Origin of the sequence: Kitasatospora sp. NPDC097643 (genome assembly GCF_040302625.1) — a bacterium.
GTDB lineage: Bacteria > Actinomycetota > Actinomycetes > Streptomycetales > Streptomycetaceae > Kitasatospora.
In genome coordinates this window covers 1-112,627 of sequence record NZ_JBEOSA010000020.1, presented here as the reverse complement: position 1 = coordinate 112,627, position 112,627 = coordinate 1, and the positions used below count along the sequence as shown (strand labels likewise).

The window sequence follows — 112,627 nt, the reverse complement described above, 5'->3', positions numbered from 1 at the left end:
GGCCGACCCGTACCCGCTGTACGCGCTGGCGCACGGGCTGGGCCCGGCGGTGCCGGCCGGACCGGACACCGTCCTGGCGGTCGGCCACGCGGCCGTCAACAAGGTCCTCCGGACCCCCGCCTTCGGCGTCCCCGACCCCGAGCTGATCGCCGCGCTGCCCTCGGGCCCCGCCGAGCACTCCTCGCTGGACCTGCTCCGCCACTCGATCCTGGAACGCAACGCCCCCGACCACCCCCGGGTCCGCTCGCTGATCGCCTCGGTCTTCACCGCCCGCCGGGTCGCCGCGCTGCGCCCGGCCGTGACGGCGGCGGTCGCCCGGCTGCTCGACGAGCTGGCCGAGCGGGGCGCCGACGGCTCGCCGGTCGACTTCATGGACGCCTTCGCCTTCCGCCTGCCGGTGGGCGTGATCTGCGAACTGCTCGGCGTCCCCGAGCGCGACCGCTACCGCTTCCGCGCGCTCGCCGCCGACCTCACCGTCGCGCTGGAGATGATCCAGGACCCCGACGAGCTGGACGCCGCCGACACCGCCGCCGACGAGCTCTCCGCCTACTTCACCGACCTCGCCGCCGACCGCCTCGCCCGCCCGCAGGACGACCTGGTCACCGACCTGGCCCGGATCGCCGCCGACGACCCCGGGCGGCTCTCCGCCAAGGAGCTGCTGGCCAACCTGGTGCTGCTGCTGGTCGCCGGCTTCGAGACCACCACCAACCTGCTCGGCAACGGCCTGACCCTGCTCTTCGGCCACCCGGAGGCGGCGGCCGGGCTGCGCAGCGGCGGCGTCACCCCGGCCGGCTTCACCGACGAGGTGCTGCGCTTCGACTCCCCGGTCCAGCTCACCTCACGGATCGCGCTCACCGATGGCCTGACCGTCGAGGACCTGCCGGTGCCGGCCGGCGCCATGGTGGTCCTGCTGCTGGGCGCGGCCAACCACGACCCGGCCCGGTACGACCGCCCCGGGGTGTTCGACCCGACCCGCACCGACAGCCAGCCGCTCAGCTTCGGTGGCGGCCCGCACTACTGCCTGGGCTCCCAGCTGGCCCGGATGGAGGCCGAGGTCGCGATGCCCGCCCTGCTCGACCGCTTCCCCCGGCTCGCCCCCGGCGGCGTCGCCACCCGGCGCAACCGGCTGGTGCTGCGGGGCTACGACACCCTGCCGGTGACCGTGCGGTAGCAGCCTGCTCCGGGGTGCTCCGGGACGGCCCGGGATGCTCCGGGACGTCGTGGAACGGCGTGGGACGTTCGGCCGTTCGTGGTCGGGCGGTCGTTGGGGGAGCATGGAGGGACGAGAACCGGTCATTCCGGACCGGCCCGCCAGGAGGTTCCCGCCGTGCCCGCAGCACCCCGCCCGCCGTACCCGGCGGCCGTGGAACCCCCGGTGCCGCGTTGGGTGCCCTGGCTGCCGGTTCTGCTGCTGGTGCTCGACCTGGCGGCCGAGGCCCTCGTACCGGAGGCGGTGGCGGCCGGCTTCCTGCTGACCGCGCTGCCCGTGGTGGCGGCCTTCAGCTACGGACCGGTGCTCACCGCCGCCACCACCGCCGGCACCGTGGCGCTCCAGCTCGTCCTGGGCCTGCGGGCGGGCCACCTCAGCGAGCAGCACCACGTCTGGGTCTACATCGCCACCCTGCTCTCCGGGGTGATGGGCACCGCCCTGTCCTGGCAGCGGACCCGGCAGAACCGCACCCTGCTGCACGCCCGCACCGTCGCCGAGACGCTCCAGCGGACCGTGCTGCGGCCGGTCCCCGACCGGGCCGGCGGCCTGCGGGTCGCCGGCCTCTACCGCCCGGCCCAGGCCGAGGTGCTGGTCGGCGGCGACCTGTACGAGGTGTGCGACACCCGCTACGGCGTCCGGGTGCTGCTCGGTGACGTCCGGGGGAAGGGCCTCGGCGCGGTCCGTACCGTCGCGGACGTGCTCGGCGCGTTCCGGGCGACCGCCCACGAGACCCCCGCCCTGGTCGAACTCGCCGACCAGCTGGACCGCGCGGTGCTGCGCGACGCCGCGGACCGGGGCGACGACGAGCTGTTCGTCACCGCCGTCCTGCTCCAGTACCGGCCGGGCACCGACCAGGTGGAGATCGTCAACCGCGGCCACACCACCCCGCTGCTGCTCACCGACCACAGCATCAGCCCGCTGCGCTGCACGGACGGGCTGCCGCTCGGGCTCGGCCACCTCGGGGGCGGTGCGACCGGCGGCGACCCGACGGCGGTCGCCCTGCCGCCGGGCCACACCGTCCTGCTCTACACCGACGGCGTCAGCGAGGCCCGCGACGCCACCGGGGCGTTCTACCCGCTGGCGCACCGGCTCGCCGCCCTCGGGACCAGCTCGCCCGACCGGCTGGTCTCCTTCCTGGCCCAGGACGTCCACGAGTACGCCGGGCTGCTCGCCGACGACCTCGCCGTCCTCGCGCTCACTCCGGAACGGCCGTGACCCCGGCCCACTCCCAGATGTTGGCGAACAGCACCGCCTGCTCGCGGGCGTCGTCCAGGGCGTGGTGCGTGTGCGGCAGGTCGGGCAGCAGCTCCGGCGGCATCGACCGCTTGCCGATGCCCGCCAGGGGCAGGCCCGTCCGGGCCGCGTAGAGCGTCTTCACGTCCAGGCAGCCGGAGTGGCCGAACGGGCTGGAGCCGGCGTAGCGGATCAGGTACCAGTACAGGAACTGCCAGTCGTACGCCGCCGGGTACCCGACCATCACCGGGCGGTAGCGGCCGCCGTCCGGTCCGGTCCGCACCTGCTCCACCCACGCCGCGAACGCCCGCATCGCGGCACCCGGTTCCGTCCCGCCGGCCACCAGCGCGGCCCGGTCCAGGCCGGAGACGGCGAGCGCCTCCGGGTCGTACTCGGCACTGATCGGACGCAACTCCCGGTAGAACCCGGCCGACCACGCACCCGCCCGCCGGAACCCCGCCGCGTCGTGCCAGCCGGCGACCACCGCCCCGAAACTGAGCATCGAGTACGGCCCGGGAATCGGTCCGTCCGCCTCGACGTCCACCGACACGTACACCGTCGGACTCACCTTGCCCCTGTTCCCCATGCCCCCGATCCAACAGCCCGGGGCCCCCGCACTGGCAAGCGGTTTATCCGGCCGGCCGGGTGGCGGCGGCTGCGGGCCGGGGGCTGGTCAGCCCCGGCGGTAGTAGTCGAGGGAGACCTTGACCGGCCCGTCGCCGGGGCTCACCGAGAGCACCCGGACGACGGCCAGGTCGCGGCTGTCCTGGCCGCGGACGCAGAAGGAGCGGCCGTTCAGGGCGGCGAAGTCGAGGCTGGTGGCGGGGCGGTTGGCGAGGCCGGTGAGGCAATCGGCGATGCCCGGGCGGCCGTTGTCGGCGATGTGGGCGGTGTTGTTCTCGGCGAGGAGGAAGCCGGTCGCGGTGCGGGCGACGAACCAGGTGGCCGTCTCCTCGGCCACGACCTTGCCGGTCTTGAGGTCGAACTCGTACCCGTGGTCGGGGGACACGGCTTCGACGCCCGCGTACACGGTGGTGTAGCCGGGGGCGGCGGCCGGAGCGGTCGCCGTGGGCGGGGCGGGCGTGGGCAGGACGGGCGTGGCGGTGGGCGTGGGTGTCCTGGTCGGGGACGCGGGGGCCGTCGCGGTGGCGATCGGCGCGCTGTCGGCGGCGTACTCCAGGTCCGGGTCGTCGAGGAGGACGGCGGCCGAGCCGACCGCACCGAGGAGGAGGGCGGTGACCGCGATGGCGGCCGTTCTGCGCCGCGACCCACGGCCGCCGTCCCGCGCCGAGCGGCTCGGCGCGGCCGTGGCCGGTACCGGAGCGGGGGTCGTGACCGGGGCCGGGGGCGCGGCCGGAGCCGGCGCCGGCGTGGTCGGGACCGGGGCCGGCGCGGTCGGGGCCGCCGGCCCGACCGGGGTGAGCGCGGTCAGGGCCTCGTGCGGCGAGGGGACGCTGTCCTGGACGGTGTACCCCTGGGCGGGGGTGCCGGGCAGCTCGCCGTGCCGGACGATCGCGGTGTTGACGTGCAGGGGCAGCCAGTCGTCGGTGAAGCGCAGCTGTCCGCCGAGGGCGGGGTGCCGGTGGACGGCGTCGATCAGCTGCGCGGTGTTCGGCCGGTCCTCGGGCTGCTTGGCGAGGCAGTGGTGGACCAGTTCGGCGACGCCCGCCGGGACCCGGCTGAGGTCCGGTTCGGCGTGCACGACGCGGTACAGCGCGGCGGCCTCCGGCCCCTGGCCGAACGGCGGGACGCCGCCGGCGACGTAGACGGCCAGGGCGCCGAGGGCGAAGAGGTCGGTGGCGGGCGTGGCGGGCAGGCCGAGGGCCTGTTCCGGGGCCATGAAGCCGGGGGAGCCGATGCGCAGCCCGGCGCCGGTGAGCGAGACGGCGTCGGCGGCGCGGGCGATGCCGAAGTCGATCACCCGCGGTCCGTCGGCGGCGAGCAGGACGTTGGCGGGCTTGAGGTCGCGGTGGACGACGCCGACGGCGTGGATCGCCTGGAGCGCTTCGGCGATGCCCGCGACGAGCAGGAGCACGGTCCGTTCGGGGAGCGGCCCGTACTGCTGGACCACCTGCTGGAGGGAGGGCCCGGCGACGTAGGCGGTGGCGAGCCAGGGGACGGCGGCGTCCACGCCCGCGTCGACGACCTGGGCGGTGTAGAGGCCGTGGATCAGCTGGGCGCTGGCGACCTCCTGGGCGAACCGGCGCCGGAACTCCGGGTCCTCGGCGAGTTCGGGGCGCACCACCTTGAGGGCGACCGGGCGGCCGCCCCGGGTGTACGAGAGGTAGACCCGCCCCATGCCGCCCGCTCCCAGTCGGGCGTACAGGCGGTAGCCGCCGACCTCGGACGGGTCGTCGGCGGTGAGCGGCTGGAGGCCCTGCGGGAGCGCGGTACGGGGTCGGTCTGCGGACATGGCGGGTAGTTTATAGAGAGCGTCAGTCCTGGCTCCCGCGGCCCGACCCGATGCCAGGGCCTCCCCGGCGAATGCCGGGTGGTCCTGGTACGGACAACAGAGGGGGCCCGTCGCGGCTGACTGATAAGCCTGTCAGGGTGGGCGGCTGATCTTGGCGGCCGCGCCGAGTATGGTGGTGCACTATGGCCAGTCGTAAGACGTCAATCCTGGAAGCGTCCGCGCGGGTGATCGCCCGGCGCGGAGTCCGCGGGCTGCGGGTGGAGGAACTCGCCGCGGAGGCGGGGGTGTCCACCGCGCTGATCTACTACCACTTCAAGGACCGCACCGGGATCCTGCGGCAGACGCTGGAGTTCATCAACGACCGGGCCGAGCGGTACACGACCGAGCGGGAGCCGGGCGCGGAGCCGCTGGGTCCGCGCGAGGAACTGGAGCAGACGCTGCTGCTGGAGCTCCAGGACACCGTCGAGGTGCGGGAGAACAGCACGGCCTGGGGCGAACTGCGGGCGAGCGCGGTCTTCGACGAGACCCTGCGCGAGGACCTGGCCCGGGCCACCCTGGTGTGGGTGCAGGAGGTCGCCGATCTGCTGGGGCAGGTCCAGCCGATGTCCTCGGCGGTGGCGCTGGCCGGCGCGGCCGAGCGGCTGACCGCGCTGCTGGAGGGGCTGAGCACCCGCTGGCTCAGTGGCTGCCTTCCGCTCGCGCACGCCCGCGCCCTGATGTCCGAGGCCGTCGCGGCCGAGGTCGCGCACCTGGCGCGCTGATCGCCTGACTGCCTGATCGCCTGATCCACCTCCTCGCCTGCGGCCCCCCGGGGCCGCGGGCGTTACTCGTTCCCGTCCTCGGCTTCGGCTCGTCGGCGTCGGATCCTCGGCTCTGCCCGTCCGCGAATTTTAACTGAATTTTCAGTTTGTGTGCCTGTCCCGGTGGGCGAGCCTGGCCCCGATTCGCCCGGACGGCGGGGGTGTGCCGCAGCGGTTCCTGACCGTTTCCTCACTATCGTGCGGATTCGCGCTCACCCCGCACCGACCGGAACGAGGCTCCATGGTCCACCCCGCCCCGCCGTCCCGCCGCTCCGTCCTGCGCTCCGGAGCCGCGCTCGCCGCGCTCGCCCTCCTCGACGGCTGCTCCTCCTCGTCCGACTCCGGCGAGGAACCCGGTTCGACGGCCGCCGGCTCGGCGACCGCGACCGGGGCGGCGCCCGCCGTCCGGGCCATGCCGGCCGAATCCGGCCCGCACACCAGGACGTTCATGGCCTGGCCCGCCCTGGAGGAGGTGTGGGGCGACCAACTCCCCGGCGTCCGCCAGGACATCGCGGGCCTCGCCCAGGCCGTCGCCGGGTTCGAGCCGGTGGTGCTGATGGCCCGCCCCGACCAGGCCGACCAGGCCCGGCAGGCGTGCGGCTCCTCGGTCGAGGTGCTGGACCTCATGGTGGACGACCTCTGGGCCCGCGACACCGGCCCCACGTTCGTCACCGGCCCCCAGGGCCTCACCGGGATCGACCTCAACTTCAACGGCTGGGGCAACAAGCAGACCCACACCAATGACAGCCAGGTCGCCCGCACCCTCCTCGACCACTACGGCATCCCGCGCGTCCAGGCGCCGATCACCGGTGAGGGCGGCGGCATCGAGGTGGACGGCGACGGCACCCTGATGGCCACCGAGAGCTCCTGGGTGAACGACAACCGCAACCCCGGCAAGACCCGCGAGCAGATCGAGGCCGCGTTCAAGGAGCTGTTCGGCGTCGAGAAGGTGCTCTGGTTCAAGGGCGTGGCCGGGCAGGACATCACCGACTGCCACATCGACGCCCTCGCCCGCTTCGCCGACCCGGGCACCGTCGTCCTGCACCGGCCCGCCGCCGACACCCCGCCGGACATCTGGACCACCGCCTCCGACCAGGCCCTCCAGGTCCTCAGGACGGCCACCGACGCCAAGGGTCGGAGCCTGAGGATCGTCGAACTCCACGAACCCGACGCCACCCTGATCGAGGGTCACGGCAAGGACTTCCTCGCCACCTACCTCAACTACTACGTGGTGAACGGGGGAGTCATCGTCCCCCGCTTCGGCGACCAGGTGGCCGACGACCGTGCCGCCGCCGTCCTCGCCGACCTCCACCCCGGCCGGAAGGTCACCCAGGTGAGCATCAACCACATCGCGGCCGGCGGCGGCGGTATCCACTGCGCCACCCAGCAGCAGCCGGCCATCCGGTCCTGAGCCGCTACCTGCGGTGCTCCCGGCCCGCACCCGGCGCGAGTCCGGGGCCCGAGAGTCCGGGCCCCGCGAGTCCGAGGCCCGCGAGGGCGGCCGCGCCGGTCGCCGTGTGCTCCCCGCCGGCCAACAGCCGGGTCCGCGCCGCCTGGTAGCGGCAGCCGGCCGCCTCGAACGCCCCCGTCACCGCGTCCAGCCGCCGCGCCGGACCGCCGTCCAGCAGCGCCTCCGCCCGGTCCACCTGGGCGGTGGCGACCGGGTTGCCCGCGACCACGTCCCGGGCGGCGGCGACCCGCTCGCGGGCGTCCGGGTGCCCGGCGAGCACCGACGCCTCGGCCCGGACCGCCACGTACCAGTGCAGCCAGATCCAGGAGACCCACTTCCACACCTGCTCCGGGTCCGGCGCGACCCGCTCCAGCGCGGCCGCCGCATCCCCGTGGTGCAGCAGCACCGTGGCGTCGAAGACCGCGCCGTAGCCGTGCCGGTGCTCCTCCTCGGTGCCCGCCCGGTCGACGATCGCGAGCCAGGCCGCCCGGGCGTCCCGGTCGCCGCGCAGGCCGTGGACCATCGCCACCGCCGCGGCCGCCGGACCGAGCGAGAACGACCGCTGACGCCCGCCCTGCTCCCACGCGTCGCGGAACCGTACGCCGCCGGCGAGCACGTCCTCGGCCTCGCCCGCGAACGCGTCCGCGACCAGCAGCCAGGAGGTGGCGTGGTCGCCCACCTCCGCGAGCAGTGGGTGCTCGGCGAGCTGCCTGCCCCACCGGCGGGCCTGCGGCAGCCCGCCCACGCCGAGGGCGGTCCCGGCGGCCATCGCGAGGGCGTCCACCCGCTCGTGCGCGCCGGCGGGGGTGGGCGCCACCGCGGCCAGCAGGTCGATCCGGCGCCGGGCCGCGTCCGCGGCCGCGAAGGGGTCGCCGGCCCAGCTCCGGGCGCCGGAGAGCGCGTCGAGGGCGGCGGACTCGGCCACCGGGTCGCCCGCGTGCCGGGCGAGTTCGACGGCCCGTTCGGCGTACCCGACGGCCTCCTCCACCGTGTTGTCCGCCGCGCCCTGGACGGCCCCGAAGGCGTCCGCGACCACCGCGGCCTCGGCCAGCGCGACGGCCGCCGCGCCCGCCGGACCACCCGCGTCGCACAGCTCCCGCGCCCCCGCGAGCAGCGCGGTCACCTCCGCCGCCGGGGGAACCCGGGTGAACGCGCTGGAGAACCGGTACGCGACGGTCGCGGCGGCCGCCAGGTCGCGGCCGGCACCGGCGGTGTCCCCGGCCGCACGGGCGGCCTCCCCGGCGGCGCGGTACAGGCGGTACATGTCGTCGCCGAGCCGACGGCACCCCGCGACCCGGGCGGCCTCCCGCAGCGCCGCGGCCCGATCGCCGACGGCTGCCGTACCGCTGCCACCGCCACCGCCCGCGAGCGTCGCCGCCTCCGCGAGCTCCGCCGCCTGCTCGAACCGCTGCTGGGCCTCGCCGAGCAGGTTCCGGGTGAAGGCCAGCCCGGCCAGCGCGACCGCCAGCCGGTGGGCGTCCGCACGCAGCTCCGGCTGCTCGGCAGCCCAGCCGAGCGCGGCCCGCAGGTCCTCGGCCACCGCGTCGAACCGGGCGCGCCAGTCCGCGACGCCGTCCGCCCGGAGCAGGGCGTCGGCCCCGTCCAGGCACCAACGCAGGTGCCGGGCCCGGACTTCGGCGACCTCACCCGCTGCGGCGAGCCGCTCACTCCCGTACTGACGAATGGTCTCCAGCGCCTGGTACCGGGTGCCGGTCGCGGACGGCGTCGCGGTGAGCAGGCTCTGCTCCGCCAGCCGACCGAGCCCGTCGGCGACGGCGGCCGGATCCAGCGTGCCGTACCCGGCCACCGCGATCGCGGCCGCCGGGGTGAACGGCAGGACGAACGCCGACACCCGGCGCAGCAGCGCCCGGTCGGCCGGTTCCAGCAGCTCGTGGCTCCAGTCCAGCGCCGCCCGCACCGAGCGGTGCCGGTCCCCGGCGCGTGGGCCGCCGGCCAGGATCCGCAACTGGTCGGAGAGCCCGGCCGTGAGGCCGTCCAGCCCGAGCGTGGGCCACCGGGCCGCCGCCAGTTCGATCGCGAGCGCCATGCCGTCGAGCCGTTCGCAGAAAGCCGCGATCTGCTCGCGCAGCGCCGGATCCGGGGGCGGGCCGGCCGCCGCCGCCCGTTCCAGGAACAGCGTGACGGCCTCCGAGGCGCCGCCACCGGCCCGGGACAGCGGCGGGACGGGGTGGACCCGCTCGAACGGCACCATCATCCGGGCCCGGCTGGTCGCGAGCACCCGCAGCCGGGGGCAGGCCCCCAACAGCCGTTCCAGGAACGGCGCCACGCCGTCGCGGATCTGCTCGCAGTTGTCCAGCACCAGCAGGGTCTCACGGTCCGTCAGCGCGCCCGTCAGCACCTCGTCCGTCCCCCGCCCGGGCTGTTCGCCCACCCCCAGGGCGGCCGCGACGGCCGCCGCCACCCGCCCCGGGTTGGTGACCGGCGCCAGGTCGACGAACCAGACCCCGTCGGCGAACTCGCCGACCGCCTCGGCCGCGACCACCAGCGCCAGCCGGGTCTTGCCCACCCCGCCCGGCCCGACCGCCGTCACCAGCCGGTGTGCCCGCACCGCCGCGGTCAACTCCGCACGCTCGCGCACCCGTCCGACGAACGTGGTGAGCGGAGCCGGCAGGGCCGGCGCCGACCTCGACCGCCCGGCCCGGGCGAGTTCAGCGGCGTGCGACCGGAGTGCCCGCCGGTCCGGCAGCCCCAACTTCCGCAGCAGCGAGGAGGTGTGCGACTCGACGGTGCGGACGGACAGGAACAGCCGGGCGGCGATCTCCGCGTTGCTGAGGTGCTCCCCGAGCAGCGCGAGGACTTCGGCTTCCCGAGCCGAGATCACGAGAGTGGACACCGGCCCATTATCCGTAGGGCGTTCCGTAGCCCGTTCCGTAGTCGGCACGGAGGCGGCCGGCCCCCGTTCGGGAGAGGCTGTGACCACAGCGAAAGGCTCCTGACCCACCATCACCAGAGCGAGCGGACCATGACCAGCACCGAACCGCGCCCCCGCGCCCGGCGCCGCCACGACACCGAACACCGCCTCAGCCGCGACGTCGACCTCTGGGTCGCCACCGCCTCGCCGGACGGTCTGCCCCACCTCGTCCCGCTCTCCTTCGACTGGGACGGCGAGGCCCTGCTGCTGGCCACCCCGGCCGACAGCCCGACCGGCCGCAACCTGGCCGCCGCCCGCACCGCCCGCCTCGGTCTGGGCCCCACCCGCGACGTGGTCATGATCGACGGCGCCGTCGAGGTCCTCCCGATCGACGCCCTCCCCGCGCACCGGGGCGACCGCTTCGCCGCCCGCACCGGCTTCGACCCGCGCACCTCGGCCACGCCGTACCACTGGTTCCGGATCACGCCCCGCCGCATCCTGGCCTGGCGCGAGGCCGACGAACTCGCCGGCCGCACCCTGATGCGCGACGGCCGCTGGCTCGACTGACAACAAGAACTCGACCGACAACAACTCGACCGACAACAAGAAGATCAGAACGTCCCGATCAACCCTTTCCCGAGAGGATCCCCCGATGCCGAGCACCGAGAAGTTCGACGGCTTCACCCAGGAAGAGCGCGACGCCATGAAGGAGCACGCCAAGGAGCTGAAGGCGGCCGCCCGCCGCAGCCCGCGCTCCGCCAAGGCCGACGGTGAGGCCGACGTCCGCGCCAAGATCGCCGAGATGCCGGACGAGGACCGCGTTCTCGCCGAGCGCCTGCACGAGCTGGTCAAGGCTGTCGCGCCGTCCCTCACCCCGAAGCTCTGGTACGGCATGCCCGCCTACGCCAAGGACGGCAAGGTCCTCTGCTTCTTCCAGAGCGCCCAGAAGTTCAAGTCCCGCTACGCCACCCTCGGCTTCAACGACGTGGCCACCCTCGACGACGGCGTCATGTGGCCGACCGCCTTCGCCCTCGTCGCCCTCACCCCCGAGGTCGAGGCCACCATCACCGCCCTTCTCACCCGCGCCACCGCCTGACCCCCACGAACGGGCCCCCACCGTCCCACCGGAGGGGGCCCGCCCGAACCCCGGCCGTCGACCTGGCCGAGCTGCCCCGGCCAAGGGCGGCTCGATCGCCGTAGACTGCCGCGAACGGGTGACGATCGGCTGGTCGTCACAGGGGGAGGGGGCCCGGCCGGTGGAACTGCGGGACATCGAGATATTCCTGGCCGTGGCGGAGGAGCAGCATTTCGGCCGGGCCGCCCAGCGGCTGTTCGTCTCCCCGGCCCGGGTCAGCCAGGCCATCAAGGCGCAGGAACGGGCCATCGGCGGCAAGCTGTTCGAACGGACGAGCCGCACGGTCCAGCTGACGGAGCTCGGTCGGCAGCTGCGGGACGACGTCGCTCCCGCCTACCGGGACCTGAACGCGTCGATCACCCGCGCCCGGATGGCCGCCCGCGGGGTCACCGGCCGGCTTCGGGTGCTCATGATGCCGCTGAACGTCGTGGATCTGCACGTCTACTGGCGGGAGTTCCGACGGCGTAACCCCCAGTGCGAGCTACAGGTGCGCACGTCCACGATGGAGGACCCGTTCGCCGGTCTCCGCAACGGCGAGTGCGACGTCTTCGTCGCCTGGCTGCCGGTGGAGGAGGAGGACCTGACGGTCGGTCCGACGCTGTTCACCGATCCACGGATACTCGCCGTCGCCGAGGACCATGTCCTGGCCGGGCGTTCGTCCGTCAGCCTTGAGACCCTGGCCGACTTCCCGCGCGTCTCGGCTCCGCTGAAGCTGGACTACTGGGAGGACGCCTACTTCCCGTTCAACACCCCGCGCGGGCGGAAGCTGGAACGCGTCCATCCGGTGCGGGGTTGGGAGGACGTGGTCAATCTGGTGAGCATGGGCGAGACCGCCCAGGTCTACCCGACGCACGTCACCAAGTACTGGGCCCTGCCGAACATCCGCTGGCTGGAACTGCCCGACTTCTCGGCGCTGTCCTTCGCGCTGATCTGGCAGACCAAGGCGGAGAACGACCTCATCCGCTCCCTCGCCGCCACCGTCCGCGATCTCGGCACGCTCGCGTTCTAACGCGCCGACGTCGCAGCCCCGACGTTCCAGCCCCGGCGACGCGCTGAGCAGGAACGTCAACACCGGTGTTAACGAGCGTTGAGGGACTGCCCGTTGTTCCGTCCGCGGGCCTCGCCCAGGCTGGACGCCATGACCACGACGTCCACCACAGCGAACCCCGCACGGATCTTCGCAACGCCCGGCCCGATCCGTGCCGTCGTCACCATCCCGGCCGGCAGCCTCGAGTTCACGGCATCCGACCGGACCGACACCACGGTCGAGATCCTCCCCGCGGACCCTGCCGGCAGCCGCGACCTGAAGGCAGCGGAGCGGGTCACCGTCGAGTACGGCGACGGTGTCCTGCGGATCCAGGGCCCGGCGCGGAACCGGATCCTCGGGTCCTCGGGGGCGGTCCGGATCGTGGTCCACCTGCCCGCCGGCTCGCAGGTCGAGGCCGAGGCCGCCGCCGCCGAGGTCCGCAGCACGGGCCGCCTCGGCAACGTCGCCTTCGCGGGCGCCGCGAGCTGGATCAAGCTCGACGAGGTCGCGAGCGCCCGCCTCACGACCGAGGCCGGCGACGTCAGCATCGGCCGCCTGGACGGCGCCGCCGAGATCCGCACCGGCAAGGGCGACATCCGGATCGACCGGGCCCGCCGCGGCACCGTCGTGCTGCACGCGGCGTACGGCGCGATCTCGATCGGCGCGGCCCCCGGAGTCCCGGCCTCGCTGGACGCCGACACCTCGTACGGCCGGGTCCACTGTTCCCTGGCGAACGCCGACGGCCACGCCGTCGACCTGGACATCCACGCCAGCACCGGCTACGGCGACATCACCGCCCGCAGCCTCTGACCGCAATCCCCGATCTGACCGGCGTCCCCGAGGAAGGCACGACCATGACCAGCAAGCAGTCCCCCTGGACCGGCATGGTGTCGTTCGAAGACACCGCCCTGGCCACCACCGACACCGGCGGCACCGGCCGACCCGTCGTCTACCTCAACGGCTCTTTCGCCGTGCAGCAGAACTGGCGGCCCGTCATCGACGAACTCGGCCCCGGCTACCGGCACATCACGTTCGACGAGCGGGCCCGCGGCAGGTCCCGGCGTTCGAAGGACTACTCCTTCGACTCCGCGGTGCGCGACATCGGCGCCGTGGTCAGCGCACGCGGCGTGGAGCACCCGATCCTGGTCGGCTGGTCCTTCGGCGCCGCGATCGCGGTGCACTGGGCCGACCGCAACCCCGGCCTGGTCGGCGGTGTCGTCTCGGTGGACGGCGCGGTCCCCTTCGGTCTGACCGGCGAGGAGGGCGAGGAGAAGATCCGGCGGCTGTTCCGGAGGATGGCCTGGATGCTGCCGCTCGTGCGTCCGCTCGGGATGGCCGCGCGGATGAGCGCCGCCGAGCACGCCGAGCAGAACATCGAGCTCAACCGCATGTGCGCCGAGATGGCGCCGCTGCTGGAGCGACTGACCTGCCCGGTGAACTACGTCCTGGCCACCGGCGGCAGCCTCGGCGGCAGCCACGAGCTGATGGAGGAGATGCGGGCCTCCCTGAACACCGTGCTCGCCAGGAACCCGAACCTCACGGTCAGCGCCAAGGTGGCGAGCAACCACCAGAAGATCCTGAAGCAGGACTTCCGGGCCGTCGCCCAAGCCGTCCGCGCCCTCACCGAAACCCACACCCCCGGCACGGCCCCGTCGCACCCCTAGCCACGTCGCGCCGTCCGCCCCCCAACAGCCGTTTGCGCAGGCCAGACAAACGCTGACCTGCGCAAACGACAAGAGCCCGACCTGCGTCTCCGCAGGTCAGAGGGGGTCCTACAGGTCGTAGTAGAGCTCGAACTCGTGCGGGTGGGGGCGGAGGGCGATCGGGGCGATCTCGTTGGTGCGCTTGAAGTCGATCCAGGTCTCGATCAGGTCCGGGGTGAAGACGTTGCCGGCGAGCAGGTACTCGTGGTCGGCTTCCAGGGCGTCGAGGACGGCCGGGAGGGAGGACGGGACCTGCGGGACGTTGGCGTGCTCCTCGGGGGCCAGCTCGTAGAGGTCCTTGTCGACCGGCTCCAGCGGCTCGATCTTGTTGCGGATGCCGTCGAGGCCGGCCATCAGCATGGCCGAGAAGGCCAGGTAGGGGTTGGAGGACGGGTCCGGTGCGCGGAACTCGATGCGCTTGGCCTTGGCGTTGGAGCCGGTGATCGGGATGCGGATCGCGGCCGAGCGGTTGCGCTGCGAGTAGACCAGGTTGACCGGCGCCTCGAAGCCGGGCACCAGGCGGTGGTAGGAGTTCACCGACGGGTTGGTGAAGGCCAGCAGCGAGGGGGCGTGCCGGAGCAGGCCGCCGATGTAGTAGCGGGCGGTGTCGGAGAGGCCGGCGTAGCCCTGCTCGTCGTAGAAGAGCGGCGAGCCCTCGGCCCACAGCGACTGGTGGACGTGCATGCCCGAGCCGTTGTCGCCGAAGATCGGCTTCGGCATGAAGGTGGCCGTCTTGCCGTTCCGCCAGGCGACGTTCTTGATGATGTACTTGAACAGCATCAGGTCGTCGGCGGCGTGCAGCAGGGTGTTGAACTTGTAGTTGATCTCCGCCTGGCCGGCCGTGCCGACCTCGTGGTGCTGGCGCTCGACCTCCAGGCCGGCGGCCGCCAGCTCCAGGGACATCTCGGCGCGCAGGTCGGCGAAGTGGTCGACCGGCGGGATGGGGAAGTAGCCGCCCTTGTACTTGACCTTGTAGCCGCGCACGTCGCCCTCGGCGGCGCCGGTGTTCCAGGCGCCGGCCTCCGAGTCGATGTGGTAGAAGGACGCGTTGGCGCTGGTCTCGAAGCGGACCGAGTCGAAGACGTAGAACTCGGCCTCGGGCCCGAAGAACGCGGTGTCGGCGATGCCGGAGGAGGCGAGGTAAGCCTCCGCCTTCTTGGCGACGTTGCGCGGGTCGCGGCTGTACGCCTCGCCGGTGACCGGGTCCTGGATGAAGAAGTTGATGTTGAGGTGCTTCTCGGCCCGGAACGGGTCGAGCCGGGCGGTGGCGAGGTCCGCGACGAGTGCCATGTCGGACTCGTGGATGGCCTGGAAGCCGCGGATCGACGAGCCGTCGAACATCAGGGTCTCGGACGGGTCGAAGGTCGCCGCAGGTACGGAGAAGTGCTGCATGACGCCCGGCAGATCGCAGAAGCGGACGTCGACGAACTTCACGTCGTTGTCCTGGATGAACTGCTTCACTTCGGCGGCGTTGTTGAACATCCGTCCTCCTCGGCGTGCGTATGGGGCGGGCTCACCCTAGGAATGGCCCGTTTCCGACCGGTGACCCGGCCGTTTCGTAAATGTTAACCACGCCCGCCGAACGGGCGGCAAAGATGTACGGGACGGGGCAAAACACCCCACTCGCTGGGCCGGTATCGCAGAAGTGGTCTGGACCAATTGGAAAGCCCGGGAAACGCGATTCACCCGCTCGTGGCGTTCGGGGGAGCCGGTGGCGGCGCTGCGGGGTCGCCCGGTTAGTGTGGATTCGTGGACACCAGAGAAGCGTTGGGATCGTGGATCGACGGCCCGAAGGCGGCCGCCGAGAAGATGGGCGCCGACTTCGGCTACCGCGGTGAGCGCCTCGGACTGCCCAAGGAGGGCCCCGGCTCGATCGCCGGCCCGGGCCGCCGGATCGGCGCCCTGTTCGTCGACGGCTGGCTGGTCGCCCTGATCTCCTACGGGCTGGTCGCCAAGGGCGACCCGGCCGAGGCCAACCTGTGGACCACGGCGCTCTACTTCCTGGTGGCCACGGTGCTGCTCGCCACCACCGGGACGACCGTCGGCAAGCGGCTGTTCGGCCTCCGGGTGATCCGCCTGGACGGCAACCGCGCGAGCATCCCGCAGGTCCTGCTGCGCACCCTGCTGCTCTGCCTGGTGGTGCCGCCGCTGGTCTGGGACCGCGACACCCGGGGTCTGCACGACAAGGCCGTCGGCACCGTCGAGGTCCGGATCTAGGGCCGGTCCAGGGCCGGTCCGGCGACGGGCCCCGGGCGACCGGCCCCAGCGGGCCGCCGGCGACGACGAACGGCGACGAACGAACGAACGGCCCTGCCGCGGAGCTTCCGCGGCAGGGCCGTTCTGGTGTCGTCAGGGGAGGGTCAGCGGGCCTGGCCGCCCTTGGGCATCCGGGCGCCCTTGGGCATCGGGCCCTTGGGGATCGGCGCCTTGGAGAGCAGGTCGCCCAGCGCGCGCAGGCGGTCGTTGGTCTCGGTGACCTGGGCGGGGGTGATGGCGCGGGGCAGGCGCATGAGGTGGATCTGCAGCTTCTTCAGCGGCACCTCGCCCTCGCCGGTGCCCACCACGATGTCGTGCACCGGCACGTCGCCGACCACACGGGCCATCTTCTTCTTCTCGGACGCCAGCAGCTGCCGCACCCGGTTCGGGTTGCCCTCGCCGATCAGCGCGATGCCGGCCCGGCCCACGGCGCGGTAGACCGCGTCCTGGTTACGGGTGACCGCGACCGGGGTGGAGCTGGACGTCCAGCCGCGCCGGATGTTGTTCAGCACCGCCGCGACGGCGCCCGGCTGCCCCTCCATCTGCCCGAACGCGGCGCGCTCGGCCCGGCGCCCGAAGACGATCGCCATGGCCAGGAAGGCCACGATGAAGCCCAGGATGCCCAGGTAGACGGGGTGGTCGATTGCGAAGCCGATGGCGAGGAACACGCCGAAGGTCAGCAGGCCGACGCCGGCGATGATCAGGCCGATCTTGGTGTCGACCTTCTTGGTCATGGTGTACGCCAGGCGGATCTGCTTCAGTCGCCCGGGGTTCTCGGATGTTTCCCTCGCCATAACGCTCATGGTACGTGGCACGGGTACGGGATATCCAAGCCCGGGTACCCGTTCGCCCGAACCGTGACCCGGGTGCCCACGGGCGGTCGCGTACAGCGACGAGCGGAGCTGCCTACAGCCCCCCGCGGGCCGTCACCCCCGCAGGGACTCCACCGCGGCCCCGGCGGCCCTGGCGTCGTGCCGGCGGTCCGCCGCGTACTGCCGGTTCTCGCAGACCGCCGCCCAGGCGTTGCGCCGGGCCTGCTGCTGGCCGCCCGCCAGCAGGACGCTCTCGGCGAGCCGCAGCGCGGCCCCCACCGACCGGATGCGCATCCGCATGCCGAACAGCTCCCCTCGTGGCTGAGAAGATTGAGAAGATTCGTGGCTGAGAAGAATCGAACGATCGCGACGGGTACATCGTCGCCATCCCGTGTTACCAGTCCGTGACCGGCCAGTCAAAGCACGGTGAAACCGAAAGGGCGGAGCCGTGGCTCCGCCCTTCGAATGGCCCAACGATGGCGCAAAAGCGCCGGACCGAGCGTCGGCTCGAAGGCGTCGGCTCGGACCCGGAGGCGCCGGCTCAGACCGCCGCCTGCTCCCGCCGCTCCAGCGCCTGCCGGTACAGCCGGCCGGCCCGGTACGAGGAACGCACCAGCGGGCCCGACATGACCCCGGCGAAGCCCAGCTCCTCGGCCTCCTGCTGGAGCTCGACGAACTCGTGCGGCTTCACCCAGCGCTCCACCGGGTGGTGGCGCAGCGAGGGCCGCAGGTACTGGGTGATGGTGATCAGCTCGCAGCCGGCCCCGACCAGGTCGGCCAGCGCCTGGCTGACCTCCTCGCGGGTCTCGCCCATGCCCAGGATCAGGTTGGACTTGGTCACCAGCCCGGCCGTGCGGGCCTGGGTGATGACGTCCAGCGAGCGCTCGTAGCGGAAGGCCGGGCGGATCCGCTTGAAGATCCGCGGCACGGTCTCGACGTTGTGCGCGAGCACCTCGGGGCGCGAGGAGAAGACCTCGGCCAGCTGCTCGGGCACCGCGTTGAAGTCGGGGATCAGCAGCTCGACGCCGGTGCGGCCGCCCGCACGCTCGGCGGTCATCGCGTGCACCTGGCGCACGGTCTCGGCGTAGAGCCAGGCGCCGCCGTCCTCCAGGTCGTCGCGGGCGACGCCGGTGATGGTGGCGTAGTTGAGGTCCATGGTGACGATGGACTCGGCGACCCGGCGCGGCTCGTCCCGGTCGAACTCGGCGGGCTTGCCGGTGTCGATCTGGCAGAAGTCGCAGCGGCGGGTGCACTGGTCACCGCCGATGAGGAAGGTCGCCTCGCGGTCCTCCCAGCACTCGAAGATGTTGGGGCAGCCGGCCTCCTGGCAGACCGTGTGCAGCCCCTCCTTCTTCACCAGCGACTGGAGGGCGTTGTACTCCGGGCCCATCTTCGCGCGGGTCTTGATCCACTCGGGCTTCCGCTCGATGGGGGTCTCGCTGTTGCGGACCTCCAGGCGCAGCAGCTTCCTGCCGTCGGGTGCGACAGCGGACACGTGCGACTCCTAAAGCTAGACGGGGTACCCCCAGGGTACGCCTGTGGTTGTGCGGCCTTCGCCGGGCCTGCCGCCCTGCATTCGCAGGGCAACAGAGCTACTGGCCGGTAGATTCCCAGTAGTTGCGGGCGGGTCCCGGCCTCAGCGGCTGAGGACCGCCGGCTCGGGCAGTTCGGCGAACACGTCCGCCAGGTGCCGCTCCACCACCGGCAGCGCCTCGCCGACGCTGAACTCGCGGCGCAGCTCGCCGGAGAGCGAGGCGACGCCCGCGTCCCGGATGCCGCACGGCACGATCTTGTCGAACCAGGTCATGTCCGGGTCGCAGTTGAGCGCGAACCCGTGCATGGTGACCCCGCGGGCGACCCGCACGCCGATCGCGGCGAGTTTACGGTCGTCGCCGCGCTGCCCGGCGTTGGAGGGGGCGTACTCGGGTCCGGCCAGCCGCGGGTCGATGCCCAGCGGCAGGCCCATCCGCAGGGTCAGCTTGCCGATGTCCACCACCTGGGCCGGGTCCACCACGGCGTCCGGGATGGACGCGCCCAGCACCCAGACCCCGCTGCGGCCCTCGACCCGGGTGGTCTCCACGCCGAACTCGCCGCAGGCGCGGATCAGCGCCTCCTCCAGCCGGCGGACGTACGCGACCACGTCGATCGGGTCGGGCAGCTTGACGATCGGGTAGCCGACCAGCTGGCCGGGGCCGTGCCAGGTGATCTCCCCGCCGCGGTTGACCTCGACCACCGGGGTGCCGTCCAGCGGCAGGTCGGCGGGGTTGGTGCGCTTGCCCATCGTGTAGACCGGCTGGTGCTCCAGCAGCAGCACGGTGTCGGGGATCTCGTCCGCGACCCGCAGTGCGTGCAGCCGCTGCTGCTCCTCCCAGGCCTCCTGGTAGGCGATGGCGCCGTCGCCCACGCCCATTCGCACGAACCGTACGTTCTCGCTCACCGTTGCCGCTCCTTGCCAGGCGTTCGAGACCAACCTCGCCACTGTACGCCCACGCCCGTACCGGCCCTCAGCCACCCGTTCGGCCGCCCCCGGCCACCCGTCCGGCGGCCCGTCCGGCCCCCCAGCCAGCCGTTCTCGGCCGTGCGTTCAGCCGTCCGCGAGCAGTTGCAGCCGCAGCGCCAGTTGCAGTTCGAGCGAGCGCTCCGGCTGGTTCCAGTCCCGGCCGAGCAGCGCCTCGACCCGGTCCAGCCGCTGCACCACGGTGTTCACGTGGACGTGCAGCTCGTCCTTGGCCCGGGTGAGGCTGCCGCCGCAGTCGAAGTACGCGCGCAGGGTGCGGACCAGCTCGGTGCCGCGCCGGGCGTCGTAGGCCAGCAGCGGGCCGAGCGTCGCGCCGACGAAGCCGTCCACGTCGTGCCCGTCGCCGAGCAGCACCCCGAGGAAGCCCAGGGTGCGGGCCGAGGCGCCCTCGCCGGCCCGGCCGAGCACCCGCAGCGCCCGGACGCAGCGCAGGCCCTCGGCGTACGAGGCGGCGAGCGCCGGCGGCCCGGCGGCGGGGCCGCCGGCGCCCACGGTGACCGGGAACCCGGCCAGCCGGGCGAGCCGTTCGGCGGCCCGCCGGGCGACGTCCTCCGGGTCCCCGGCGTCCGGTACCAGCAGCACCACGGCCTCGCCGTGCTCGGCGCTGACGCCCCGGGAGCCGAACAGGTACCGCCCGGCGGCACCCGCCAGCCGTCCCCGGTCCGCCCCGGCCGGCCGTCCCCGGTCCGGGCCGGTCGGATCGGCTGAGGGGGCGGGAGCGGCCGGAGCGGCCGGATCGGCGGGAGCGGCGGGTTCGGCGACCAGCACCAGGTGCGGGCGGGCGAGGTCGACGCCGAGCCGGCGGCCGCGCGCGGTGAGTCCGGCGGGGTCGCGGTCGGGGGCGGTGAGCAGGTCGGTGAGCAGTTCGCCGCGGACCCGGTTCTCGGTCTCGGCCACCGAGCGGCGCAGCAGCAGGAGCAGCGCCGTCACCACGGTGGCCCGCTCGAACAGCCGCCGGTCCGCGTCGTCGAGGTCGGGTCGTCCGCGCAGCACCAGCGCGCCGAGCGCGTCCTGCCCGGCCAGCACGGCGCAGACCCACAGCTCGCCGTGCCGGACGGACCGCCCCTCGGCCCGGGACGCGGCGACCGCCCCGGCCAGCTCGGCGGCGGGTGCGGACCGGCCGGCCAGCGGTTCGCCCTCGGCGTCCAGGACGGCTATCTCGCCGCCCAGCAGGGCCGCCACGGCGGCGGCCACGTCCGGCACCTCGGCGCCGCGCAGCACCAGGTCGGTGAGCCGGTCGTGGGCCTGCTCGGCGCGCTGGACGGCGGCGGAGTGCGCCCGGACCAGCTCGTTGGCGGTGTTCAGCTCGGCGAGCGCGGCCCGGGTGTCGGCCAGCGACTTGGCGGTGTCCAGGGCGATCGCGGCGTGCGCGGCCAGCGTGCAGAGCAGCGCGACCTCGTCGGGGGAGAAGGCACGCGGCGAGCGGTCGGCGGCGAACAGCACGCCGATCACCCGGCCGCCGAGCAGCAGCGGGACGCCGATGATCGCGACCAGGCCCTCGTCGAGCACGCCCGCGTCGATCGTGCCGGTGTGGTGGAAGCGGTCGTCGGTGCGGTAGTCGGGGGTCGCGTACGGGCGGGCGGTCTGTGCGACCAGGCCGCCGAGGCCGTCGCCGAGGCTGAGCCGCAGGGTCTGGAACAGGACGGAGACCGAGCCGTCGGTGACCCGCATGTAGGTGTCGCCCGCCTCCTCGTCCGGCAGGGTCAGGTACGCGGTGTCGGTGCCGAGCAGCATCCGGGCCCGGCGGACGATGGCCTGTAGCACGGTGTCCAGGTCGCGGGACGCGGCGAGGTCCCCGGCGGTGTCGAACAGGGCGGTCAACTCGGCTTCGCGCCGCCGGTGTTGACGCAGGGTGCGGTGCACCCGCAGGGCCTGCCAGGTGGCGTCGTCGATCTCGGCGAGCACGGCGGCCGGGGCTCCCTGGCGGCGGGCGTCGGCCAGCACGTCGGCGAAGTCCTCGGTGGCCGCGCCGGAGGCGAGCAGGTCGAGCAGTCGGCGCAGCGCGGGCGCGGCGCTGGTGGGGGAGTCGTCCACGGTGCGTGCCGCCAATCGGCAGTGAGCAGTGAGCAGTGAGCAGAGAGCAGAGAGCAGAGGAGGAGAAGAGCGGAGGAGCGGAGGAGCAGTGAGCCGGAAGCGCGATGGTACGTCAGCGGCCCCCGGCCGTCGGCCCGCTCGCGGGGGAGCGGTGCCGACGCCCGGGGGCCGGGCTCAGACGGTGGCGGGCCTGCCCACGGAGCCGTCGGCGGGCACCTCGGCCGACGCCTCGACCTCCGTCAGGTCCCGCCCGCTGGTCTCCCGCGCGCACAGCACCGCGACCAGCGTCACCACCGCCGCGATGGCGACGTACACCGAGATCGGTGTGGCGCTGCCGTAGTCCTTGAGCAGTGCGGTCGCGATCAGCGGGGCGGGCGCACCGGCCGCCACCGAGGCGAACTGGGCCCCGATCGAGGCGCCGGAGTAGCGCATCCGGGTCGCGAACATCTCCGAGAAGAAGGCCGCCTGCGGTGCGTACATCGCGCTGTGGAACACCAGCCCCACCGTCACCGCGAGCGTCAACTGCCCGAACGAGTGGGTGTCCACCAGCCCGAAGAACACGAACGCCCAGATCCCGACGCCCGCCGCGCCCACCAGGTACACCGGCTTGCGCCCGACCCGGTCCGAGAGCGCCCCGAACACCGGGATCAGCGCGAACTGCACCGCCGAGGCGACCAGCACCGCGTTCAGGGCGCTCTGCTTGCCGAAGTGCGCGTGGCTGACGGCGTAGGCGAGGACGAACGTGGTCATCACGTAGTACGAGATGTTCTCCGCCATCCGGGCGCCCATCGCCACCAGCACCTCCCGCCAGTGGTGCCGCAACACCGCCACCAGTGGCGGCTGTTCGACCGTCTTCCGGGCCTCCCGTGCCTGTCGCGCCTGCTGGGCCGCCAGCGCCGCCTTGAACAACGGCGACTCGTCCACCGCCAGCCGGATCCAGAGCCCGACCCCCACCAGCACCGCCGACAGCAGGAACGGCACCCGCCACCCCCACGCCAGGAAGGTGTCGTCCGACTGCACCGTCGTCAGCAGCGACAGCACACCGGCCGCCAGCAGGTTCCCGGCCGGCGCCCCGCCCTGCGGCCAGGACGCCCAGAACCCCCGCCGCCGCTGGTCCCCGTGCTCCGACACCAGCAGCACCGCCCCGCCCCACTCCCCGCCGAGCGCGAAGCCCTGCACCAGCCGCAGCACGGTCAGCAGCACCGGCGCCGCCACCCCGACCGACCCGTACGTCGGCAGGCACCCGATCAGCGTGGTCGAGCCGCCCATCAGCAGCAGGCTCACCACCAGCAGCCGCTTGCGCCCCACCCGGTCCCCGAAGTGCCCGAACACCAGGGCCCCGAGCGGCCGCGCCGCGAATCCGATCGCGTACGTCAGGAACGACAGCAGTGTTCCCGTCAACGGATCGCTGTTCGGGAAGAACAGCTTGCCGAACACGAGCGCGGCAGCCGTTCCGTACAAGAAGTAGTCGTACCACTCAATCGTGGTGCCGATCAGACTGGCGGCCACCACTCTCGGGAGTGAGCGGCTCACCGCCGGACCGGGCGCAGGGGCGTTCATGGTCACCGACTTCCAGGTCAGGGGGAGGGACGTCGCCACAAGGTAGGAAGCCCCGGCCTCCGGGACTATGTGGGTGACCCACACACTCCAGGGGGTTGTTGTGGCCACCGACCCCAGGAGCGGTTCCGTGGATTCAGTGCGCCGTCCAGCCGCCGTCGACGGGGAGGCTGGCGCCGGTGATGTAGGAGGCGTGGGGGGTGCAGAGCCAGAGGGCGAGGTGGGCGATCTCCTCGGGCTCGATGAGGCGTTTGACGGCGGTGCGGTCGAGCATGACCTGCTCCACGACCTCGTCCTCGCGGATGCCGTGGGCGAGTGCCTGGCCGGCGATCTGCTTCTCCACCAGGGGGGTCCGGACGTAGCCGGGGTTGATGCAGTTGCTGGTGACGCCGTACGGCGCGCCCTCCAGGGCCACGGTCTTGCTCAGGCCCTCCAGGGCGTGCTTGGCGGTGACGTAGGCGGACTTGAAGGCGCTGGCCCGCAGGCCGTGGACGGAGGAGACGTTGACCACCCGCCCCCACTCCTGCGCGTACATGTGCGGCAGGGTGCGGCGCAGGATGCGGAACGGGGCCTCGACCATGACCCGTTGGATGAGCGTGAAGCGGTCGAGCGGGAACTCGTGCACGGGCGCGACGTGTTGGAGGCCGGCGTTGTTGACCACGATGTCGGCGTCGTCCGGCAGGGCCTCGACGGCCTCCGGGTCGGCGAGGTCGGCGACGATCGCGCGGCCGCCGATCCGCTCGGCGAGCTCCCGGGCCGGGCCGGCCGCGAGGTCGACGACGTAGACCCGGGCGCCGGCCCCGGCGAAGGCCTCGGCGCAGGCCCGGCCGATGCCCGAGGCGGCTCCGGTGACCAGGGCCGTCCGGCCGTCGAGCGGGCGGGCTGAAGTGGTGTCCATGGCCGAGAACGGTAGGAATCCGGCGGCCCGGCTCCCATGTGACGGACCCCTACAGCATGCGGGTGGACTGTAGCGGTCACCACTATGACGGTCGATCGACGGTTCGACTCCGCAAAGCCAAACCCATCCTGTCCCGGCTTCCCCACAATGGGCGCGCCTGCTTCACCCGTTCGGAGGATTGCTCGGTCAGATCCGCCCATAGCGCCCGAATGCTCGCTACATTCACGCCGATTCCCGACAGGGGGCGCCGCCCCAGGCCGCCGAAGTGCTGGTAGGGCCCGGTGCGACGTCCGAGAGGTGTTGACTGACATGCCCCAAACGCCTGCAACCGACAGCCCGGCGTACGGACCGCTCGACCCGCTCGGCCACCACCGAGGTCCGGTCGGCCGGGCCCTTCCGGACGCCCCCGACACCCTGACCGCCGACGTCCCGTCCGCCGACGGCCTGCGGCTGCCCGTGCAGGCCACCTCCGACCGGCACGATCCGGCCGTCGCACCCGCCCCGGCGTCCGCCCCCGGCCACACCGGCCCCGCCCCGCAGAACGGCCAGCTGGCCGCGCTGATCGAGGAGGCCGGCTTCTCGCACGCGGGACTGGCCCGCCGGGTCGACCAGCTCGGCCTGGAGCACGGCCTCGACCTGCGGTACGACAAGACCTCGGTCACCCGCTGGCTGCGTGGCCAGCAGCCCCGCGGCGCCACCCCGGCGCTGATCGCCGAGGTCTTCACCCGCCGCCTCGGCCGCCGCCTCACCGCCCAGGACCTCGGCCTGGACGCCTGCGCCCCGGTCTACGCGGGCCTGGAGTTCGCCGAGACCCCGCAGGAGGCGGTGGACATCGTGGCGAGCATGTGGCGCAAGGACAACGGCCCGCAGTCCGAGCTGCGCCGGATCGCCTTCACCCCGGCCGGCCTGGTCGTCCCCAGCCGGGACTGGCTGATCGGCCGCACCGACGAGCGGGTCGCCCGGGACGGCTCCACCCTGCCCCGCCCGGACGCCGCCACCGGTCCGCCGGCCGGCACCCCGCAGAACCCCGCCACCGCCCCCGGCGTACCCGCCGCGGGCCCCGCGCGCGGCCCGGCCCCCGGCGCGCCCGGGGGCCCCGGCGCGGCCGGCCCGCGCACCGCCCCCGCCGCCGCGGCCGCCGCGGCCGCCCTCGGCCGGGTGCCGGTCCAGAGCCGCCGCCCGCCGGTCGCCGTCGAGCCGCCGTACAGCGACCCGACCCGCGAGGCCCGCCCCGCCCTGCGGGTCGGCCGGGGCGACATCGCCGCCATCCGCGCGGTCGGCGACCTCTTCCGCGCGCTCGACCACGCGTACGGCGGCGGCCACGCCCGCCAGGCCCTGGTCCGCTACCTGGAGAGCGAGGCCGAGCCGATGTTGCGCGGCCGCTACGGTGAGCAGATCGGCCGGGCGCTGTTCGGCGCGGTGGCCGACCTCACCAGGCTGGCCGGCTGGACGTCCTTCGACATCGCCGCCCACGGCCTCGCCCAGCGCTACTTCGTCCAGGCACTGCGGCTGTCCCAGGCCGCCGGGGACCGCGCGCTCGGCGGGTACGTGCTGGTGACGATGAGCCAGCAGGCCGTCCACCTGGGCCACGGCCGGGAGGCCGTGCAGCTCGCCCGGGTCGCCCAGCAGGGCGTGGGCACCGCGGTGCCGCCGGTGGTCCAGTCGCTGCTGCACGCCGCCGAGGCGCGCGGCCACGGCCTGCTGGGCGACGTCCGGGCCTGCACCACCGCCCTGGTGCGCTCCGAGCGGGCCCTGGCCGCCGCCCGCTCGGGCGACGAACTGCCCTCCTGGGCCCGGTACTTCGACGAGGCCCAGCTCTCCGACGAGTTCGCCCACTGCTACCGCGACCTCCAGCAGTGGCGCACCTCGGCCCAGCACGCCGAGAAGTCGCTGCGGCTGCGCTCGCCCGCCTACGCCCGCAGTCGGATCTTCTGCCGCCTGGTGCTGGCCACCGCCCGGCTCGGCATGGGGGACCTCGACGAGGCCTGCACGATGGCCACCGACGCACTGCGGGCGGCGGGGGAGATGCGCTCGGCCCGCTCGCTGGAGTACGTCCGGGACTTCCACCGCCGACTGACCCCCTACCGGGGCAGCCCGGTCGCCCGCGCCTTCGAGGAGACGGCCCGCCAGGCGGGGGTGATCTGAACAGGGGGCACCTGGGCGCAGTACCAGGGAGTCAAGGGGCCCCGGCCTCACCGCCAAGGTGATCTCGTGGTGGACCTTGGGTGAGGCCGGGCGCCTGTCGAAGGTCCAAGCGCACCGCCAAGAACCCGCCGCCGCGGGCCTGATCACGGTCGCGACCGGCCTCACTCACCGTCCTCCGCCCCGGCCCGGGCGCTCATCTCGGCGTTCCTGCGCTCCCGGCCGCGGCGGACGGCACCCACGACGACCTTGACGGCCAGACCGAAGACGACCAGGTCGGCGAGCATCTGCACGGTGACCATCAGCTGCGCCGTGTCGGTCTTGGCCGTGATGTCGCCGAACCCGACGGTGGAGAACACGGTGACGGTGAAGTACAGCCCCTGGGTGTGGGAGAGCGGAGCGCCGAAGCTGCCGGGGGACTGCGCGGCCAGCGAGACGTAGGTGCCCGCGAACAGCAGCAGGAAGTACGGGACGCTGGTGGCCAGTGCCTCGACGGCGCGCAGCCCCGGATGCGCGGCGCGCAGGATCGAGCGGACCTGGACGGCGACCAGGGCGATGAATCCCGCCAGGCCGATGACGAGCATGGTGGTGGTGGCCGTCGTGGAGCTGTGGTCCAGCGGCAGCAGGTAGTACACGGTCACCAGGACGGCGACCGCGCCGACCACACGCAGCACGGTCCAGACGATCCGCCGGTACGTGGGGCGAGCCTCGGCCTGGCCGCGGGGTGCCGCCCAGGACCCGGCGTACTTCGCCCTGCCCCACTCGGCCGCCCGCCGGGCCCGGCGGATGCTCGCCCGCTCGGCGGCCCTCCCGCCCGCCCGCCGGCTGCCCGCCGTGGTTCCCGCCCGTGCCGCGCGCCCGTCGCGTGACCTGTTCGGGCCGTTGTCCGTCGTCGGCATGGTGCATCCTCCCGGCGGTGATCACCTGGGTCGGCGATCAGCTGGAGCCCCTCGCTCTCGGCAACGCACGCGCTCGGGGTCGCGGTCCTGTCTCCACCGTCGCACCGCCACGGTGACTCGGCCAGGAAAGGACCCCCAGGGCCGGGGCCGGGCCTCACCAGCTCTCGGCCCGGACCCGCGGCTGCCCCGCCGCCGCGGCCGGCGGCCGGACGTCGCCGCGCACCCGCTGCGCGAGCAGCGGGAAGGCCAGCACCGAGAGCATCCCGGCGCCGACCAGCGCGGCCGCCGTCGAGGACGGCAGGTGGCCCTCGTCCACCTCGATGGTGGTGATCACCACGACCAGCGGCAGCGCCGTCGAACCGTACAGCCCGAGCGCGGCGCGGTCCCGGCGGCCGAGCCCCGCCGGGGCCAGCAGCCCGGACGGCAGGCCGCGGACCGCGAGGAACAGCAGCAGGAACACCGGGACGAGCAGCAGTGTGCCGGGGTCGTCCAGCAGCGCGTCGAGGTCGAACTTCATCCCGCTGACCACGAAGAACACCGGCACCAGGAAGCCGAAGCCGATGCTCTCCAGCTTGGCCTCGATCACCTCCTCCTCGGCCCGGCGGATGTCGGAGAGCAGCAGGCGGGAGACGATCCCGGCGGTGAAGGCGCCGAGCAGCATGTCGAGGTCGAGCCAGATCGCGGCGGCGACCATCACGGCCAGCACCAGGATCACCGCGCGGATCGCGAACTGCCCGGAGGTGCGCAGGGTGCGTTCGATGAGCCGGGTGGCCCAGGCGGGCCGGGGCCGCCGGGCGCCGAGCACCGCCAGGGCGGTGAGCACGGCGAAGGCGCCGAGGATCACCGCCGTCCGGGCCGGGGAGTTGCCGCTGAGCAGGACGGCGATCGCGATGATCGGCCCGAACTCGCCGACCGCGCCGGTGGCCATCACCAACGAGCCGAAGGGGGTGGGCAGTTCACCGGAGTCGCGGAGGATCGGCAGGATGGTGCCGAGCGCGGTGGTGGTGAGCGCGAGCCCGGCGAAGGCGCCGCCCAGCGGGTCCCGGTGGACGATCGCGCCGATACCGAGGGCCGCCGCGACGGACACCAGCCACGCGGCGCCCGCCCGTTTCAGCGGGCCGCCGCGCAGCTTGGCGAAGTCGATCTCGTACCCGGCCAGGAACATCAGCATGGCCAGGCCGAACTGGGAGAGCGCGTCGATCAGGTCGCCGACCTGCGCCCAGCCCAGGACGTCCGGGCCGATCAGGACGCCGAGCAGGATCTCGAACACCACGGTCGGGACGGCGATCCAGCGCAGCAGCCGGTCGGCGATCAGCGGCGCGGCGACGGCCGCGGCGGGGACCAGGATCAGCGCCTCCGGCTGGACGGTGACGCTCACCGCGCAACCGGCCGAACGGCGGAAATCATCCGATGAGCGGTCATATCGGAATCCTGGCATGCTGTCGGTTGGTCACCCCGACAGGCCGCCGCCCGCGTGTTCCTCGCCGAGGACGGCCCTACGCCGCCGCCTCCGCCTCCCGGGCCCCGGCCGGCACCCCGAGGTCGCGCAGCACCGCGTACGCGGCCCGCCGCCCGGAGACCAGCGCACCCTGCACGGTGCTGCTGTCCCGGTGGTCCCCGGCCACGTACAGCCCGGCCAGCACCCGCACCGGCCGCCGCAGGTTGTGCGGCGGCGGCATCGCGGGCAGCGCGTCCGGGACGTGCCGCACGCTGAGGAACTGCCAGCCCGCGGCCGAGACCCCGTACAGCTCGGCGAGCCTGGCCCGGACGGCCGGTTCCAGCCCGGCCGGGCCGCCCGCGTCGAAGGCGCGCCGCCCGAGCACGGTGGTGGCGATCAGCGCCTGTCCGGGCGGGGCGTAGGAGGCGTGCAGCTCGCTGAGCACCAGCGAGTGCGAGACCAGCGGCGGGTGCCCGCCCGGCCGGTCGCCGTCGAGCAGCAGGACGGCCTCGCCGATCGGGGCGCGGTCGGCCGCGTGGTAGAAGGTCGTGACGGGGTGGAACTCCGGCAGCCGCAGCCCGGGCAGCAGCTCGGCGGCGGAGCGGGCGTCGGTGGCGATCACGACGGCCTGGGCGCCGATCCGCCCGTGGGCGAGGGTCTCCACGCCGTCGGCGGTGATCGAGGTGACCTGCACCCCGGTCCGCACGGTGCCGGCGGGCAGCGCGGCGGCCAGCTGGGCGGGCACGGCCGCGATCCCGCCGGCGGGCAGACAGAGCCGCCCGCGCGCGTAGGAGCGCAGCACCAGATCGGCGATCCGGCTGCTGGTGCCGAGGGCCGGGTCGCTGAGCAGGGCGCTGAGCAGCGGCCGCAGGAAGCCGTCGACGGTGCGCGGGGCGAGCCCGTGACCGGCCAGCGCGCGGGCGGTGGTGGTCTCCGGGCGGGCCTGGAGCCGGCCGGCCGGGGTGCCGGCGAGTCGGCCGAGCCAGCTGCCGAGCCGGGCCTTGTCGAGCGGGCTGCCGAGCGGGGCGCGGGTGGCGGCCTGCCGGGCGGTGGTGAGCTGCGGGTCCCCGGCGCGGTAGCGGCGGCCCGCGCTGTGCACGAGGACGCCGGGCGCGAGCGGGCGCAGGTCGAGCCGGTCGAGGTCGAGCGCGCGGCGCAGCTCGGGGAAGGCGGTGTTGAGCAGGTGGCCGCCGTCGTCGAGGCGGAATCCGTCCAGCTCGCGGGTGGCCATCCGGCCGCCGATCCGACCGGTGCTCTCCAGGACCTGAACGGCGAGGCCGTGGCCGGTGAGCGCGCGGGCGGTGGCGAGCCCCGCGAGGCCGGCCCCGACCACGACGACGTCCGGGTCGGACGGTCGGCGGGCGCGGCGGGTGAAGTCGTACGTGGGCACTGGCGTGCTCCCTCCCTGGGTTCCCGGGGCTCCGGCCTACGCGGGCAGCGGGGTGCCGGGCACGGTCCGACGATGTGATGCCCAGTCAGTGTGAGCATCAGACAAGCGCATCGGGCCGGATCCGGGGGTCGGGGAGGGGCGTGCGGCGCCGGGCGGGGGCGCGGTCACGGACAGTGCGCTGTGACCGCCGGGTTTCGGGCCGGGCGGGCGCGTACGGTCACCGGGGGCGTGCGACGCGCCCGGTGTGTGCTCCCGTGCGCCCCCTCCCGGAGCCCCGTCCCACCCCCGCCCGGCATATGCCCCTGGCCAGGGTGAATGCCGTACCCGCGGTACGTCGGCGGAGCCCCGGCGTCGGGCTGCTCACCGGGCCGCGCGTACCGCCGCGTCCACGTCCGGGTGCGCGAAGCGGAACCCGGCGTCCAGCAACCGCCGGGGCACCACCCGGTGGCTGCCGACCACCTCGATCGCCAGCTCGCCGAGCACCGCCTTCAGCACCGGCTCCGGCACCGGGAACGGGGTCGGCCGCCCGAGCACCCGCCCGAGCGCCGCGGTCAGCTCGGCGTTGGTCACCGGCTCCGGCGCGGTGAGGTTGACCGGGCCGACGAGGTCGTCCCGGTCGATCAGGAACCGCATCGCGGCCACCTCGTCGGCCAGCGAGATGAAGCTCCAGTACTGCCGCCCGCTGCCGAGCCGCCCGCCCAGACCCAGCTTGAACAGCGGGAACAGTCGCCGGCCGGCCCCGCCGGCCGCGGACAGCACCAGCCCGGTGCGCGGGTGGACCACCCGGATCCCGGCCCGCTCGGCGGGCCGTGCGGCGGCCTCCCACTCCACGCAGACCTCGGCCAGGAAGTCCTCGCCGGCGGGGGAGTCCTCGTCGATCACCCGGTCGCCGGTCTGCCCGTAGTAGCCGACCGCGGAGGCGCTGACCAGTACCCGGGGCGGCTCCTTGAGCTCGGCCAGCGCGACGGCCAGCGTCTCGGTGCCGAGCACCCGGCTCTCCCGGATCTCCCGCTTGTAGGAGTCCGTCCAGCGGCGGTCGCCGACCCCGGCGCCGGCCAGGTGCACGACCGCCTCGACCCCGGCCAGCCCGTCCCGCTCCACCTGGCCCAGCAGCGGGTTCCAGCCGATCGCGGTGGTGCCGTCGGGCTGCGGGCCCGTCCTGGAGCGGCGCCGGACCAGCCGGACCACCTCGTGGCCGTCCGTCAGCAGCGAGCGGACGAGCGCCGAACCGATCAATCCCGTGGAACCCGTGACAGCGATGCGCATGCGCTCATCCTCGCAGCCCTTAAACCCGTGGGCGGTTTGCATGCGCCTCATTAGCATGTCGCGCATGCAAAACGACGATCTGATCATCCGCTCGGCTCGGCCCGAGGACGAGCGGGAGTTCGCCGCCCTGGAGCGCGCCACCTGGACCCCGCTGGCCGACGTCTCCCCGCAGCCGACCGAGGACAAGGCGGTGTTCGACGAGCGGCACACCCCGGAGCAGTACCTGCTCGCCGTCCTGGACGGCCGGATCGTCGGCTACGTCCGTCAGGTCCCGGCCACCCCGCTGGCCAGCAACCGGCACGTCCGCCAGATCCAGGGCCTGGCCGTCGACGGCACGGTCCGCGGCCGGGGCATCGGCCGGCGTCTGGTCGAGGCCGCCTGCGACGCGGCCCGGGCCGAGGGCGCGCGCAAGATCAGCCTGCGGGTGCTCGGCTGGAATGCCCCCGCCCGCCGCCTCTACGAGGCCTGCGGCTTCGTGGTCGAGGGCTCGCTCGCCGAGGAGTTCCTGATCGACGGCTCGTACGTGGACGACGTCTGGATGGCCCGCACCCTCCACGGCTGACGGCCACGGCCGGCGGCCACGACCGACCGCCCGACCGGCCCGCCACCCACCGCGATCTGACGCTGCATCAGTCCCGGTGGGTGGTGCAGAGTCGTGACACACCCGCCCTGTCTGGACCGGCGCCCCGCCGGGTACGGTACGGCCGTGAGCAACTCGACGCCTCCCGGGTGGTACCCGGTCCCCGGTGCGGACGGCACCCCCGGTCACGAGCGCTGGTGGGACGGCAACGCCTGGACCAGCGAGGTGCGACCGCTCCAGGGCGGCGCCGCCCAGCTCTCCGAGGCGCCCACCCAGGGCTGGCAGCCCGGCCCCCAGAAGCCCGGCTACGGCTACCCGGGCGGCACGCCGAACACCCCCGGCTACGGCTACCCCGGCGGCGTCCAGGCCCCCGGCTACGGCTACCCGGGCCAGGAGGCCTACCCCACCCAGGAGGCCTACCCCGCCCAGGACGGCTACCCGGGCCAGGCCGCCGGCTACGGCTACGCCGCGACGGCCTACCTCCCGCAGCAAACGCAGCCGAGCGGCTCGAAGACCGGCGCGATCATCGGCATCACGGTCGGCGTGCTGGCCGTGGGCGGCATCATCGCCGGGATCATGTTCAGCGGCGGCGGCGACGACACGAAGGCCGACCCGACCCCCAACCCGACGGTCACCATCACCCAGAGCGTCAACCCCGCGCCCAGCCCGACCGGCCGCACCGCCACCCCGACGCCCACGCCCACCCCGACCGCGCCCAAGCCGGTCCCGTCCGTCAAGTCCACCGTCCCGGACCCGGCGCACGCGATCACCGTCCCGGTCTTCGAGGGCTGGGACGCGCAGACCAACGGCACCCGCTCGTCGGTCTTCCTCGGCGCCGGCCGCTACACCTGCCCGGACGGCAACGCCTGCATCCGCGGCCAGTTCTCGATCGAGAAGGAGGCCGCCCAGGGCGCCAACGCCAGGGCCGCCGCCGAGGCCACGATGCCCGGCTACGCCGGGAAGGTCTTCACCGGCATCACCGAGCACACCGACGCCGGCTCCGGCTACACCACCATCGCCGGCGTCTCCGCCTACGCGGTGCGCTGGCACATCCGCACCTCGGACGGCTCCCAGGGTTACGTCCTGCTGGCCACCGCGCCGGCCAAGGAGGGCGGCTACGTGGTCTTCGAGGGCGGCGTGGACGACGACCCGAACGCACCGGACTTCTCGGTGGTGGACCAGATCCTCAGCGGCATCAAGCTGGACACCACGGCGGGCACCGGCAGCAGCACCTGAGGCACCTGCTGCCGCCGCACCGGACCCCAGGACGCGCCGTAGCCCCGCTCAGTCCCCGTAGCGCTCCCAGAGCTTGGGGAAGCGTTTCGCCATGACGTCCGGGTCGTCGAAGTCCAGCGAGCCCCCGGCCGGCCGCCCGGACTGCCGGCCGCCCACCTCGGGCAGCGGCAGGCCGGTCAGCTGCTCGTACGCCTCGTCGGCTGCGTAGCCGAGGTCCTCGGCCTCGCCGTCCTCCTCCTCGTCGAACTCGGGGAGCAGGTCCGCGAGGTCGTCCGGCTCGGCCAGCCCGCCCTCGAACACCTCCCGGCCCTGGCCGATCAGCCAGCACCGGAAGTAGTCGAAGGTGTCGTCGGAGGCGCCGTCCAGCAGCAGGTAGGCCGCGCCCCACAGGTCGTACCGGTAGGCGCGCTGGAAGCGGGCCTCGAAGAGCCGGGCGAAGTCGATGACGTCGTCCGGGGTGAGCTGCACCAGCCGTTCCACCAGCCGGTCGGCCTGCTCGTCCGGGTCGCCCTCGGCGGCCTCCCTGGTCTCGTCGATCATCTGCCAGAAGTCGGTCTCGTCCATCACCGCTCCAGCATCCCCGTTCCCCCGCCTCCGCGCATGCCACGACCCGGCGAAACGCTGGTGACCACGAAGCGAAGGTCCGCCCCGCGCGGGAACGGCGGAGCCCCGCGGCGTCCGGGGACGACGCGGGGCTCAGGTGCTGCCGGGGGCTGGACGCCTTACAGGCCGAGCTCGACCTCGAACTCGCCGGCCTCCAGGATCTCCTTGACCGCGACCAGGTAGCGGGCGGCGTCGGCGCCGTCCACCAGGCGGTGGTCGTAGGAGAGCGACAGGTAGGTCATGTCACGGATGCCGATGGCGGTGCCGCCGTCGGCCTCGATGACCACCGGGCGCTTGACGGTGGCGCCGATGCCCAGGATGGCGGCCTGGTTCGGCGGCACGATCACGGTGTCGAACAGCGCACCGCGCGAGCCGGTGTTGCTGATGGTGAAGGTGGCACCGGACAGCTCGTCCGGGGTGATCTTGCTGTCGCGGACCTTGCTGGCCAGCTCGGCGGTCTTCTTCGAGATGCCGGCGATGTTGAGGTCGCCCGCACCCTTGATGACCGGGGTCATCAGACCCTTCTCCGAGTCCACCGCGATACCGATGTTCTCGGTGTCGAAGTAGGTGATGGTGCCCTCGGCCTCGTTGATCCGGGCGTTGACGACCGCGTGGGCCTTCAGCGCCTGGGCGGCGGCCTTGACGAAGAACGGCATCGGGGACAGCTTCACGCCCTCGCGGGCGAGGAAGGAGTCCTTGGCCTTGCCGCGCAGCGACATGATCTTGGTGACGTCCACCTCGACCACGCTGGTCAGCTGGGCCTGCTCGTGCAGGGCCTTCATCATGTTGTCGCCGATGACCTTGCGCATGCGGGTCATCTTGACGGTCTGACCGCGCAGGGCGGACGGCGCGGCGGCGGCCTTCGGCGCGGCGGCCGGGGCGGCGGCGGCAACCGGGGCCGGAGCGGCCTTGGCGGCCTCCGCGGCGGCGATGACGTCCTGCTTACGGATGCGGCCGCCGACACCGGTGCCGGTGACGGAGGACAGCGCGATGCCGTGCTCGGCGGCGAGCTTGCGCACCAGCGGGGTGACGTAGGCGTCACCGGCGTCGGCAACCGGAGCGGCCGGGGCAACCGGGGCGGCCGGAGCCGGAGCGGCAACCGGGGCCGGGGCCGGGGCGGCCGGAGCCACCGGAGCCGGGGCAGCGGCGACCGGAGCCGGAGCAGCCGGAGCGGCGGGGGCCACCGGCGCGGCCGGGGCGGCGGGGGCCGGAGCCGGAGCAGCCGGGGCCGGGGCGGCGACCGGAGCCGGGGCGGCAGCCGGGGCCGGAGCGGCCGCGGCCGCACCCGGGGCGCCGATCAGCGCGAGCTGGGCGCCGACCTCGGCGGTCTCGTCCTCGCCGACCAGGATCTTCACCACGACACCGGCGACCGGCGACGGGATCTCGGTGTCGACCTTGTCGGTGGAGACCTCGAGCAGCGGCTCGTCGACCTCGACCGTCTCACCCTCGGCCTTCAGCCAGCGGGTGACGGTGCCCTCGGTGACCGACTCGCCCAGCGCGGGCAGCAGCACCGGGGTGGCGTCGCCGGCCGGGGCGGCCGGGGCAGCCGGGGCAGCCGGAGCGGCCGGAGCCTCGGCGACCGGGGCCGGAGCGGCAACCGGGGCCGGGGCGGCGGCGGGCGCGGCCTCGGCGACCGGGGCGGCCGCGGCGGCCGGCGCACCGGAGCCGTCGTCGATGATCGCGAGCTCGGCGCCGACCTCGACGGTCTCGTCCTCGCCGACCTTGATCGAGGACAGGATGCCCGAGGCCGGAGCCGGGATCTCGGTGTCGACCTTGTCGGTCGAGACCTCGAGCAGCGGCTCGTCGACCTCGACACGCTCACCCTCGGCCTTCAGCCAACGGGTGACGGTGCCCTCGGAAACGCTCTCGCCCAGCGCGGGCAGTGTTACTGAGACCGCCATGGTTTCAGCGACTCCTATCAAGTCTTGCGTACGGGAAGTACTGGAGAAGTACTGGAAAAGGGGGTGGGGCGCGATCAGTCGTGCGCGTGCAGCGGCTTGCCGGCCAGCGCCAGGTGCGCCTCGCCCAGGGCCTCGGACTGGGTCGGGTGCGCGTGGATGAGCTGCGCGACCTCGGCCGGCAGGGCCTCCCAGTTGTAGATCAGCTGGGCCTCGCCGACCTGCTCGCCCATCCGGGCGCCGACCATGTGGACGCCGACCACGGCGCCGTCCTTGACCTGGACGAGCTTGATCTCGCCGGCGGTCTTCAGGATCTTGCTCTTGCCGTTGCCGGCCAGGTTGTACTTCAGGGTGACGACCTTCTCCTTGCCGTACAGCTCGACGGCCTTGGCCTCGGAGATGCCGACGGAGGCCACCTCGGGGTTGGAGTAGGTCACGCGCGGGACGCCGTCGTAGTCGATCGGCACCGGCTTGAGGCCGGCCAGGCGCTCGGCGACCAGGATGCCCTCGGCGAAGCCGACGTGGGCCAGCTGCAGGGTCGGGGCGAGGTCGCCGACGGCGGAGATGGTGGGCACGTTGGTGCGCATGTACTCGTCGACCAGGACGTAGCCGCGGTCCATCGCGACGCCGTTCTCCTCGTAGCCGAGGCCGGCCGAGACCGGGCCGCGGCCGATGGCGACGAGCAGCAGGTCGGCGTCGATCTGCTTGCCGTTCTCGGTGGAGACGCGGACACCGGTCTCGGTGTACTCGACGCCCGAGAAGCGGGCCTTCAGCTCGAACTTGATGCCGCGCTTGCGGAACGCGCGCTCCAGCAGCTTGGAGGAGTTCTCGTCCTCCAGCGGGACGAGGTGCGGCAGCGCCTCGACGATGGTGACCTCGACGCCGAAGGACTTCCAGACCGAGGCGAACTCGACGCCGATCACGCCGCCGCCGAGGATGACGGCCGACTTCGGGATGCGGTCGAGCTTGAGGGCGTGGTCGGAGGAGATCACGCGGTTGCCGTCGATCTCCAGGCCCGGAATCGAACGCGGCACGGAACCGGTGGCCAGGATGATGTGGCGGCCTTCGATGCGCTGGCCGTTGACATCGATGGAGGTCTGCGAGGAGAGCTTGCCCTCGCCCTGGATGAAGGTGACCTTGCGGGACGCGACCAGGCCCTGGAGGCCCTTGTACAGGCCGGCGATGACGTCGTCCTTGTACTTGTGGACGCCGTTGATGTCGATGCCCTGGAAGGTGGCCAGCACGCCGAACTCGGCGGCCTCCTTCGTCTCGTCGGCGATCTCGGCCGCGTGCAGCAGCGCCTTGGTCGGGATGCAGCCGCGGTGCAGGCAGGTGCCGCCCAGCTCACCCTTCTCGACCAGGGCAACGCTCAGACCCAGCTGAGCGGCGCGGAGCGCCGCGGCGTAACCGCCGCTTCCGCCTCCGAGAATGACTACGTCGAAAACGGTGCTGGCGTCGTTCGCCACGTCACGTCCTCCATGCAATGGGGTGTGGATCGCCGGGCCGGTCGCGGTCCGGTGGGTCGGAAGCCTTTGTGGGGCGCCCAGTCGTGCCGGAAATACATCTTCGCACTTGTTCGCGGCGGCTGATGTCCGGGTCCACTCCAGGGGTGTCCCACAGGGTGGTCACCGGGGCGGGTAGACCTCCGACGGAAGGGCATCATCGCAGCTCAAAGCGGTGTTGACAGCCGCCGGGCGGGCGGCGCGGGAGGCTCCGGCAGCGGCCTCTTCCGCAGTGTGGAACAAAGTTTCGCCCGCAGCGAACAGGGGTGCGAGCTGGAACTTCGCCCTACTCGCAGGTAACCGCGGTCGGAATGCCGACGGGGGCCCGGCGCACGCGCGCCGGGCCCCCGTACGGGAGGTGGATCAGGCCTTGCCGTTCTCCGCCGTCTTCTCCGCGTAGCGGATCAGGGTGCGCACCGAGGTCGCGGTGCCGCCCTTCGGGGTGTAGCCGTACGGCGCGCCCTCGTGGAAGGCCGGGCCGGCGATGTCGATGTGGGCCCAGTCGGTGCCCTCGGTCACGAACTCCTTCAGGAACAGACCGGCCACCAGGCCGCCGCCCATCCGCTCGCCCATGTTGGACAGGTCGGCGATGGTCGACTCGGTCATGCCCTTGCGCAGGTCGGCCGGCAGCGGCATCGGCCAGGACTGCTCGCCGGCCTCGCCCGCGATGGTGTGCAGGCTGTCGCGCAGCTCGTCGTTGTTGGACATCACACCGAAGGTGCGGTTGCCCAGGGCCAGCACCATGGCGCCGGTCAGGGTGGCGACGTCGACGATGACGTCCGGGTTCTCCTCGCCGGCCCGCACGATCGCGTCGGCCAGCACCAGACGGCCCTCGGCGTCGGTGTTCAGCACCTCGACGGTCTTGCCGCCGTACATGCGCAGCACGTCGCCCGGGCGGGTGGCCGAGCCGGACGGCATGTTCTCGGCCAGGGCCAGCCAGGCGGTCACGTTGACGGCCAGGCCCAGGCGCTTGGCGGCCACCACGGCGGCGAACACGGCGGCGGCGCCGGCCATGTCGCACTTCATGGTCTCGTTGTGGCCGGCCGGCTTCAGCGAGATGCCGCCCGAGTCGTAGGTGATGCCCTTGCCGACGAACGCCAGCGAGACCTTCGCCTTGGGGTGGGTGTAGGCCAGCTTCACCAGCCGCGGCGGGTTCGCCGAGCCGCCGCCGACGCCCAGCAGGCCGCCGTAGCCGCCCTTGGTCAGCGCCTTCTCGTCCAGCACCTCGACCTTGAGGCCGTGCTCCTTGCCGGCCGCCTGGGCGATCGCGGCGAAGCTCTTCGGGTTCAGGTCGTTCGGGGCGGTGTTGACCAGGTCGCGGGCCCGGTTCATCTCCTCGCCGATCACCACGGCGCGCTCCACGGCGGCCTTGGCGTCCTTGCTGCCCTTGCGGGCGGTCAGCACGAGCAGCTCGCCGACCGGCTCCTTGCCGTTGCCGTTGCCCTTGTACGTACCGAAGGCGTACGAGCCGAGCAGGCCGCCCAGCGCGACCGCCTCGACCTCCTCCGCGGACTCGGCCGGCAGGGCCAGCGCGGCCTTCTTGGTGCCGGCCAGCACGCGGGCGGCGACACCGGCGGCGCGGCGCAGCGCCTCCAGCCCGTAGCCGGCGTCGGCGGTCTCGCCGAGGCCGACCGCCAGCACGAACGCGGCCTTCAGGCCGGCGGGGGAGGGCACCTTGACGGTCTCGCCCTCGGCGCCGGTCGCGCCCAGGGTGCCGAGGACCTCGGCCAGCTTGCCGTCGAACGCCTCGTTCACGGCCTCGGCGCCGGGGGCCAGCACGATGCCCTTGGGGCCCTTCGCGACACCGATCACCAGGGCGTCCGCGCGCAGCGAGGCGGCGGAGGAGGTGCTCACAGACAATGCAGTCACGTAATGCGTCCTGTTCTTTCGCGGTCCACGGCCGGTCGCGGCGAGCTGCCGCACCGGCGCAGCCCGCCGTGGCAGGCCGGTCCGCCGGCGTCTCCGGGTCCGGGCCCCCTGGCACACGCGCCCGCGGTCGCGGCGCGCACACCAGAGGCCCCGGCTCCGCGGTGGGCGCCGGGCGGGCAGGACCTGCCACGGTGCAGGGCTGCGGTGCTCCCCGCATGGTAGTCCGCATGCTGGGATCACGCGCCGCCGGTGTCAGGACAGCAATGCCAGGGCGAACAGCGCGCCGGTCGCGGCGGTCTCGGCCATCGCGCCGAGCACGTCCCCGGTGATCCCGTCGAACCGCCGGACGCAGCGTCCGAGCAGCAGCCGGGCGCAGCCGAGGCCCAGCACAACGGACGCCGGGAGGCGGAGTGCTGACCATCCGTCGAGCAGTCCGAGCGCGGCCAGGCCGAGTGCCGCGGCCGCCGTCCCGACGATCGCCCCGAGCGGCGTCACGGTGCCCGCGACCATCGCCCCGAGCCCGCCCGGCCGGGCGGCCGGCACCGAGCGCAGGCAGCCCCAGGCGAGCGCGCACCGCGCGGCCGTCGCCGAGGCGAGCACCGCGAGCGCGCCGCGCAGGGTGGAATGTCCGAACTGCCCGGCCACCGCGGCGACCTGGGCCAGCAGGACGAGGACGAGGGTCAGCACCCCGAACGGGCCGATGTCGGACTGCTTCATGATGCGCAGCGCGTCCTCGGCCGGCTTCCCGCTGCCCAGGCCGTCGGCGACGTCCGCCAGGCCGTCCAGGTGCAACCCCCGGGTGAGTGCGGCCAGGACCGCCACCGCCGTCACCGCCCCGAGCGGCCCGCCCGCCCGCCAGGCCACCAGCGCGCCCGCACCGGCGGCCGCACTCCCCAGCGCCAGCCCCACGACCGGGGCCGCCGTCATCGCCCGCGCCGCCGCCGCCCGGTCCCAGCGCTCCACCCGGACCCGCACCACCGACAGCGTCCCGAACCCGAAGCGCAGCCCCTCACCCCACGAGGCCCGCTCAAGCCCCTCCGGCATGCGTTCCGCTCCTTGACCGTACGAAAATCCCCGCGCCCGGGAACGGGCGCGGGGAAGCGAAGCGAGCCTTCTACAGCCGCCGCAGCAGATCCGCCGCCGAGGGCAGCTTCGGCTGCTCCTTCGGCTCCTTCGGCGCCGGCGGCACGTACGGCTTCGGCGCCTCGTCCGCGAGCGCGTCCCCCGCGGCCTGGAGCAGCGGCAGGGCCAGCACCGCGCCGACGCCCTCGCCCATGGTGATCCCCTGGTCCTGCAACGGCGTCAGGGTGAGCCGGTCGTACGCCTTCGCCTGGGCGGGCTCGCCGCTGGACTGCCCGGCCCGCCACCACTCCGGCGCCCGGAACGCGATCCGCTGCGCGACCAGGGCGCAGGCCGCCGAGACCACGCCGTCCAGCACCACCGGCAGCCGGCGGGCGGCGGCCTGGAGCAGGAAGCCGGTGATCGCCGCGAAGTCCGCGCCGCCGGTGGCGCCGAGCAGCGCGAGCTGGTCGCCGAGCACCGGCCGGGCCCGCCGCAGCGCGTCCCGGATGGTCGCGCACTTGACCATCCACACCCGGTCGTCGATGCCCGAGCCGCGCCCGGTCACCGCGGCCGCGTCCGTCCCGCACAGCGCGCCGACCAGCACCGCGGCCACCGTGGTCGAGCCGACCCCGAGGTCGCCGAGCAGCACCACGTCCGTGCCGGCGTCGGCCTCCTCGTCGGCGATGGCCATGCCGGCCCGGAAGGCCCGCGCGGTCTCCTCCGCCGTCAGGGCGTCCTCGACGTCGATGCGGCCGGAGCCGCGCCGGATCCGGTGGGCGACGACCTCGTCCGGGAAGTCGGCCGGGTCGGTGTCGACCGCGACGTCGACGACCCGCACCTCGGCGCCGTAGCGCGCGGCCAGCCGGGCGACCGGAGCGCTGCCGTCCAGGACGGCGCGGACCCGGGCCGCGGTGCCGCCCTCGGCCGGCTGCCGGGACACCCCGAGCGCCGCGACACCGTGGTCGGCGGCGAACAGCAGCACCTTGGGGGCCGTCACCGGCCGCACCGGGGAGCGCCCCTGCACCGACGACAGCCAGCTGCCCAGCTCCTCCAGCCGGCCGAGCCCGCCGCGCGGCCGGTCGGCCGCCTGCCAGCGTTCCTCGGCGGCCCGCCGGGCGCTGTCGTCGGGGCGCTCGACGAGCGAGGAGAACGTATCGAGATCCACGGTCGTGTCCATCGCTCGGAAGGCTACACGCCAAGGGTGTTCAGCCCGCAGCTGCCTTGACCGTCAGCACTTGACCGTCAGCACCTGACCCGCCACCACCAGCAGCACGCGCTCCGAGGCGTCCGCCACGGCCATGTTCAGCCGCCCGAGGGTGTCCCGGAAGCGGCGCCCGGCGGCGGTGGCCGGGACGACCCCCATGCCGACCTCGTTGCTCACCGCGACGACGGTCCGTCCGGTGGCGGCCCAGGCCCGGGCGAGCGCCGCGCAGCGCCGCTGGACGGCGGCCTCCCCGCCGTCGGCCCAGACCGCGTCGTCCCAGGCGCCGCACTCGTCCATCACGGCGGTCAGCCACAGCGCCAGACAGTCGATCAGCACCGGCGCCGGGTCGGCCGGGTCGGCGAGCACGGCCTCCAGGTCGCAGGTCTCGGCGGTGCGCCAGCTCGCGGGCCGCCGCTCGCGGTGCAGCTCGACCCGCTGGGCCCACTCGGCGTCGCCGTCCCGGGTGCCGCCGGTGGCCACGTACAGCACGTCGTCGTACCGGGCGAGCAACTGCTCGGCCCGGGTGGACTTGCCGGAGCGCGCGCCGCCGAGCAGCAGCGTGCGGGGGAGTTCGTGGTGGGTCGCCATGCCGCCCATCCTGCCGGACCAGGCATACGGAAGATCGGGCCGGGCAGGCTAAGGTGCGGCGCAGCACACCGGCAGCGTCGTCAGTGGGAGGAGCCGGGCATGGTCTGGACGTGGCGGTACGAGAAGGCGGACGGCACCGTGGTGGCGCCGGACGGCGGCCAGGAGGAGTTTCCCGGTCAGGGCGACGCCGAGACGTGGATCGGCGAGACCTGGAAGCAGCTGGCCGAGGACGGCATCGACACCGCGGTCCTGCTGGAGGACGACCGGGTCGTCTACTCGATGAGCCTGCACGAGGGCTGACCGGGCCGCTCTCGGCCGCTACTTGGCGCCGATCACGTGCAGCAGCGCGGCGACCTGCCGGTACGGGTCGGTCCGGCCGGCCCGGTCCTCCGCCTCCAGCAGCTGGGCCAGCTGCCGCCCGTCCACCGGCGGGGCCGCGTCGTCCGGCGCGTTGTCGGTGAAGACCCGCACGCCGTACCAGTGCTTCAGCGGTACGGACACCTCGGAGAGGGTGACGGAGAGGTCGGCGAGCCGGTCGGCGCGGGCGGCCAGCCCGAGCCGGTTGTAGTACCGGTCGCTCTCGAAAGCGTGCAGGGCGGCCCGCCAGTCCCCGGCGGCGGCGGGCCGCAGGGCGAGCGCGTCGCGGTTGCGGACGAGCAGCGAGAGCAGTCCGCCGGAGGCGAGCAGCCGGGCCAGCGAGGCGATCATCGGGTCCGGGTCGGGCAGGTACATCAGGACGCCGTGGCAGAGCAGCACGTCGAAGCTGCGCGGGCCGAACCAGCGCCCGCACTGGTGGGCGTCGCCGCTGAGCAGCTGCACCCGGCCGCGGACCTCGGGCGGTTCCTCGGCGAGCGCCCCCTGGGCGACGCTGAGTGCGACCGGGTCGGAGTCGATGCCGGTGACGTAGTGGCCGGCCCGGGCCAGGCGCAGCGCCTGGGTGCCCTGGCCGCAGCCGACGTCGAGGACGCGCTGGGCGGTGCGGCCGGTCAGCTGTTCGGCGAGCTGCTTGGCGACCAGCTCCTGGCGGACGAAGTTGCGCAGTCCGCCGAGCCGTTCCAGCCAGGCGCCGGTGCCGCCGGCGAAGGAGCCGCTGCGCGAGGGCAGCCGACGCTCCTGGCCGGTGCGCTCCTGGGCGGCGCGGTCGTGACCGATGCGGTCGTGGCCGCCGTCGCCCTGGCCGGGGAGCGCGTACAGGCCGGGCCCCTCCCAGGACGGCGGGGCCCAGCCGGAGTCGACCGGTTCGGCGGTCAGGGCTTCTCCCCGCGCCCCACCTGCGGCTTGGGCAGTCGCAGCCGGCGCATCTGCAGGATGCGCATCAGGCCGTAGGCGACCGCGCCGCGGGTGTTCTGGCCGGCGAAGCGCTCGGCGAGCGACTTGCGCAGGCCGAAGCCGAGGCGGACGAAGTCGAGGATGACCAGCACGAAGAACAGCAGGAACAGCACGGTGGACAGCAGCTGGAGGGTCGGCACCTTGACGATGCTGAGCACCAGGATGACCACGGCGGCCGGGAGGAAGAACTCGGCGAGCGACCAGCGGGCGTCCACGTAGTCACGGGTGAACTTGCGCACCGGGCCCTTGTCACGGGCCGGCAGGTGGCGCTCGTCGCCCTCCAGCAGCGCGGTGCGCTGCTTCTCGCGCTCGGCCCGCATGCGGTCGCGCGCCTGTCGGGAGGCCTCCTTGCGGTCCTTGGGCACCGTCACCCGGGTACGCCGGTTGGCCTCGGCCTCACTGCGCTTGGGGGTGGGGCGGCCCTTCTTGGCCTGCGGGTGGCGGGCCTGGGTCGTCTCGTCCTGCTCCAGCACGGCGGCGGAGGCAGCGGCATCATCTGAACGGCGTCGGAACACACCACCAGCGTACGGGGTGCGGCGGTGCTTCTCGGGGCCCCCTCGGACCCAAACGCATATCGATCCGCGAGGTCGAGGCCGGGCCGGGGTTTCCCGGGGCCTTCCCGTAGGGGATCAGTCGGATGGAGGATGGGGGGGATGAGAAGCGGATCCACCCCGGGGATGAGGAACCGCCACTGGACGCTGTAGCAGTCTTGTTGCAGGCAGGTGCACTGCGGCGACGGGCTCGCTGCACATACACTCGTCGTGTCTGGTAACGAGATAGAGACCGCAGGCCGGAGAAGGGGGCACCCGAGGCCCATGAGCGACGGAATCATGAAGCGTATGGGGCTGATCTTCCGCTCCAAGGCGAACAAGGCCTTGGACCGGGCGGAGGATCCGCGTGAGACGCTTGACTACTCCTACCAGAAGCAGCTCGAACTGCTGCAGAAGGTACGGCGTGGTGTCGCGGACGTCGCGACCTCGCGCAAGCGCCTGGAACTCCAGCTGACCCAGCTCCAGCAGCAGTCCGCGAAGTACGAGGACCAGGGCCGCAAGGCGCTGTCCCTGGGCCGTGAGGACCTCGCCCGCGAGGCCCTGACCCGCAAGGCCAACATGCAGTCGCAGATCACCGACCTGGAGACGCAGTACCAGCAGCTCCAGGCCGAGGAGGAGAAGCTCACGCTCGCCTCCCAGCGGCTCCAGGCCAAGGTGGACGCCTTCCGCACGAAGAAGGAGACCATCAAGGCGACGTACACCGCCGCCCAGGCGCAGACCCGCATCGCCGAGTCCTTCTCCGGCATCTCGGAGGAGATGGGCGACGTCGGCCTGGCCATCCAGCGTGCCGAGGACAAGACCGCCCAGATGCAGGCCCGGGCCGGTGCGATCGACGAGCTGCTGGCCTCCGGTGCGCTCGACGACGCCAGCGGTCTCGGCCGCAAGGACGACATCGAGGCGGAGCTGGAGCGGGTCGCCGGCGGGTCCGACGTCGAGCTGGAGCTGGCCCGGATGAAGGCCGAGCTGTCCGGTGGTCCGTCGGCCGGTCCGGCCGCGATCGAGCAGGGCAAGCCGCAGGACGCCCAGCCGCAGCAGGACACCCCGCGCATCAACTACAACAAGTGATCTGAGCTCGACCCCACGAACCAGGGAGACGCACGGCATGATCATGAGGGTCATGGGTGAGGGGCAGTTCGAGGTCGGGGACGACCACGTGAACCTGCTCAACGAGCTCGACGCCGAGCTCGTCACCGCAGTGGACTCGGGGGACGAGGAGCTCTTCCGCCTGGCCTACGGCAAGCTGCTGGACGCGGTGAAGCAGTACGGCACCCCGGTGCCGCTGGATTCGCTGGAGCCGTCCGATCTGATCCTGCCGAGCGCGGAGGCGACGATCGACGAGGTCCGCGAGCTGCTGATGGCCGACGGCGAGGGCGTGATCCCGGGCTACCCCGAGTAGGAGCAGCCGTTCCGGCCGGTGCCAGACGAAAGGGCGGGCCCCCTCCCACCAGGAGGGGGCCCGCCCTTCGTCGTGCGCTGCGCGCGGCCGGCGTTACGGCAGGGCGAGCATCCGGTCGAGCGCGGCCTTGGCGTACTTCTCGGTCTCCGGGTCGACGGTGATCACGTTCGGCACCCGGCCCTCGACCAGCGACTCCAGCGCCCAGACCAGGTGCGGCAGGTCGATCCGGTTCATGGTCGAGCAGAAGCAGACCGTCCGGTCCAGGAAGACGATCTCCTTGTCCGGGTGGGCCTTGGCCAGGCGGCGGACCAGGTTCAGCTCGGTGCCGATGGCCCACTTGGAGCCGGGCTCGGCGGCGTCCAGCGCCTTGATGATGTACTCGGTCGAGCCGACCAGGTCGGCGGCCGCGACGACCTCGTGCCTGCACTCGGGGTGCACCAGGACGGTGACGCCGGGGATCCGCTCGCGGACGTCGTTCACCGAGTCCAGGCTGAACCGGCCGTGCACCGAGCAGTGGCCGCGCCAGAGGATCATCTTGGCGTTGCGCAGCTCCTCGGCGGTCAGCCCGCCGTTCGGCTTGTGCGGGTTGTACAGGACGCAGTCGTCCAGCGAGAAGCCCATCTCGCGCACCGCGGTGTTGCGGCCGAGGTGCTGGTCGGGCAGGAACAGCACCTTCTGGCCCTGCTCGAAGGCCCACTCCAGGGCGCGCTTGGCGTTGGAGGAGGTGCAGATGGTGCCGCCGTGCTTGCCGGTGAAGGCCTTGATGTCGGCGGAGGAGTTCATGTACGAGACCGGGACGGTCACATCGGCTATGCCGGCGTCGGTCAGCACGTCCCAGCACTCGGCGACCTGTTCGGCGGTGGCCATGTCGGCCATCGAGCAGCCGGCCGCGAGGTCCGGCAGGACGACCTGCTGGGCGTCGGTGGTGAGGATGTCCGCGGACTCGGCCATGAAGTGCACGCCGCAGAAGACGATGTACTCGGCCTCCGGACGGGCGGCGGCGTCCCGGGCGAGCTTGAAGGAGTCGCCGGTGACGTCGGCGAACTCGATCACCTCGTCGCGCTGGTAGTGGTGGCCGAGGATGAAGACGCGGTCGCCGAGCGCGGCCTTGGCCGCGCGGGCGCGCTCGACGAGGTTCGGGTCCGAGGCCGGGGGGAGGTCGCCGGGGCACTCGACTCCGCGCTCGCTGTTCGGGTCGGCCTCACGGCCGAGCAGCAGCAGAGCGAGCGGCGTCGGAGTGGGGTCGACGCCGTGGGTCTCGGTGATGGTGGTGGTCACGGGCGGGTGCCCTTCTGTGCGGCCGATCAAGCGGTGAAGCCTTTTCGTCTATCTGACACTATCTATGATAACCGGTTAGCGTCAGAGTGACGATGGCCATCCTGTCGATGTGACGAGAACCGCTCGCCGAATCGGATCCCTCGGCGGAGCCGAATGCCCGATTTGGCCCAGTCGGGGGTGTCCGAATCGATATCCGGCCCGTCCGGGGTATGGCTCGGGGTCATGAAGGCAATCGTGATCAACCGCTACGGCGGCCCCGAGGTGGTCGAGTACACCGACCTGCCGGACCCGAAGGTCGGGCCGGACTCGGTCCTGGTGCAGGTTCGGGCGGCCGGGGTGAACCCGGTGGACTGGAGGGTCCGCGAGGGCGCCCTGGACGGCCTCCTGGACGCGCACTTCCCGCTGGTCATGGGCTGGGACGCGGCCGGGGTGGTCCGCGCGGTCGGCGGCGGCGTCACCGAGTTCGCGCCGGGCGACGAGGTGTACGGCTACGTCCGCAAGGACGCCGTCGAGCACGGCACCTACGCCGAGCTGGTGGCCGCCCCGGTGCGCACCCTCGCCCGCAAGCCGGCCGCGCTGGACTGGGCGCAGGCCGGCGGCCTGCCACTGGCCGGGCTCACCGCTCTCCAGAGCCTGAAGGCGCTGCGGCTGGCGGCGGGGGAGACCCTGCTGGTGCACGCGGCCGCCGGCGGGGTCGGCCACCTGGCCGTCCAGCTGGCCCGGGCCGTCGGTGCCCGGGTGATCGGCACCGCGGGCGATCGCAACCACGACTACCTGCGCGGCCTCGGCGCGGAGCCGGTCCGGTACGGCGAGGGCCTGGCCGACCGGGTCCGCGCGCTCGCCCCGGACGGCGTGGACGCGGCCCTCGACCTGGTCGGCGGGGGCGCCGTCCAGGTCTCGGCGGGCCTGGTGGCCGACCCGGGCCGGATCGCCTCGACCGCCGACTTCGGGGTGAAGGCCCTCGGCGGCCACTACGTCTGGGTCCGCCCGGACGCGGCCGGCCTGGCCGAGCTGGCCGCGCTCGCCGACGACGGCCGGCTGACCGTCACCGTCGCCTCCACCTTCCCGCTGGCCCAGGCCGCCTCCGCCCAGGCGCTCAGCGCCGAGGGCCGCACCCGGGGCAAGATCGTCCTCCTGGTCGACTGATGTCCGGTGGACCGATATCCGACCGCTGGGCGTCATCTGCCAGCGGTGGACTGGCACCTGTCATCCGCCAGAATGGTGGCGAACCGTTTCTGCGGCGGCCGACCAGCCGACCAGCCGCCCGCCGATCCCGTACGACCCGTGGAGCCCCGCACCGATGAGCAGCAGCCGAGCGCACGAGGTGGTCGGGGCCGACCTGGACGAGACCGACCGGCTCCTCCTCGCCCGGCTCGGCAGTGACGGCCGCGCCTCGTACGCCGAGATCGGCCTCCAGGTGAACCTCTCCGCCACCGCCGTCCGCCGCCGGATCGACCGGCTGCGGGCGCGCGGCGTGGTGCGCGGCTTCACCGTGGTGCTCGACCCGGCGGTGCTCGGCTGGCAGACCGAGGCCTTCGTCGAGGTCTACTGCCGCGAGCGGACCGCCCCCGAGGAGATCCTCGCCAGCCTGCGCCAGTTCCCCGAGGTGGTGGCCGCCTGGACGGTCACCGGCGACCCGGACGCCCTGGTCCACCTGCGGGCCGCCGACATGCGCCACCTGGAGGCCGTCATCGAGCGGATCCGCCGCGAGCCCGGCGTCCAGCGCAGCCGCTCCTCCGTCGTGCTCTCCCAGCTGATCGGCTGAGAGCCTCGGCACCGACCCGAACGGCCCACGCAGGAATCCTGCGCGCACCCGCCCGAAGACGCTCGAATCCTGCCTGACCAGCCGCGTTCCGACGCGCGGCGGAGCCCTCCCGCTGCCTACGCTGATCACGTCCGGCCAACGCGGTGAACCGCCCCGCCGACCGGACATCCCCCGACACCCCACAGCCGAGAGGGACAGCCGTGTCCGCAGCCCCCGACCGCATGCACCGGCCCGACAGCGAACTGGTCGACCTGGTTTTCGACTACATGCGCGAGCGGCTGCAGTACGACCCCGTCCCGCTCGACCACCCCGGTGACGGCGAGCACCTGCGCGCCCAGCTGGCCGGCCTGCTGAACCCGGACGGCAACGACCCCGCCGACGTGCTCAAGCTCTACGACCACGAGCTCTCCCGCGCGGTGATCTCCGCCGACAGCCCGCGCTACCTGTCGTTCATCCCCTGCGCCCCCACCAAGGCCGCGCTGCTGTTCGACATGGTGGTCTCCTGCGCGTCCCTCCAGGGCATCTCCTGGCTGGAGGCGGCCGGCGCGATCGCCGCCGAGAACCAGGTGCTGCGCCTGATCGCCGACCGGGCCGGCCTGCCCGAGACGGCCGGCGGCTGCTTCGTCTCCGGCGGCTCGGCCGGCAACCTCTCCGCCCTGGTGGTGGCCCGTGACACCGCCCGCCGCAAGCTCGGCGTCGGCCCGGAGGCGCGCCTGCGGATAGCCGTCGCCGACCAGGTGCACTCCTCGGTCAAGAACACCTTCAACATCATCGGCGTCGAGGCCTTCAAGGTCCCGACCGTCAACCGGCGGTTCACCGGCGAGGCGCTGCGCGCCGCGCTGGCCGCCGACCCGAACCCCGAGACGGTCATCGCCGTGGTCGGCACCGCCGGCACCACCAACGAGGGCATCGTCGACGACCTCCAGGGCCTGTCCGAGGTCGCCCGCGAGCGCGACCTGTGGTTCCACGTGGACGGCGCCTACGGCGGTGCGGGCCTGTTCGCCCCCTCGGTGCGCGCCCGCTACAACGGCATCGAGCACGCCGACTCCTTCGTCGTCGACCCGCACAAGTGGCTGTTCGCCCCGTTCGACTGCGCCGCGCTGATCTACCGCAACCCGCAGCTCGCCCGCGCCGTGCACACCCAGGACGCCTCTTACCTCGACGTCCTGCACACCGAGGGCGACGAGTGGAACCCCACTGACTACGCCTACCACCTGACCCGCCGGGCCCGCGGCCTGCCGCTCTGGTTCTCGCTGGCCGTCCACGGCACCCAGGCCTACACCGACGCCATCGAGACCGGCCTCAAGCTCGCCCAGGACACCGCCCAGCTGATCCGCGAGACCGGGCACCTGGAGCTGCTGTTCGACCCGCAGCTCTCGGCGGTCTGCTTCAAGCGCACCGGCTGGACCAACGACGACTACTACCGCTGGTCGCAGCAGCTGCTCGCGGACCAGATCGGCTTCGTCACCCCGACCGGCTGGGACGGCGAGACGGTCGCCCGCTTCGCCTTCCTCCACCCCGGCACCACCATGGAGATGGTTAAGGAAATCCTCGACACCATGGCGTGATCGACGCCCGAGGCGCTGAGACGGCCCCACCAGCCCGCCCGGTGGGGCCGTCGTGCGTCATGGGAAACGTCACAGGGCGTGCGTCACAGGAACGCCCCGCTCGGCAGGTACGGCGTCGGCGGCCGCATCCCGTGCAGGCCGACGAAGCCGTGGACCTGCGGGGTCAGCCCCACCTCCAGGCCGACGTCCAGCGCCCACTCCTGCTCGGCGGTCAGGAACTCCACCCGCGCCGGCTCCCCGTCCGGCACCCGGGCCAGCGCCTCCCGCAGCAGCCGGGCCGCGATCCGCTTGCTGGTGGCCGCCAGCAGCTTCACCCCGCCGCCGTCCCGGTAGCAGTAGCCGCTGCCCGCCAGGGCGTCGGCGATCAGCAGCTCCTCGAAGTGGCCGAGCATCAGCTCGTGGTCCGGGCCGTGCGCCGAGCCGCGCAGCCGCCGGTCCACCGAGTCCAGCAGGTGCCGGTGGGTGGCGTTGCCCCGGTGCACCGGGATGTCCCCGGGGTCGAGCAGCCCGGCCCGGTCCACCCGGCCGGTCAGCCGCATCGCCGGGTGCAGGGTGAACCCGGCCAGCCGGTAGCGACGGGCCGCCGCCGGGGAGGCCGAGGCGCAGACCATCCCGCGCAGGCAGCCCCGCCCGTACGCGGCCGCCCGCTCCAGCAGCAGCCGCCCGACGCCCTTGCCCTGCGCCTGCGGGCGGACCACGAACAGCGAGGCCGCCCACAGGCCCTCCCGGCGCATCGACAGCACCGCGCCGACCGGCTCGCCGTCGCGCTCCGCCAGCCAGCAGCCCTGCGGGTCGGTGCGCGCCAGGTGCCTGGTCCGGGCCAGCTGGAGCGGCGTCGGTACGGCGGCCCGGGCGGGCGCGGCCGGGTCGGCGAACGAGGCGAGCGAGATCTCCTGGACGGCCTCCGCGTCGGCGACCGTGTCCCTGACCTGGCGCAGGATCATGGCCACCATCCTGGCGTCCGGCGGGTCGCCGCGGGGCCGCTTCGCGCGGATCCGCAGCTCGGACGGTGACCTCTCGTCCCGGGTTGTGCGAGCATGGAAGCGTAGGGGACGCGGGTACACACCCGGCCCACGGAATATCCGCCGCCGAGAGGCCACGGAAAACCATCGCCGTTCGGGAATCGAAACCGGGCGGCCGTTGGTTGGCACTGGCGGCAGACCGTCGTCAAGACCGGGAGAAAGCAGATGACCGTCCAGGACGAGACCACTGTCGAGAGTGGCATCATCCTCACCGATGCCGCCGCGGCCAAGGTCAAGGCCCTGTTGGAGCAGGAGGGCCGCGAGGACCTCGCGCTGCGCGTTCAGGTCCAGCCCGGTGGCTGCTCCGGCCTGCGTTACCAGCTCTTCTTCGACGAGCGCTTCATCGACGGCGACGTGACCAAGGACTTCGGCGGGGTGAAGGTCGTCACCGACCGCATGAGCGCCCCGTACCTGGGCGGCGCCACCGTCGACTTCGTCGACACCATCGAGAAGCAGGGCTTCACGATCGACAACCCGAACGCCACCGGCTCCTGCGCCTGCGGCGACTCGTTCAGCTAAGTCCGACGCCGGACACACGTGAAGGCGGCCCCGGGAGCTTCCCGGGGCCGCCTTCACGTTTCTGCGAGCGCTCGCCCACGCCGGCTACCGGCCGGCGACGTCCGGGGTGACCGGGTCCGGGCCCATGTGCGGGTCGCCCTCCAGCGGCACCTCCTGGCCGTTGGACTGGTCGGTCACCGTCCGCCCGGCCAGCGGCTGGCGCAGGTCGGCGGTCACCGTCTGCCGCTTGGCCAGCGCGGTGCAGACCTGCCCGGGCTGGACCGGCTCCGCGACCACGATCCGGACGTCCACCCGGCCGGCGTGCGACTCGTCCGCCTTCAGGGCGTACTTCTGGCAGACCCCGCCGTAGAAGTACACGGTCAGCTTGTTGCTGCCGTCCACCCGGTAGGTGACGGCCGGGCGCGCCCCGACCCCGTTCGGGTCGGGCTCGCCGACCGCGATCCCGTTGCCCGGGGGAGTGGCCGGCGGCGAGGCCGGGGGCTGCCTCGGGGCCGGTGGCACCGTCGCGGGGGAGGAGAGGGTCGGCTTCGGCGCCGTGCCCGGCTGGTCCGGCGCGGTGGACGCGCCCGCCGTCGGGTCGGCCGTCGGGCTCGCGGACGAGCTACCGGTCGGCGTACCGGACGCCGTCGGGGCCTCCGGGGAGGGCGTCGCGGACGCGGTCGCCGTGGCCGTCGCACCGGCCTTCGCCGAGTCCGAGGCCGCCTTGCCGTCCCCGTCGCACCCGGCCACCGTGACCACCGCCGCCAGCACCAGGCCCGCCAGGGCCACCGCGCGCCGACCACGCCGGGGCATCGTCTCCAGATCCATCTGCACATCCTCCCGAGGGCTCAACGGCGCCGCCTCCTCGGCCGCTCCGCGCGGATGTGACGTGGCCCGGACGGATCCGGTTCCGCCCGACCCGGCGCGACCGGGCCGGGCGTCCGCATCGTCGGCTTCCGGAGTCCGGTCAACGAGTCCGGTCGACCGGCTCAGAGGCCGTACTCGGCCATCCCGGCGACCACCCGCTGCGCACCGGACGGCACCCGGAAGCCCGCGTGCGCCGGGGCGCTCGGCTCCGGCCCGGCCGCCAGCAGCGGCCAGAACCGGCGCAGCCGCCGGGAGGAGCTGACCAGTGCGTCGAGCGTCTCGCCGTCCGCGTCGGCCCGGAGGGCGGGCAGCGGGGAGTACTTGGGCATCATCGGGCATCGCTCCGATCCAGGGGCCGCGGCGGCACTGCCACGGCCGTCGACGAGGGGCCCGCCGGGCTACGGGCGGCGCCCCTGCGGCCGACCCTAGGGTCAGGTCCGCCGGCCCACCAGTGCTACCCGGAGGTAGTACACGTTCGACGGTCAGGGGTGCCACATCGGCCCCGGGCCCGCGCCCGATTGCGGCACTCTTGCTGCCGGACGCCCCGGGCCCGGTACCGTGAATGGGTTCATCCGTGCTTGCCCCGTGGCCCTGCCGCCATCCTGAGGAGACCTCCCGTGCGTATCGCCGTCGCCGGCTCGATCGCCACCGACCACCTGATGACGTTCCCCGGTCGGTTCGCCGACCAGCTCGTCGCCGAGCAGCTGCACACCGTGTCGCTGTCCTTCCTGGTCGACACCCTGGACATCCGCCGCGGCGGCGTCGCGCCGAACATCGCGTTCGGCATGGGTGTGCTCGGGCTCCGCCCGATCCTGGTCGGCGCGGCCGGTGCGGACTTCGCCGAGTACCGCAGCTGGCTGGAGCGCAACAACGTGGACTGCAACTCCGTCCACATCTCCGAGACCCGGCACACCGCCCGCTTCATGTGCACCACGGACGAGGACCACAACCAGATCGCCTCGTTCTACACCGGGGCCATGGCCGAGGCCCGCAACATCGAGCTGAAGCCGATCGCCGACCGCGTCGGCGGCCTGGACCTCGTCCTGATCGGCGCCGACGACCCGCAGGGCATGGTCCGCCACACCCAGGAGTGCCGCACCCGCGGCTACGCCTTCGCCGCCGACCCCTCCCAGCAGCTGGCCCGCCTGGAGGGCGAGGACATCCGCGAGATCGTCGACGGCGCCGCGTACCTGTTCACCAACGAGTACGAGGCCGCGCTGATCGAGACCAAGACCGGCTGGGACGCCGACGAGCTGCTCGCCCGGGTCGGCACCCGGATCACCACCCTCGGCAGCAAGGGCGTCCGGATCGACCGCAAGGGCGAGGCGCCGATCGTGGTCGGCTGCGCCCCCGAGGAGGCGAAGGTCGACCCGACCGGTGTCGGCGACGCCTTCCGGGCCGGCTTCCTGGCCGGTCTGTCCTGGGACCTCGAACTGGAGCGGGCCGCCCAGCTCGGCTGCATGCTCGCCACCCTGGTGATCGAGACCGTCGGCACCCAGGAGTACGAGCTGCGCCCGTCCGCCTTCCTGAAGCGCTTCGAGGGTGCCTACGGCGCCGAGGCCGCCGCCGAGATCCGCGCGCACCTGGTCAAGTAGTCCGCCGCACCAGGTAGGCCGAGCCCCGGTCGCCGCCGAAGTCGGCGGCCGGGGCCTCGCCCAGGTACTCCTGGTCGCGCATCCCGCACCAGGCCGGGATGTCCAGCCGGGCCGCCTCGTCGTCCGAGAGCACGGCGACCGTCCCGCCCGGCGCCACCTCGCCGATCCGCTTCGCCAGCTCGATCACCGGCAGCGGACACCGCTTGCCCAGCGCGTCGATGACTGTGACTCGCCCGCTCGCCTCCGGGCGCTCCAACCCGGCGCCGACGCTCTTCGCTCCGGCACTCCCTCCTTCGTCGGTCGCTTGTCGCTCATCGCTTTCGGCACCGGCGCGCCCTTCGGCTCGGGGCGGGGTCTCCGTCCTCACCCCCGGCGCCGGCAGGTCCAGCCCGAGCGGCGCCCGGACGCCCGCGACCAGCTCCGGCAGCACGGTCAGGAAGCGCTCCACGTCCGCCGGATCCGTCCCGTACGGGAGGGAGACCCGGACGTTGCCCTCGGTGAGCACCCCCATCGCGGCCAGCACATGGCTCGGCGTCAGCGTGGAGGACGTGCAGGAGGAGCCGGAGGAGACCGCGAAGCCGGCCCGGTCCAGCTCGGTCAGCAGCACCTCGCCGTCCACGTACAGGCAGGAGAAGGTGACGATGTGCGGCAGCCGCCGCACCGGGTCGCCGACCACCTCGACCTCGGGCACCAGCTGCGGCACCCGGGTCCGGATCCGCTCCACCAGGGCGTGCAGCCGGGCGTTCTCCTGTTCGGCCTCGGCCCGGACCGCCCGCAGCGAGGCGGCCGCGGCCACGATCGCCGGCACGTTGACGTAGCCGGGCACCCGCCCGCCCTCGCGTTCGTCGGCCGGCAGCGGCGAGGCGTACCGGACGCCCTTGCGTACGGCCAGCACCCCGACCCCGGGCGGGCCGCCCCACTTGTGCGCGCTGGCGGTCAGCAGCGACCAGCCCGCCGGGACGTCCACCCGGCCGACGCTCTGCGCGGCGTCGACCAGCAGCGGGACGTCCGCCTCGCGGCAGAGCGCGGCGACCTCGCCGACCGGCTGGACGGTCCCCACCTCGTGGTTGGCGCTCTGCAGCACGGCCAGCGCGGTGTCCGCCCGGAGCAGCCCGGCGAACCCGGCCGGTTCGACCCGCCCGGCCCGGTCCACCGGCACCACCGAGACCGTCCCCCCGCCGGCCTCGTGCTTCTCGGCGACGTGCAGCACGCTGGAGTGCTCCACCGCGGAGTGCACCAGGTGGGCGCCCCGGCGCCGGTGGCCGGCCAGCGCGCCCAGCACGCCGAGCTGGACGGCCTGCGTCCCGCTGGCGGTGAAGGCGATCTCGTCGGGCCGGGCGCCGAGCACCCCGGCCACCGTCTCGCGGGCGGCGTCCAGCAGCATCCGGGCCTGTCGCCCGGAGCGGTACAGCCGGGCCGGGTCGGCCCACCCCTCGTCCAGGGCGGCGGTCAGCGCCTGCCGGGCGACGGGGTGCAGGGGGGCCGTCGAAGCCACGTCGAAGTACACGGTCACATTTAACGACACCCTCGCGTGCCTTCCGGTGCCGTGACATCGCTTACCGACCGTCAGTCGATCACCCCGAATGTCCGCTTCGTCCGCATCCGACGGACCGTCACCCGGGTTGTTCGAGGTCATCCCCCGATCGGGCGTACGGACCTCGAATGCCTACGATGACCTGCGGCGCAGCCCTTGCCGGGCCTGATCGGGCGACCGGGCGGCGCGTTACCGGGGGCTGCCCGTCAGGAGCGCATAAGGCTGGAGTAGGGTTTGGCCCGCATAAGCATTCAAACCGTGCCCGTGGACGGGTCGCCGGGGAGGCTCACTGACCTCCACGGGGCGACGCGAAGGCGGGCGAGACTTCGGGAAGGCGCTACGTGAGTCCCAACGGCTCCGACCGCTCGCCGCGGCGCACGATGCGGCGGAAGCTGCCTCAGGCGCTGGCACTGGGCCTCGTCATCGCGACCGCCACCGGCTGCTCGGCCAACGACCTCCCCAGGCTTGGCCTCCCGAGCCCCGTCACCAAGGAAGGGCCGCTGGTCCTCCACATGTGGCAGGGGTCCTGGATCGCGGCGCTGGTGGTCGGCGTACTGATGTGGGGTCTGATCATCTGGAGCGTGATCTTCCACCGGCGCAGCCGCACCGGCGTGGAGATCCCCCCGCAGACCCGGTACAACGTGCCCATCGAGGCGCTCTACACCGCGGTCCCCATCATCATCGTGTCGGTGCTCTTCTACTTCGTCGCCCGCGACGAGTCGACGCTGACCTCCACCTCCGAGAAGCCGCAGCACTACGTCAACGTGGTCGGTTTCCAGTGGAGCTGGGCGTTCAACTACGAGAACACCGAGACCCCCGACCCGGCCAACAAGGACGCCGCGTACGAAGTCGGTACGCCCGCGAGCGCGCCGACGCTCTGGCTGCCGGTCAACGAGAGTGTGCAGTTCCGTCTCACCTCGCGTGACGTCATCCACGACTTCTGGCCCGTCAACTTCATGATGAAGATGGACGTCGTGCCGGGTGTGACGAACAAGTTCGAGGTCACTCCGACCGTCAAGGGCGAGTACATGGGCAAGTGTGCGGAGCTCTGCGGCACCGACCACTCGCGCATGCTGTTCAACGTCAAGGTCGTCGACCGCGTCGACTACGACAAGCACCTGGCTGACCTTCGCGCCAAGGGGCAGAACGGCGCGGTGCCCTCCGGCGTCATCTCCATGGGAAGTGAAGAGAAGTGACCATCCTCAACGAGCCCGCCGCGGCCGGCGGGGGCGCCGGGGCCGTCACGGTCGGGGCGCAGCGGACCCGGAAGCCGGGTTCGACCATCATCAAGTGGCTGACCACCACTGACCACAAGACGATCGGCACCCTGTACCTGGGCACGTCGTTCGCCTTCTTCCTGATCGGTGGCATCCTCGCCCTGGTCATGCGCGCCGAGCTGGCTCGTCCCGGGACCCAGATCCTGTCGAACGAGCAGTTCAACCAGGCGTTCACGATGCACGGCACGATCATGCTGCTGATGTTCGCGACGCCGCTGTTCGCCGGTTTCGCGAACTGGATCATGCCGCTCCAGATCGGTGCCCCGGACGTCGCCTTCCCGCGTCTGAACATGTTCGCCTACTGGCTGTACCTGTTCGGCTCGATCATCGCGGTGGCCGGCTTCGTCACGCCGAACGGTGCCGCCAGCTTCGGCTGGTTCGCCTACTCCCCGCTGTCGGACGCGGTGCACTCGCCGGGTGTCGGCGGTGACATGTGGATCATGGGTCTGGCCTTCTCCGGCTTCGGCACGATCCTCGGTGCGGTCAACTTCATCACCACGATCATCTGCATGCGCGCGCCCGGCATGACGATGTTCCGGATGTCGATCTTCGTCTGGAACGTCCTGCTGACCGCCGTGCTGGTCCTGCTGGCCTTCCCGGTCCTGGCCGCCGCGCTGTTCGCCCTGGAGGCGGACCGCAAGTTCGGGGCGCACGTCTTCGACCCGACCAACGGCGGGGCGCTGCTCTGGCAGCACCTGTTCTGGTTCTTCGGTCACCCCGAGGTGTACATCATCGCGCTGCCGTTCTTCGGCATCGTGTCGGAGATCATCCCGGTCTTCAGCCGCAAGCCGATGTTCGGCTACTCCGGTCTGATCGCGGCCACCATCGCGATCGCCGGTCTGTCCGTGACGGTGTGGGCGCACCACATGTACGTCACCGGACAGGTGCTGCTGCCGTTCTTCTCCTTCATGACCTTCCTGATCGCGGTCCCGACCGGTGTGAAGTTCTTCAACTGGGTCGGCACCATGTGGAAGGGCTCGCTGAGCTTCGAGACCCCGATGCTCTGGACGGTCGGCTTCCTGGTCACCTTCCTCTTCGGTGGTCTGACGGGTGTCCTGCTGGCCTCCCCGCCGATCGACTTCCACGTCTCGGACTCGTACTTCGTCGTCGCCCACTTCCACTACGTGGTCTTCGGCACCGTCGTCTTCGCGATGTTCGCCGGCTTCCACTTCTGGTGGCCGAAGATGACCGGCAAGATGCTGGACGAGCGCCTCGGCAAGATCACCTTCTGGACGCTGTTCATCGGCTTCCACACCACCTTCCTGGTGCAGCACTGGCTCGGCGCGGAGGGCATGCCCCGCCGCTACGCCGACTACCTGGCCTCGGACGGCTTCACCACGCTGAACACCGTCTCGACCATCGGCTCCTTCGTGCTCGGTCTGTCGATCCTGCCGTTCCTCTACAACGTCTGGAAGACCGCCAAGTACGGCGAGAAGATCGAGGTCGACGACCCGTGGGGCTACGGCCGCTCGCTGGAGTGGGCGACCTCCTGCCCGCCGCCGCGGCACAACTTCCTCACCCTGCCGCGGATCCGCTCCGAATCCCCGGCCTTCGACCTCCACCACCCGGAGATCGCCGCGCTGGACTACCTGGAGAACCACGGTGAGCCGGCCAAGCACCTCGCCGGTGTGACCCCGGCGAAGTACGACGCCCCGAAGCTGGACAAGGGCAAGAAGGAGGGCGACGCCTGATGAAGGAACAGGGAAAGATCTTCCTCGGCCTCTCGGTCTTCGTCCTCGCGATGGCGATCACCTACGGCCTGTGGACCAACCAGTCGGACGTCGGCATCGAGGCGGCCGGTACCACCGCGCTGTTCCTGGCCTTCGCACTCTGCGCCTTCATCGGGTACTACCTCGCCTTCACCGCCCGCCGGGTGGACAGCGGCGCGGGTGACAACCCCGAGGCGGAGGTCGCGGACGACTCCGGCGAGCTGGGCTTCTTCGCCCCGCACAGCTGGCAGCCGCTCTCGCTGGCCCTCGGTGGCGCGCTCGCCTTCATGGGCGTGATCTTCGGCTGGTGGCTGATGTTCTGGGCCGCCCCGATCATCCTGATCGGCATCTTCGGCTGGGTCTTCGAGTTCTACCGGGGCGAGAACCAGAACCAGTAGGTTCCGCTCCTGACACAGGGCCGGGCCTCCCGCACGGGAGGCCCGGCCCTGTTGCGTCCGCGGGGTGACGGCCTCACTCACCCGGGTGAACGAGGGGTCGCTCGAATGTCGCTTCCTCGTACGCCGTTCCTACGATCTGATCAATCGTGCGAACCCTCGGAGGCGGCCATGGCCGACAGGCGCGGAACCGCAGGTATAGGCAGCATCTCGCTGACCCTCGCAGTACTGGCCGGACTGGCCGCCTGCTCGTCCGACGGGGAGGAGACCACCGGGCCCCATCGGATCGACGCGGCCCGGCTCGTCCACCTCTCGGCCGAGGGCAAGGTCGACCCCTCCCAGGCGGTCACCGTCACCGCCGTCGAGGGCAGCCGGCTCACCGACGTCACCGTGGTCGGCCCGGACGGCCGGGTGGTGGCCGGGAAGCTCGCCGAGGACCAGCGCAGCTGGCAGACCACCGGCCGGCTGAAGGCCGCCACCGACTACGTCGTCCGGATCGCCGCCGACGACGGCAAGGGCGGCCGCGGCGACACCACCGCGGGCTTCAGCACCCTCGCCGCCCAGCGCCTGCTGACCGCCAAGCTGGGCCCGGACTCCTCCGGCACCGGCGTCTACGGGGTGGGCCAGCCGCTCACCGTGCAGCTCTCCGAGGCGGTGAAGGACCCGCAGGGCCGCCAGGAGGTCGAACGCGCCCTCACCGTCACCTCGCAGCCCGCCGTCACCGGCGCCTGGTACTGGGTCGACGACAAGAACCTGCACTTCCGCCCGGAGCAGTACTGGCCGGCCGGCACCACCGTCTCGCTCGCCTTCGACGGGACCGGCAGCCGGATCGCCGACGGCCTCTACGGCGGCGACCGCAGCGCGCTGAACCTGCGGATCGGCGAGCGGGTCGAGTCGGTGGTCGACGCGGCCGCCCACGAGCTCACCCTCAAGCGGAACGGTGAGGTGGTCCGGACCATCCCGGTGACCACCGGCAAGCCCGGCTTCGACACCCGCAACGGCGTCAAGGTGGTGCTGGGCCAGGAGCGCTCGGTCCGGATGAACGGCGAGACCATCGGCATAGCCGCCGGCAGCCAGGAGTCGTACGACCTCAACGTGGAGTGGGCCACCAGGGTCACCTGGAGCGGCGAGTACGTGCACGCGGCGCCCTGGTCGGTCGGCTCGCAGGGGGTGGAGAACGTCAGCCACGGCTGTACCGGCATGAGCACCGAGAACGCCAAGTGGTTCTACGAGAACACCCGGGTGGGGGACCTGGTGACGGTGGTGAACAGCCGGGGCGCCACCATGGAGCCCTTCGGCAACGGCTTCGGGGACTGGAACCTGACCTGGACGGACTGGGTCAAGCACAGCGCCCTCGGCGGGCCCGTCAGCACCACCGCACCGGTCGCCCAGGCCCACGCCGCCGGAATGGCCCGGCCGGAGGTCTGAGCCGCCTCCCGGAGCCGGCGTCAGCCCTCCGGGTAGGCCAGCCGCAGCGCGGCCACCGCCGCCGCCAGGGCGTCCTCCCGGGCGAGCCCGAGCCGCTTCGCCCGTTCGGCGTACTCGGTGGCGGCCGCGGCGGCCAGCCGGTGCGCGGTGTCGCCGGTGGCGGCGATCAGCGTGCCGCCCCGGCCGTGGGTCTCCACCACGCCGTCCGCCTCCAGCTCCCGGTACGCCCGGGCCACCGTCCCGGCCGCCAGCCCCAGTTCCTCGGCCAGGGCCCGGACGGTGGGCAGCCGGAGCCCGGTCGGCAGCTCGCCGGAGCGGGCCCGCTCGGCGATCTGGGCCCGGATCTGCTCGTACGGGGGAGTGGCGGCCGCGGGGTCGACGGACAGCTGCACGGGGGGCTCCTGGAGGTGCGGACGGAACGGGAAAGCCCGAGGGCCGCTGACCAGATGAACTCTGGTCAGCGGCCCTCGGGGGTGACGCGGGGGTGCGTACGGGATCAGTGGTGGCCGTGGCCGCTGGTGATCTCGTGGTGCTCCTCGGCGGTCGGCTTGGGGATCTGGGCCCCCTCGCCGTAGAAGCCGCGGGAGAGCTTGGCCCGGGTGCGGGTGAGGACGCCGGCCTTGCGGGCCACGCCGTTCTCGTCCGTCTGGGCCGGCAGCTCGACCGGCTGGACCTGCTCGTGGGCGGTGAGCTTGAACAGGTCCTTCTGCGGCAGCTGGGCGTGCACCTCGACGAACTCGCCGTGCGGCAGGCGCTTGATGACGCCCGTCTCGCGGCCGTGCAGCACCTTCTCCTTGTCCCGGCGCTGGAGGCCGAGGCACCAGCGCTTGGTGACGATGAAGGTGATGACCGGCACGACGAAGAAGCCGACGCGGACGAAGTAGGTGATCGAGTTGATCGACAGGTGCAGGTGGGTGGCGAACAGGTCGTTGCCACCACCGATCAGCAGGACCAGGTAGAGGCTGATCCAGGCGGCACCCAGGGCGGTGCGGACCGGGGCGTTGCGCGGGCGGTCCAGGATGTGGTGCTCGCGCTTGTCGCCGGTGATCCAGCCCTCGATGAACGGGTAGACCGCGATCGCGACCAGGACCAGCGGGAAGATCATCAGCGGGACGAACACACCCAGGTTCAGGGTGTGGCCCCACAGGCTGATCTCCCAGCCCGGCATGACACGGATCAGGCCCTCGGAGAAGCCCATGTACCAGTCCGGCTGGGCGTCGGTGGACACCTGGTCGGGGCGGTACGGGCCGTAGGCCCAGATCGGGTTGATCGAGGCGATCGCCGAGATGGCGGCGATCAGACCGAACACCAGGAAGAAGAAGCCACCGGCCTTGGCCATGTAGACCGGCATCAGCGGCATGCCGACGACGTTCTTCTCGGTCTTGCCCGGGCCCGCCCACTGGGTGTGCTTGTGGTAGAAGACCAGGATCAGGTGCGCGACCAGCAGGCCGAGCATGATGCCGGGGACCAGCAGCACGTGGATGGTGAAGAACCGCGGAATGATGTCGTGGCCGGGGAACTCGCCCCCGTACAGGAACATCTGCATGTAGGTGCCGACCAGCGGGACGGCGAGGATCGCGCCTTCCATGAAGCGGATACCGGTGCCCGACAGCAGGTCGTCCGGCAGCGAGTAGCCGAAGAAGCCGTCGAACATGCCCAGGACCAGCAGCAGGAAGCCGAAGACCCAGTTGACCTCACGCGGCTTGCGGAACGCGCCGGTGAAGAACACGCGCATCATGTGCACGAGCATCGCGGCCACGAAGACCAGGGCGGCCCAGTGGTGGATCTGACGGATCAGCAGACCGCCGCGGACCTCGAAGCTGATGTCCAGCGTCGACGCGTACGCCTCGGACATCGAGATGCCCTTGAGCGGCACGTACGAGCCGTTGTAGATGACCTCGCCCATGCTGGGCTTGAAGAACAGCGTCAGGTAGACGCCGGTCAGGATGATGATGATGAAGCTGTAGAGGCAGATCTCGCCCAGCATGAAGGACCAGTGGTCCGGGAAGATCTTGCGCAGGTTGGCCTTGGCGAGGGAGTAGATCCCCAGCCGGCCGTCCGTCCAGTCGGCAGCGGCCTCCCACTTGTTGGCGGGCTTGGCGCGCGTGCTGGCCGGCTTGGCGGCACCGGAGGTGGTGCTGCTCGCGCTACTCATCGAGCACGCTCCCAGAAGCTCGGGCCGACGGGCTCGTCGAAGTCGCCCTTGGCGACCAGGAAGCCCTTCTCGTCAGTGGTGATCTTCAGCTGCGGCAGCGGGTGACCGGCCGGGCCGAAGATGACGCGCGCACCGTCCGCCAGGTCGAACGTCGACTGGTGGCAGGGGCAGAGCGCGTGGTGGGTCTGCTGCTCGTAGAGGCTGATCGGGCAGCCGACGTGGGTGCAGATCTTGGAGTAGGCGAGGATGCCCTCGAAACCCTTCTCCTTGGACTCCTCGTCCTTGATGTCCTCCGGCGCGATGCGCACCAGCATCAGGGCGTCCTTGGCGATCCGCTGCTGGAAGTCCTCGTCGTGGGTGCTCAGGTCCTCCGGCATGGCGAAGGTCAGCGAGCCGATGACGACGTCCTCGGCCTTCATCGGCTGGCCGGTGTTCATGTTGAGGAGCTGGAGCGGCTTGACCGGGGTCGCCGCCTTCCAGCCGGTCTCCTGGAGCTTCTTCTCGGGCAGCGGGCCCAGGTCGCGGAGCAGGACCACGCCGGAGAGCGGGACCAGCGCCATCGAACCGATCAGGGTGTTGCGGATCATCTTGCGACGACCGAAGCCGGACTCGGCGGCACCCGTCTTGAACTGGTTGATGACGTCCGCGCGGACCTCGTCGTCGGCCTCGATCGGGTGACGCTCGGCCGGCAGCTCGACGTCCGACATCAGGGTGCGGGCCCAGTGGACCGCGCCCGCGCCGATCATGAACAGCGCGACGCCCAGGGTCAGACCGAGGGCGAAGTTCAGCGCGCTGACGTGACCGAGCGGGAAGATGTAGACGATCTTGTCCGGGTCGATGCCCACGTACGAGGCGATGAAGCCGATGGTGGCGATCATCGAGATCACGAACATCAGCGAGACCTGGCGCTCCGCACGCTTGGCGGCCCGCTCGTCGATGTCGGTGCGACGGGGTTCGTGGGCCGGCAGGCCCGGGTCGGCGAACGGGTTGCCGTGGTCGGCCACCTCGCCGTGGGAGCCGTGGGGCTCCGGAAGCTTCTCTTCTGACATGTCGTGGCTCATGACTTCTTGGCCTTGGTGGTGTGGGCGGCGACCCAGATCGCGACCGCGATGAGCGTGCCGAGACCGAAGATCCAGCCGAACAGACCCTCGGTCACCGGACCGAGGCTGCCGAGCGTGAGACCACCGGGGTTGGGCTCATCGGAGGTGGTGTGGCGGACGAAGGCCACGATCTGCTTCTTCTGCTCCTCGGGCATGGTGGTGTCCGGGAACGACGGCATGTTCTGCGGGCCGGTCTGCATGGCCTCGTAGATGTGCTTGGCGTCCACGCCCTCCAGCGACGGGGCGTACTTGCCCTTGGTCAGGGCACCGCCCTGGCCGGCGAAGTTGTGGCACTGGGCGCAGTTGGTGCGGAACAGCTCGCCACCCTTGGAGATGTCCTCGGGGTTGGTCGAGGTGTACTGCTCCTTGGTCGGCGTCACCGGGCCGGGGCCGAGCGAGGCCACGAAGGCGGCGAGCTGGTCGATCTCCGCCTGCGAGTAGATGTTCTTCTTGCGCGGGACCTGGGCGCCCGGCTGCTGCGCGGGCATGCGGCCGGTGCCGACCTGGAAGTCGACGGAGGCGGAGCCCACGCCGACCAGGCTCGGACCGTCGCTGCTGCCCTGGCCGTTCAGGCCGTGGCAGGAGGAGCAGCCCACGGCGAAGAGCTTCTTGCCCTCATCGATCGCGAGCGACTGCGCGGCGACGTCGGCCTGCGCCTTGTCGGCGGGCGCGAACGCGGCGTACAGCCCCCCGGTTGCCGCCAGGGCGAGAAGTAGGACGACCAGCGCCGCCAATGGGTGGCGCCGTCGTGCGGAGAGCTTTTTCACGGAATAACCCCGGTGTCAGGATCTGGTCGACTGGTGGGTGCACCCGGCGGCCGGTCTGGCCGGCACGAGGCTGCCTGTCTAGGGCTGCGCGCGCGGTCGGTCGGTGGGAGCGTCGGCACCGGCAGAAGCGGCCCGTCGCCGGTGAGGGCGGGGGCCGCAGCCGGTGGCCAGCGACCTGATCAGCTGGTTACTTGATCAGGTAGATGGTCGCGAACAGGCCGATCCACACGACGTCGACGAAGTGCCAGTAGTACGACACCACGATGGCGGCGGTGGCCTGCTCGTGCGTGAAGCGCTTGGCTGCGTACGTCCGTCCCAGGACCAGCAGGAAGGCGATCAGACCACCCGTCACGTGCAGACCGTGGAAGCCGGTGGTCAGGTAGAACACCGTGCCGTACGGGTCGGAGGACAGCGAGAGGCCGTCCTTCTTGACCAGCTCGGTGTACTCGAAGATCTGGCCGCCGATGAAGATCGCGCCCATGATGAAGGTCACGACGAACCACGAGCGGAGCTTCTTCACGTCCCCGCGCTCGGCGGCGAACACACCGAGCTGGCAGGTGAGGGAGGAGAGCACCAGGATCGTGGTGTTGACCGAGGAGAAGGGCACGTTGAGGGCGTGCGCCTTCTCGGTCCAGAACTCCGGCCCCTTGACGGAGCGGAGCGTGAAGTACATCGCGAAGAGGGCCGCGAAGAACATCAACTCGGAACTGAGCCAGACGATGGTTCCGACGCTGACCATGTTCGGCCGGTTGACCGATCCGTGCGCGTGCCCGGTTTCTACTGCTGTTGCTGTCGCCACGACGGACATTATGTCGGTCCCTTATTCCGTCTTCACGCCGGGGGGTGTCCCTCGGAGTGTCCGGTGCGTGCGGTATGCCCGCTTGGGGGTCGACGGGGTGTCCGGACGGGGTCTGAGCAGCGGCGTGTCCCTTTTCTGACGGTTCCTCGGAGGGGCCTGCGACCCCGTTGCCCAGCGTGTCGTTGCACGGTCGGCGCAGCCCCCGGAGGTAGGGGGACGAGCGCCCTGTCGGCCGTACGGGTGGACCGCGCGGGTCCGGGTGACGGGCCGTCCTCCGGGCGGGTGAGCCGTGGGCGCGGCGGCTTGAGGAGGAACGTGTCCGAGGGGGACTCGACGGGGGGTGATCGGGAGTAGCATCCGGATCAGGCGAACGTGGTCCGGATCACACTTGAGGGAGCAGGGTCCATGGCGTACACGACCGACGAGACGCTCACCGTCCTCGTCTACAGCGATGACCGCAACACCCGCGAGCAGGTGCTGACGGCGCTCGGCCGGCGGCCCGCTGAGGATCTTCCGGAACTGTCCTACCTGGAGTGCGCGACCACCCCGGCGGTGCTGAAGGCGCTGGAGAAGGGCGGGGTCGACCTCTGTGTCCTGGACGGCGAGGCGGTTCCGGCCGGTGGGCTCGGGCTCGGGCGCCAGCTCAAGGACGAGATCTACGGCTGCCCGCCGGTGCTGGTGCTGATCGGCCGGCCGCAGGACTCCTGGCTGGCCGCCTGGAGCCGGGCCGACGCGGCGATCTCCCACCCCGTGGACCCGGTGGCGCTGGCCGAGGCGGTGGCCACCCTGCTGCGGGCGCGGCTGGCGAAGCGGGCTCCGGCCAGCCGCTGAGCAGGGCCGTCTCAGTACTAGAGAAGACAGCGCCGGAGGGACCCCACCGCTCGATAGGCTGACTCCATCCGTACGGACGTCCCCCGGAGTGGGGAACCGACAACAGCTGGAGTCAGCCATGGTGAACGTGAACCCTGCGAACGGTGGTACCGACCCCGCGCAGGTGGTCCGCACCTGGCCGGACATCCTGGCGGCACTGTTGAAGGGGGAGGACCTCGACCGCTCGGCCACCGCGTGGGCGATGGACCGGATCATGAGCGGCGAGGCCTCCCCGGTCCAGGTGGCCGGGTTCATGGTGGCGCTGCGGGCCAAGGGCGAGACGGTCGACGAGATCAGCGGTCTGGTGGACGCGATGTACGCGCACGCCGAGCCGCTGGACATCCCCGGCCCGGCGGTGGACATCGTCGGGACCGGTGGCGACCGGGCCAAGACCGTCAACATCTCCACCATGTCGGCGATCGTCGCGGCGGCGGCCGGCGCCAAGGTGGTCAAGCACGGCAACCGGGCGGCCTCCTCGGCGAGCGGCTCCTCGGACGTGCTGGAGAAGCTCGGCGTCGCGCTGGACCTCTCCGCCCGGCGGGTCGCCGAGGTGGCCGAGGAGGTCGGCCTCACCTTCTGCTTCGCGGCGAAGTTCCACCCCTCGATGCGGCACGCCGCCACCGCCCGGCGCGACCTCGGGGTGCCGACCGCGTTCAACATCCTCGGCCCGCTGACCAACCCGGCGAGGGTCACCTCGCACGCGATCGGCTGCTTCGACACCCGGCTGGCCGGGCTGATCGCCGGGGTGCTCGCCCGGCGCGGCGCGACCGCACTGGTGTTCCGGGGGGACGACGGCCTCGACGAGCTGACCATCACCACCACCTCGCGGGTGTGGATCGTGCGGGACGGCATCGTCACCGAGACCTCCTTCGACCCGCGGGACGTCGGCGTCGAGCTGGTCGGCATCGAGACGCTGCGCGGGGCGGACGCCTCGTACAACGCCGAGGTCGCGCGCCGGATGCTGGCCGGGGAGCGCGGGCCGGTGCGGGACGCCGTCCTGCTGAACACGGCGGCGGCGCTGGTCGCCCTCGACCTGACCGACGCGCCGCTCGCCGAGCAGCTCGCGGCGGGCATGGCCCGGGCGGCGGAGGCCATCGACTCCGGCGAGGCGCAGGACGTGCTGCGCCGCTGGTCGGAGGCCACCAGCCGGGCGTGAAGCGGGAGTTGGGGGCCTGTCGGGATCCTCCCGGCAGGCCCCCTTCGGCTGTCCGGATGGTGGAACCGTGTTTGACCACCCGGCGGACGCGACCTAGAGTCCTGTCCAGGTCATGAGTGACAGCGTCAAGCCCCAGCTTGCTGTCCGGCAACCCTCCGTCCGTGGCGGGGTGCCCTGGGTGAGGACCGGGTCACGCGGCAATCCGTCCGCGCGGCAAGCGCGGACGCCCGAGATCCAGCACTCCCGGGGTCCCTCGACCTCCGAAGGAGTGCATCCTCATGTCTTCTCTTGCCACCGAAATCTGCGCCCCGCTGGCTGTGCTCGGCCGGGACGTCCAGGTGCCGCTCGTCAACGGCGAGAAGGTCGGCTACGCGGCGCTCGACTACGCGGCCAGCTCCCCGGCGCTCCAGCGGGTCTGGGACGACGTCGCCGCCTACGCCCCGTACTACGGCAGCGTGCACCGCGGCGCCGGGTACCTCTCGCAGCTCTCCACCGACCTGTTCGAGCAGAGCCGCCGCACCGTCGCCGAGTTCCTCGACCTGCGCGAGGGCGACCAGGTGGTCTTCACCCGGGCCACCACCGACTCGCTCAACCTGCTGGCGGGCGCCGTGCCGGCCGGCACCCGGGTGTTCGCCTTCGAGACCGAGCACCACGCCTCGCTGCTGCCCTGGGCGCACGCCGGGCTGGACGTCCACTACCTGCGGGCGCCGCGCTCGCGGGCCGAGGCCGTCGCCGCGCTGGACGCCGCGCTGGCCGGGGCGCCCGAGGGCCCCAAGCTGCTCTGCGTCACCGGCGCCTCCAACGTCACCGGTGAGCTGTGGCCGGTCGCCGAGCTGACCGAGACGGCGCACCGGCACGGCGCCCGGGTGGTGCTGGACGCCGCCCAGCTCGCTCCGCACCACCGGGTCTCGGTGCGCGCGCTGGACGTCGACTGGATCGCCTTCTCCGGCCACAAGCTGTACGCGCCGTTCGGCGCCGGGGTGCTGGCCGGCCGGGCGGACTGGCTGGACGCGGCCGAGCCGTACCTGGCCGGCGGCGGGGCGACCCGGACGGTCGCCCGGGAGACCGACGGCTCGGTGGCCGTCCAGTGGCACACCGGCCCGGCCCGGCACGAGGCCGGTTCGCCGAACGTCATCGGCGCGTACGCGATCGCCTCGGCCTGCCGGGCGCTGACCGAGGCGGGCTTCGACGCGCTGGAGGCGCGGGAGCGGCAGCTGGTGGACCGGCTGACGGCGGGGCTGGCGGAGATCCCGGAGGTCCGGGTGCTGAACCTGTTCGGCGCCACTGGTGACATTCACAGCGTGGCCCGGGTGGGCGTGCTGTCCTTCGTCGTCCGGGGCTGGAACAGCTCGCACTTCTCGGCCGCGCTGTCCGCCGAGTACGGCATCGGCGTGCGGGACGGGCTGTTCTGCGCGCACCCGCTGGTGCGGACCCTGCTGGGGGACGAGGACGCGGCGCCTTCCGAGTGCGGGGCGCCGGAGCCGTCGCTGCCGGGGGAGCGCAGCCTCAACGCCATCCGGGTGAGCTTCGGCGCGGGCACGCCGGACGAGCACGTCGACCGCTTCCTGACCGCCGTCCGCGAGCTGGTCACGGACGGCGCGGCGTGGAACTACCGCAACGAGGGCGGCCGTTGCGTCGCGACTGTGCAGATCGACAGGGGGCGCCGGGAGGGCTGACCCCTACTCGTCCAGGCCGAGGGCGAACGCGGCCTCCAGGTCGTGCTGGGAGTAGGTGCGGAAGGCGATCTGGGTCTCGGTGTGGGCCACGCCCGGGACCTTGTTCAGCCAGCCCGGGATGACCTCGGCCAGGTCGTCGTGGCGGCGCACCCGGACCATCGCCACCAGGTCGTAGCCGCCGGTCACCGAGTACACCTCGCTGACGCCCTCGATGGCCGCGATGGCCTCGGCGATCTCCGGAATGCGGTCGACACTGGTCTTGATCAGGACGATGGCGGTGATCACTGTTCGGGCTCCTTTGTGGGGTGGCGCCAGGGTATCGGTCGTCAGCCGGGTCGTCTCGGGGGGCGGCTGACCGCCGTGCAGGCGTAGAGGAAGCCCGCCACGAAGCCGATCACGTGCACCAGGTACGCCACCCCCGGGCCCGCCGAGTGGACCGACCACCACTGGAGGGCGAACCAGAGGCCGAGCACCAGCCAGGCCGGGAAGCGCAGCGGCAGGAAGAGCAGCAGCGGGACGAGCGTGGTCACCCGGGAGCGTGGGTGGAAGCGCAGGTAGGCGCCGAGGACGGCGGAGATCGCGCCGGAGGCGCCGATCAGCACCCGGGTGGAGTCCGGGGTGTGCGCCTCGGCGAGGGCGAAGCCGTACGAGGCCAGGCTGCCGGCGGCCAGGTAGAAGAGGACGAACCGGGCTCGGCCCAGCCGCTGTTCGACCGTGGGGCCGAAGACGTGCAGGAACAGCAGGTTGCCCAGCAGGTGCAGCCAGCCGGCGTGCAGGAAGAGCCCGCTGAGGACGGACAGCGCCGGGTGCTTGCCGGGGGTCGGGGCGGCCGGGCAGCCGGGGACGGGGTCGGGGGCCTCGGCGAGCTGTTCGGCGGTGAGCGGGTGGCCGGCCAGGAGTTCGGCGGGGACGGCGCCCCAGCGCTGCTCGTACCGCTGTTCCGCGCAGACCCGGGACCGGCCGCTGCCGTACAGCGGGTTGAGCCCGGCGGCCGGGCCGAGCAGGAAGACCAGGGTGTTGACCGCGATCAGGGTGTAGGTGACCGCCGGGGCGGTCGCGGCCGGGCGACCGTCCCGCTCGTCGGTGTGGCCGGGGGCCGCGAGTGCCATGGGCCCAAGCATCCCTCCGGCCCGGGCGTGTGACACCGCGCTGTACGGCAGGTGGCCCAACCGTCACGTTCCGAACAACCGGTGGTCCTGATGGTTGCCCCAGGCAATAGGCTTGGGGCGGGCATTCCCGCCTCCCGCCGCCGACGCCGGGGCTCCGGGGGGAGCGCCTAGCCCACGCAGGGACCACCCGAGAGGACCCCCGATGACCGTCCCCGCCCTGACCGCCGAGACGCGCTGGCGCTGCACGCTGTGCGGCAACCTCACCCGGTTCGACGTGACCCGCTCCGCGCGGGTGACCGAGTTCCTGCACTTCGACCTGGCCGGCGACTCCAAGGTCGAGGAGACCGAGGTGCTCAGCGAGACGATCGAGTCGGTGCGCTGCCGCTGGTGCAACGCGGTGGACCAGGTCGAGCTGGTGGCCCGTCCGGGCGCCGAGGGCGTGGAGGCCCCCGCCGAGCAGGGTTGATGTTCCGCCGGTGCGGTGGACGGTGCGCGGCGTGGCCGTCCACCGCACGGGACAATACAGACAAGACGCACGGAGCGTGACGACAGGGACGGCGGCCGCGGGCCGCGCCCCGATGGACCAGGATCGGAGCCGAGGACGTGGTGGACGCAGCGAAGGAGCCCGCCGACCCGCAGGGGCGGCAGTCCGCTGCGGATGCGCCGGCGTCGGCTGTCGAGCCGGTGGAGACCGCCGCCGAGGGCGTGCCGTCCGAGCCCGGTGTCGAGCACGTGGTCGAGCGGCTGGACCGGCCGCTGCCTGAGGGAGTGCGCCGACGGGTCGTCGGTCTGGCGGCGGACGCGCTCGGCGGGCTGCCGCCGGGCGAGCTGCCGCAGAGCCTGCGTCAGTACGCCAAGTTCACCCCGGCCCGGCGGGCCAAGTACGCGGCGACCGCGCTGGCCGCGGCGCTGGAGTCCGAGCCGGCCTTCCGGGTGCGGATAGCGGAGCGGCTGCGGCTGGGTCAGCCGGACCTGGTGAAGGCGCTGGAGTCGGGCAGTGTTCCCGGCGCCGCCGATCCGATGGACGTCGCGGCCGCCGCCTACCTGGTGCGGTCGGCGGGTTGGAGCCGGCTGGTCGCGGAGGCCGGGGAGGAGGCCGAGCGGGCCGGTGCCGAGGGCGCCGCCGCGGAGGCCGCCCGGCTGGTGGAGAAGCTCCAGGCCGAACTGGCCGAGGTCCGGGCCACGGCGCGGGCCGACCTGGACCGGCAGCGGACCGAGTCCGAGGACGTCCGCCGGGAGGCCGAATCGCTGCGGAAGAAGGTGCGCTCGCTGGAGAGCGACACCCGCCGGGCGCAGGCCGAGACCCGTCGGCTGACCGGGGAGCTGGAGGCCGCGAAGGCGCAGGCGGCCGCCGAACGCAGCGCGGCCGAGGGCGAGGCGCGGCGGCTGCGGCACCGCGTCTCCGAGCTGGAGAACGCCGCCGAGCAGGGCCGGCGGTCGGCCCGCGAGGGGCGCAGCGTCGAGGACATGCGGTTGCGGCTGCTGCTGGACACGGTGTTGCAGTCGGCGCAGGGCCTGCAACGGGAGCTGGCGCTGCCGGTGTCGCAGATCCGCCCGGCGGACCTGGTGGAGGCGGTGGTGCCGGGGGCGGCCTCGCCGAACGACGTGGCCCGGCGCGGGCTGGCCGAGGACGATCCGGCGCTGCTGGACCAGCTGCTGGCGATCCCGCAGGTGCACCTGGTGGTGGACGGCTACAACGTGACCAAGACCGGCTATCCGACGCTGCCGCTGGAGCAGCAGCGGATCCGGCTGCTGGGCGGGCTGGCGATGCTGGCCCAGCGCACGCAGGCGGAGGTCACCTGTGTGTTCGACGGCCAGGACCTGGACGTACCGGTGATCATGGCGCCGCCGCGCGGGGTCCGGGTACGGTTCAGCCGGACCGGCGAGACCGCGGACGAGCTGATCCGGCGTCTGGTCCGGGCCGAGCCGCAGGGCCGTCCGGTGGTGGTGGTGTCCGCCGACCGGGAGGTCGCGGAGGGCGTGCGGAAGGCGGGTGCGCGCCCCGTCGCCTCGGTGCTGCTGCTGAACCGGCTGGCACGGCCCTGACCGGTGCCCCGACGGAATGACGCCTGGTCAGCGCCTGGTTTGCGGGCGTGTGGGGATCCGGTGAAGTCATTGGCGGAAGTGGCGTTCACGCCTTCGGGGGAGTGGCGGAATGCTTGGATCTTCACTAGGGTCTGGCGTCAAACCTATTTTCCGGATTCTCACTCGTAAGGGTGAGGCCGATGGAAGAAGGAGCCGGTCCCTTGGCCTCCCACCGCCGTCCCAAGCAGCCGAGTCGCGCGCGGGTCTCCGTGCTCACCGCTGCTGCTGCGACCGCGGTCGCCCTCTCCGCCCAGGTCGCCGCCCACGCCGCGCCGTCGCCGTCCCCCAAGAAGGAGGACGTGAAGGCGCAGATCGACCAGCTCCAGGAGCAGCAGGAGCAGGCGGCGGAGAAGTACAACGGCGCCAAGGAGCGGGCCGACCAGCTCCGCAAGCAGGCCGACCAGCTCCAGGACCAGGTGGCCCGCAGCCAGGAGCAGATGACCCAGCTGCAGACCGGCCTGGCCGCGGTGGCGGGCGAGCAGTACCGCACCGGCGGCATCGACCCGTCCGTCCAGCTGATGCTCTCCTCCGACCCGTCCGGCTACCTGGACAAGGCGTCCAGCGTGCAGCAGGCCAGCGCCAGCCAGGCCGAGGCGCTCAAGGGCCTGCTGGACCAGCAGCGCCGGCTGGACCAGGAGAAGGCCGAGGCCGCGGCCGTCCTCGCCTCGCTCGACTCCACCACCAAGGACCTGAACCAGGCCAAGGCGGACGTCAACCAGAAGCTGAAGGCCGCGCAGGACCTGATGAACTCGCTCAGCGCCTCCGAGCGGGCCGCGCTGCGCGCCCAGCAGGCGCAGGACGACCGTGCCTCGCGCGGCACGGACCGCCCGGACCTCGGCCCGCTGCCGCAGGCCAGCGGCTACGCGGGCGTCGCCGTCGCCAAGGCGATGAGCAAGCAGGGCTCGCCGTACGTGTGGGGTGCCACCGGCTCGTCCACCTTCGACTGCTCGGGCCTGATGGTCTGGGCGTACGGCCAGGCCGGCGTCTCCCTCCCGCGCACCTCGCAGGAGCAGGGCAACGTCGGCACCCGGGTGCCCTCGCTGGACCAGGCCCAGCCGGGCGACCTCGTCATCTACGGCAGCGACCGGCACCACGTCGGGATGTACATCGGCAACGGCATGGTGGTGCACGCGCCGCACACCGGTGACGTGGTGAAGGTCATGAAGGCCGACGCGATGCCGATCAACACCATCCGCCGGGTCTGACGGACCGGCAGATTCCGGGGCTTCCCGGCCGGCCCGGTGATTCGATCAGCTCCGTGTAGGGCGACGATCACCAGCGGTCATCTTCACAAAAGAACTTGGGTATTCTTACGTCATTTTTCTGACAAGGATTTGAACGGATCACGGTTCAGTTACTAGGGTCGTGCTTCGAACCACCGCACTGTCGATCACCCAGCCCGGGTGGCGGCGGTGGTACCGCCGAGTTCGTGAAGCAGCGGGGCAGGCCCAGTGCCTGGCCGACAGGGGAGCCCAGCAGTCGGGGGCGCTGTGGAGCGGAGCCGGGGAACCACGTTCCTCCGGGGTGAATCGGCGCCAGGTCGGCCGCTGGAACGGCCGTGAGGCGTCGTAGGGCATGCTTCCGGCCCGAACCCGTCAGCTCACCCGGTAGGCGGACGCAGGAAGAAGGAGTCCGCCTTCGTGGCGTCCCATCGTCGTCCCAAGCCCGCCGGCCGTGCCCGCGTCTCCATCCTGACCGGTGTGGCGGCCGCCGCCGTCGCCCTCTCCGCGCAGTCCGGCGCCCACGCCGACCCGACGCCGACCAAGGATCAGGTCAAGGAGCAGGTCGACCAGCTCAACGAGCAGGCCGAGCAGGCGACCGAGAAGTACAACGCCGCGCAGGAGAAGCAGCAGCAGCTGCAGAAGCAGGTCAGCGGCCTCCAGGACCAGCTGGCCCGGCAGCAGGAGCAGGTGACCGACCTCCAGGGCGGCCTCGCCGAGATCGCCGGCGAGCAGTACCGCAGCGGTGGGATATCCCAGACCGTTCAGCTGATGCTCTCCGCCAGCCCGGACAACTTCCTCAACCAGGCCGGGACGCTGAACCAGGCCGGCAGCACCCAGAAGGGCCAGCTCAAGCAGCTCCAGGACGAGCAGCGCAAGCTCGACCAGGTCCGCGACGAGACCCAGGGCAAGCTCTCCGAGATGGAGAGCACCACCCAGCAGCTGAAGACCTCCAAGGAGGAGGTCCAGGCCAAGCTGAAGGCGGCGCAGGACCTGCTCAACACGCTGACCGAGCAGGAGCGCCAGGCGATCCGCGCGGCCGAGGAGAAGGCCGCCGCCGACGCCAAGGCCAAGGCGGACGCCGCCGCCAAGGCCGAGGCCGCGAAGGCCGCCGCCGACCGCGCCTCCCGCGACAGCAACCGCACCGACCTGAGCGCCCCGTCCACCCCGGCCCCGGCCGCCACCAGCAAGCCCGCCCCGGCCCCGGCGCCCGGCAGCTCGCGCGGTGCCGCCGCGCTGTCCTACGCCGCCTCCAAGCTCGACAGCCCGTACGTCTACGGCGCCACCGGCCCGAACTCCTTCGACTGCTCCGGCCTCACCAGCTGGGCCTTCGCCCAGGCCGGCGTGTCGCTGCCGCGCACCTCGCAGGAGCAGGCCGGCGCCGGCACCCGGATCGGTACGGACCTCTCCCAGGCCCAGCCCGGCGACCTGCTGATCTTCTACAGCGACGCCCACCACGTGGGGATCTACGCGGGCAACGGCCAGGTGCTGCACGCGCCCAAGCCCGGTGCCGTGGTCCGCTACGAGGCGGTCTCCAACATGCCGCTGTCCTCCATCGTGCGGGTCTGATTCCCGCTCAGGCCCTCGCAGGCCCGGACCTTCCCCGTGAAGGCCCGGGCCTGCGGCTTTTCCCGGCGGCCCGGGCAGATGTCCGATTGCGGATCAAATATTCGGTCCTGGAGGGGTTTGGACTCACTTGCCCGGACTCGCTAACGTCTGCCACCGGACTCCCGCTCGAGGGCCGCCCGCTCCGGTGCGGCCGCGGGGCCGCACCGCAGGATTGGAGCCGCTGCCGCCATGCCCGTGCACCGCCGTTCCCAACTGCTCGCCCGTGCGCTGGTGCTGACCGCGGCCGCGACCACCGCCCTGGGCGTCACCACGGCCGGCACCGCCCAGGCCGCCCCCGGCGCGCCGGACGGGCCGAGCCGCAAGGACGTCAAGGCGCAGGTGGAACAGCTCTACGACGAGGCCGAGCAGGCGTCCGAGCGGTACAACGCCGCGCAGGACGCCCAGCAGCGGCTCCAGGTTGAGACCACCGTCCTCCAGGGCGAGATCGCCGTCGCCCAGGACCAGCTCAACCAGCTGCGCGGTGACCTCGCCACGGTGGCCGGCGCCGAGTACCGCGCCGGCGGCATGGCGCAGACCGTCCAGCTGATGCTCGCCAGCGACCCGGAGGGCTACCTGACCCGGGCCCGCACCCTGGACCAGGCCGCCGAGCGCCAGCAGGAGACCCTGCACGAGCTGGTCACCCGGCAGCGCCGGCTCGACCAGCGCCGCACCGAGACCTCCGCCAAGCTCGCCGAGCTGGAGCAGGCCCGCCGCTCGCTCGCCGACAGCAAGCAGCAGATCCAGCAGCGGCTGACCAAGGCGCAGAAGCTGCTCAACAGCCTGGACGTCGCCGAGCGCACCCGGCTGGCGGCCCAGGACGCCCGGGAGGCCGAGCAGCGCGCCACCCGGGGCACCGACCGGCTGGACCTCGGCACCGCCCCGCCCGCCTCCGAGCGCGGTGCGGCCGCGCTGGCCGCCGCCGTGCAGATGATCGGCTCGCCGTACGTCTACGGCTCCACCGGGCCCCGCGCGTTCGACTGCTCCGGTCTGATGTACTACAGCTGGCGGCAGGCCGGAGTGACCCTGCCGCGCACCTCGCAGGCCCAGGCGTCCGCCGGCCAGCGGGTCAGCCTCTCCGAAGCACGGCCGGGAGACCTGGTGATCTTCTACCGGGACATGCACCACGTCGGTATGTACGCCGGCGGCGGGGTGATCGTGCACGCCCCGTACCCGGGCGCCAAGGTCCGCTACGAGAGCGTCACCGCGATGCCGGTCGCGGGGGTGGTCCGGCTCTGAGCCCGACCGGCCCGATCCCGTCCGACCCCGCCGGCCCGCCCCGCCGTGCGCCGGCCCGCCGTGGCCTGTCCCGGCGCGGTGCGCTGCTGCTCGCGGTCGGCGGGCTGGCCCAGCTGTCGCTGCCGCCGGCCGTCCCGACCGCGACCGCCGTGCGGCCGGGGGCGGACCGGCGGGCCGAGGTGGCGGCGCTGCTGGACGCCCGGGCGCGGGCGCTGGCGGCCACCACCGGGCTGCCGCCGGCCGAGGCCGGGTACCGCAACCTGGTGCTCGCCGGGGCCGACACGCCGGAGCGGCTGACCGTCGCCGCCGATCTGGCGGTCCGGATCGCCGGGTACGACGGGGACCCGGTGGTGTACCCGCGCCGGATCACGCTGGCCCGGGCGGACGGCGGCTGGCGGGTCGAGCGGGAGGAGAGCGCCGGCGGGCCCCCGGCACTCTGGGACCTCGGCCCCGTCCGGTCCGCGCCCGGCGCGCACTGCCTGGTGCTCGGCCTCGCGGACGGCCCCGACCCGGCCGGCCTGGTCCCGGTGGCGGACCGCGCCACCGCGGCGGTGAGCGAGGTCTGGGGCAGCGCCTGGCCGGGCCGGCTGCTGCTCGAACTGCCCGCCACCGAAGCCCAGTTCGCCCGGCTGCTGGAGGCCGACCCGGCCGGCTGGACGGGCATGGCGGCGGTCACCGTGGCCGCCCCCGGCGCCCCCTGGCACACCCCGGCGGACCGGGTGCTGGTCAACCCCGAGGCGTACGGGCGGCTCAGCGACTTCGGCCGCCAGGTGGTCGTCACCCACGAGGCCACCCACGTCGCGACCAGGGCCGACACCCGGGCCTGGACGCCGCTCTGGCTCTCCGAGGGCGTCGCCGACTGGACCGCCTACCGGGGGTCCGGCCGCCGCCCGGAGCAGATCGCCCCCGAGCTGGCCCGGGACGTCGCGGCCGGCCGGCTGCCGACCGCGCTGCCCGCCGACCGGGACTTCGCCGCGGGCGCTGAGGGCATCGCCCAGGCCTACGAACAGGCCTGGCTCGCCTGCGAGCTGATCGCCCGCCGCTACGGCCCCGACCGGCTGGTCGCCCTCTACCGGGCGGTCGGTGCGGCCGACGGCGGGGGCGAGGACCGGGAACAGCGGCTGGACCGGCTGCTGCGGGCCGAACTGGGCCCGGGAACGGCCGAGTTCACCCGGCTCTGGCGGGGCGAGGTCAAGGCACTGGGGAGTTAACGCCGCTGCTCGGCAGGGGCGCCGGGCCGGTCGATGCCGTCCAGCAGGTCCTGCTCGTACGCGATGCCCGGACGCACCGGGTAGGCGCCCGCCGGCACCGGCTCCGGCGTGGCCAGCACCACCGTCGGCGGCAGCTGCGCCGGGCCCCGGGTGGAGCGCCAGAGCCGGACGCAGGAGACCACGGTGGCGGTCAGCAGCAGCAGGTTGCGCAGGCTCAGCACGGTGACGCCCCAGGGCTCGCTGGCGAGGATCCGGCTGAACATCAGCGGGAACTCGGTCAGCGTCAGCGGACACGCCAACAGGATCAGCACCGCCACCGGCCGCTGGCTGCTGCCGCGCACGGTCAGGCAGACCGCCGCGACGCCGATCAGCCAGACCAGGTACTGCGGGCTGATCACCCGGCTCGTGACGGTGAAGATGAGCAGCGTCGTCAGCGCCGCGTCGTACATGGTGGCCGCGTTGCGCCGCTTGGCGGTGAAGCGCCACAGCAGCAGCCAGGCGAAGCCGACCAGGGTGCCGACCATCATCACCTTGCTGATCACCGTGACCCACGGCCCGAGCATCTCGGGGGAACCGTAGTTCATGGTGACCCTGCCGTCCCAGGCCTCCGCGAGCCGGGCGAAGTGCAGCGGCAGCGCGCCCAGCGACTCCACCTCGATGCCGCGGTCCTTCTGGAAGGCCAGGAAGCCGAAGGCACCGTTCATCCCGGCCGCGAGCAGGAAGCCCACCGAGACGGCGGTGGCCGCCGCGAGCGTCCAGGAACGGCGGGTGCGGCGGCCGGAGGGGGTGCCGATCAGGCCGAGCAGCGGCCAGACCTTGATGATCCCGCCCAGGCCCAGCAGCATCCCGCCGACGGCCGGGCGGCGGATCAGCGCCAGCAGGCCGGCCAGCGCGACCGCGGTGACGATGATGTCCAGCCGGTTGTAGACCATCGGGCCCAGCAGCGGCACCGCGACCACCCACATCCAGGCGCCGGTCAGCGCCCGGCCCCGGCGCAGGCCGGTGCGGACCAGCAAGGCGGTGGCGGCGACGTCGGCGACGCCGCAGATCACCCAGAAGGAGACCAGGTACGACCAGGGCAGCAGGCCCGGCAGCAGGATCACCAGGGCGGCGCCCGGCGGGTACTGCCAGGTCACGTCGTCGAACGGGAAGGTGCCGGTCTGGAGCACGCCGTACCAGGCGTGGTAGATCATCCAGACGTCGGCGGTGATGTCCCCGCCGGGCCCCTTCACCACGCCGGTCATCAGCAGCACCAGCACCGCCCGGGTGGCCAGCCAGGTGGTGCCGAGCGCGGCGAGCGCCCCGAACGGGCGGCCGGGGGCACGGCCCGGCTCCGGCCGGGCGGCCGGCGCCTGGCCGGAGCCGGCGGCGCCGCTGGGTGAACCGGACTCGGTGGCCGGGGCCAACTCCACTGCGCTCCCTCGTTCGTCTCGGACGTCCCACCGGAGGCGCCGCGCGACGGACGCCCGGGCCGTCGACGGCGGGCGCGGCACTGCGGGCCGGGCCGCCGTCGGCCGCCTAGGTTCTAGGACTGACCCGGGGGTGGAACGGTTGCCGTGCGCGGATCCGTTCCCGGCGGGTCATGGTGTTGACCTATCGTACGGATCACCCAGCGGTACACCGCGCACCCCCCGACCGAGCGAGCCGTGGCCTGATGCACAGAACCTTGATCGTCACCAATGACTTCCCGCCGCGCCCCGGCGGCATCCAGGCCTTCGTGCACAACATGGCTGTGCGTCAGCCCGCCGGGAGCATCGTGGTGTACGCCTCGACCTGGCGGGACGGCAGCGAGGTGGCCCGGTTCGACGCCGAGCAGCCGTTCCCGGTCATCCGCGACCGGACGAAGGTGATGGTTCCCACACCCCGGGTCACCCGGCGGGCCGCCGAGATCCTGCGCGCGGAGAAGTGCGACTCGGTCTGGTTCGGCGCCGCCGCGCCGCTCGGGCTGATGGCACCCACGCTGCGCCGGGCCGGGGCGAGCCGCCTGCTGGGCATGACGCACGGGCACGAGGCCGCCTGGGCCCAGCTGCCGGCCGCCCGGCAGCTGCTGCGCCGGATCGGCGCGGGCACCGACGTGCTGACCTACCTGGGCGAGTACACCCGCTCCCGGATCGCGGACGCGGTCGGGCCGCAGGCGGCGGCCCGGATGGTGCAGCTGCCGCCGGGCGTGGACGAGACGACCTTCAACCCCGACTCCGGGGGCGCCGAGGTGCGCCGGCGGCTCGGACTGGCGGACCGGCCGGTGGTGGTGTGCGTCTCCCGGCTGGTGCCGCGCAAGGGCCAGGACACCCTGATCGAGGCGATGCCGCGGATCCTCGCCGACGTGCCGGACGCGGTGCTGCTGATCGTCGGCGGCGGCCCGTACCGGGCGGACCTGGAGAAGCTCGCCGACGCCCGGGGCGTCCGGGCCTCGGTGCGCTTCACCGGCTCGGTGCCGTGGGAGGAGCTGCCCGCCCACTACGGCGCCGGGGACGTGTTCGCGATGCCCTGCCGGACCAGGCGCGGGGGACTGGACGTCGAGGGCCTGGGGATCGTCTACCTGGAGGCCTCGGCGACCGGGCTGCCGGTGGTCGCGGGCGACTCCGGCGGGGCGCCGGACGCGGTGCTGGAGGGCGAGACCGGGTACGTGGTGCCGGGCGGCTCGGCGGAGGCCGCGGCCGAGCGGATCGTCCGGCTGCTGCACGACGAGGAGCTGCGGCGGCGGATGGGCGAGGCCGGGCGGCGCTGGGTGGAGCGCTCCTGGCGCTGGGACCTGCTGGCCGGGCGGCTGACCTCGCTGCTGGCTGCGTAGTCGCCCGCTCGCCTCCGGGCGCTCCTGACCCGGTGCGGGTGAGGGCACGCCGAGGGGCCGCCCGCCGGGTTCGGCGGGCGGCCCCTCGGCCGTGCTGCGGCTACTTCTGGTAGATCGCCTCGATGTCGGCGGCGAAGTCCTTCAGGACGACGTTGCGCTTGAGCTTGAGCGAGGGCGTCAGGTGGCCGCTCTCCTCGGTGAACTCGGCGTCCAGCAGCCGGAACTTCTTGACCGCCTCGGCGTGCGAGACGGCCGCGTTGCCGTCGTCCACCGCCGCCTGGAGGGCGGCCAGCAGCTCCGGGTCCTGGCTCAGCTCGGCCACCGTGGCGGTGGCGGGCTTGCCGTGGAGCTCCTTCCACTTGGGGAAGAAGTCCGGGTCGACGGTGATCAGGCAGGCCACGAAGGGCTTGCGGTCGCCGACCACCATGACCTCGCCGACCAGGGCGTGGGCGCGGATCCGGTCCTCGATCACGGCCGGGGCGACGTTCTTGCCGCCGGCGGTGACGATGATCTCCTTCTTGCGGCCGGTGATGGTCAGGTAGCCCTCGGAGTCCAGCGAGCCGAGGTCGCCGGTGGCGAACCAGCCGTCCTTGAGGGCGTCCGTGGTGGCCTGCGGGTTGTTCCAGTAGCCGGTGAAGACCTGCGGGCCCTTGAGCAGGACCTCGCCGTCCTCGGCGATCCGGGCGGCGGAGCCCGGCAGCGGCTGGCCGACCGTACCGATCTTCGGCTTGTCCCACGGGTTGAAGGCGGTGGCGGCGCAGGTCTCCGTCAGGCCGTAGCCCTCCAGGACGGTGAAGCCGATGCCCCGGTAGAAGTGGCCCAGCCGCTCGCCGAGCGGGGCGCCGCCGGAGATGGCGTGGGTGGCCCGGCCGCCGAGGGCGGCGCGCAGCTTGCTGTAGACCAGCTTGTCGAAGACCGCGTGCTTGATCCGCAGGCCCAGGCCGACCCGGCCGCTGTCCAGCGCCCGGCTGTAGGCGATCGCGGTGTCGGCGGCCCGGTCGAAGATCTTGCCCTTGCCGTCGGCCTGGGCCTTGGCGCGGGCGGTGTTGTAGACCTTCTCGAAGACTCTCGGCACGCCCAGGATCAGCGTCGGCCGGAAGGCGGCCAGCTCGGCGGTGACGTCCTTGAGGTCGGAGACGTGGCCCAGCTTGATCGGGGCCATCGCCGGGGCGATCTCGGCGATCCGGCCGAGCACGTGGGCCAGCGGCAGGAAGAGCAGGACGGAGCTCTCGCCGGTGCGGAACAGCGGTTCCAGCCGCTCCACCACGTTGCCGCACTCGGCCAGGAAGTTTCCGTGCGTCAGCTGACAGCCCTTCGGGCGGCCGGTGGTGCCCGAGGTGTAGACGATGGTCGCGATCGAGTCGGCGGTGGCGGTCGAACGGGCCTCGGTGACGGTGGCGTCGGTGACCTCACTGCCGGCCTCGGCGAGCGCGGCGAGGGCGCCGCCCTCGATCTGCCAGGTCTGCTTCAGCTCCGGCAGCCGGTCGCGGACCTCCGCGACCACCTTGGCGTGCTGGTCGGTCTCGGTGAGCACGGCGACCGCGCCGGAGTCACCGAGGATCCACTCGACCTGCTCGGCGGAGGAGCTCTCGTACACCGGCACGGTGATCGCGCCGGCCGACCAGATGGCGAAGTCCAGCAGCGTCCACTCGTACCGGGTCCGGGACATGATGCCGACCCGGTCGCCGGGCCGGACGCCGGACGCGATCAGGCCCTTGGCGGCGGCGTACACCTCGACCAGGAACTGGGCGGCGGTCAACTCCTGCCACTGGCCGTCCACCTTGCGGCTGAGAACGGCGACGTCCGGGTGCCGCTCGGCGTTCTGCTGCACGAGGTCGGAGAGGTTACCGCCGCTCGGTACCTGGTAGAGGGCCGGAAGGCTGAAGTCGAGCAAGACTGCTCCTCGTTCGCGACGCTGCGGGACGGCAGGACGTTACTGCCCGGTAGGCGGCTTCGACCAGGGGGGCCGGCCCCGGTGTTCGAAGTGTCACACCCGGCCGGGTTCGACCAGGTGGTGACCGGGTCGTTCGACTGGCACCCTACGGCAGGCCGGTGGTGACCGGCCGGTAGCATGCCCTGCCCACGGCGACCGCCGCGTGGAGTGCCCGGCCCGTGCGGCCGTGCCGATCGCCGGTCGCGATAGCCTGCTCCGGGCGCACCCGGCCGAGCAGGCTCGACCGGACCAGCAGGCAGCCGGACGAGTCGGAGGGCCATTCTCATGGCGGAGCACACCAGGTCGAGCATCACCATCGACGCGACCCCGGCCACGGTCATGGCCGTGATCGCCGACTTCGCCGCCTACCCGGCCTGGACCGGCGAGGTCAAGGAGATCGAGGTCCTGGAGACCGGCGAGAACGGCCGCGCCGCGCAGGTCCGGCTGGTCCTCGACGCCGGCGCGATCCGCGACGAGCACGTCCTCGCCTACACCTGGGACGGCGACCGCGAGGTCGGCTGGACGCTGGTGCGCAGTCAGATGCTCCGCGCGCTGGACGGCTCCTACACCCTGGCCCCGCTCTCCGGCGGCCGCACCGAGGTCACCTACCAGCTCGCCGTGGACGTCAAGATCCCGATGCTCGGCATGATCAAGCGCAAGGCCGAGAAGGTCATCATCGACCGCGCCCTGGCCGGGCTGAAGAAGCGCGTCGAGGAGACCGGCGGCAAGTAGTCCGCCGGAGGAACAGGGGGCCGGACGGCATGACGGCGACACGCACCATCCTGGTCAGCGGTGACACGGGCGCGCCCTTGGTCGCCGCCGCGACCGCGCTGCACGCCGCCCGGCGCGGCCGGCGCACCTGGCTGCTCGCCGCCGACGACCCCCACCGCGCCCTGGACGCCGTCCTCGGCACCCGGCTGGAACCCGAACCGGCCCACTACGAGCCGGGCCTGACCGTCTCCCGGATCGACGAGCAGGCGGCCTTCCGGCACGCCCTCGGCGAGGTCGCCGGCCGGCTCAAGCCCGCCCTCGACCTGCTCGGCGCCGAACAGCTCGACCCCGAGGAGCTGACCGCCCTCCCCGGCATCGCCCGGCTCGCCCTGCTGCGCGCGCTGCCCGCCGCCGACCAGGACGTCCTGGTCGTGCTCGCCCCGCCGCCCGCCGAGCTGATCGCCACCCTCGCCCTGCCCGAGCAGCTGGCGCGCTACCTGGACCGGCTGCTGCCCGAGCAGCGGCAGGCCGCCCGGGCGCTGCGCCCGCTGCTGGCCGGGCTGGCCGGCGTCCCGATGCCCGCCGACTGGCTGTACGAGGGGCGGGCCAAGGCCGTCGGGGTGCTCGCCGAGTCCCGGGCCGCGATCACCGACCCCGGCACCAGCGTGCGCCTGGTCGCCGCCGTCGACGGCCACCCGTTCCAGGAGCTGTGCCGGATCCGGGCCGGGCTCGCCCTGCACGGGCACCGGCCGGACGCCGTGGTGCTGCACGGCGCGCTGCCCGCGGGCGCGGCCGACTCGCCCGACCCCTGGCTGGCCGCACTGGCCCGCCGCCGTGGGGAGGAGCTGGTCGCGCTGACCGCGGTGACCGACGCCCCGGTCCTGGTCACCGGGCTCGCCGAGGCCACTCTGGAGGCCGTCGCCGAACGCCTGTACGGGGACGGGCCCGGTCCGGAACGGCTCGACCCCGCGCCCTGGCCGGTGGAGGACCGGCTCGCCGAGGACGGCCTGCTGGTCTGGCACCTCGCCCTGCCCGGCGCCGACCGGGCCGACCTGGACCTGGTGCGGCGCGGCGACGACCTGGTGGTCGGCCTCGGCGCCCACCGCCGGGTGCTCACCCTGCCGTCCGCGCTGCGCCGCTGCACGGTGGCCGGCGCGGGCCTGCACGACGGGGTGCTCGCGGTGCGGTTCGCCCCCGATCCGGCGCTCTGGCCCCGGGGCTGACCGGGCCGGCCGGCGCCCGCGACGCCTCCCCGGCGCATCCTGTGCCTTTCGACGCAGCCCGGCGCTCACCGGCCGTCGGGTAGCGTCGGGACGGAGGGCCGCGGGGTGCGGCCACTGCTGAGGAGGCGCCCGCGATGACCAGCACCGACCGGACCGAGCCCACCGCCGAGGCGGGCGGCCCGCAGGCCCACCCGTTCGGGCCGGAGCTGGGCCCGCTGGTGGACGAGGTGCGCCGGTTCGCCACCGTCGTCGGCCAGAAGGCGCAGGAGGCGAGCGCCGACACCCTGATCACCCTCGCCGGCCTGGCCGACCGCGTGCGCACCCAGCAGCCGGACGTCTACACCCACCTCGCCGCCGCCGGCTCCGGGCTGGCCGCCGTGGGCTCCGAACTGCTCGCCGCCTACCGCGCCGCCGTGGCCGGGCACGAGAGCCGCTGGACCGCCGGCGAGAGCGCCCCCGCCGAGCGGATCGACCTCGACACGCCTGACGACCCTTCCGCCAAGCAGTGAATCCGTAACCTTCGAACGGTGATCGCGTTGCTCTCGTACGTGACGAAGCGGGGGGTTCGATACGACTTTTGAAGCGAGGCGGCGTGGTTTGTCCAGGATTGTCTTCGGATAATGTATGCGAGGCCTGTACGGGGGGAGGGTTGGGCGGTACCGTTCCGTCCAGCGGGAACGAGTGAATAGCTGAGGGACACATGGCTCTGACCATTGGCGTCGATGTCGGCGGGACCAAGATCGCGGCAGGCGTCGTCGACGAGACGGGCGCGATCCTGGCCCGGACCAGGGTGCCCACCCCGGCCGATCCGCAGTGGGCGGTCGACGCCATCGCGCAGGCCGTGCGCGAGCTCAAGGAGTCGCACCCCGGCGTCACCGCGGTCGGCGTCGGCGCTCCCGGCTTCGTCGACAGCAACCGCTCCACGGTGATCTTCGCGCCCAACATCGACTGGGAGAACGAGCCGCTGCGCGGCCGGATCGAGGAGCTCACCGGCCTCGACACCGTGGTCGAGAACGACGCCAACTGCGCGGCCTGGGCCGAGTTCCGCTTCGGCGCGGCGGCCGACCACCAGGACATGGTGCTGATCACCGTCGGCACCGGCATCGGCGGCGGCATCGTCCTGGACGGGCGGCTGCACCGCGGCCGGTTCGGCGTGGCCGGCGAGATCGGCCACCTCAACATGGTCCCCGACGGCCTGCCCTGCGGCTGCGGCGGCAAGGGCTGCTGGGAGCAGTACGGCTCCGGCCGGGCGCTGCGCCGCTACGGCCGGGAGAAGTCCGCCGCCGACCCGTCGCGCGGCCGCAAGATGCTGGAGCTCAACGACGGCGTCGCCGAGACCATCCGTGGCATCCACATCACCGAGGCGGCCGAGGCGGGCGACCCGCTCGCGCTGGAGTGCTACGCCGAGCTGGCCGAGTGGCTGGGCCGCGGCATGGCCGACCTCGCCGCGCTGTTCGACCCGGGCGTCTTCGTGCTCGGCGGCGGCGTCTCCGACTCCGGCCGGCTGCTGCTCGACCCGGTCGCCAAGGCCTTCGAGCACTACCTGACCGGCGGGGTGCACCGCCCGCGCGCCGAGGTCGTCCTGGCCTCCATGGGCTCCGCCGCCGGCATCGTCGGCGCGGCCGACCTGGCCCGGACGGTCTGAGCACCGACCGCGGAACCCGCAGTACCCGCAGTACCCGCAACACCCGCTGAGCCCGCCGGCGGCGGTGCGACCGGACCCCGACCAGACCCGGACGCGCCGCCGCCGACGCATGTCCGCCCGCGGGCCCGCCGGGCCTGCCGTACGGTCGTGATCACGAACGGCACGGACCCGTACGGGGAGGACCATGACCACCGCACCCGCCGAACCGCCGCCGCCCGGCCCGCGCCGGCTGCGCGTGCTCGGCTACAACATCCGCTCGCTGCGCGACGACCGGCGGGCGCTGGTCCGGGTGATCCGGGCCTGCGCGCCCGACCTGGTCTGCGTCCAGGAGTCGCCGCGCTACTGGCGGCCGCAGGGGCAGGCGGCCTGGCTGGCCCGGAGCACCGGGACGGTCGTCCTGGCCGGCGGCGGCCGCGCCGCGGCCGGGCCGCTGCTGCTCGGGCGGCCCGGTGCGGTCGAGCTGCTGGGCGTGCACGACCGGCTGCTGCCCAAGACCCGCGGCCTGCACGCCCGCGGCTTCGCCACCGCCCTGCTGCGGGTGCCCGGCTCGGCGCCGTTCACCGTCACCAGCTGCCACCTCAGCCTGGACGCCGACGAGCGCTACGGCCAGTTCGAGCTGCTGCTCGACCAGCTCGCGATCGCCCGGCACGGCATCGTGGCCGGCGACTTCAACGAGCACCCGGACGGCCCGGGCTGGCGGCTGCTGGCCTCGCGCCTCCAGGACGGCCACCCGACCGCGCCCTGGGGCGGCGAGTTCACGTCCGTACCGGAGCGCCCCTACCAGCGGATCGACGCCGTCTTCGCCACGCCCGGGATCACCGTCCTCGGCTGCGGGGTGCCGCACGGGCTGCCCGGCGTCACCGAGGCCGACCTGCGGGCCGCCACCGACCACCTGCCGGTGCTCGCGGTGCTGGAGCTGCCTGCGGCGCGTGAGGGTTAGACCACCGCGCCGTGGTCCGGGTCCTCGGGTTCGTCCTCGTCGCGGTCCTTCATCCGGGCCACCAGGGTGACGAAGCCGCCGAGGAAGGCGGTGATCCCGACCCAGGCCGGCCAGCCGGCGATCTCCCGCCAGACCACCGCGTCGAACAGCAGCAGCGCCGGGCCGCCGAGCACGGCCAGCCAGGCGAACTTGGTGGTGACGTCGGCGGCCGGCAGCGGCGGGGGCTCCGGCGGGACGAAGTGGCCCTCGTCGGTCGCCTCGGCCAGCTCGAAGTCGCGCGGGCCCGCGCCGCCGGCGGGCAGCACCGGCCGGCCCGAGCGGGGGCGGGGCTGGGGGGCCAGGTCGGCGAGGTCGTCCGGGTCGGTGCGGCCGGTGCCGTCCTTGAAACCGCCCTTCAGCTCGCCCTGGGCCCGGAGGTTCTCGATCTCGGGCCAGTTCGGGTTGTTGAGGTCGACCGGGTCGTCGAACTGGGCCACCAGCGCGGCGAAGATCTCGTCCTGTTCGGCCTGGCTGCGCTCGGGGGCGCGCCGGGTCCGGGGCTCGGCCGGTTCGGCGGGAGTGCCGGGCTTGGCGGGAGTGCCGGGCGCGCCGGGCTTGGCGGCGTCGGCCGGTTCGGCGGCCTTCGCGGGCGGGGCCGTACCGGCGTCCGCCGCCGCGCCGTTCTCGGCCGGTGCGGGCTCCGCCGCCGTGCCGTCCCGCGCGGTGCCGTCCGTCCTCGCGCCGTCCTCGCGGGGTGCCTCGTCCCCGCCGCCCGCCGTGCTGCTCTCGTGCACTTCCGGCCCTTCAGCCATGGTGATCGTCGGATTCGACCCCGGTGACGCCCGCCGCCTGCGCGCGGGCCAGCCGTCGGATGAAGTCCTGGCTGGCCGCGAATATTTCCGCCGCGTCGTGGTCCAGCGTCGCGACGTGGAAGCTGCGCTGGCACAGCCGCTCCGTCACGTCGGTCGAGGATATCCGGGCCAGCACCAGCTCCGAGTTGGCCGGCGAGACCACGTGGTCCTGCGGACTGTGGAAGAGCAGCACCGGCTGGGTGACGTCCGGCAGCCGCCGCTGGACGTCCTGCCAGAGCCGGCCCAGCGACCAGGCGGCGTTGAGTGGCGTCCGGTCGTACCCGAGCTCGGTGGAGCCGGGCTTGGCGATGTCGTTGGCGACCCCGGCCAGGCTCGGAACGAGGTGACGCAGCACCGGAAGCAGCACACTCGCGGGGTTGTCCGAGCGCACCGACGGGTTGACCAGCACCAGCCCGGACACCACCGGACCGTGCAGCGCGGCCAGCCGCAGCGCCAGCGCGCCGCCCATCGACAGCGCGCAGACGAAGACCTGCTCGCACTCCTCGGCCAGCGTCAACAGTTCGCGCTCGACCTCCGCGTACCAGTCCTCCCAGCGGGTGACCTGCATGTCCTGCCAGCGGGTGCCGTGGCCGGGCAGCAGCGGCAGCGAGACGGTGAACCCGGCCGCGGCCAGCTCCTCCGCCCACGGGCGCAGCGACTGCGGCGACCCGGTGAAACCGTGGCAGAGCAGCACCCCCACCGGTCCGCCGCGGTGGCGGTACGGTTCGGCACCGGGCAGCAGCGACATGACGGACTCCTTCGCGGGCGGATGGCGCTGGGGAAGAGGAGGCTGGAACGGGAGGCTGCGGGGATTCGCATCGTCCCACGGCCCGCGCCGGGCCGTACACCCCTCACGGCGGCCGCTCCCGGAGCTCCGGCGACGCTCCCGACCGGGCCCGCCGGGGCGGGGCGGGGCGCGGGCGGTGCCCGCGGGGCATTAGGATCGACCGGTCCGCGATACGGGAGGCCCGGCTTGTTCTACCGACTGATGAAGATGATCGTCGCGCCACTGCTTCGGATCTTCTTCCGGCCGTGGATCGAGGGTGAGGAGAACATCCCCACCGAGGGCGCCGCGATCATGGCGAGCAACCACCTGTCCTTCTCGGACTCCTTCTTCTTCCCCGCGCTGATCAAGCGCCGGGTCACCTTCATCGCGAAGGCCGAGTACTTCAACACCCCGGGCCTCAAGGGCCGGCTGACCGCCGCGTTCTTCAAGGGCGTCGGCCAGCTGCCGGTGGACCGCTCGGGCGTGCGCGGGGCCGGCGAGGCCGCGATCCGCAGCGCCATCGCGGTGCTGGACCGCGGCGAACTGTTCGGTGTCTACCCGGAGGGCACCCGCTCGCCCGACGGCAAGCTGTACCGCGGCAAGGTCGGCGGCCTGGCCCGCGTCGCGCTGGCCACCGGCGCGCCGGTCATCCCGGTCGCCATGATCGACACCGAGAAGGTCCAGCCGCCCGGCCAGGTGATCCCCAACTTCGGGGTCCGCCCCGGCATCCGGATCGGCCGCCCGCTGGACTTCTCCCGCTACCACGGCATGGAGAACGACCGCTTCATCCTCCGTTCGGTGACGGACGAGGTGATGTACGAGATCATGCGGCTCTCCGGCCAGGAGTACGTCGACATCTACGCGACCGCCGCCAAGCGACAGATGACCGAGGACAAGAAGCGGGCCGACGCCGAGCGCAAGGCCGCCGCCAAGGCCGAGAAGGCCGAGGAGAAGGCGGAGGCCGAGCGGGCCGCCGAGGCGGAGAAGGCCGCGAAGGCCGAGCAGGAGCAGAAGGAGACCGGGTCGGCCTGACGACCACCCGGGCGGTCCAGGGGAGGGGCGGACGGATGACCGACGGCGACAGGACCGGAGCGGTCGGCGGCGCGGTCGCGGCCGGGGGCATGTCGGTCGAGCTCCCGCTGTGGAAGGCCATCTCCTACTTCCGGGTGATGGCCCTCTGCTACGCGCTGCTCCGCTACTTCAACTCCTACCTGCACTTCGTGCACCCCGTCGCCGGCTGGATCTACCTGGGCGCGCTCACCCTCTGGACGCTCGCCACCACCCGGGCCTTCGCCGGCCCGCAGCGCTGCACCTGGTACGTCCTCGGCACCGACCTCACCCTCGTCGTCACCGGCATCGTGATGAGCGGCCTGACCGACGACCCGGGCCGGATCAGCCGGGGCGCACCGACCCTGCCGACCATCTGGGCCGCGGGCACCGTGCTCGGCTTCGCCGGCAAGGGCGGCTGGCGCTGGGCGGCCGCCTCCGGATCGGTGATCGGCGTCGCCAACATCCTCGCCCACGGCGGCCCCACCGGCGACAACATCCACAACATCGTGCTGTTGCTGCTGGCCGGCTGCGCCATCGGGTACGTCATCGAGCTGGCCCGCGCCAGCGAGGCCACCCTCACCCGGGCCCTCCAGGTCGAGGCCGCCACCCGCGAGCGCGAACGGCTCTCCCGGGACATCCACGACGGCGTCCTCCAGGTGCTCGCCCTGGTCCAGCGGCGCGGGGCCGAACTCGGCGGTCGGCGCGGGGCCGACCCGGGCGGGCGGCCCGCCGGGGACGGCGGCGCCGACTTCGCCGAACTCGGCCGCCTCGCCGGCGAACAGGAGCGCGCGCTCCGGGCGTTGATGACCGGCGGCCCGATCCCGGCGCAGCGCGCCCCGCAGGCTGTCGAGCAGTCGCAGGACCTCGCCGCGCTGCTGCGCCGGTACGCCGACGACCGGATCACGCTGTCCGCCCCCGGCACCCCGGTGCTGCTGCCCGCCCCGGCCGCCGGCGAACTGGCCGCCGCGGTGGGCGCCGCCGTGGACAACGTCCGCCGGCACGCCGGGGAGCACGCCCGGGCCTGGATCCTGCTGGAGGACGAGCCGGAGGCCGTCACCGTCAGCATCCGGGACGACGGGCCCGGCTTCGCCCCCGGGCGGCTCGGCGAGGCCGAGCGGGCCGGGCGGCTGGGTGTCTCCCAGTCCATCCGTGGCCGGCTGCTGGACCTCGGCGGCACGGCCGAGCTGTACTCGGCGCCCGGGGAGGGCGTCGAGGTCGAACTCCGCGTCCCGAGGGAAGGGCACTCATGACCGACCAGCCGACCACTGACCGGCCGGCCAGCGACCAGGCGGCCGAGCGGCCGGTGCGGGTGATGGTCGTGGACGACCACCCGATGTGGCGCGACGCCGTCTCGCGGGACCTCGCCGAGGCCGGGCTGGACGTGGTGGCCACCGCCGGGGACGGCGAGGAGGCCGTCCGCCGGGCCCGCGCCTGCACGCCGCAGGTGATCGTGCTCGACCTCAACCTGCCCAGCCTGTCCGGTGCGGAGGTGTGCCGTCAGGTGGTCGCGCACGACCCGGCGGTGCGGGTGCTGGTGCTGTCGGCCAGCGGCGAGCACCAGGACGTGCTGGAGGCAGTGAAGTCCGGCGCGACCGGATACCTGGTCAAGTCGGCGGGCCGGGAGGAACTGCTGGAGGCGGTGCGGCGGACGGCCGTCGGCGACGCGGTGTTCACCCCGGGGCTGGCGGGCCTGGTGCTGGGCGAGTTCCGCCGGCTGGCCGCCGAACCGGCCCCGGCCTCGGCCTCGGCCCCGGCCGTCCCGCAGCTGACCGCCCGGGAGACCGAGGTGCTGCGGCTGGTGGCCAAGGGCCTGTCGTACCGTCAGATCGCCGACCGGCTGGTGCTGTCGCACCGGACGGTGCAGAACCACGTGCAGAACACGCTCGGCAAGCTCCAGCTGCACAACCGGGTAGAGCTGGTGCGGTACGCGATCGAGCAGGGGCTGGACGACGAGGGGTGAGGGCCGCCCCGGGCGTTCGACTCCCGGGGCGGCGTGACTCCTCAGCCCCGCAGGACGGCGGTGGCCTCCCGCAGCAGGCCCGCGACGATGTCCACGCCGTCGCGGGTCAGCACCGACTCGGGGTGGAACTGGAGGCCGACGAAGCCCGGCCCGCGCAGGGCGTGGACGTCCCCGGTGGCGGCGTCCCGGGCGACCTCGATGCCCTGGGCGGCGAGCCGGGCCAGGTCGGCGTCCGTGGCGCGCGCGGTGAAGGCGTTGTAGAAGCCGACCGTGCGCTTCACGCCGAACAGGTCGATGCTCTCCTGCGCGCCCTGGTAGGGGACGGCCTTGCGGCCGAGCTCCAGCCCGAGTTCGGCGGAGAGCAGCTGGTGGCTGAGGCAGACCGCGAGCAGCGGCGCGGTGCGGGCGCCGGAGCGGACGCCGTTCAGCGCGTCCACGACGACCGGCCGCAGCACCGACATCTTGGGGTCGTCCGCGAGGGCCGGGTCGCCCGGACCGGGGCCGAGCACCAGCGGGCCGCGGTGGGCGGCGACCAGTTCGCGCAGCCCGGGCTCGTCGAAGCGGACGACGGTGACCTGGTGGCCGATCGAGGTGAGCACGTGGGCGAGCATCGAGGTGAAGGTGTCCTCGCCGTCCACGACCAGGGTCGGGGTGGGCTCGGTGACCGTGGCCGGGGCCTGCATCCGCAGCCAGAACGGGGCGAGGTTGGCCCGCCGGGCGTCGAGCGCGGCCTGGACCCGGTGGTCGTCGGCGAGCCGGGGGCTGGCGGGGCGGGACAGCCGGGCGGGCGCCGGGCGGGCGCCGATCGCGGTGAGCACCCCGGCGGCCTTGGCGTGGGTCTCGGCGACCTCGGACTCCGGCACGGAGTGGCGGACCAGCGTGGCGCCGACCCGGACGACCAGCCGGCCGGTGGCCGGGTCGATGTCGGCGGTGCGGATGCAGATCGGCGAGTCCAGCAGCTGCCCGCCGCTGGCCGAGCGGCCGATCAGGGCCAGCGCGCCCGAGTAGTAGCCGCGCCCGCCGGTCTCGTACCGCTTGATGACCCGGGTGGCGTTCTGCACCGGGCTGCCGGTGACGGTGGCGGCGAACATCGTCTCGCGGAGCACCTCGCGGACGTCCAGCGAGGTGCGCCCGCGCAGCTCGTACTCGGTGTGCGCGAGGTGGGCCATCTCCTTGAGCCGGGGGCCGAGCACCTGGCCGCCGAGGTCGCCGACCGTGCACATCATCTTGAGCTCCTCGTCGACGACCATCGTGAGCTCCTCCAACTCCTTCGGGTCGTGCAGGAACTGGAGCAGCGAGTCGATGTCGGCGCCGCCGGCCGGGTAGCGGTAGGTGCCGGAGATCGGGTTCATCACGACGGTGCCGCCGCTCTGCCGCACGTGCACCTCGGGGGAGGCGCCGACCAGGACGCGCTCGCCGGTGTGCACCAGGTAGGTCCAGTACGCGCCGCGCTCCTGCTCCAGCAGCCGCCGGAACAGCGAGAGGGCGAGCGCGGGCGAGAAGTCGTCGAAGGTGGCGGTGAAGTCCCGCCGGATCACGAAGTTGGCGCCCTCGCCGTTGCCGATCTCGTCCTCGATCACCCGGCGCACGATCGCCGCGTACTGCTCGTCGTCGATGTCGAACGAACCGCCGGACAGCGAGACCGGCAACTGCGGCAGCGCGGCGGTGAATTCGGCCAGCGGGAAGGCGAACTGCTCGGTCGTGGCGAGGGCTTGGAGCGGGGTCTCGTCGTCGTGCGCCACGAAACCGCGCTCGCGGATCTGCCGGTACGGGACGAGCGCGAGCAGGTCGTGCACCGGGCCGTCGGCCGGGACGCCGGTGCGGACCGGGAGGTCGGCGAGGCGCTCGTAGCTGTCGACGGTGCCCAGCAGCACCTCGACGGTGTCCGGGGCGAGCCGGGGCGCGCGGCGGTGCAGGAGGGCGAACGCCGGGGCGCCGGGGGCGGTGAGGCGGGCGAGCAGGTCGGCAGTGGTGGTCACGGTGCGGCTTTCCTTCCGGGAAGGGCTGGGGTGAGGTGCGGGGGTGGGTTCCGCTCCCGGAGGGCCGGCTGCTCAGACGCCGACGGCCGCCCCGAGGGGCGGCCGTCGTGTTCGTCTAGGAACGCGCGATCGGTGGGCCACCCGAGGGGGAGGCCCACCACCAGGAGTGGGTGTGGGGCGCGTGCATGGCTCCACCGTAGCGGATGGCGCCGACCGGGTGAGCGGACTCACGTGATTGTCCGAGATGTGTCTCACCCCTCGGGCAATGGTCACGAATCGGTGGTGCCACCCCGTAGCCTTGCCGTGTGACCGTGACGACTGAGACAACGAGGACTGGCCACTCCTGGCAGTCCCTGCCCGCGGCGCAGCAGCCTGAATGGCCGGACCAAGAGGCTCTGCGCAAGACCCTTGCGGACCTCGCCTCCTATCCGCCGCTCGTCTTCGCCGGCGAGTGCGACCAGCTGCGCGCCCGGCTCGGAGCCGTGGCACGCGGGGAGGCCTTCCTGTTGCAGGGTGGCGACTGCGCCGAGGCCTTCGACGGCGTCTCGGCGGAGCACATCCGCAACAAGCTGAAGACCCTGCTGCAGATGGCCGCCGTACTGACGTACGCGGCCTCGGTGCCGGTCGTGAAGGTCGGCCGCATCGCCGGCCAGTACTCCAAGCCGCGCTCCAAGTCGACCGAGACCCGCGACGGGGTGACCCTGCCGGTCTACCGGGGCGACTCGGTGAACGGCTTCGAGTTCACCCCCGAGTCCCGGATCCCGGACCCGGAGCGGCTGAAGCGGATGTACAACGCCTCCGCGGCGACGCTCAACCTGGTGCGCGCCTTCACCACCGGTGGTTACGCGGACCTGCGTCAGGTGCACGCCTGGAACCAGGACTTCGTCCGCAACTCGCCGGCCGGTCAGCGCTACGAGCAGCTCGCCCGGGAGATCGACAACGCGCTGGCGTTCATGAACGCCTGTGGTGTCGCGCCGGAGGAGTTCAAGACCGTCGAGTTCTACTCCTCGCACGAGGCGCTGGTCCTCGACTACGAGACCGCGATGACCCGGGTGGACTCGCGCACCGGCGAGCTGTACGACGTCTCCGGCCACATGGTGTGGATCGGTGAGCGCACCCGTCAGCTGGACCACGCGCACATCGAGTTCGCCTCGAAGATCCGCAACCCGATCGGGGTGAAGCTCGGCCCGACCACCACGGTCGACGAGGCGCTGACCCTGATCGAGAAGCTGGACCCGGAGCGCGAGCCCGGCCGGCTCACCTTCATCACCCGGATGGGTGCGGGCAAGGTCCGCGACCACCTGCCCGGTCTGGTGGAGAAGGTCACCGCCTCCGGCGCCCAGCCGGTGTGGATCTGCGACCCGATGCACGGCAACACCTTCGAGGCCTCCAGCGGCCACAAGACCCGCCGCTTCGACGACGTGCTCGACGAGGTCAAGGGCTTCTTCGAGGTGCACCGCGCCCTCGGCACCCACCCGGGCGGCATCCACGTGGAGCTGACCGGCGACGACGTCACCGAGTGCGTCGGCGGTGGCGACGAGGTGCTGGTCGACGACCTGCACCAGCGCTACGAGACGGCCTGCGACCCGCGGCTCAACCGCAGCCAGTCGCTGGACCTGGCGTTCCTGGTCGCGGAGATGTACCGCGGCCAGTAGATCCGCCGGCCGTCAATGTGACGAAGGCCCCTCCGGTTTCGGGAGATCCCGAGGTCGGAGGGGCTTTTTCGTTCCCGGATCGCCGGGTAAGGTGAGGCTTAGTGAACTAAGGCAAGCCTTAGTCAAGATCATTCCGCCGAAGGGCGCCGCTTCACCCCGGGAGAGACCGCGATGTACGTGTGCATGTGCCATGCGGTCACCGAGGACCAGGTGAAGAAGGCCATCGACGGGGGTGCCAACACCCCCCGCCAGATCGCGAAGGGCTGCAAGGCCGGCACCGACTGCGGGTCCTGCGTCCGCCGGATCCAGGCGCTGCTCGGCGAGCACGGCGCCCGGCCCTGCCCGACCGCCCGACTGGCCGCGAAGCTGGGCCTCGCCGACCCGGGGACGCAGGAGGCGCAGGCCGCGCCGTCGGAACCGGCCCGGGTCACCCCGCTGCGCGCCGCCTGAGCGCTCAGGACTCCGGCTGCTCGATCAGCTGGGCGAGGTAGAGCGGCTCGCCCAGCTTCTCCAGGAGTTCCAGCTGGGTGTCCAGGTAGTCGATGTGGTGCTCCTCGTCGGCCAGGATGTCCTCGAAGATGTTCGCCGAGGTGACGTCGTTCTTGGCGCGCATCACCACGATCCCGCGCTTCAGCCGGTCGATCGCCTCGACCTCGATCTGGCGGTCCGCCTCGAACATCTCCTTGACCGTCTGGCCGATCCGGACGTGGAACAGCCGCTGGTAGTTCGGCAGCCCGTCCAGGAACAGGATCCGGTCGGTGAGCGTCTCGGCGTGCTTCATCTCGTCGAAGGACTCGTGCCGGGTGTACTTGGCGAGCTTCGTCCAGCCGAAGTTCTCCTGCATCTTGGCGTGCAGGAAGTACTGGTTGATCGCGGTGAGTTCCGCGGTGAGCTGCTCGTTGAGGAACTCGATGACCTCTGGATCGCCCTGCATTGGCGGTGCCTCCCTGCGATGCGTCCTGCGATACGTCCTGCGTGGGTGCTGCGTGGGTCCTGCGCTGCGCATCCTGGCACCGTGATGGGGCGAAATTCCAGTAAGTTCACACTCACTAGGACATGTGTCGGAATATCCGATTTGGGTGGGCGTTGGCCCGTACGGGCGGGCGTGCGAGCCCGCCAAGGGGCGCGCGCCGGGGTTCGACCGCCGTCTGTCACCATGGAGCCATGGGTCAGTCCGAACAAGAACCGCTTCCGCCGTCTGACCCGAGGCTCCCCCCGGGGCAGCGCGTGCAACGCGGCTGGCCCGCCCTCCACTACGGGCCGGTGCCCCGCTTCAAGCCGCTGACCTGGGACCTCCAGGTGTTCGGCGCGACCGCCTCGGCGGAGAAGCACAGCTGGGACTTCACCGCCTTCACCGCGCTGCCGCGCACCACCGTGGTCGCCGACCTGCACTGCGTCACCAAGTTCTCGATGCTCGGCAACGAGTGGACGGGCGTGTCGGCCGCCACCCTGCTCGACCTGGTGCCCCCGGCGCCCGGCGTCACCCATGTGATGGTCTGGGCGGAGTACGGCTACAGCGCCAACCTGCGGCTGGCCGACTTCGCCGACCCCCGGTCGGTCTTCGCCACCCACCGCAACGGCGAGGCGCTGACCGCCGAGCACGGCTTCCCGGTCCGGCTGGTCGTCCCGCAGCTGTACGCCTGGAAGGGCCCCAAGTGGGTCCGCGCGGTCGAGTACATGCGGGCCGACCGGCGCGGCTTCTGGGAGGAGCGCGGGTACCACAACCTCGCCGACCCGTGGCGCGAGCAGCGGTACTCCTACCAGGAGGAGCCGGGCGACGGCCCGCTGCGCTGAAACCGCTGGGCCGCTCGAACCGCTGGACCGCTCGGCTCAGGGCGCGATGTTCTGGTTGAGGTGGAACAGGTTGCCCGGGTCGTAGCGCCGCTTCAGCTCCACCAGCCGGTTGTAGTTGCCCCGGTAGTTGGCCTCGATGCGGTGCTGGTCGTCGTGGTCCATGAAGCCGATGTACCCGGCCTCGTCGGAGTGCGGGGCCAGGGCGTCGTAGTAGTCGCGCACCCACTGCGTGTTCGCGGGGTTGTCGGCGGGGTCGGGCCACACCCCGGCGATCACGGTGGCGAAGGTCGCCTCCCGGTGGGCGAAGGCCGTCGCGTCGGCGGGGACCCGGTGGCAGGCGCCGTTGATCGAGTAGAGGTGCATCCCCGAGTTCACGGTAGGCACCCGCGGCCCGTACTCGGCGTGGGCCGCGATCGCCCCGTCGGTCAGTTCGGCCGCGAACACGCCCTTCCAGTAGTTCTGCATGCCCCACGGCAGCAGCGGGTCGAAGGCGGCGGCGAACGCCGGGTACGGGGCCGGGCCCACGCCGTCGGCCACCACCGGGGCGAGGTCCCGCAGCGGGGCCAGCACCTTGTCGGCCTCCTCCGGCGGCCCGGACCAGCACGGGAACAGCAGGATGAACGGCTGGCCGACCCGGTCCTCCGGGATGAACGGCAGGGGCGGGGCGAGGTGGAAGCCGGGGAACAGGCCGAGCTGCTCGGGCGCGTCCTGGATGAACTCGCGGTAGAAGCGCAGGACGGTCGGCACGCTCTCCAGCTCGTAGGCGATCGGCCCGGCGACCACGTCGGTGACCGGGCTCAGCCGGAACTCGAAGGAGGTCACCACGCCGAAGTTGCCGCCACCGCCGCGCAGCGCCCAGAAGAGGTCCGGCTCCTCCTCCTCGCTCACCGTGCGGAACCGCCCGTCCGCGGTGACCACGTCCGCGGAGATCAGGTTGTCGCAGCTCAGACCGAGCGACCGGGCCAGGTGGCCGAAGCCGCCGCCGAGGGTCAGCCCGGCGATGCCGGTGGTGGAGATGATGCCGCCGGTCACCCCGAGGCCGAAGGCGTACCCCGCGTCGTTCAGATCGCCCCAGGTGACGCCGGCGTCGCAGCGGGCGGTCCGCCGCACCGGATCGATCCGGACGCCGCGCAGGCCGGAGAAGTCGATCACCACACCGCCGTCGCAGGTGCCGAAGCCGGGCGCGCTGTGCGCGCCGCCGCGCACCGCCAGGTCCAGCCCGTGCTCCGCCGCGTACCGGACGGTCGTGATCACGTCCCCGGCGTTCGCCACCCGGACGATCACGGCCGGCCGGCGGTCGATCATGGCGTTGTAGACCACCCGGGCCTCCTGGAAGCCCTCGTCCCCGGGGGTCAGCACCGCGCCCCGGACGCGTTCCCGCAGCTCGTCGACGGTGGGCCCGCTCATGGCACCACTCCTCCCGTGCCGGCCGCCGCGCAGCCCCGTCCGGAGGTCCCGGCGCCGCGGCGCGCCGCCGCATCCGGGGCCGGGCAGGCCACATCTCACGCTACGCCGTGGCCGACCCGCCCGCAGGCCGGGCCCTCCGGCGGCCCGGCCACCGGAACGCCTTAGAGGAAGGGGAAGTTGACCGTCACGGCGGTGTGCTGCGGGCGCCGCTCGCCGGCCGCCGGGAACTGGCTGGACACCTTGCCGGTGCCGAACAGGTTCACCCCGGTGGTCTGCATCGTGAAGCCGGCCGCCTGGAGCGCCTTGGCGGCGTCGTCCTTGCTCATCCCGGTGACGTCCGGGATCGGCACCATGCCCTTGCTGACCACCAGCGAGACCGCGGTGTTCTCCTGCAACAGCTGCCCGGCCGCCGGCGAGCTGCTGATCACCGAGCCCTCCGGCACGGAGTCGTTGTACGTCTCGGTCACGCCGCCCTTGGTCAGCTGCGCGGAGGCGAGCGCGGCGGCGGCCTGGTCGGCGGTCTTCCCGGTGACGTCCGGCACCGCGATCCGCTTCGGGCCCTTGGACACGGTGATCGTGACGGCGTCGCTCTTGCGGGTCCGCGCCCCCACCCCCGGGTCGGTGGCGATGACCTGCCCCTGCGGGGCGGACTCGCTGTACGCCTCGACGAACCTGGCGTGCATGCCCTCCTTGTCCAGCAGCCGTTGCGCCTCGGCCCGGTCCTTGCCGAGCACCCCGGGCACCGGCCCGTACAGCGCCTCGGAGAGCCCGTAGGTGACGCCGCCGACCGCCAGCACCAGGGCGGCCAGTACGGCGGTCCAGACCAGCGGCTTGCGGGGGAGGCGGCGCAGCAGGCCCGGCCGGCGGTCCCGGGGCTCGCGCGCCGGGGCGGGCTCGTCGTACGGGCGCGGCTCGGTGAGCAGCTGCTCCATCAGCTCCGGCGGCACGTCCAGCACGCTGGTGCGCTCGGGCGCCGGGGCGTCGGCGGGCGCCGGCACCGGCGGGACCGCCGACGGGAGCACCGGCTGGACGACCGGCTGGATCACCGAGGTCGGCTCGCTGGTCGGGTAGCGCGGGCTGGGCCGGGTGGAGGCCGGCGGCTCGGCGTCCAGCTGGACCGGGGTGAGGGTGCGGCGGACCCGCTGGAGCGCGGCGAGCAGCTCGACCGCGTCGTACGGGCGGGCGTCCGGGGTGCGGGCGCAGGCGCCGGCCACTATGGCGTCCAGGGCCGGGGCGACCGACGGGGCGACCAGCGAGGGGGCGGGGACGTCCTCGTGCAGGTGCTTGTACATGACCTGGACGGGGTTGTCGCCGGTGTGCGGGCGGCGGCCGGTCAGCATCTCGTACAGCAGGATGCCGGCCGCGTAGACGTCCACCCGCTGGTCGGTGGGGGCGTCCGGGAGGATCTGCTCGGGGGCCAGGTAGGAGACGGTGCCCATGACGGTGCCGCCGGTGGCGGTGGTGGTCGAGGTGGGGGCGCCGTCGGCGGCGTTCAGCATCCGGACCAGGCCGAAGTCGGCGACCTTGACCAGGCCGCTCTCGGTGATCAGCACGTTCTCCGGCTTGACGTCCCGGTGGACCAGACCGGCCCGGTGGGCGGCGCCGAGCGCGGCGAGCACCGGCTCCAGGACGTCCAGCGCGGCCCGGACGGACAGCGCGCCGCGGTCCCGCAGCAGGTCCCGCAGGGTGCGGCCGGGCACGTACTCCATGGCGAGGAAAACGTTTCCGCCGTCCGCGCCCTGGTCGAAGACGTTGACCACGTTGGGGTGGGAGAGCCGGGCGATCGCCTTGGCCTCGCGGATGAACCGGGCGGTGAAGCCCTCGTCCCCGGCCAGCGCGGGGTGCATCACCTTGAGCGCGACGACCCGGTCGAGCCGGGTGTCGGTGCCCTTGTAGACGGTGGCCATCCCGCCGGTCGCGATGCGCTGCTGGACCCGGTACCGGCCGTCGAGCAGGGTTCCGATCAGCGGGTCGTGCAGTGCCATGTCCACTCGGGGGAGTCTAGTGGCGGGGCGCCGCGCGGTCCCACCCCCCGGCGGCGTGCCGGGGGGCTCGTGGCCGGGCTGTGACAGTGTGGGCCGCCGTCAGAACGCCGGGTGCTCGCGGGTGTCGAGGTCGGCGCGGCCGGCCATCGCGGAGGAGGCCTCGGCGTGGAAGCGGCGCGGGATGCGGCCGGCCCGGTGGGCCAGCCGGCCGGCCTCGGCGGCGTGCCGCATCGCCCCGGCCATCAGCACCGGGTCCTGCGCCCTGGTCACCGCGGAGGCGAGCATCACCGCCGCGCAGCCCAGCTCCATCGCCAGCGCGACGTCGGAGGCGGTGCCGGCACCCGCGTCCAGGATCACCGGGACGCCGGCGCCCTCCACGATCAGCTGGAAGTTGTGCGGGTTGCGGATGCCGAGGCCGGAGCCGATCGGCGAGCCCAGCGGCATGATCGCCGCGCAGCCGACGTCCTCCAGCTTGCGGGCCAGCACCGGGTCGTCGTTGGTGTACGGCAGCACGGTGAAGCCGTCGTCGACCAGCGTCTCGGCGGCGTCCAGCAGCTCGATCGGGTCGGGCAGCAGGGTCCGCTCGTCGGCGATGACCTCCAGCTTCACCCAGTCGGTGCCGAGCGCCTCGCGGGCCAGCCGGGCGGTCAGCACGGCCTCGCCGGCGGTGAAGCAGCCGGCCGTGTTCGGCAGCACGCGGATGCCGTTGCGGGTCAGCACGTCCAGTACGGAGCCCTGGGTGGTGGCGTTCACCCGGCGCATCGCCACGGTGGTCAGCTCGGTGCCGGAGGCGAGCAGCGCCTGCTCCAGGACCTCCAGACTCGGCGCGCCGCCGGTGCCCATGATCAGCCGGGAGTTGAAGGTCGCCCCGGCGATGGTGAGAAGGTCGTCGGCCATCGTCAGCCTCCCTGCACGGCGGTGAGGATCTCGATCCGGTCGCCCGCCGACAGCGGCGTGTCCGACCACGAACTCCGCGGCACCACGGCCTCGTTGAGCGCGGCGGCGACGCCGGAGTTGGCCCGGCTGAGGGTGGCCACCATCTCGGCGAGGGTGGTCGTCTCGGGCACCCGGCGGGGCTCGCCGTTGACGGTCAGTGCGATCTCGTTCATGCGGGGACCTTCGTGGTGGAGCGGGCGGAGGAGAACCGGGTGGGTGCGAACGGCCGTGCCAGTTCGGGCAGTTCACCGGTGGCCAGGTACTCGGCGAGCAGGTCGGCGGTCACCGGGGTGAGCAGCACGCCGTTGCGGTAGTGGCCGGTCGCGGCGACCAGCCCGGGCAGCGCGGTCGGCCCCAGCAGCGGGGCGTTGTCCGGCGAGCCCGGCCGCAGCCCGGCCGAGGTCTCCAGCAGCGGGAGTTCGGTGATGCCCGGGACCAACTCGTGGGCGTCGCGCAGCAGTTCGTACACACCGCCGGCGGTCACCGTGGTGTCGTAGCCCTGCTCCTCGCTGGTCGCGCCGATCACCAGCTCGCCGTTCTCCCGCGGCACCAGGTAGAGGTGCTGGCCGCGCACCACCGCGCGGACGTTGCGGGACAGGAACGGCCGGTAGGCGTCCGGGATCCACAGCCGCAGGATCTGGCCCTTCACCGGACGGATCGCCGGCAGCACACCCTCGGGCAGGCCCGGCAGTCGGTGGCTGTGCGGGCCGGCCGCGAGCACGACCTGGTCGGCGGTCAGGGTCTCGTGCGTGCTCAGCCGGGCGCCGACCGCGCGGCCGTCCTCGACCAGCAGCTCCACGGCCTCGGCGCGATGGATCAGGACCTCGGCGCCTTCACAGGCGAGGACCAGCGCGTGGAGCAGCCGACGGCCGTCCACCTGGTGGTCCTCGGCCACGTGCAGGCCGCCGCGCACGCCGGGGGCGAGCATCGGTTCCAGCTTCCGGGTCTCCCGGCCGGTCAGCCAGGTCGAGTCCAGGCCGAGCCGTTGGTGGAAGGCGTGCAGCTCGCGCAGTTCCTCGCGGTCGTCGGAGTCCAGCGCGACGGCGATCGTGCCGCACCGGCGGTAGCCGGTGTCCTCGCCGCCGCTGGCCTCGGTGAGCTCGGCGGCGAAGGCCGCGTACCGCTCGTTGGAGGCCATGCCGAGGCGCAGCAGCGGCTCCTCGCCGTACTGGAGTTCGGTGACCGGGGCGAGCATCCCGGCCGCGACCCGGGCGGCGCCGCCGCCGGGGGAGGGGTCGACCACGACGGTCCGCAGCCCGCGCTGCGCCGCGCGCCAGGCGACGGCGAGGCCGATGACGCCCCCGCCGATCACCAGCACGTCGGCGTGGGCGCCCGGTGCCAAGCGTGTCAAAGCTGCTCTTCTCCCTTCGCCGGTATGACCCGGATCAGGTTCGGACGGTCGCAGGCCGTGCCAGCCCGCCTCTCAGCCCGGTACGCCGGGCTCCCGTGATGGTGCCCCCACCTTAACTCCGGGGGTCGGCCCGCCCGAAGGCCCGTACAAGGGGTGGACAGGCCGGTCGGGCCAGGGGTGCGGCTGAGTACAGTGACGGGCGTGGCAGAGCTGAACGGAACGGATCAGGTGGTCGTCGTCGGGGCCGGGCTGGCCGGGGCGCAGTGCGCCCTGAAGCTGCGGCAGGGCGGCTGGCGGGGGCGGATCGTCCTGGTCGGCGAGGAGCCGCACGCGCCGTACGACCGGCCGCCGCTCTCCAAGGACGTACTGCTCGGCAAGACCGACGCCACCACCCTGGACATCGACTACCCGCACCTCGGCATCGAACTGCTCACCGGCCGCCGCGCCACCGGCCTCACCCCGGGCGTGCTGCACACCGACGGCGGCGACCTCCCGTACGGCGCGCTGGTGATCGCCACCGGCGCCACCCCGCGCGCCCTGCCCGGCGCCGAGCGCGCGCACCTGCTGCACACCCTCGACGACGCCCTGGCGCTGCGCGCGCTGCTGCGGCCCGGCCTGCGGCTGGTGCTGGTCGGCGCGGGCTGGATCGGCGCCGAGGTGTCCACCGCCGCCCGGGCGGCCGGCTGCGAGGTGACGGTGGTCGAGGCGGGCCCGGCGCCCGTCCCCGGCGCGCTGCCCACCGAGGTGGGCTCGGCGATGGCCGCCTGGTACGCCGAGGCGGGCGTGGACCTGCGCTGCGGGGTCGGCGTCGCGGCCGTGGAAGCCGGCGCGGTGCTGCTGGCGGACGGCTCGCACCTGCCCGCCGACGAGGTGGTGGTCGGCGTGGGCGCCCGGCCCGCGACCGGCTGGCTGGCCGGCTCCGGGGTCGACCTGGACGAGTCCGGCGCCGTCCTGGTGGACGAGCGGCTGCGCACCGGCCTGCCCGGGGTCTTCGCGGCCGGGGACTGCCTCAGCTACCCCTCCGCCCGCGCCGGCGCCCGGCTGGCCGTCCAGCACTGGGACCACGCGCTGCAGTCCGGCGAGGCCGCGGCCGCCGCCGTGCTCGGGGTGGACGCGCCGTACGACCCGGTGCCGTACTTCTGGTCGGAGCAGTTCGGCCGGATGGTCCAGTACGCCGGGCGGCACGCCGAGGGCGACGAGGTGCTCTGGCGCGGCGGCCCGCAGGACGCCTCCTGGGCGGTGCTCTGGCTGCGCGCCGGGGTGCCCACCGCGCTGCTCGCCGTGGACCGGCCGCGCGACCTCACCCAGGGCCGCCGGCTGATCGAGCGCGGCACCGCCGTGGACCGGGCGCGCGCCGCGGACCCGTCGACCCCGCTGAAGTCGGCGGCGCTCTGACCGCCGGGACGGGCCCTTGGTGCGCGCGGGCCCGCCGAGGTGGCAGTCTGGTGCCGTGAGTGAGATCGATGCCAAGACTGACGCCCTGGTCCCCGAGTGGCTGTACCTGCCCGACATCTCCGAGCGGTGGGGTGTGCTGGTCACCGAGGTCCGCAACATGGTCAAGAAGGGTGACCTGATCGCGGTCCGCCGCGGCCCCAACAAGTCGTTGCAGGTCCCGGCCGCCTTCATCGACGAGGAAGGCCCGGTCAAGCACCTGATCGGCCTGCTGACCGTGCTGCGCGACAGCGGGTTCAGCGACGAGGAGATCATCGAGTGGCTGTTCACCGAGGACCCGTCACTGCCGGGCACCCCGGTGCAGGCGCTGTGGGAGAACCGGGCGACCGAGGTCAAGCGCCGCGCCCAGGCGATGGCCCTGTGACCGACCCCGACCCGACGACCTCCCGGCGGGCACGGCTGGCCGACGCCCGGCTGTACCTGTGCACCGACGCCCGGCGTGAGCAGGGCGACCTCGCCGAGTTCCTGGACGCGGCGCTGTCCGGCGGCGTGGACATCGTCCAGCTCCGCGACAAGGGCCTGGAGGCGAAGCAGGAGCTGGCGGCCCTCGAGGTCTTCGCCGACGCCTGCCGCCGCCACGGCAAGCTGCTCTCCGTCAACGACCGCGCCGACGTCGCGCACGCGGCCCGGCCGGACGTGCTGCACCTCGGCCAGGACGACCTGCCGGTGCCCGCCGCCCGGGCGATCCTGGGCGAGGACGTGCTGATCGGACGGTCCTGCCACGCCGAGTCCGAGGTGGACGCGGCGATCGCCGAGCCCGGTGTGGACTACTTCTGCACCGGCCCGGTCTGGCCGACCCCGACCAAGCCGGGCCGGCACGCGCCGGGCCTCGACCTGGTCTCGTACGCGGCCGGGCAGGCCACCGACCGGCCGTGGTTCGCCATCGGCGGGATCGACCTCGGCAACCTGGACGAGGTGCTGGCCGCCGGCGCCCGCCGGATCGTCGTGGTCCGGGCCATCACCGCCGCGGCGGACCCGCGGGCGGCCGCCGCGGAGCTGTCCCGGCGCGTGCGCTCGGTCTGACCCCGCCCGTCCGACCCGGCCCGTCCGGGCACCACCCGTCCGACCACCGCCCCGAGGCCGTCGCCGTCCGTCAGTACTTGCGGACGGTGGCGGCCTCGGCCAGTGCCAGCAGCACCGCGCGGGCCTGCTCGTCCACCAGCGGTGCCGCCGCGAGGGCGGCCAGCGCCTGCCCCATCAGCTCGTCGATCCGCTGCTCCACCAGCTCGGGCGCGCCGCTGCGGGCGACCAGCGCGCGCAGCTCCGCGACCTCCGTGGGCACGAGGTCGGGCGCGCCGAGCCGCTCGTCCAGGTGGCGGGCGTCGGCGGCGGGCAGGCCGCGCATCGCGTGCGCGACCAGCAGGGTGCGCTTGCCCTCGCGCAGGTCGTCCCCGGCGGGCTTGCCGGTGACCGCCGGATCCCCGAAGACGCCCAGCAGGTCGTCCCGCAGCTGGAAGGCTTCGCCCAGCGGCAGCCCGAACGCCCCGTACGCCTCGACCAGCTCCGGGTCGGCGCCCGCGAGCAGCGCGCCGACCTGCAACGGGCGCTCGATGGTGTACTTCGCCGACTTGTAGTGCAGGACGGTCTGCGCCCGCTCCAGCGCGCCCTCGTCCGTCGAGTCCCCGGCCACCGGCTCCAGCACGTCCAGGTACTGGCCGACCATGACCTCGGTGCGCATCAGGTCGAACACCGGCTTGGCGGCCAGCACCGCGGCCGGCTCCAGGCCCGAGCGCAGGAACAGCTCGTCGCACCAGATCAGCAGCAGGTCGCCCAGCAGCACCGCGGCCGAGGTGCCGTACTGCTCGCGGTCGCCGCGCCAGCCGCTGTCGCGGTGCAGCGCCTCGAAGCGGCGGTGGACGGACGGCAGGCCCCGGCGGGTGTCGCTGCGGTCCATCAGGTCGTCGTGGACCAGGGCGCTCGCCTGGAGCAGTTCCAGCGCGGCCGCCGCGTTGGCGATCCCCTCGCCGCGCGCCGCGCCGCCGGCGCCCCGCCAGCCCCAGTAGCAGAAGGCCGGGCGCAGCCGCTTCCCGCCGTCCAGCAGGAAGTCGCGCAGCGCGTCGGCGGCGGGCACCAGCTGGGGCGAGATCTTGCTCAGCAGGGCGGCCTGGCCGTCCATGAACGCGGCGAGAGCGGCGTTGACGCGCGCGCGGACCTCCTCCACGTCAATGGGGTTGGCCGGCCGGTTGCTGGACGAGGTCACGATCATGCTCCGCTGGTTCGCTGGGGGTGCAGCAAGCGTAGCGGGGCGGCCGGGAACGGGCGTGCGAGCGGCCTCGCCACCCCGCCCGGAGACCGCCCGGACACCGCCCGGACCGAAGCGGAACGCTGTCCATCACTTGTCTCAATCCGTGGAACCGGGTTGTCCGGCCCCTTCGCAGCCCGGATAACCTGCCAACATGGCACTCGGCATCGCCTCCACCAGATCGGACCGCGCACAGACGGTCCGCGAGCTGCTGGCGGCCGGAAAGCGGTCCTTCTCCTTCGAGTTCATGCCCCCGCGCAGCGAGGTCGGCGAACAGAAGCTCTGGGACGCCATCCGGCGCCTCGAACCGCTCGACCCCAACTTCGTCTGCATGACGTACGGGGCCGGCGGCTCCTCGCGCGAGCGCACCGTCAACATGGTCGGCCGGATCGCCACCGAGACCACGCTGACCCCGGTGGCGCACCTGACCGCGGTGGACCACTCGATCGCCGAACTGCGCAACATCATCGGCCAGTACGCCGACCAGGGCGTGCGCAACGTCCTCGCCGTCCGGGGCGACCCGCCCGGCGACCCGATGGGCGAGTGGATCAGCCACCCCGAGGGCGTCACCTACGCCTACGAGCTGGTCGAACTGATCAAGGGCATCGGCGACTTCTGCGTGGGCGTCGCGGCCTCGCCGAACATGCACCCGCGCTCGACCAACTGGGACGACGACATCCGGCACTTCGTCGCGAAGATCCGCGCCGGCGCCGACTACGCGATCACCCAGATGTTCTTCGAGGTCGACGACTACCTGCGGCTGCGCGACCGGGTGACCGCCGCCGGCTGCACGGCGCCGATCATCCCGGAGATCATGCCGGTCACCAACGCCAAGCAGCTGGAGCGCTTCCCGCAGCTCAGCGGCTCGGCGTTCCCCGCCGACCTGGAGGCCCGGCTGCGGGCCGCCGTCGACGACCCGGCGGCGCTGCGCGCGATCGGCATGGAGCACGCCACCGCGATGGCCGAACGGCTGCTCGCCGAGGGTGCGCCCGGCCTGCACTTCATCACGCTCAACCACTCCACGGCGACGCTGGAGATCTACCAGAACCTCGGCCTGCACCAGCGCCCGGCGTAGGGCCGTCCGGAGTGTCCAGGAGCCCGTCACGGCACCGGCCGTGGCGGGCTCGATCGTGTGCGCTCCGGCCGTGACCGGCTGGAACGCGATGCGGTACCCGGGCCGTTGAACCGGTACAGTCGCCGGACACGCGCGGCGCGCGCGGGCACGCGACTGGAGGTAGCGGGCGGATGGGCATCGGATACCTGCTGCTGTACGTCGCGTTGGCGGTGGTGGCGCTCTGGCTGATCGCCGAGGTGCTGCTGCAGAACCGGGCGCCGCTGCACTGGCGGGCCCTGGCCCTGGTCGGATTCCTCGGGGTGGCCGCCGGCATGACCGTCGGGTCGGTCGTGGTGATCGGCGCCGGCGCGGCCATGTTCGCGGCCGGCCAGACCTTCGTCACCCTCTCGGTCAAGCGCGGCTACCAGGCCGGCTGGTCGCTGCGCAACGCCGACGGCAGCCTGCCCGGTCCGCTCGCCAAGGTGCCGCTGCTCGGCGCCCTGACCGGCGGCGCGGCCACGGTCGCGGCCGTCGCGGCCGCGGAGGAGCGGGTCGGCGAGGTCAGCGCCGTCGAGGAGAGCCCGGCCGCCGCCCCGGTCGCCGAGGAGGCGCCCGAGGTCGAGCAGACCGCGGCCTTCGAGATGCAGGAGCTCGCCCAGGACGGCGTCTACGCGCCCGGCTACTACGAGCAGCCGCAGGCCGGGTACGAGCAGCAGCCGGCCTTCGAGGCGCAGGCCGCGTTCGGGCAGCAGCCGGCCTTCGAGCCGCAGGCGCAGACGCCGGACTCGTACGCCGAGGCCTACCAGTCCGGCTACGACACCGCCCAGCCGCAGCCGTCCTACGAGCAGCAGCAGTGGCAGACCCAGCAGCAGCCCGCCTTCGCCTACGACCAGGGCTACGGCGGCTACCCGCAGCAGACCGACCCCTACGGCGGCTACCCGCAGCAGGAGCAGCACCAGGGCTACCCGCAGCAGCAGCCCGGCTGGGACCCGAACGCCCAGCAGCAGTGGCAGCAGCAGCCCGACCAGCACCAGCAGCAGCAGCACCCGCAGGGCATCCCGCAGCAGCCGAGCTACGACCAGGCGTACGGCTACCAGCAGCAGAACACCTGGCACCAGGCCTGAGCGCGCACCGGCCCTGAGGCCCTACGCCGGTCCGATGAGGTTGGCCGCGATGCACGCGGACATGCCGACCCGGGCCAGCCCGCCGCCGGGGTGGGCGCCGCCGCCGATCAGGTAGAGGCCGGGGACCGGGGTCCCGTTGGCGGGCCGCAGCCACTGCCCGTCCGATCCGGCGAGCGCGGGCCGGGGCACCGCGCCGCCGGGTGCGCCGGTCTCCCGGAGGGTGTCCGCCGGCGTGCGGACGACCCGCCACAGCACCCGCTCGCGCAGGCCCAGCCCGGCCGCGTCGACGTGGTCGAGCAGCCCGTCCGCGTAGCGCTCGGCGAGGCCGGGGGCCGTCCAGTCGACGGCGCCGTGGGCCGGGACGGTCGCGGTCAGCACCACGCTCTCGTGGGCCCCGTCGGGGCGCAGCGCGGCGTCGTCCGGGCGCAGCACCTGCACGGTCGGGCGCTCGCAGAGCGGGGCGGGGCCGGCCGGCGGGCCCTGCTCGGCCGCCGGGTCGGCGGCGTGCACCACCGTCCGGTGCGGGGTCCCGGCCGGGCGGGCGCCGCGCAGGGCGAGCAGCACGCTGAACCGGCCGGGCACACCGGACGGCCCCGCCGCCCCGGCGTCGGCGCCCGGCCATCCGGCGATACCGCGGGCGACCAGGGCCCCGGCGTCCATCGAGGAGAGCACCAGGTCCGCCTCGATCCGGCCGGCCGGGGTGTCCACGCCGCGGGCCCGGCCGTCCTCGACGACCACGCGCTCGACCGGGGTGTCGAAGCGGAACTCCACCCGGCGCTGCTCGCAACGCCGGAACACCGCGTCCGCGAGCGCGCGCAGGCCGCCCCGGACGTACCAGACGCCGAAGGACTGCTCCATGTACGGCAGCACGGTGGCCCCGGCGGGGGCGGTCCGCGGCGGCAGGCCGAACCGGACGGCGTGCTCGAACAGCAGCGCGGTCAGGCCGGGGTGGCCGCCGAGCTCCTGGTCGGCGACGTCGCCGAGCGTCCACGGGCGCGGGCGGCGCAGCCGGGCCAGGCCGGTGCGCGGCGGTGCCGGGTACGGGTCGGTGTGCAGCGGCGCCGGGTCGGCCGGGAGGGGTTCCTCCAGCAGCGGGCGGCGGGTGGCCTCCCAGACCGTCCGGCCGTGGTTCATCACCGCGCTCCAGCGGGCGCCCGAGCCGGCGCCGAACGCGGCGTCCAGGGCCTGCACGACGCCGCCCCGGGAGGCGTTGGGCAGGTCGACGGCGGTGCCGTCCGGGAACAGGTGCCGGCTCTCCGGGTCGACCGGGGCCAGCTCGACCAACTCCTCCAGCGGCTCCCGGCCGGTCTTCAGGGCCAGATCGCGGTAGACGGCCGGGAGGGTGAGCAGGCCGGGCCCGGTGTCGAAGGCGAAGCCGTCCCGCTGGTAGCGGCCGACCATCCCGCCGTACGTGCCGCCCGCCTCGCAGACCGTCACCCGGTGTCCGATGGTCGCCAGCCGGGAGGCCGCCGCGAGCCCGCTCATTCCTGCGCCGATGATGACGATCCGTGCCATGGTCAAGATCCTAGGACGGCTGGACGGACGCCCCGTTCGCCGCCCGGGCGGCCTTGCGCTCGCGGCGGCGGGCCCGGAACGCACGGATCCGGTTGATCGCGAACCAGACCAGCAGCAGCCCGGCGAGCAGCACGGCGGCGGCGATCGAGGCGGCCAGCCACGGGTGGAAGATCGCCAGGGTGACCAGGCCGGCCACCGAGAGGTCCTCCAGCAGACTGACCACGATGTTGCTGAACGGCTCCGGCGAGGTGTTGACCGCCATCCGCAGCGAGGCCTTCACCAGGTGGGTCACCAGCGCCGTGGTGCCGCCCATCGCGCCCGCCGCGACCTCGCTCAGCGAGCCCGGGTCGGCACTGGCGATCAGGACCGCGACGGTGGCGCCGGCGATCGGCCGGATCACCGTGTGCGCGGCGTCCCACACGCTGTCCACGAACGGGATCTTGTCGGCCACCGCCTCCAGCAGGAACAGCACGGCGGCCACCACCAGCACGTCGGTGCGCTCCAGCGCGGGCGGCACCGAGTCCGCTCCCGCGAACCGGCCCAGCAGCCCGAGCAACAGCACCACCGCGTACGCGTTGATGCCGCTCGCGAGACCGCTGGTGAAGATCAGCGGCACGATCGTCATGCCATCCCCCATCCTGGTTCCGGCCCGGCTCCGGGCCCCGCCGTACCGTACCGGGACGCGGCCGCGGCGGGCGCCGGTTCCCCGCCCGGGGGGTCTGAGTACGGATACTCAGATCCCCGGTTGAGTAGCCGAACGGATGCCCGCTGACCTGCCGGGACGGGAGAGTAGTGGCACCGGGAGGAGGGCGCGTCGGGCGCCCGGCGCCCGGGCGGCGGATGCGTCCGTCCATCGGCAACGAGGGGCCGACGGACGACGGGGGACATCCGCCGAGGGGGGAGCCGGTCACAGGCCCCGCACCGCCGGCACGGGGCGGCGGAGCGGGCCGGGGGGAGGCCGGCGAACGGGGGGAGCTCGCCGCCGCCGCTTTGTGGGGGGGACGGCGGTACGGCGACACGCGGCGGCGGCGCGGGCACGGGGGACACGGCCCGCGCCCGCCGCCCGTACCCCACGGCCCCGGCCGCGTTGTCAGTGGTCCCGGTCACGATGGAGGAGCACGGACCACCCGGTCCGCGCGCTGCCTCGGAACGGGGGAGACCATGACCATCAGCCACCCTGAGCCCGTCACCGCCCGCCTCCACTCCGCCGCCCAGCCGTACTCGCCGGGCGGCCGCCCCGGCGCCGAAGGCGGCGTCCATCCCGTGCTGCGCCGGATCGCCGCGCCGCCTGCCGCCCTCGACCTGCTCGCCGACGCCCATCGCACGCTCGACCGGGCCCGCGCCCTGGAGGACCCGCTGGAGCGGTACGCCACCGCCCACCTGGCCGCGCTGCGCACGGTGGCGGCCGTGCTCGCGGTGCGCGGCCGGCCGGAGAAGAGCCCGCGCCGGCGCAAGGCGATCCGCAGTGCCTGGGAGGTGCTGCCCGAGGTGGCGCCGGAGCTGGCCGAGTGGGCCGTCTACTACGGGGCCGGCGCCCGCCGCCGGGCCGCCGCCGAGGCCGGGATCCGGGGCGCCGCCTCGGCCCGCGAAGCGGACGACCTGATCCGCAACTCCGCCCTCTTCCTGCGCCTGGTCGAGCGCCTGCTCGGCCTGCACCCGCTGCCCCCCGCCCCCCGGCTGCCACTGGACGACGACGGCCTGACGAGCGGTGGCACCCGCCCGGTCTAAGGTGGAGGCATCCTGATCGATCCGCATGTGCCAAGGAGCCCGACCTTGTACCCGACGCGTCCCCGCAGTGCCCTGCGTACCGCCGTGGTGTGGGAGGTGGTGCGGGCGGCCCTGGAGAAGCGGGCGGCCGAGCTGGACCAGCCGGTGCTCGACGTGGTCGACACCGGCGGCGGCACCGGCAACTTCGCCGTGCCGGTGGCCAAGCTCGGCCACCGCGTCACCGTGGTCGACCCCAGCCCCGACGCGCTGTTCGCGCTGGAGCGCCGGGCCGCCGAGGCCGGGGTGACCGAGCTGGTCCGGGCCGTCCAGGGGGACACCCAGACGCTGCCCGAGCTGGTCGCGCCCGGCACCGTCGACGCGGTGCTCTGCCACGGCGTGCTGGAGGTCGTGGACGACCCGGCGGAGTCGCTCGGCAGCCTGGCCGCCACCCTGCGCAAGGGCGGCCTGGTCAGCCTGCTGGCCGCCAACCGCAACGGCGCCGTGCTGGCCCGCGCGCTGGCCGGCCACTTCACCGAGGCCCGTACCGCGCTGTCGGCCGTCGACGGCCGCTGGGGCGAGCAGGACCCGATGCCGCGCCGCTTCACCGGCGAGGAGCTGGCCCGGCTGGCCGAGGGCGCGGGCCTGCGGGTGGAGTCGGTGCACGGCGTCCGGGTCTTCTCCGACCTGGTGCCCGGGGTACTGGTGGACGCCGAGCCCGGCGCGCTGGAGGCGCTGCTGAAGCTGGAGGAGGCCGCCGCCGCGCAGCCCGCGTTCCACGCCGTGGCCACCCAGCTGCACCTGCTGGCCACCCTGGCCTGAGCCCGGGCGCAGCGCGTCGCCAAGGGCTCCCGCCGCCGTACGGTTCGCACACCGTCCGGCGGCGGTTCGCGTTCCGGCCACCCCCCGGCCGCCGGCCCGGGGACCGGTCACCTCCCCTGGTCCGGGTCGATTCCATCGGATCGGGCACTTGTGCGGGCGCCGGGGCGTTGGGACGGATGCGGCCGGGCCCGGTCGAAGTGGCCCGTCCCACGCGGCGCAGACCACTCCGTAACGGGCCCCCGGACCGTATGATCTGGGTAAAGCCGGAAAGCATGACAGCCGGACGCATGGGGCATATGGACGACACGGGCCGGGTCCCCCGCACAGGCGTCCGACCGTGTGTCCCGAAGGCTGATTGGACTTGCCTCCCCGACCGGGGCGGCGGACCGGTCGCATCCGCGACCGACGAGTAGGAGGACTCCGTGCCGCTCTCGGAGCACGAGCAGCGACTGCTCGACCAGATGGAGCGAGCGCTGTATGCCGAAGATCCCAAATTCGCGTCGGCGCTTGAGGGAACCGGGCTGCGCACCTACACCCGTCGGCGGGTCTATCTGGCCGTGGCCGGCTTCGTGGTGGGTATCGGCCTGCTGATGGGCGGCATGGTCGTCCCGGACCAGATCTGGGTCAGCGTCGTGGGCTTCCTGGTGATGCTCGGGTGTGCGGTGTTCGCCGTGACGGGCTGGCGCCGTGGGCCCGCCGGTCAGGGCTCCGGCCCCCGGCCGGCCGCCGCGCCGCGCCGCAAGGCGGGGATGATGGACCGCGTGGAGCAGCGCTGGCAGCGCCGCCGGGACGAGCAGACCGGCGGTTTCTGAGCCGCCGGGGATCCGCCTCCGGGCAGCGGGCACACGCACCGGACGAACGCCGAGGGGCGGGCAGTCGATCGACTGCCCCCCCCCCCGCGGTTCCGGGCGTCCCGGCCCGGGGGTCAGGCCGACGGGGGGGCCAGGCCCCGGGGGACA

The 112,627-nt window shown here is 73.3% G+C and carries 104 protein-coding genes and 3 riboswitches (1 of these 107 cut by a window edge); of the genes, 54 read left to right on the top strand and 50 right to left on the bottom strand.

Going from position 1 to position 112,627, the window contains the following annotated elements; genetic code table 11:
* A protein-coding gene (locus tag ABTY15_RS15820; protein WP_350587130.1) for a cytochrome P450 crosses the window boundary here: on the top strand, positions 1-1,171 show its 3' portion. The gene continues 47 nt to the left of window position 1, outside the view; 1,171 of the gene's 1,218 nt are visible here — the last part of the coding sequence; its start codon lies beyond the left edge, outside the window; its stop codon occupies positions 1,169-1,171.
* A gap of 156 nt (positions 1,172-1,327) precedes the next feature.
* Positions 1,328-2,425 carry a PP2C family protein-serine/threonine phosphatase gene (locus tag ABTY15_RS15815; RefSeq protein WP_350587129.1) on the top strand — a complete coding sequence of 366 codons (1,098 nt, stop codon included), beginning with the start codon at positions 1,328-1,330 and terminating at the stop codon, positions 2,423-2,425.
* Here ABTY15_RS15815 and ABTY15_RS15810 read toward each other — a convergent pair.
* Both ABTY15_RS15810 and ABTY15_RS15805 read right to left on the bottom strand, forming a co-directional pair.
* Positions 2,406-3,029, bottom strand: a complete 624-nt coding sequence (locus ABTY15_RS15810; RefSeq protein WP_350587128.1) for a 3'-5' exonuclease — start codon at positions 3,027-3,029, stop codon at positions 2,406-2,408. The two genes, ABTY15_RS15815 and ABTY15_RS15810, sit on opposite strands and share 20 nt — an antisense overlap.
* 87 nt (positions 3,030-3,116) lie before the next feature.
* On the bottom strand, positions 3,117-4,856 hold the full coding sequence (locus ABTY15_RS15805; RefSeq protein ID WP_350587084.1) for a serine/threonine-protein kinase: 1,740 nt from the start codon (positions 4,854-4,856) through the stop codon (positions 3,117-3,119).
* Between the two features lie 182 nt (positions 4,857-5,038).
* On the opposite strand from ABTY15_RS15805, the gene ABTY15_RS15800 reads away from it, so the two are divergent.
* Entirely contained in the window at positions 5,039-5,617 is a 579-nt protein-coding gene (locus ABTY15_RS15800) for a TetR/AcrR family transcriptional regulator (RefSeq protein ID WP_350587049.1), read from the top strand.
* A gap of 280 nt (positions 5,618-5,897) precedes the next feature.
* Positions 5,898-7,067 carry an agmatine deiminase family protein gene (locus ABTY15_RS15795; protein WP_350587034.1) on the top strand — a complete coding sequence of 390 codons (1,170 nt, stop codon included), beginning with the start codon at positions 5,898-5,900 and terminating at the stop codon, positions 7,065-7,067.
* Between the two features lie 4 nt (positions 7,068-7,071).
* On the opposite strand, the gene ABTY15_RS15790 is transcribed toward ABTY15_RS15795, so the two are convergent.
* Positions 7,072-9,960: an ATP-binding protein gene (locus ABTY15_RS15790; protein ID WP_350587009.1), complete on the bottom strand. Its 2,889-nt coding sequence runs from the start codon at positions 9,958-9,960 to the stop codon at positions 7,072-7,074.
* Between the two features lie 129 nt (positions 9,961-10,089).
* Between ABTY15_RS15790 and ABTY15_RS15785 the strand changes: the two genes are divergently transcribed.
* The 5 genes from ABTY15_RS15785 to ABTY15_RS15765 all read left to right on the top strand — a co-directional run bounded on the left by ABTY15_RS15785 (position 10,090) and on the right by ABTY15_RS15765 (position 13,804).
* Positions 10,090-10,545 carry a pyridoxamine 5'-phosphate oxidase family protein gene (locus ABTY15_RS15785; protein WP_350586990.1) on the top strand — a complete coding sequence of 152 codons (456 nt, stop codon included), beginning with the start codon at positions 10,090-10,092 and terminating at the stop codon, positions 10,543-10,545.
* Between the two features lie 85 nt (positions 10,546-10,630).
* Positions 10,631-11,074: an iron chaperone gene (locus ABTY15_RS15780; RefSeq protein ID WP_350586944.1), complete on the top strand. Its 444-nt coding sequence runs from the start codon at positions 10,631-10,633 to the stop codon at positions 11,072-11,074.
* Between the two features lie 160 nt (positions 11,075-11,234).
* A complete protein-coding gene (locus tag ABTY15_RS15775; RefSeq protein ID WP_350586928.1) occupies positions 11,235-12,122 on the top strand; it encodes a LysR family transcriptional regulator in 888 nt (295 codons plus the stop codon).
* Positions 12,123-12,251: 129 nt separating this feature from the next.
* Entirely contained in the window at positions 12,252-12,950 is a 699-nt protein-coding gene (locus ABTY15_RS15770; protein WP_350586927.1) for a DUF4097 family beta strand repeat-containing protein, read from the top strand.
* A 44-nt stretch (positions 12,951-12,994) separates the two neighbouring features.
* Positions 12,995-13,804, top strand: a complete 810-nt coding sequence (locus ABTY15_RS15765; protein WP_350586926.1) for an alpha/beta fold hydrolase — start codon at positions 12,995-12,997, stop codon at positions 13,802-13,804.
* Positions 13,805-13,912: 108 nt separating this feature from the next.
* Here the strand turns inward: ABTY15_RS15765 and glnA are convergent, their stop codons facing one another.
* Complete coding sequence (gene glnA / locus ABTY15_RS15760; protein WP_350586925.1) at positions 13,913-15,325, bottom strand: type I glutamate--ammonia ligase; 1,413 nt, start codon at positions 15,323-15,325, stop codon at positions 13,913-13,915.
* Positions 15,326-15,592: 267 nt separating this feature from the next.
* On the opposite strand from glnA, the gene ABTY15_RS15755 reads away from it, so the two are divergent.
* Entirely contained in the window at positions 15,593-16,060 is a 468-nt protein-coding gene (locus ABTY15_RS15755) for an RDD family protein (RefSeq protein ID WP_350586924.1), read from the top strand.
* A 143-nt stretch (positions 16,061-16,203) separates the two neighbouring features.
* On the opposite strand, the gene ABTY15_RS15750 is transcribed toward ABTY15_RS15755, so the two are convergent.
* The 7 genes from ABTY15_RS15750 to ABTY15_RS15720 form a co-directional block, all read right to left on the bottom strand.
* On the bottom strand, positions 16,204-16,893 hold the full coding sequence (locus ABTY15_RS15750) for a DUF4191 domain-containing protein (RefSeq protein ID WP_350586923.1): 690 nt from the start codon (positions 16,891-16,893) through the stop codon (positions 16,204-16,206).
* Positions 16,894-17,025: 132 nt separating this feature from the next.
* Positions 17,026-17,211: a hypothetical protein gene (locus tag ABTY15_RS15745; protein WP_350586922.1), complete on the bottom strand. Its 186-nt coding sequence runs from the start codon at positions 17,209-17,211 to the stop codon at positions 17,026-17,028.
* 241 nt (positions 17,212-17,452) lie between these two features.
* The gene (gene lipA / locus ABTY15_RS15740; RefSeq protein WP_350586921.1) at positions 17,453-18,406 is read right to left on the bottom strand and encodes a lipoyl synthase; all 954 of its coding nucleotides are present in this window, start codon (positions 18,404-18,406) and stop codon (positions 17,453-17,455) included.
* A 141-nt stretch (positions 18,407-18,547) separates the two neighbouring features.
* On the bottom strand, positions 18,548-19,321 hold the full coding sequence (lipB, locus tag ABTY15_RS15735; protein ID WP_502893506.1) for a lipoyl(octanoyl) transferase LipB: 774 nt from the start codon (positions 19,319-19,321) through the stop codon (positions 18,548-18,550).
* Positions 19,322-19,495: 174 nt separating this feature from the next.
* On the bottom strand, positions 19,496-21,463 hold the full coding sequence (locus ABTY15_RS15730; protein WP_350586919.1) for a helix-turn-helix domain-containing protein: 1,968 nt from the start codon (positions 21,461-21,463) through the stop codon (positions 19,496-19,498).
* A 174-nt stretch (positions 21,464-21,637) separates the two neighbouring features.
* On the bottom strand, positions 21,638-23,023 hold the full coding sequence (locus tag ABTY15_RS15725) for an MFS transporter (RefSeq protein ID WP_350586918.1): 1,386 nt from the start codon (positions 23,021-23,023) through the stop codon (positions 21,638-21,640).
* A 133-nt stretch (positions 23,024-23,156) separates the two neighbouring features.
* A complete protein-coding gene (locus tag ABTY15_RS15720) occupies positions 23,157-23,918 on the bottom strand; it encodes a 3-hydroxybutyrate dehydrogenase (protein ID WP_350586797.1) in 762 nt (253 codons plus the stop codon).
* A gap of 309 nt (positions 23,919-24,227) precedes the next feature.
* Between ABTY15_RS15720 and ABTY15_RS15715 the strand changes: the two genes are divergently transcribed.
* On the top strand, positions 24,228-26,063 hold the full coding sequence (locus tag ABTY15_RS15715) for an NsdA family TPR-like regulatory protein (protein ID WP_350586715.1): 1,836 nt from the start codon (positions 24,228-24,230) through the stop codon (positions 26,061-26,063).
* A 161-nt stretch (positions 26,064-26,224) separates the two neighbouring features.
* On the opposite strand, the gene ABTY15_RS15710 is transcribed toward ABTY15_RS15715, so the two are convergent.
* The 4 genes from ABTY15_RS15710 to ABTY15_RS15695 all read right to left on the bottom strand — a co-directional run bounded on the left by ABTY15_RS15710 (position 26,225) and on the right by ABTY15_RS15695 (position 31,053).
* Positions 26,225-26,959, bottom strand: coding sequence for a potassium channel family protein (locus tag ABTY15_RS15710; RefSeq protein WP_350586637.1), 735 nt, complete (start codon positions 26,957-26,959; stop codon positions 26,225-26,227).
* 154 nt (positions 26,960-27,113) lie between these two features.
* On the bottom strand, positions 27,114-28,337 hold the full coding sequence (locus ABTY15_RS15705) for a cation:proton antiporter (protein ID WP_350586602.1): 1,224 nt from the start codon (positions 28,335-28,337) through the stop codon (positions 27,114-27,116).
* 118 nt (positions 28,338-28,455) lie between these two features.
* Positions 28,456-29,787 carry an NAD(P)/FAD-dependent oxidoreductase gene (locus tag ABTY15_RS15700; protein ID WP_350586421.1) on the bottom strand — a complete coding sequence of 444 codons (1,332 nt, stop codon included), beginning with the start codon at positions 29,785-29,787 and terminating at the stop codon, positions 28,456-28,458.
* A gap of 360 nt (positions 29,788-30,147) precedes the next feature.
* Positions 30,148-31,053 (bottom strand): TIGR01777 family oxidoreductase, encoded by a 906-nt coding sequence (locus ABTY15_RS15695; RefSeq protein ID WP_350586279.1) that lies wholly within the window; start codon positions 31,051-31,053, stop codon positions 30,148-30,150.
* Positions 31,054-31,117: 64 nt separating this feature from the next.
* Between ABTY15_RS15695 and ABTY15_RS15690 the strand changes: the two genes are divergently transcribed.
* The gene (locus tag ABTY15_RS15690; RefSeq protein WP_350586221.1) at positions 31,118-31,615 is read left to right on the top strand and encodes a GNAT family N-acetyltransferase; all 498 of its coding nucleotides are present in this window, start codon (positions 31,118-31,120) and stop codon (positions 31,613-31,615) included.
* A 144-nt stretch (positions 31,616-31,759) separates the two neighbouring features.
* Positions 31,760-32,869 (top strand): DUF2510 domain-containing protein, encoded by a 1,110-nt coding sequence (locus tag ABTY15_RS15685; RefSeq protein WP_350586188.1) that lies wholly within the window; start codon positions 31,760-31,762, stop codon positions 32,867-32,869.
* Positions 32,870-32,917: 48 nt separating this feature from the next.
* On the opposite strand, the gene ABTY15_RS15680 is transcribed toward ABTY15_RS15685, so the two are convergent.
* The 7 genes from ABTY15_RS15680 to cobU form a co-directional block, all read right to left on the bottom strand.
* Complete coding sequence (locus ABTY15_RS15680) at positions 32,918-33,433, bottom strand: DUF4240 domain-containing protein (protein WP_350586174.1); 516 nt, start codon at positions 33,431-33,433, stop codon at positions 32,918-32,920.
* A 158-nt stretch (positions 33,434-33,591) separates the two neighbouring features.
* Complete coding sequence (gene sucB, locus ABTY15_RS15675) at positions 33,592-35,373, bottom strand: 2-oxoglutarate dehydrogenase, E2 component, dihydrolipoamide succinyltransferase (protein ID WP_350586153.1); 1,782 nt, start codon at positions 35,371-35,373, stop codon at positions 33,592-33,594.
* A gap of 74 nt (positions 35,374-35,447) precedes the next feature.
* Positions 35,448-36,854 (bottom strand): dihydrolipoyl dehydrogenase, encoded by a 1,407-nt coding sequence (lpdA, locus tag ABTY15_RS15670; RefSeq protein WP_350586138.1) that lies wholly within the window; start codon positions 36,852-36,854, stop codon positions 35,448-35,450.
* 381 nt (positions 36,855-37,235) lie between these two features.
* On the bottom strand, positions 37,236-38,741 hold the full coding sequence (locus tag ABTY15_RS15665) for a leucyl aminopeptidase (protein ID WP_350586121.1): 1,506 nt from the start codon (positions 38,739-38,741) through the stop codon (positions 37,236-37,238).
* A 252-nt stretch (positions 38,742-38,993) separates the two neighbouring features.
* Positions 38,994-39,785: an adenosylcobinamide-GDP ribazoletransferase gene (locus tag ABTY15_RS15660; RefSeq protein WP_350586106.1), complete on the bottom strand. Its 792-nt coding sequence runs from the start codon at positions 39,783-39,785 to the stop codon at positions 38,994-38,996.
* Positions 39,786-39,855: 70 nt separating this feature from the next.
* Complete coding sequence (locus tag ABTY15_RS15655) at positions 39,856-40,980, bottom strand: nicotinate-nucleotide--dimethylbenzimidazole phosphoribosyltransferase (RefSeq protein ID WP_350586087.1); 1,125 nt, start codon at positions 40,978-40,980, stop codon at positions 39,856-39,858.
* Between the two features lie 51 nt (positions 40,981-41,031).
* Positions 41,032-41,595, bottom strand: a complete 564-nt coding sequence (gene cobU, locus ABTY15_RS15650) for a bifunctional adenosylcobinamide kinase/adenosylcobinamide-phosphate guanylyltransferase (protein WP_350586059.1) — start codon at positions 41,593-41,595, stop codon at positions 41,032-41,034.
* A 99-nt stretch (positions 41,596-41,694) separates the two neighbouring features.
* Here cobU and ABTY15_RS15645 point away from each other — a divergent pair, with 99 nt between their 5' ends.
* The gene (locus ABTY15_RS15645; RefSeq protein ID WP_350585963.1) at positions 41,695-41,895 is read left to right on the top strand and encodes a hypothetical protein; all 201 of its coding nucleotides are present in this window, start codon (positions 41,695-41,697) and stop codon (positions 41,893-41,895) included.
* 18 nt (positions 41,896-41,913) lie between these two features.
* On the opposite strand, the gene ABTY15_RS15640 is transcribed toward ABTY15_RS15645, so the two are convergent.
* Both ABTY15_RS15640 and ABTY15_RS15635 read right to left on the bottom strand, forming a co-directional pair.
* Entirely contained in the window at positions 41,914-42,654 is a 741-nt protein-coding gene (locus ABTY15_RS15640) for a methyltransferase domain-containing protein (RefSeq protein ID WP_350587144.1), read from the bottom strand.
* Between the two features lie 188 nt (positions 42,655-42,842).
* On the bottom strand, positions 42,843-43,439 hold the full coding sequence (locus tag ABTY15_RS15635) for a DUF3043 domain-containing protein (RefSeq protein ID WP_350585885.1): 597 nt from the start codon (positions 43,437-43,439) through the stop codon (positions 42,843-42,845).
* Positions 43,440-43,754: 315 nt separating this feature from the next.
* On the opposite strand from ABTY15_RS15635, the gene ABTY15_RS15630 reads away from it, so the two are divergent.
* A complete protein-coding gene (locus ABTY15_RS15630; RefSeq protein ID WP_350585837.1) occupies positions 43,755-44,540 on the top strand; it encodes a PspA/IM30 family protein in 786 nt (261 codons plus the stop codon).
* Positions 44,541-44,577: 37 nt separating this feature from the next.
* Positions 44,578-44,871 carry a PspA-associated protein PspAA gene (pspAA, locus tag ABTY15_RS15625; RefSeq protein WP_350585767.1) on the top strand — a complete coding sequence of 98 codons (294 nt, stop codon included), beginning with the start codon at positions 44,578-44,580 and terminating at the stop codon, positions 44,869-44,871.
* Between the two features lie 93 nt (positions 44,872-44,964).
* Here the strand turns inward: pspAA and nadA are convergent, their stop codons facing one another.
* Positions 44,965-46,149: a quinolinate synthase NadA gene (gene nadA / locus ABTY15_RS15620; protein WP_350585703.1), complete on the bottom strand. Its 1,185-nt coding sequence runs from the start codon at positions 46,147-46,149 to the stop codon at positions 44,965-44,967.
* A gap of 222 nt (positions 46,150-46,371) precedes the next feature.
* Between nadA and ABTY15_RS15615 the strand changes: the two genes are divergently transcribed.
* From ABTY15_RS15615 to ABTY15_RS15605, 3 genes are all read left to right on the top strand, one after another.
* Entirely contained in the window at positions 46,372-47,295 is a 924-nt protein-coding gene (locus ABTY15_RS15615; protein ID WP_350585621.1) for an NADP-dependent oxidoreductase, read from the top strand.
* Between the two features lie 154 nt (positions 47,296-47,449).
* Complete coding sequence (locus tag ABTY15_RS15610; RefSeq protein ID WP_350585565.1) at positions 47,450-47,914, top strand: Lrp/AsnC family transcriptional regulator; 465 nt, start codon at positions 47,450-47,452, stop codon at positions 47,912-47,914.
* A 200-nt stretch (positions 47,915-48,114) separates the two neighbouring features.
* Positions 48,115-49,482: a pyridoxal phosphate-dependent decarboxylase family protein gene (locus ABTY15_RS15605; RefSeq protein WP_350585428.1), complete on the top strand. Its 1,368-nt coding sequence runs from the start codon at positions 48,115-48,117 to the stop codon at positions 49,480-49,482.
* 83 nt (positions 49,483-49,565) lie between these two features.
* On the opposite strand, the gene ABTY15_RS15600 is transcribed toward ABTY15_RS15605, so the two are convergent.
* Positions 49,566-50,426 (bottom strand): GNAT family N-acetyltransferase, encoded by an 861-nt coding sequence (locus tag ABTY15_RS15600; RefSeq protein WP_350585390.1) that lies wholly within the window; start codon positions 50,424-50,426, stop codon positions 49,566-49,568.
* A gap of 243 nt (positions 50,427-50,669) precedes the next feature.
* Here ABTY15_RS15600 and erpA point away from each other — a divergent pair, with 243 nt between their 5' ends.
* Positions 50,670-51,023 carry an iron-sulfur cluster insertion protein ErpA gene (gene erpA, locus ABTY15_RS15595; RefSeq protein ID WP_350585297.1) on the top strand — a complete coding sequence of 118 codons (354 nt, stop codon included), beginning with the start codon at positions 50,670-50,672 and terminating at the stop codon, positions 51,021-51,023.
* A gap of 84 nt (positions 51,024-51,107) precedes the next feature.
* On the opposite strand, the gene ABTY15_RS15590 is transcribed toward erpA, so the two are convergent.
* Positions 51,108-51,830: a hypothetical protein gene (locus tag ABTY15_RS15590; protein ID WP_350585229.1), complete on the bottom strand. Its 723-nt coding sequence runs from the start codon at positions 51,828-51,830 to the stop codon at positions 51,108-51,110.
* Between the two features lie 161 nt (positions 51,831-51,991).
* The gene (locus ABTY15_RS15585) at positions 51,992-52,198 is read right to left on the bottom strand and encodes a hypothetical protein (protein WP_350585191.1); all 207 of its coding nucleotides are present in this window, start codon (positions 52,196-52,198) and stop codon (positions 51,992-51,994) included.
* A gap of 288 nt (positions 52,199-52,486) precedes the next feature.
* On the opposite strand from ABTY15_RS15585, the gene ABTY15_RS15580 reads away from it, so the two are divergent.
* On the top strand, positions 52,487-53,464 hold the full coding sequence (locus ABTY15_RS15580) for a carbohydrate kinase family protein (protein ID WP_350585148.1): 978 nt from the start codon (positions 52,487-52,489) through the stop codon (positions 53,462-53,464).
* Here ABTY15_RS15580 and ABTY15_RS15575 read toward each other — a convergent pair.
* The gene (locus ABTY15_RS15575; protein WP_350585034.1) at positions 53,457-54,977 is read right to left on the bottom strand and encodes a cysteine desulfurase/sulfurtransferase TusA family protein; all 1,521 of its coding nucleotides are present in this window, start codon (positions 54,975-54,977) and stop codon (positions 53,457-53,459) included. The two genes, ABTY15_RS15580 and ABTY15_RS15575, sit on opposite strands and share 8 nt — an antisense overlap.
* 362 nt (positions 54,978-55,339) lie before the next feature.
* Between ABTY15_RS15575 and ctaC the strand changes: the two genes are divergently transcribed.
* From ctaC to ABTY15_RS15555, 4 genes are all read left to right on the top strand, one after another.
* Entirely contained in the window at positions 55,340-56,194 is an 855-nt protein-coding gene (gene ctaC / locus ABTY15_RS15570; RefSeq protein WP_350584922.1) for an aa3-type cytochrome oxidase subunit II, read from the top strand.
* A complete protein-coding gene (gene ctaD / locus ABTY15_RS15565) occupies positions 56,191-57,966 on the top strand; it encodes an aa3-type cytochrome oxidase subunit I (RefSeq protein WP_502893503.1) in 1,776 nt (591 codons plus the stop codon). The genes ctaC and ctaD overlap by 4 nt, the downstream gene beginning before the upstream one ends.
* Positions 57,966-58,382 carry a cytochrome c oxidase subunit 4 gene (locus tag ABTY15_RS15560; RefSeq protein ID WP_350584810.1) on the top strand — a complete coding sequence of 139 codons (417 nt, stop codon included), beginning with the start codon at positions 57,966-57,968 and terminating at the stop codon, positions 58,380-58,382. The genes ctaD and ABTY15_RS15560 overlap by 1 nt, the downstream gene beginning before the upstream one ends.
* A gap of 168 nt (positions 58,383-58,550) precedes the next feature.
* Positions 58,551-59,807 (top strand): L,D-transpeptidase, encoded by a 1,257-nt coding sequence (locus ABTY15_RS15555; RefSeq protein WP_350584627.1) that lies wholly within the window; start codon positions 58,551-58,553, stop codon positions 59,805-59,807.
* Between the two features lie 20 nt (positions 59,808-59,827).
* Here the strand turns inward: ABTY15_RS15555 and ABTY15_RS15550 are convergent, their stop codons facing one another.
* The 5 genes from ABTY15_RS15550 to ctaE all read right to left on the bottom strand — a co-directional run bounded on the left by ABTY15_RS15550 (position 59,828) and on the right by ctaE (position 64,637).
* Positions 59,828-60,199: a GntR family transcriptional regulator gene (locus tag ABTY15_RS15550; protein WP_350584603.1), complete on the bottom strand. Its 372-nt coding sequence runs from the start codon at positions 60,197-60,199 to the stop codon at positions 59,828-59,830.
* Positions 60,200-60,303: 104 nt separating this feature from the next.
* Positions 60,304-61,962: a cytochrome bc1 complex cytochrome b subunit gene (gene qcrB / locus ABTY15_RS15545; RefSeq protein ID WP_350584582.1), complete on the bottom strand. Its 1,659-nt coding sequence runs from the start codon at positions 61,960-61,962 to the stop codon at positions 60,304-60,306.
* Positions 61,959-63,023, bottom strand: a complete 1,065-nt coding sequence (gene qcrA / locus ABTY15_RS15540) for a cytochrome bc1 complex Rieske iron-sulfur subunit (protein ID WP_502893502.1) — start codon at positions 63,021-63,023, stop codon at positions 61,959-61,961. The genes qcrB and qcrA overlap by 4 nt, the downstream gene beginning before the upstream one ends.
* Complete coding sequence (qcrC, locus tag ABTY15_RS15535) at positions 63,020-63,829, bottom strand: cytochrome bc1 complex diheme cytochrome c subunit (RefSeq protein ID WP_350584549.1); 810 nt, start codon at positions 63,827-63,829, stop codon at positions 63,020-63,022. Before qcrC ends, qcrA begins: the two co-directional genes overlap by 4 nt.
* A gap of 187 nt (positions 63,830-64,016) precedes the next feature.
* Entirely contained in the window at positions 64,017-64,637 is a 621-nt protein-coding gene (gene ctaE, locus ABTY15_RS15530) for an aa3-type cytochrome oxidase subunit III (RefSeq protein ID WP_350584539.1), read from the bottom strand.
* Positions 64,638-65,033: 396 nt separating this feature from the next.
* Here ctaE and ABTY15_RS15525 point away from each other — a divergent pair, with 396 nt between their 5' ends.
* The 3 genes from ABTY15_RS15525 to ABTY15_RS15515 all read left to right on the top strand — a co-directional run bounded on the left by ABTY15_RS15525 (position 65,034) and on the right by ABTY15_RS15515 (position 68,330).
* Complete coding sequence (locus tag ABTY15_RS15525; protein WP_350584529.1) at positions 65,034-65,459, top strand: response regulator; 426 nt, start codon at positions 65,034-65,036, stop codon at positions 65,457-65,459.
* Between the two features lie 118 nt (positions 65,460-65,577).
* Positions 65,578-66,654, top strand: coding sequence for an anthranilate phosphoribosyltransferase (trpD, locus tag ABTY15_RS15520; RefSeq protein WP_350584520.1), 1,077 nt, complete (start codon positions 65,578-65,580; stop codon positions 66,652-66,654).
* A gap of 108 nt (positions 66,655-66,762) precedes the next feature.
* Positions 66,763-66,880, top strand: a riboswitch (SAM riboswitch).
* Between the two features lie 52 nt (positions 66,881-66,932).
* Positions 66,933-68,330, top strand: coding sequence for an aminotransferase class V-fold PLP-dependent enzyme (locus ABTY15_RS15515; protein ID WP_350584507.1), 1,398 nt, complete (start codon positions 66,933-66,935; stop codon positions 68,328-68,330).
* 3 nt (positions 68,331-68,333) lie between these two features.
* On the opposite strand, the gene ABTY15_RS15510 is transcribed toward ABTY15_RS15515, so the two are convergent.
* Both ABTY15_RS15510 and ABTY15_RS15505 read right to left on the bottom strand, forming a co-directional pair.
* Positions 68,334-68,615 (bottom strand): Lrp/AsnC ligand binding domain-containing protein, encoded by a 282-nt coding sequence (locus tag ABTY15_RS15510; RefSeq protein WP_350584496.1) that lies wholly within the window; start codon positions 68,613-68,615, stop codon positions 68,334-68,336.
* Positions 68,616-68,656: 41 nt separating this feature from the next.
* On the bottom strand, positions 68,657-69,439 hold the full coding sequence (locus ABTY15_RS15505) for a rhomboid family intramembrane serine protease (protein WP_350584482.1): 783 nt from the start codon (positions 69,437-69,439) through the stop codon (positions 68,657-68,659).
* Positions 69,440-69,641: 202 nt separating this feature from the next.
* Here ABTY15_RS15505 and ABTY15_RS15500 point away from each other — a divergent pair, with 202 nt between their 5' ends.
* The 6 genes from ABTY15_RS15500 to ABTY15_RS15475 all read left to right on the top strand — a co-directional run bounded on the left by ABTY15_RS15500 (position 69,642) and on the right by ABTY15_RS15475 (position 76,799).
* Positions 69,642-69,905, top strand: coding sequence for a hypothetical protein (locus tag ABTY15_RS15500; RefSeq protein ID WP_350584469.1), 264 nt, complete (start codon positions 69,642-69,644; stop codon positions 69,903-69,905).
* A gap of 218 nt (positions 69,906-70,123) precedes the next feature.
* The gene (locus ABTY15_RS15495; RefSeq protein WP_502893505.1) at positions 70,124-71,485 is read left to right on the top strand and encodes an NYN domain-containing protein; all 1,362 of its coding nucleotides are present in this window, start codon (positions 70,124-70,126) and stop codon (positions 71,483-71,485) included.
* Positions 71,486-71,685: 200 nt separating this feature from the next.
* Positions 71,686-72,729 carry a C40 family peptidase gene (locus ABTY15_RS15490; protein WP_350584458.1) on the top strand — a complete coding sequence of 348 codons (1,044 nt, stop codon included), beginning with the start codon at positions 71,686-71,688 and terminating at the stop codon, positions 72,727-72,729.
* A 271-nt stretch (positions 72,730-73,000) separates the two neighbouring features.
* Positions 73,001-73,154, top strand: a riboswitch (cyclic di-AMP (ydaO/yuaA leader).
* A 10-nt stretch (positions 73,155-73,164) separates the two neighbouring features.
* The gene (locus ABTY15_RS15485; RefSeq protein WP_350584434.1) at positions 73,165-74,313 is read left to right on the top strand and encodes a C40 family peptidase; all 1,149 of its coding nucleotides are present in this window, start codon (positions 73,165-73,167) and stop codon (positions 74,311-74,313) included.
* Positions 74,314-74,541: 228 nt separating this feature from the next.
* Positions 74,542-75,588, top strand: a complete 1,047-nt coding sequence (locus tag ABTY15_RS15480; protein WP_350584413.1) for a C40 family peptidase — start codon at positions 74,542-74,544, stop codon at positions 75,586-75,588.
* Positions 75,589-75,737: 149 nt separating this feature from the next.
* Positions 75,738-76,799, top strand: coding sequence for a hypothetical protein (locus ABTY15_RS15475; protein ID WP_350584401.1), 1,062 nt, complete (start codon positions 75,738-75,740; stop codon positions 76,797-76,799).
* Here ABTY15_RS15475 and ABTY15_RS15470 read toward each other — a convergent pair.
* Entirely contained in the window at positions 76,796-78,211 is a 1,416-nt protein-coding gene (locus ABTY15_RS15470; RefSeq protein WP_350584391.1) for a glycosyltransferase 87 family protein, read from the bottom strand. The genes ABTY15_RS15475 and ABTY15_RS15470 overlap by 4 nt on opposite strands.
* Positions 78,212-78,453: 242 nt before the next feature.
* Here ABTY15_RS15470 and ABTY15_RS15465 point away from each other — a divergent pair, with 242 nt between their 5' ends.
* Positions 78,454-79,590, top strand: coding sequence for a glycosyltransferase family 4 protein (locus tag ABTY15_RS15465; RefSeq protein ID WP_350584380.1), 1,137 nt, complete (start codon positions 78,454-78,456; stop codon positions 79,588-79,590).
* Between the two features lie 100 nt (positions 79,591-79,690).
* Here the strand turns inward: ABTY15_RS15465 and ABTY15_RS15460 are convergent, their stop codons facing one another.
* On the bottom strand, positions 79,691-81,484 hold the full coding sequence (locus ABTY15_RS15460; RefSeq protein WP_350584368.1) for an AMP-dependent synthetase/ligase: 1,794 nt from the start codon (positions 81,482-81,484) through the stop codon (positions 79,691-79,693).
* Positions 81,485-81,808: 324 nt separating this feature from the next.
* Here ABTY15_RS15460 and ABTY15_RS15455 point away from each other — a divergent pair, with 324 nt between their 5' ends.
* The 5 genes from ABTY15_RS15455 (at position 81,809) to ABTY15_RS15435 (ending at position 86,042) form a co-directional block, all read left to right on the top strand.
* Entirely contained in the window at positions 81,809-82,255 is a 447-nt protein-coding gene (locus tag ABTY15_RS15455) for an SRPBCC family protein (protein WP_350584356.1), read from the top strand.
* A gap of 29 nt (positions 82,256-82,284) precedes the next feature.
* Positions 82,285-83,457, top strand: a complete 1,173-nt coding sequence (locus ABTY15_RS15450) for an ArsA family ATPase (RefSeq protein ID WP_350584347.1) — start codon at positions 82,285-82,287, stop codon at positions 83,455-83,457.
* Between the two features lie 134 nt (positions 83,458-83,591).
* Positions 83,592-83,966, top strand: coding sequence for a DUF5304 family protein (locus ABTY15_RS15445; RefSeq protein WP_350584336.1), 375 nt, complete (start codon positions 83,592-83,594; stop codon positions 83,964-83,966).
* A 191-nt stretch (positions 83,967-84,157) separates the two neighbouring features.
* A complete protein-coding gene (locus ABTY15_RS15440; protein WP_350584327.1) occupies positions 84,158-85,102 on the top strand; it encodes an ROK family glucokinase in 945 nt (314 codons plus the stop codon).
* A gap of 184 nt (positions 85,103-85,286) precedes the next feature.
* A complete protein-coding gene (locus ABTY15_RS15435) occupies positions 85,287-86,042 on the top strand; it encodes an endonuclease/exonuclease/phosphatase family protein (RefSeq protein WP_350584308.1) in 756 nt (251 codons plus the stop codon).
* Here ABTY15_RS15435 and ABTY15_RS15430 read toward each other — a convergent pair.
* On the bottom strand, positions 86,039-86,815 hold the full coding sequence (locus ABTY15_RS15430; RefSeq protein WP_350584291.1) for a hypothetical protein: 777 nt from the start codon (positions 86,813-86,815) through the stop codon (positions 86,039-86,041). The two genes, ABTY15_RS15435 and ABTY15_RS15430, sit on opposite strands and share 4 nt — an antisense overlap.
* Positions 86,816-86,825: 10 nt before the next feature.
* Positions 86,826-87,620 (bottom strand): alpha/beta hydrolase, encoded by a 795-nt coding sequence (locus ABTY15_RS15425; RefSeq protein WP_350584282.1) that lies wholly within the window; start codon positions 87,618-87,620, stop codon positions 86,826-86,828.
* A gap of 225 nt (positions 87,621-87,845) precedes the next feature.
* Here ABTY15_RS15425 and ABTY15_RS15420 point away from each other — a divergent pair, with 225 nt between their 5' ends.
* Genes ABTY15_RS15420 through ABTY15_RS15410 form a run of 3 tightly spaced genes read left to right on the top strand, consistent with a single transcriptional unit; the run spans position 87,846 to position 90,648 of the window.
* A complete protein-coding gene (locus ABTY15_RS15420; protein ID WP_350584274.1) occupies positions 87,846-88,670 on the top strand; it encodes a lysophospholipid acyltransferase family protein in 825 nt (274 codons plus the stop codon).
* Positions 88,671-88,705: 35 nt separating this feature from the next.
* A complete protein-coding gene (gene macS, locus ABTY15_RS15415) occupies positions 88,706-89,938 on the top strand; it encodes a MacS family sensor histidine kinase (RefSeq protein WP_350584259.1) in 1,233 nt (410 codons plus the stop codon).
* Positions 89,935-90,648 (top strand): response regulator, encoded by a 714-nt coding sequence (locus ABTY15_RS15410; protein ID WP_350584248.1) that lies wholly within the window; start codon positions 89,935-89,937, stop codon positions 90,646-90,648. The genes macS and ABTY15_RS15410 overlap by 4 nt, the downstream gene beginning before the upstream one ends.
* A 41-nt stretch (positions 90,649-90,689) precedes the next feature.
* On the opposite strand, the gene ABTY15_RS15405 is transcribed toward ABTY15_RS15410, so the two are convergent.
* Positions 90,690-92,627, bottom strand: coding sequence for an anthranilate synthase family protein (locus ABTY15_RS15405; RefSeq protein WP_350584230.1), 1,938 nt, complete (start codon positions 92,625-92,627; stop codon positions 90,690-90,692).
* Between the two features lie 305 nt (positions 92,628-92,932).
* Here ABTY15_RS15405 and ABTY15_RS15400 point away from each other — a divergent pair, with 305 nt between their 5' ends.
* Positions 92,933-94,282 carry a class II 3-deoxy-7-phosphoheptulonate synthase gene (locus ABTY15_RS15400; protein ID WP_350584204.1) on the top strand — a complete coding sequence of 450 codons (1,350 nt, stop codon included), beginning with the start codon at positions 92,933-92,935 and terminating at the stop codon, positions 94,280-94,282.
* Between the two features lie 171 nt (positions 94,283-94,453).
* The gene (locus ABTY15_RS15395; protein ID WP_350584194.1) at positions 94,454-94,732 is read left to right on the top strand and encodes a (2Fe-2S)-binding protein; all 279 of its coding nucleotides are present in this window, start codon (positions 94,454-94,456) and stop codon (positions 94,730-94,732) included.
* A 4-nt stretch (positions 94,733-94,736) separates the two neighbouring features.
* Here ABTY15_RS15395 and bfr read toward each other — a convergent pair whose 3' ends face one another.
* Positions 94,737-95,216 carry a bacterioferritin gene (bfr, locus tag ABTY15_RS15390; protein ID WP_350584182.1) on the bottom strand — a complete coding sequence of 160 codons (480 nt, stop codon included), beginning with the start codon at positions 95,214-95,216 and terminating at the stop codon, positions 94,737-94,739.
* Between the two features lie 230 nt (positions 95,217-95,446).
* Here bfr and ABTY15_RS15385 point away from each other — a divergent pair, with 230 nt between their 5' ends.
* Complete coding sequence (locus ABTY15_RS15385; RefSeq protein ID WP_350584167.1) at positions 95,447-96,076, top strand: sulfite oxidase-like oxidoreductase; 630 nt, start codon at positions 95,447-95,449, stop codon at positions 96,074-96,076.
* 36 nt (positions 96,077-96,112) lie between these two features.
* On the opposite strand, the gene ABTY15_RS15380 is transcribed toward ABTY15_RS15385, so the two are convergent.
* From ABTY15_RS15380 to thiO, 5 genes are all read right to left on the bottom strand, one after another.
* Entirely contained in the window at positions 96,113-97,483 is a 1,371-nt protein-coding gene (locus ABTY15_RS15380) for an FAD-binding oxidoreductase (protein ID WP_350584159.1), read from the bottom strand.
* 161 nt (positions 97,484-97,644) lie between these two features.
* Entirely contained in the window at positions 97,645-99,474 is a 1,830-nt protein-coding gene (gene pknB, locus ABTY15_RS15375) for a Stk1 family PASTA domain-containing Ser/Thr kinase (RefSeq protein WP_502893501.1), read from the bottom strand.
* A gap of 93 nt (positions 99,475-99,567) precedes the next feature.
* The gene (locus tag ABTY15_RS15370; protein WP_350584100.1) at positions 99,568-100,365 is read right to left on the bottom strand and encodes a thiazole synthase; all 798 of its coding nucleotides are present in this window, start codon (positions 100,363-100,365) and stop codon (positions 99,568-99,570) included.
* A gap of 2 nt (positions 100,366-100,367) precedes the next feature.
* Entirely contained in the window at positions 100,368-100,577 is a 210-nt protein-coding gene (gene thiS, locus ABTY15_RS15365; protein WP_350583962.1) for a sulfur carrier protein ThiS, read from the bottom strand.
* Positions 100,574-101,755 carry a glycine oxidase ThiO gene (gene thiO, locus ABTY15_RS15360; protein ID WP_350583950.1) on the bottom strand — a complete coding sequence of 394 codons (1,182 nt, stop codon included), beginning with the start codon at positions 101,753-101,755 and terminating at the stop codon, positions 100,574-100,576. Before thiO ends, thiS begins: the two co-directional genes overlap by 4 nt.
* A riboswitch (TPP riboswitch) is annotated at positions 101,750-101,862 on the bottom strand. Its footprint overlaps the gene before it by 6 nt.
* 85 nt (positions 101,863-101,947) lie before the next feature.
* Here thiO and ABTY15_RS15355 point away from each other — a divergent pair.
* From ABTY15_RS15355 to thiE, 3 genes are read left to right on the top strand one after another with little or no spacing between them, the layout of a single operon-like run.
* Positions 101,948-103,150 (top strand): NAD(P)/FAD-dependent oxidoreductase, encoded by a 1,203-nt coding sequence (locus ABTY15_RS15355; RefSeq protein WP_350583940.1) that lies wholly within the window; start codon positions 101,948-101,950, stop codon positions 103,148-103,150.
* Positions 103,151-103,205: 55 nt separating this feature from the next.
* Positions 103,206-103,571 carry an Rv2175c family DNA-binding protein gene (locus ABTY15_RS15350; protein WP_350583931.1) on the top strand — a complete coding sequence of 122 codons (366 nt, stop codon included), beginning with the start codon at positions 103,206-103,208 and terminating at the stop codon, positions 103,569-103,571.
* On the top strand, positions 103,568-104,230 hold the full coding sequence (gene thiE, locus ABTY15_RS15345) for a thiamine phosphate synthase (protein ID WP_350583920.1): 663 nt from the start codon (positions 103,568-103,570) through the stop codon (positions 104,228-104,230). Before ABTY15_RS15350 ends, thiE begins: the two co-directional genes overlap by 4 nt.
* A 70-nt stretch (positions 104,231-104,300) precedes the next feature.
* Here thiE and ABTY15_RS15340 read toward each other — a convergent pair whose 3' ends face one another.
* Positions 104,301-105,407: a polyprenyl synthetase family protein gene (locus ABTY15_RS15340; protein ID WP_350583911.1), complete on the bottom strand. Its 1,107-nt coding sequence runs from the start codon at positions 105,405-105,407 to the stop codon at positions 104,301-104,303.
* Positions 105,408-105,603: 196 nt separating this feature from the next.
* Between ABTY15_RS15340 and metF the strand changes: the two genes are divergently transcribed.
* Both metF and ABTY15_RS15330 read left to right on the top strand, forming a co-directional pair.
* Positions 105,604-106,524: a methylenetetrahydrofolate reductase [NAD(P)H] gene (gene metF, locus ABTY15_RS15335; RefSeq protein WP_350583906.1), complete on the top strand. Its 921-nt coding sequence runs from the start codon at positions 105,604-105,606 to the stop codon at positions 106,522-106,524.
* Positions 106,525-106,694: 170 nt separating this feature from the next.
* Positions 106,695-107,627 carry a hypothetical protein gene (locus ABTY15_RS15330; protein ID WP_350583897.1) on the top strand — a complete coding sequence of 311 codons (933 nt, stop codon included), beginning with the start codon at positions 106,695-106,697 and terminating at the stop codon, positions 107,625-107,627.
* A gap of 21 nt (positions 107,628-107,648) precedes the next feature.
* Here ABTY15_RS15330 and ABTY15_RS15325 read toward each other — a convergent pair whose 3' ends face one another.
* Both ABTY15_RS15325 and ABTY15_RS15320 read right to left on the bottom strand, forming a co-directional pair.
* Positions 107,649-109,142, bottom strand: a complete 1,494-nt coding sequence (locus ABTY15_RS15325) for a phytoene desaturase family protein (RefSeq protein WP_350583889.1) — start codon at positions 109,140-109,142, stop codon at positions 107,649-107,651.
* Positions 109,143-109,152: 10 nt separating this feature from the next.
* A complete protein-coding gene (locus ABTY15_RS15320) occupies positions 109,153-109,767 on the bottom strand; it encodes a DUF4126 domain-containing protein (RefSeq protein ID WP_350583877.1) in 615 nt (204 codons plus the stop codon).
* A gap of 542 nt (positions 109,768-110,309) precedes the next feature.
* Here ABTY15_RS15320 and ABTY15_RS15315 point away from each other — a divergent pair.
* The 3 genes from ABTY15_RS15315 (at position 110,310) to ABTY15_RS15305 (ending at position 112,480) form a co-directional block, all read left to right on the top strand.
* Positions 110,310-110,870, top strand: coding sequence for an SAV_6107 family HEPN domain-containing protein (locus ABTY15_RS15315; RefSeq protein ID WP_502893504.1), 561 nt, complete (start codon positions 110,310-110,312; stop codon positions 110,868-110,870).
* Positions 110,871-110,915: 45 nt separating this feature from the next.
* The gene (locus ABTY15_RS15310) at positions 110,916-111,668 is read left to right on the top strand and encodes a methyltransferase domain-containing protein (RefSeq protein ID WP_350583705.1); all 753 of its coding nucleotides are present in this window, start codon (positions 110,916-110,918) and stop codon (positions 111,666-111,668) included.
* Positions 111,669-112,090: 422 nt separating this feature from the next.
* The gene (locus ABTY15_RS15305; RefSeq protein WP_350583695.1) at positions 112,091-112,480 is read left to right on the top strand and encodes an SCO2097 family morphological protein; all 390 of its coding nucleotides are present in this window, start codon (positions 112,091-112,093) and stop codon (positions 112,478-112,480) included.
* The last annotated feature ends 147 nt before the right edge of the window (positions 112,481-112,627 follow it).

Coding starts and splice junctions, on each gene's coding strand:
- lipB (WP_502893506.1), bottom strand. CDS start 19,321: ATGGGCGTGGGCGACGGCGCCATCGCCTACCAGGAGGCCTGGGAGGAG.
- ABTY15_RS15655 (WP_350586087.1), bottom strand. CDS start 40,980: ATGGACACGACCGTGGATCTCGATACGTTCTCCTCGCTCGTCGAGCGC.
- metF (WP_350583906.1), top strand. CDS start 105,604: ATGGCACTCGGCATCGCCTCCACCAGATCGGACCGCGCACAGACGGTC.
- sucB (WP_350586153.1), bottom strand. CDS start 35,373: ATGGCGGTCTCAGTAACACTGCCCGCGCTGGGCGAGAGCGTTTCCGAG.
- ABTY15_RS15610 (WP_350585565.1), top strand. CDS start 47,450: ATGAGCAGCAGCCGAGCGCACGAGGTGGTCGGGGCCGACCTGGACGAG.
- ABTY15_RS15425 (WP_350584282.1), bottom strand. CDS start 87,620: ATGTCGCTGCTGCCCGGTGCCGAACCGTACCGCCACCGCGGCGGACCG.
- ABTY15_RS15330 (WP_350583897.1), top strand. CDS start 106,695: ATGGGCATCGGATACCTGCTGCTGTACGTCGCGTTGGCGGTGGTGGCG.
- ABTY15_RS15805 (WP_350587084.1), bottom strand. CDS start 4,856: ATGTCCGCAGACCGACCCCGTACCGCGCTCCCGCAGGGCCTCCAGCCG.
- ABTY15_RS15810 (WP_350587128.1), bottom strand. CDS start 3,029: ATGGGGAACAGGGGCAAGGTGAGTCCGACGGTGTACGTGTCGGTGGAC.
- ABTY15_RS15720 (WP_350586797.1), bottom strand. CDS start 23,918: ATGGACACCACTTCAGCCCGCCCGCTCGACGGCCGGACGGCCCTGGTC.
- ABTY15_RS15505 (WP_350584482.1), bottom strand. CDS start 69,439: ATGGCACTCGCGGCCCCCGGCCACACCGACGAGCGGGACGGTCGCCCG.
- ABTY15_RS15455 (WP_350584356.1), top strand. CDS start 81,809: ATGGCGGAGCACACCAGGTCGAGCATCACCATCGACGCGACCCCGGCC.
- ABTY15_RS15590 (WP_350585229.1), bottom strand. CDS start 51,830: ATGGATCTGGAGACGATGCCCCGGCGTGGTCGGCGCGCGGTGGCCCTG.
- ABTY15_RS15325 (WP_350583889.1), bottom strand. CDS start 109,142: ATGGCACGGATCGTCATCATCGGCGCAGGAATGAGCGGGCTCGCGGCG.
- ABTY15_RS15465 (WP_350584380.1), top strand. CDS start 78,454: ATGCACAGAACCTTGATCGTCACCAATGACTTCCCGCCGCGCCCCGGC.
- ABTY15_RS15615 (WP_350585621.1), top strand. CDS start 46,372: ATGAAGGCAATCGTGATCAACCGCTACGGCGGCCCCGAGGTGGTCGAG.
- ABTY15_RS15795 (WP_350587034.1), top strand. CDS start 5,898: ATGGTCCACCCCGCCCCGCCGTCCCGCCGCTCCGTCCTGCGCTCCGGA.
- erpA (WP_350585297.1), top strand. CDS start 50,670: ATGACCGTCCAGGACGAGACCACTGTCGAGAGTGGCATCATCCTCACC.
- ABTY15_RS15750 (WP_350586923.1), bottom strand. CDS start 16,893: ATGGCGAGGGAAACATCCGAGAACCCCGGGCGACTGAAGCAGATCCGC.
- ABTY15_RS15515 (WP_350584507.1), top strand. CDS start 66,933: ATGTCTTCTCTTGCCACCGAAATCTGCGCCCCGCTGGCTGTGCTCGGC.
- ABTY15_RS15410 (WP_350584248.1), top strand. CDS start 89,935: ATGACCGACCAGCCGACCACTGACCGGCCGGCCAGCGACCAGGCGGCC.
- ABTY15_RS15680 (WP_350586174.1), bottom strand. CDS start 33,433: ATGGACGAGACCGACTTCTGGCAGATGATCGACGAGACCAGGGAGGCC.
- ABTY15_RS15480 (WP_350584413.1), top strand. CDS start 74,542: ATGCCCGTGCACCGCCGTTCCCAACTGCTCGCCCGTGCGCTGGTGCTG.
- ABTY15_RS15785 (WP_350586990.1), top strand. CDS start 10,090: ATGACCAGCACCGAACCGCGCCCCCGCGCCCGGCGCCGCCACGACACC.
- qcrA (WP_502893502.1), bottom strand. CDS start 63,023: ATGAGCCACGACATGTCAGAAGAGAAGCTTCCGGAGCCCCACGGCTCC.
- ABTY15_RS15440 (WP_350584327.1), top strand. CDS start 84,158: ATGGCTCTGACCATTGGCGTCGATGTCGGCGGGACCAAGATCGCGGCA.
- ABTY15_RS15770 (WP_350586927.1), top strand. CDS start 12,252: ATGACCACGACGTCCACCACAGCGAACCCCGCACGGATCTTCGCAACG.
- ABTY15_RS15660 (WP_350586106.1), bottom strand. CDS start 39,785: ATGCCGGAGGGGCTTGAGCGGGCCTCGTGGGGTGAGGGGCTGCGCTTC.
- ABTY15_RS15500 (WP_350584469.1), top strand. CDS start 69,642: ATGACCGTCCCCGCCCTGACCGCCGAGACGCGCTGGCGCTGCACGCTG.
- ABTY15_RS15600 (WP_350585390.1), bottom strand. CDS start 50,426: ATGATCCTGCGCCAGGTCAGGGACACGGTCGCCGACGCGGAGGCCGTC.
- ABTY15_RS15435 (WP_350584308.1), top strand. CDS start 85,287: ATGACCACCGCACCCGCCGAACCGCCGCCGCCCGGCCCGCGCCGGCTG.
- ABTY15_RS15380 (WP_350584159.1), bottom strand. CDS start 97,483: ATGAGCGGGCCCACCGTCGACGAGCTGCGGGAACGCGTCCGGGGCGCG.
- ABTY15_RS15780 (WP_350586944.1), top strand. CDS start 10,631: ATGCCGAGCACCGAGAAGTTCGACGGCTTCACCCAGGAAGAGCGCGAC.
- ABTY15_RS15800 (WP_350587049.1), top strand. CDS start 5,039: ATGGCCAGTCGTAAGACGTCAATCCTGGAAGCGTCCGCGCGGGTGATC.
- glnA (WP_350586925.1), bottom strand. CDS start 15,325: ATGTTCAACAACGCCGCCGAAGTGAAGCAGTTCATCCAGGACAACGAC.
- thiS (WP_350583962.1), bottom strand. CDS start 100,577: ATGAACGAGATCGCACTGACCGTCAACGGCGAGCCCCGCCGGGTGCCC.
- ABTY15_RS15695 (WP_350586279.1), bottom strand. CDS start 31,053: ATGCGCATCGCTGTCACGGGTTCCACGGGATTGATCGGTTCGGCGCTC.
- pspAA (WP_350585767.1), top strand. CDS start 44,578: ATGATCATGAGGGTCATGGGTGAGGGGCAGTTCGAGGTCGGGGACGAC.
- ABTY15_RS15765 (WP_350586926.1), top strand. CDS start 12,995: ATGACCAGCAAGCAGTCCCCCTGGACCGGCATGGTGTCGTTCGAAGAC.
- ABTY15_RS15395 (WP_350584194.1), top strand. CDS start 94,454: ATGTACGTGTGCATGTGCCATGCGGTCACCGAGGACCAGGTGAAGAAG.
- bfr (WP_350584182.1), bottom strand. CDS start 95,216: ATGCAGGGCGATCCAGAGGTCATCGAGTTCCTCAACGAGCAGCTCACC.
- qcrB (WP_350584582.1), bottom strand. CDS start 61,962: ATGAGTAGCGCGAGCAGCACCACCTCCGGTGCCGCCAAGCCGGCCAGC.
- ABTY15_RS15555 (WP_350584627.1), top strand. CDS start 58,551: ATGGCCGACAGGCGCGGAACCGCAGGTATAGGCAGCATCTCGCTGACC.
- ABTY15_RS15715 (WP_350586715.1), top strand. CDS start 24,228: ATGCCCCAAACGCCTGCAACCGACAGCCCGGCGTACGGACCGCTCGAC.
- trpD (WP_350584520.1), top strand. CDS start 65,578: ATGGTGAACGTGAACCCTGCGAACGGTGGTACCGACCCCGCGCAGGTG.
- ABTY15_RS15450 (WP_350584347.1), top strand. CDS start 82,285: ATGACGGCGACACGCACCATCCTGGTCAGCGGTGACACGGGCGCGCCC.
- ABTY15_RS15645 (WP_350585963.1), top strand. CDS start 41,695: ATGGTCTGGACGTGGCGGTACGAGAAGGCGGACGGCACCGTGGTGGCG.
- ABTY15_RS15370 (WP_350584100.1), bottom strand. CDS start 100,365: ATGGCCGACGACCTTCTCACCATCGCCGGGGCGACCTTCAACTCCCGG.
- ABTY15_RS15710 (WP_350586637.1), bottom strand. CDS start 26,959: ATGCCGACGACGGACAACGGCCCGAACAGGTCACGCGACGGGCGCGCG.
- ABTY15_RS15630 (WP_350585837.1), top strand. CDS start 43,755: ATGAAGCGTATGGGGCTGATCTTCCGCTCCAAGGCGAACAAGGCCTTG.
- ABTY15_RS15690 (WP_350586221.1), top strand. CDS start 31,118: ATGCAAAACGACGATCTGATCATCCGCTCGGCTCGGCCCGAGGACGAG.
- ABTY15_RS15725 (WP_350586918.1), bottom strand. CDS start 23,023: ATGAACGCCCCTGCGCCCGGTCCGGCGGTGAGCCGCTCACTCCCGAGA.
- ABTY15_RS15445 (WP_350584336.1), top strand. CDS start 83,592: ATGACCAGCACCGACCGGACCGAGCCCACCGCCGAGGCGGGCGGCCCG.
- ABTY15_RS15585 (WP_350585191.1), bottom strand. CDS start 52,198: ATGCCCAAGTACTCCCCGCTGCCCGCCCTCCGGGCCGACGCGGACGGC.
- ABTY15_RS15745 (WP_350586922.1), bottom strand. CDS start 17,211: ATGCGGATGCGCATCCGGTCGGTGGGGGCCGCGCTGCGGCTCGCCGAG.
- ABTY15_RS15525 (WP_350584529.1), top strand. CDS start 65,034: ATGGCGTACACGACCGACGAGACGCTCACCGTCCTCGTCTACAGCGAT.
- macS (WP_350584259.1), top strand. CDS start 88,706: ATGACCGACGGCGACAGGACCGGAGCGGTCGGCGGCGCGGTCGCGGCC.
- ABTY15_RS15385 (WP_350584167.1), top strand. CDS start 95,447: ATGGGTCAGTCCGAACAAGAACCGCTTCCGCCGTCTGACCCGAGGCTC.
- ctaE (WP_350584539.1), bottom strand. CDS start 64,637: ATGTCCGTCGTGGCGACAGCAACAGCAGTAGAAACCGGGCACGCGCAC.
- ABTY15_RS15560 (WP_350584810.1), top strand. CDS start 57,966: ATGAAGGAACAGGGAAAGATCTTCCTCGGCCTCTCGGTCTTCGTCCTC.
- cobU (WP_350586059.1), bottom strand. CDS start 41,595: ATGGCGACCCACCACGAACTCCCCCGCACGCTGCTGCTCGGCGGCGCG.
- ABTY15_RS15320 (WP_350583877.1), bottom strand. CDS start 109,767: ATGACGATCGTGCCGCTGATCTTCACCAGCGGTCTCGCGAGCGGCATC.